The sequence below is a fragment of the Yokenella regensburgei genome (assembly GCF_003634235.1).
GTDB lineage: Bacteria > Pseudomonadota > Gammaproteobacteria > Enterobacterales > Enterobacteriaceae > Yokenella > Yokenella regensburgei.
On record NZ_RBIZ01000003.1, the window covers coordinates 1,849,781 to 1,965,123 of the forward strand.

Sequence of the window (115,343 nt, forward strand, 5' to 3'; positions counted from 1 at the left end):
ATTTTTTGCAAGTAATAATAAGTATTCATAATGTGAATTTAAATAATCACTACGTAGTGATAATATTTCCATAATCACTTTATTAAATGAATCATTTACTGTAACATTAAATCGTCCTAAAAGGGTTCTTTCATTATATATCTCACTTAACTCATCGAGGTCAGAAGTTGTAATCTTGGCGATCTCAGAGATTATTTTTTCATTGACATCCACATTGGAACTCTTATTAATAATGTCATTAATAAGCTTTTTTCGAAACAATACATCAGCATAAAGGCGATGATTTATAGACCACAATTTCTTATCAAATTGAATTGCAATTTGATGTGCTGAGTCAAGAGTATTCATTCTTTTCTTCTGCTTTAACCAATTATTGGTGATACTCCCGGCCCAAAAGGCAGCACATAAAAGCCCTATATTGCATACTGCACTGACCCAATCACTAATTGATCCCCACTCTATTTCTTTTTCACCTGTAACCAGTACCTTCAACAACACCAATCCGGTCAAAGATAAGATGGCTACAGTTAACCCTAACAAACCACGACTCCAATACTTTAATTCCATATCATAACCTCTTTTAGAATAATGAAAATAAAAAATCGACGCTAAAAATGACATTACCTAATTTATAATACATAATGCTTAAGAATATTATTAAACCGTAAGTAGAGGTGAACAAGGAAATAACGAGAAATTTATTTATGAATTTCTTGAGAGAACCACTTATATTATCTTTATGTGTTATACGAACAAAATAAGATGTGACAAACACATCTTGAGTTTTATTTTTAGAGAAAGTAAAAATAACTATATATACTACGGATGCTATCAAAATAACGAACAATGGGATGATGAAGTTTTCATTTTCTTTTAGAACAAAGCCTAAAATAACTAACCAGCATACATATATAGCCATAAAGAAAAGAAGTAACATTCTTGAAATGGATGTTCTGTTTTCGGATGAGACCAGATGTGTAGAATATATCCTTCCTGAAAAAAGTGGTTCCAGCATTGAGATATGAAGTTCCCAATTTCTTTTCCAGTACTCGCCACTAACCATCATTAAATGTGACATTATAGTAAAAACCACACCAAGGAAAGATATGAAAGCTATGAGTAACAGAAGATTGTGATCACGTTCACTTATATTTGGTTTAAAATATGTTGATGCAAGTACACCGCATAGTGTTATTAACGCCGCAATTATAGTGAAGCAATAACTTGCCCTCTTCCAAAAAAGTTCTATTTCAAAGTTTCTTATCGAATGAGCTTTATCATATGCTTCCTTAAGAATGGCAATATCAGATAACGTTACTTTTGATTTTCCACTTAATCGGGAACCTAATAGTTTGTTAAAGTAGATTCTGTTCTGGTCAATATATTCTTGATGGTAGGGGTCAACATCACTGGTCTCTTGATATGTAGAGCTTGCTGTCTGGACAGAATGAGGCTTAATACATTTCCACAAAAACATGCGACTTCCTATCTGATAGTTATGTTCCTAATACTTTACTACTGTGTCCGATAAAACTCACTAAAAACAAGTCTCTAATCAGTAACATCATACTATGGGTATAATTGCATCCAGGATGATGAAACTTGTAATCGTAAAAGTTCAAGCAAAGACATTGCGTTATGGGAATCACAATTTTAAAGAAAATATCCATATTTGATGTGTAGCGATTAAGCATCCTTAATCGCTACACATCAAACCTCCCTTTAAACTTGATAAAACGTAGCGATTTGCCTTGAATTTCCATCGCTACACGCTACACGCTACAATAAATCGCAACATACATATCGAAACAACGCAGAGATTTTGACATGGCACACGTCGCTTATATTCGCGTTTCGAGCTTGCAACAAAACAGCGATCGACAATTAGCAGATACAGGGGTCAGCTTTGACAAAGTATTCACTGAGAAAGTAAGTGCGAAAGATACCAATCGTGAAGCATTCTTAGCGATGATGGAGTACTTACGCGAAGGTGATACATTACATGTGCATGACATCAGCCGCCTTGCTCGTAATACAGCAGACCTTCTATCTACCGTAGATACATTGACTAAACGAGGTGTCGCAATCCAGTTTCATCATAAAGGTATTAAGACGGGAGATAGCTCACCAACAGGTAAACTGGTTTTAACTCTGTTAAGTGGAATCAGCCAAATGGAACGTGAGCAAATGCTACTGCGACAACGTGAAGGTTATGAAGCGGCTAAAGCCGCTGGTCGTATTTCCGGACGTGGAAATGGCAGGAACATCCCTCGTAATGAGATAGTAGCAGCATTAGCTTCTGGTGGCAGTGTCCGCTATGTGGCTTCTGAATTCGGTGTGAGTACCAACACCATTAGCCGAATCAAGAAAGAAGCAGTGCAACGTCTTAAGTTACAATAAGAAAATGATTTCTTTCACCCAAGCAGAAAAGATTTTGCACGACCTAATGCACCCACGCAAGGGTGCAGACGTTTGCCATCATAGTTCTCCTCTGACCGTTGACTATCAGCGCACCGTTTTAGGCAGGCAGCCGTAGTGCTGACGAAACCGTGCGGTGAAGCGGGAACTGGAAAGATACCCACAACGCACCGCAATTTCACCAATGGGTAATCGGGTCGACTGCAGCTGGGACAGCGCCGCCGCCATGCGCACTTCTTCAACGATTTGCCGAAAGCTCTGGGATTCCAGTTGTAATCGTCGCCGCAGGGTCGACGCGCTGACCGCGAGGGTTGCCGCGATATCCTGCGCGGTCCATGCCTTCGCCGGTGACAGCATAACCATCTGCCGTACCTGCTCAGTCAAATTAAGCCGGGGCTCAATCAGTAATGGCCCAGCCACACCGTCATGCAGTAGCGCCAGCAAAAGCCCAAAGGCCTGGTGTTTTTGCAGCGCCTCAGGTAAATCATGGCGAACAGCATGCAGCAAACTTTCCCACATAAATGCCAGGCTCTCGCTGTAAGGAGCACACAGTGAGGAGGCATTTGCCGGGGGATAGGCCTGAACATAATGCGCTTTAAATTCCGCCATCACGTCCGCTGATAATAATAGCAAATCGGAACGAAACGTCCCTCGCGCTGGCTGGTTAATAATCTCAAGCGAGGTATTCGCCGGGATTATAATTATGTCTCCGGGCGTGGCAACCAGGCGATTATCCTGCTGGATAATCACCTTGCTTCCCTGAGTGATATGGCAAATCGCGGCGCTAAAAAGCTTAACACGGTGCAGACGATGCATCTGGCCAGAAGTGACCTCCGCCGCCGTCAGATGTTTATGTTGCAACTGAACGTTCTGCACCCTGTCACCTTCTATCTTCCGTAAGTGGCAATTAACTGCGTTTTCGCAATCACATGGCTGTTAAGCATAAACCCAACCAGCGCGCCGCTGGCCTGGTTATCAATAGGCAGTTTATCCGTATTCAACGCCCAGACGGTAAATTGATACCTGTGCGGTTTATCCCCCTCTGGTGGACAAGCCCCGCCGAACCCCGCATAGCCGAAATCATTTCGTCCCTGGACCGCCCCCGCCGGCAGCTTGCTGTTATTCGCGTTCCCGGCATCTGAATCGAGACGATGCGTCTGCACCGGGATATTCACCAGGGTCCAGTGCCACCATCCGCTGCCGGTCGGCGCATCCGGGTCGTAGACCGTTATAGCAAAGCTTTTACTGCCTGCCGGTGGATTTTTCCAGCTCAGCTGCGGCGATATATTACCGCCTGCACAACCGAAACCGGCAAAAACCTGCTGCTGGGCTAAACGGTGGTTTGCGGGAATATCCGCGCTCGTAAGGCTAAAAGTTTCACTCGCCAGGGCGCTAAAGCTCATGACCGTCAGGATCCCGGCGGTCAGGGTTACACGTTTTTTCATTGTATCTCCTCGCTGGTGTAGAGAAATACAATGTAAGGCACAACCTGTTTTCGTAATGTGCCTGTACGATTTGATTTTGTGCCGAAACGCGCAACATCACACGCTGATGATTGCGAATGGCTTCTGTGCTACTCTACGCGCCATTTTATTTTTAACAATGCAGGCGCTGGCGCAGTTATTCCCCCCGGTGCCAGAGGTTATCCGGAATGACTGAATCTACTTTTACAAACCTTCCCCGTTTAGTGCTGGCCAAAGGACGTGAGAAATCGTTACTCCGCCGTCATCCCTGGGTCTTCTCCGGTGCCGTTACGCGTGTAGAAGGTAAACCCCGTCTCGGTGAGACCATCGATATTGTTGATAGCCAGGGGAAATGGCTGGCTCGCGGTGCTTACTCACCGGCCTCGCAAATTCGCGCTCGCGTCTGGAGCTTTGACGCAAACGAAAGCATCGATACTGAATTCTTTATTCGCCGCCTGCAGCAGGCCCAGCAGTGGCGCAGCTGGCTTGCTGAGAAAGACGGTTTAGACAGCTATCGCCTGATTGCCGGCGAGTCAGACGGTATGCCGGGTGTGACCATCGATCGTTTCGGCAACTTCCTGGTTCTCCAGCTGCTGAGCGCCGGAGCGGAATATCAGCGCGCCGCGCTTATCACCGCGCTGCAAGCGCTGTACCCGGAGTGCGCTATCTACGACCGCAGCGACGTCGCAGTACGTAAAAAAGAAGGGATGGAGCTGACCCAGGGCCCGGTCACCGGTGAACTGCCGCCTGCCCTGCTGCCGATTGAAGAGCACGGCATGAAGCTGCTGGTGGATATCCAGGGCGGACACAAAACCGGCTACTACCTCGATCAGCGCGACAGCCGCCTCGCAACGCGTCGCTATGTTTCCGACAAGCGCGTACTGAACTGCTTCTCCTACACCGGCGGCTTCGCGGTTTCTGCGCTGATGGGCGGCTGCCGTCAGGTCGTGAGCGTGGATACCTCTCAGGAAGCGCTGGATGTCGCAAAGCAGAACGTCGAGCTGAATAAACTCGATCTCAGCAAAGCAGAATTTGTCCGCGATGACGTCTTCAAGCTGCTGCGCAAATATCGCGACCAGGGCGAGAAATTTGACGTTATCGTCATGGATCCGCCGAAGTTCGTCGAAAACAAAAACCAGCTGCAGGGCGCCTGCCGTGGCTACAAAGATATCAACATGCTGGCTATCCAGCTACTGAATCCAGGCGGTGTGTTGCTGACTTTCTCCTGCTCCGGACTGATGACCACCGATTTATTTCAGAAAATCATCGCCGATGCCGCTGTAGATGCTGGTCGTGATGTACAATTTATAGAGCAGTTCCGTCAGGCGGCCGATCATCCGGTGATCGCTACCTACCCGGAAGGGCTGTATCTGAAAGGGTTTGCCTGTCGCGTCATGTAACTTGAAAAGTGAGACATTGCCCTCATATCTGAGGCATGAAATGTTTCCCGGGAGGTGACTATGATTGCCAGCAAATTCGGTATCGGCCAGCAGGTCCGCCACTCCCTGTTGGGCTATCTGGGCGTTATCGTCGATATCGACCCGGAATATTCGCTTGAAGAGCCGTCTGCCGATGAAATTGCGGTAAACCCAGAGCTTCGTGCTGCCCCGTGGTATCACGTCGTGATGGAAGATGATGAAGGTCAGCCGGTCCATACCTATCTGGCCGAAGCTCAGCTGAGCGGTGAACTCACCGATGAGCACCCTGAGCAGCCGTCGATGGATGAACTGGCGCAAACCATTCGCCGCCAGCTTCAGGCGCCACGCCTGCGAAATTAATAAAAACCCCGCCGAGGCGGGGTTTTTTGTTACTTCGCGAGCCCAAGACGGGGGATTTCAATCGCCGGGCAACGGTCCATTACCACGTTCAGACCCGCATCGCGCGCCAGCACGGCGGCCTGATCGTTAATCACCCCTAGCTGCATCCACAATGTCTTCGCCCCAATGGCGATGGCCTCTTGTGCTACACCCCACGCGGCCTCTGAATTGCGGAATACGTCAACCATATCAACCTTCTCTGGGACGTCGGCGAGAGTGCCATAGCCCTGCTGGCCGAGTAGCGTTTTACCGGCAACCTTTGGCGAGACCGGAATGACGTGGTATCCCTGGTCGAGAAGGTATTTCATTACCCGGTAGCTCGGACGATCGGGTTTATCACTTGCCCCCACCAGCGCGATGGTGCGGGTCGATGTCAAAATGCCTGCAATATCGTTCTCTTTCATCATTTTCCTCCGGATGCTTTAGCCAAGTGTACGCCATTGTCGTCACAGCAACCATTGATCCATACAGAAGCATGAGGGCAGGACCGGGCACAGTGGCTATATGTTAATAAAATTGCGATTAGTAAAATTTTGATACATTCTCAATGTAAACCCACTTTTTCAGGAGAAGATCATGAAAGCCGGGAGCCTGCTACTGAGCGCTATTCTCCTGTTACCGGGTATGCTTCACGCGACCACGCTACGCCTGTCCAGTGATATCGACCTGCTGGTGCTCGACGGCAAAAAGGTTTCCAGTACGCTGCTGCGCGGTGCCGACAGCATTGAGCTGGATAATGGTCCGCACCAGATGGTTTTTCGGGTGGATAAAAGCCTCCCCCAGAGCAGCAATTATCAACATTATATTTCGCCGCCGATTATCGTCAGCTTCGATACCCGTTTAATCAGCCAGGTTAATATCAACCTTCCCCCGCTGGACAGCCCTGAGCAAACCCGCAAGTTCGACGTTTTTCCAGAAATCACTCTGGTCGATGGCAACGCGCTGCCTATCCCGCTTCGGCTGGATATTCTGACCACCAACGCCACGCCTTCAGGGATTGATTACGAGCAGGCGGCGGCAGCCTACAATCAGACAAGTAAAACGGCATCGCCCACAAAACCGAGCCTGCCGCTCCCGGATGATAGCGCTCTGCTGTCGAAAAAAAGTGAACTTGATTTTCCTGTTGCACAGGCACAAAACCTGACCGAGCAGCGCCTGAAATACTGGTTTTTACAGGCCGATCCGGAGACCCGCCGTCGTTTTCTGCAGTGGGCGCATCAACAACCCTCCTCCTGAATCATTCATTTGCCATTTATTTGCGCTGGCTGCTTGCAGCGGCGAACGCATTCAGTAATCTGTCAGCATCATAAAAATTCGGAATATCATTATGGAACTGACCACACGCACGCTCCCGGCGCGCAAGCACATTGCGCTGGTGGCACACGATCACTGCAAAGAGATGCTGTTGAAATGGGTGGAGCGTCACCGCGCTCTGCTCGAAAAGCACGAGCTGTCTGCCACCGGTACTACCGGCAACTTGATTCAGCGTGCCACCGGCCTGAACGTAAACGCCATGCTGAGCGGCCCGATGGGTGGAGATCAGCAGGTCGGTGCGAAAATTTCGGAAGGGAAAATTGATGTGCTGATTTTCTTCTGGGATCCGCTGAACGCGGTACCGCACGATCCGGATGTAAAAGCGCTTCTGCGTCTGGCAACCGTCTGGAATATTCCGGTCGCCACCAACCTCTCCACCGCCGATTTCATTATCCAGGCGCCAAACTTCAACGATCCGGTCGATATCCTGATCCCGGACTACCCGCGTTATCTCGCCGAGCGGCTGAAATAGTCATGGCGCTGACGCCCGCGGGCGTCAGCGCTGCGCTAGGGTTTACGTACCACCGGTACTGAAAGATCTTTTAAAATCTCCACGAACGAAGATGGCTCCTCTTTGTTGTAAAGCAGCCAGACTCGCTGACGGGCGCGGGTTAATGCGACATACAGCAGACGACGCTCTTCGGCGTCCGGGAAGTCCTCCGGTTGCGGCAATAACGCCTGCTCCATCACCGATTCACGCGCCGGTGCCGGGAACGCATCCTGCCCCTCTTTCAGCCCAACAATAATCACGTAATCCGCCTGCTGCCCTTTACTGGCGTGAATAGTCATGAAATCTAACTGCAGCTTCGGCCAGCGGGTGGCCGCTTTTTCAAGACTTGCGGGCTTCAGGTGGTGATAGCGTGCCAGCACCAGAATTCGCTCATCCGGGGTGGCATAGCCGCTGAGCTTATCAAGCAGCGCGTCGAGCTGGTCATCCGCCATCAGCGTGACAGCCTTTTTATCCCCGGCGCTCAGGCTGTTCAACGGCTTCGCCAGCTGGTGCGGGTTCTGCTGCACAAAGCGGTTAGCGATTTCGCCAATCCGCCCGTTGAAGCGGTAGGTGGTATCCAGCGCGCAGCTATCGCCTTCACCAAAGTAATGGTTGAAGGCGGTCGTCAGCGAGAGCTGAGCCCCGCTGAAACGGTAAATAGCCTGCCAGTCGTCACCCACGGCAAACAGCGTGGTGCGCGAGTTCTGCTTACGCAGTGCCGCCAGCAGTGCCGCACGCTGTGGTGAAATATCCTGGAACTCATCCACCAGGATGTGCTTCCACGGGCTGACAAAGCGCCCTTTCTCCAGCACGCTTATCGCCTGATGAATTAGGCCGGAGAAATCGACGGCGTTTTCTGTTTTCAGCGCCGTTTTCCATGCTTTCAATAGCGGTGCCATGAGCTTAACGCGTTTACCGAACAGCGTTTTCACCTCTTCAGGTGCGCCCTCAATCATTTCCGCCTGCGAGCCACCGTGCATACGCATCAGGCTCACCCAACGATCGAGCCGCCCCCCCATGCGCCGAGCCAGCTTCTCGTCCTGCCAGTACTGGCCTTCAGGCAGGTTCCAGCCCATCTCTTCCTCAAGCCACAGGCGCCAGCCGTTAGCCTGAGCTTTTTTCTCACCGCACTGTTGCTGCCAGGTTTTGACCAGCAGCGCCTGGCGGGCTTTACTGTCGTTTTCAAGCTTACTGATAGCAGGGACTTTTTTGCTACCCTGCCGAATAATGTGCAGCGCCAGCGAATGGAACGTTCTGGCGCTGATGGCATCGCTATTCAGGCGCTCGCGAATACGATCGTCCATCTCTTGCGCTGCCTGGCGGCCAAACGCCAGCAGGAGGATTTGATCGGCGGCAGCTTCCCCCCGCGCCAGTAACCAACCAGCGCGAGCGACCAGCACCGATGTTTTACCACTACCCGCCCCCGCCAGTACCAGCACCGACTGCTCGCCGTTTACCACCGCCCGCGCCTGCGCCGGATTCAGCGGTGAAGATTCAATGTTGGCAAAAAACGCCGAGTATTGCGTCAGCATTGCATCGGTAAAGGCTTGGTTATGCTTCAGGCGGCTGCGTTCAATATCTTTAAGCCATCCCTGACACTGCTGCCACAGCTCGCGGCAGTTGTCGAAGTCATTCAGCCTGCCAACCGGGATCGGCAGCGCCTGCAGGGCCAGCAAAATTTTTTCGCGGATCCCCTGCAACGCCTGGCGGGTAAGCCATTTACCTTCGGCGCTAAAGCGAGAAATCTCCGCTAATTGCTGCTCCAGTACGCCGGCCGCAATGCCACTCATCTCTTCTCCCCACTGTTCCCAGAGAGAATTGAGATGATGATGGAAGCGTTGGGTTTCTGCCCATTCGGTGCCGTGCAGGCGGACGACTTTATTTTCCGGCAGGACGAACTCCAGCTCGCCCCACACCAGCCCGCGTTTGCACTGAATCGACAGCAATTGATTAAAAGGAATGAGAAATTCGTGGCGATCGCCAGAGACTTTCACCCCAGCATTGAGGATTTCGACCCGATCGTAAGGGTGCTGCGCCATGCGCTTGCCCAGTGTTGTTGCTTTTAGTTCCATGTCTTGCCAAATCCCGGCCATATTGGTTATTACCAGTTTAACCGCCAGATACCAGGTGCTCCAGCGCAAAAAAACGTTACAATTGCCGTGTCTGAATAATTTTAAGGAAGAACAGAGGGTTTATGCGTACCGTTCTGAATATTTTGAATTTTATCCTGGGTGGTTTCGCGACGACGCTCGGCTGGCTGCTGGCGACGGTGGTCAGTATTGTGCTCATCGTCACACTCCCCCTGACCCGTTCCTGCTGGGAAATTACCAAACTGTCGCTTCTGCCGTACGGCAATGAAGCTATCCACGTCGACGAACTGAACCCGGAGAGCAAGAGCAGCCTGATGAACGCAGGTGGAACATTGTTGAACATCTTCTGGTTCGTCATCTTCGGCTGGTGGCTGTGCATCATGCATATTTTTGCCGGTATCGCCCAGTGCCTGACCATCATTGGTATCCCGGTGGGTATCGCCAATTTCAAAATTGCCGCGATTGCCTTGTGGCCGGTGGGCCGCCGCGTCGTGACCGTCGAAACAGCCCGCGCCGCGCGTGAAGCCAACGCGCGTCGTCGTTTCCAATAATCTGGACTGATTACCAATATGCTAAGCCCGTTGCTTCGCCGCTATACATGGAACAGTTCATGGCTGTACAACGTCCGGATTTTCATCGCCCTGTGCGGCACCACCGCACTACCGTGGTGGCTCGGTGAGGTCAAACTGACCATACCACTGACCCTCGGCGTGGTGGCTGCGGCGCTGGCCGATCTTGACGATCGTCTGGCTGGCCGTTTGCGTAACCTGGTCATCACCCTGATCTGCTTTTTTATTGCCTCGGCCTCGGTAGAGCTGCTCTTTCCCTGGCCATGGTTGTTCGCCCTCGGCCTCACCCTTTCAACCAGCGGATTTATTCTGCTTGGTGGTCTTGGCCAGCGCTACGCCACCATCGCCTTTGGTGCGTTACTGATTGCCATTTACACCATGCTCGGCGTATCGCTCTATGAGCACTGGTATCAACAACCTTTATATCTGTTGGCCGGTGCGGTCTGGTATAACGTGCTGACGCTGACCGGGCACCTCATCTTTCCCATTCGTCCGCTGCAGGACAACCTCGCGCGCAGCTATGAACAACTCGCACACTATCTGGAGCTTAAATCCCGTCTGTTCGACCCGGATATTGAAACCGAAAGCGAAGCACCGGTGTACGAACTGGCGCTGGCAAACGGCCAGGTGATGGCCACGCTCCACCAGACCAAGGCGTCGCTGCTCACCCGTCTGCGCGGCGATCGTGGCCAGCGTGGCACCCGGCGAACCCTGCACTATTACTTTGTCGCCCAGGATATTCACGAGCGGGCCAGCTCCGCGCATATTCAGTACCAGACGCTGCGCGATAGCTTCCGCTACAGCGACGTGATGTTCCGATTCCAGCGGCTTCTCTCCATGCAGTCTCAGGCCTGCCAGCAGCTGTCACGCTCAATCCTTTTACGTACCCACTACCAGCATGATTCCCGCTTTGAGCGCGTGTTTGCCCACCTGGATTCCGCGCTCGACAGAGCACGGGCGAACGGGGTATCGGCTGAGCAGGTCAATGCCCTCGGCTATCTGCTCAATAACCTGCGGGCCATAGATGCTCAGCTGGCAACCATCGAATCTGAACAGGCACAGAACCAGCCGCGCAGTGAGACGGAAAACCTGCTCGCCGACGACCGACTGCACGGATTCAGTGATATCCGTTCGCGCCTGGGCCGTAACATGTCCCCGGAATCCGCGCTGTTCCGCCATGCGGTGCGCATGTCGCTGGTGCTGTGCGCGGGTTATGCCATCATCCAGTTTACCGGGATGCATCATGGCTACTGGATCCTGCTGACCAGCCTGTTTGTCTGTCAGCCGAACTACAACGCCACTCGTCACCGCCTGGCGCTGCGTATTATCGGGACGCTGGTCGGGATCGCGATTGGTCTGCCGGTGTTACTGCTGGTGCCGTCCGTTGAGGGACAACTACTGCTGATAGTGGTGACCGGGGTACTATTTTTTGCCTTCCGCAATGTGCAGTACGCCCATGCAACCATGTTCATTACCCTGCTGGTGCTGCTGTGCTTTAACCTGTTGGGGGAAGGTTTCGAAGTGGCGCTGCCGCGGGTGGTTGATACGCTCATCGGCTGTGCTATCGCCTGGGCGGCGGTCAGCTTTATCTGGCCCGACTGGCGATTCCGCAATCTGCCACGCGTACTGGCGAGAGCGGTTGATGCTAACTGTCGCTACCTGGATGCCATTCTTGAACAGTACCATCAGGGGCGGGACAATCGCCTGTCCTATCGCATTGCGCGCCGTGACGCCTGGAATCGAGACGCGGAGTTGGCCTCGGTTATCTCGAATATGTCGACAGAGCCAAAAGTCACTCCAGAAATGAAAGAGACGGCATTTCGTCTGCTGTGTCTGAACCACACTTTTACCAGCTACATCTCTGCCCTCGGAGCGCACCGGGAACAACTGACGAATCCCGAAATCCTGGCGCTGCTGGACGACGCCGTATGCTATGTCGATGATGCTTTTCATCATATGCCAGCTGACGAAGCGCGAGTACAGCAGGCCCTTGCAGGCCTGATGCAGCGTATCCATCACCTGGAGCCACACGCGGACAGTAAAGAGCCGCTGGTACTCCAGCAAGTTGGGCTACTGGTTACTCTTCTGCCTGAAATATGTCGTCTTCAGCAGCAGGTTGCTCCTCTGGAGCCGGGTATTTAATCCCCGGTAATGCATGTACCCAATCCATCAGCTCCTGGCGCCTTTGCGCCGGGAGCGCCGCGGCATGCAGTCCATGAATTGCACCTTCCAGCGCAAACAGCAAACTGATACTGATCCCCTTTCTCCGTTCCCGCAGCTTAAGCCAGCACAGTTGTGCACCAAGCGAACACAGCATTCGCTGATCCTCTATCCCGGCATCCAGCAGCATTAGCTCCGTATGGAACGAGATATTGGGTAAATGCCGCAGCTGCCGCTTGTCCTGACGCTTTTGTTTCTCTCGCTGTGCATCGCGCAGTGAGTGACCCGATAAATGCAGCAGAAGCCCGGTATTACGCCATAGCGCTTCGCCAACGTGGAAATAGTTGAGCAGGATGGGTCTTCCTCGCTTAACCAGTGTGAGTAGCGGTGAAGGATTTTCGACCTGATAGGTCGCACTTTGCTCACATACCCGCAGATATAGTTCCCCCTCCGCGACCATGGCAAAAACGGTATCCTCAATAGCCAGGCTATAGCCGCCAAACAGCGCCCGATATTCAATCACCCCCAGTGGCGACAGGTATTCCTGCGACTGATGGATCTTCTTATATGTCATATCTTTCATGATTATTCCTTTGTTAATCATGCCGTTAACTGATGAATGGTGAATAGCGGATCCGTTAATCAGGAAAATAGGTAACTTCACTGCGGGCAGCAAGATGATTTTCATCCTGAGGAGGACTTCGGTGTAATTTTGCGAGACGCTTTCAGAAAATGAGGTTGATCTTTGTACTCAGTGGTAGTACTGTATATTCATACAGTAACCCACAGGGCGGGATTCACTATGTATACTTCTGGATATGCAAATCATTCATCACGGGCTTCTACTTCTGCCGTTCGATCCACACGTACCACGGCGGAACCGGCTTCCGGGCTGATTAGCGAAATAGTCTACCGGGAAGACCAACCGATGATGACACAGCTACTGTTGCTTCCTTTGCTGCAACAACTCGGTCAGCAATCTCGCTGGCAGCTGTGGCTGACACCGCAGCAAAAGCTGAGCCGTGATTGGGTTCAGGCTGCCGGGTTACCGCTGACTAAAGTTATGCAGATTAGCCAGATGTCACCGTGCCATACGCTGGAGTCGATGATCCGTGCATTACGCACCGGTAACTATAGTGTAGTGATTGGCTGGCTGAGCGATGAATTAACAGAAGAAGAACATTCCCGCCTGGTTTTAGCTGCCGAAGAAGGGAACGCGATGGGCTTTATCATGCGACCGGTGAGTGCAAGTCCTACAGCCACGAGACAGCTAAATGGTCTAAAAATTCACTCAAACTTGTATCATTGAGTGAAATTAAGATTATTCCTGGAAAATTTTTTCGCTTTTTATTGACCAGACACCGCTCCGACCAGATCGGGCGGCGAGGCTTGTGCGGCGCGGTTTCCGGCATTTTATGCTGAACAAAAAAGCAACATAAATGTTAATTTTTGTGTACACAACCTCTTTTTTTTCATATGCCTGACAGAGTTCACACTTGTAAGTTTCCAACTACGTTGTAGACTTTACATCGCCAGGGGTGACCGGCTTACGCCGCTATTAACGGCATAGTTATTAACAAGTCACGCTCCCGGTGTAAGGATTTAACCGTGAATTTCGATGTATCTTCATGGCGATTTTTGGATGATAACGAGGCGCAAAAAATGAAAAAGACAGCTATCGCGATTGCAGTGGCACTGGCTGGCTTCGCTACCGTAGCGCAGGCCGCTCCGAAAGATAACACCTGGTATGCAGGTGGTAAGCTGGGTTGGTCCCAGTTCCATGACACTGGCTGGTACAACAGCAACCTGAACAACGACGGTCCGACCCACTCAAGCCAACTGGGCGCTGGTGCGTTCGGTGGTTACCAGGTTAACCCGTACGTTGGTTTCGAAATGGGTTACGACTGGCTGGGCCGTATGCCTTACAAAGGCGACACCGTTAACGGCGCATTCAAAGCTCAGGGCGTTCAGCTGACCGCTAAACTGGGTTACCCGATCACTGACGATCTGGACATCTACACCCGTCTGGGTGGTATGGTATGGCGCGCTGACTCCAGCAACAACATTGCCGGCGACAACCACGACACCGGCGTTTCTCCGGTATTCGCTGGTGGTGTTGAGTGGGCTGTTACCCGTGACATCGCTACCCGTCTGGAATACCAGTGGGTTAACAACATCGGCGACGCAGGCACCACTGGTGTTCGTCCGGACAACGGCATGCTGAGCGTAGGTGTTTCCTACCGCTTTGGCCAGGGCGAGCCAGCTCCAGTAGTTGCTCCGGCTCCGGCTCCAGCTCCGGAAGTACAGACCAAGCACTTCACTCTGAAGTCTGACGTTCTGTTCAACTTCAACAAAGCGACCCTGAAGCCGGAAGGCCAGCAGGCGCTGGATCAGCTGTACACCCAGCTGAGCAACCTGGATCCGAAAGACGGTTCCGTAGTGGTTCTGGGCTACACTGACCGTATCGGTTCAGAGCAGTACAACCAGAAACTGTCTGAGAAACGCGCTCAGTCTGTTGTCGATTACCTGATCTCTAAAGGTATCCCGGCTAACAAGATCTCCCCGCGTGGCATGGGCGAAGCTAACCCGGTTACTGGCAGCACCTGTAACAACGTGAAAGCTCGCGCTGCACTGATCGACTGCCTGGCTCCGGATCGTCGTGTTGAGATCGAAGTTAAAGGCATCAAAGACGTTGTAACTCAGCCAGCGGCTTAAGTTTTACGTCTATAAAAAAACCCCGCCATGGCGGGGTTTTTTATTATCTGAATATCGGGAAAATCAGCCAGGGCTGAGTAACGCGCAGTTTTACTCTTTACCCAGCAGTGCCTGCAGGTCGTTCTTCAGGCTGGACATCTTGCTGGCGTACTTCTCTTTGTTTTCAGCATCCTCGATGAGTTGCACTATCGTTTCCGACAGCGTTTTCCCGCGGCGCTGTGCAAGCCCCGCCAGCCGCTGCCAGACGATAAACTCAAGATCGATAGACTTCTTCCGTGTGTGCTGATGCTCCGCATTAAAGTGGCGCTTTCGCCTGGCGCGAATCGTCTGCTTCATGCGGTTTGCCAGCGCCGGATTCATATGCCCGGCAATCCACTCGTTCACCCGTACGGGCTCGTTTTCCAGGGTCAGCAACGTATCCACCGCTTCTTGCGCAGCGCTGGCTTCGATGTAGCGGGTAATCAGCTCACCTTCCCGGTGCTTCTTCACCAGGTACTTCCACTTCCACCCGCTTTCAAGGTTTTCTAGTTGTTGATATTTCATCGCGATCTCAGGGTGACCGTGTAACTCATTTCAGGATATCAGTTTTTTCATCTTCTGCTGAGAAGAAATCGCTTTCAGTGACGAGATGTGCGCTTGGTCATGGGATGCAACTGCAATCTCCGTGTGATAGCGGCCAGCATGAGGTATAATCTCGCGCTTTACATCTGACTAAAAAACATCGACTTTGACCATCAATAAACTTTCCGGACATGAGCTGGCCCCCGATACCGGTGCATGGCAGACGCTGTTTGCGCAGCCAGAGCTCAATTTAAAATCCGATGACGTCCTTCGTGACACTCAGGCGCGTCTTCATTACGCGCTGGAGCAGTTTTTATTTCCACAGGCCATCTCTCCCCTGCTGCTGGTGAAAGCCCCTGAGGAGCCGGAATACCTGCAATTACTGACCCGTGTCGCAGAAGGTCTGCGCAGTGAGAAGCCAGCGCTGTGTGGCGTGCAATACGAGGTAAATCAGGGCAAGGTAACGCAACGTCCGGCAACTTCAGCTGAAGATAATTTTGCAAGCGAGGGTGCCATCATACAGGCCGACTGGGTGGAAGCAGAGCAGCTGTTTGGCTGTGTGCGTCAGTTTAATGGTGAAATTACTCTGCAGCCAGGCCTGGTGCATCAGGCTAACGGCGGCGTGCTGGTGCTTTCGCTGCGGGCGCTGCTGACTCAGCCGCTGTTATGGATGCGTCTTAAAAACATCATCACCCTGCAGCGTTTCGACTGGGTAAGTTTCGATGAATCGCGCCCACTGCCGGTCTCTGTGCCGTCTATGCCGCTGTCGCTTAAAGTACTGCTGGTCGGTGAGCGTGACTCCCTGGCTGATTTCCAGGAGATGGAGCCTGAGTTTAGCGCCAGTGCTATCTACTCTGAGTTTGAAGAGAATCTGCAGATTGCCGATGAAGAGACTCTGCAGCAGTGGTGTCAGTGGATCTGGCAGGTCGCGCATCTGAAGGCGCTCCCTGGTCCTGCAGCAGACGCCTGGCCGCTACTCATTCGTGAAGGGGCACGTTATACCGGCGATCAGGAAACCCTGCCGCTGTGCCCACTGTGGATTGGTCGCCAGCTACGCGAAGCGGCCGCCTTCACGGAAGAAGAAACCTTCAACGCCGAACAGTTAACGACGATGCTCGACCAGCGTCAGTGGCGTGAAGGCTTCCTTGCGGAGCGCATGCAGGATGAGATTCTGTTGGATCAAATTCTCATTGAAACCGAAGGGGAGCGGATTGGTCAGATTAACGCCCTGTCGGTTATCGATTTCCCGGGCCATCCACGTGCCTTTGGTGAACCTTCACGCATTAGCTGCGTCGTACACGTGGGCGATGGTGAATTCACCGATATCGAGCGCAAAGCCGAGCTGGGTGGAAATATTCATGCCAAAGGCATGATGATCATGCAGTCGTTCCTGATGGCAGAGCTGGGTCTTGAGCAGCAAATCCCCTTCTCAGCCTCGTTAACCTTCGAGCAGTCGTACAGTGAAGTCGACGGCGATAGCGCCTCTATGGCCGAGCTGTGTGCGCTTATCAGCGCCCTTTCCGGCGCACCAATCAACCAGAACATTGCCATTACCGGTTCCGTTGACCAGTTTGGTCGTGCTCAACCGGTTGGCGGCCTTAACGAGAAAATCGAAGGTTTCTTTGCCATCTGCCAGCAGCGCGGCCTGACCGGCAAACAGGGCGTTATTATTCCCTCTGCGAACGTTCGTCATCTGAGCCTTGCTCGTGACGTGCAGCAGGCGGTAGAGAGTGAGCAGTTCTTCATCTGGGCGGTGGATGACGTGACCGATGCGTTACCCCTACTGACTCAGTTACTCTGGGATGGCGAGGGGCAGACAACGCTGCTACAAACTATTCAGGAACGTATTGCGCAGGCGACACAGCCGGATGCCCGTCACCGTTATCCGTGGCCGCTTCGCTGGTTAGGTTGGTTCGGTAGCAACTGATCGGACTTGTTCAGCGTACACGTGTTAGCTATCCTGCGTCCCGAACTCATATTAAGGCTTACTGAAAACATGGTAGATAAACGCGAATCCTATACGAAAGAAGACCTTCTTGCTTCTGGTCGCGGTGAACTGTTCGGCGCTAAAGGCCCGCAGTTACCGGCCCCTAACATGCTGATGATGGATCGTGTCGTCAAGATGACCGAAACCGGCGGCAACTTTGATAAGGGTTATGTTGAAGCAGAGCTCGATATCAATCCGGACCTGTGGTTCTTTGGTTGCCACTTTATTGGCGATCCGGTCATGCCTGGCTGCCTGGGTCTTGATGCAATGTGGCAGCTGGTTGGCTTCTATCTGGGCTGGCTTGGCGGCGAAGGTAAAGGCCGTGCGCTGGGCGTAGGCGAAGTGAAATTCACCGGTCAGATTCTGCCGACCGCGAAGAAAGTCACCTACCGTATCCACTTCAAACGTATCGTTAACCGTCGCCTGATCATGGGCCTGGCGGATGGCGAAGTGCTGGTCGACGGTCGTCTGATCTACAGCGCAAGCGATCTGAAAGTGGGTCTGTTCCAGGACACTTCTGCGTTCTAATCTACCGTTTAGTTTCCGCTATAAACGGCGAAGCCACCGCATTGCGGTGGCTTCTAGTCTAAAGAGACAGCATCAGGCGATTACTGCCCTGTCCTCCATGGCTTCTCGCCAGCCTCCTAGCCAGTGCGACCGTTGATTAATGGTCTGATAGGGACAGATTTCTTTTGATTTGCCAGCGATGCCAGCCTGGTACCCACGTTGATGTGCCCGTTCCAGGCGATCTCGTTTTTGTCTCTTCATGCCTCGTTTCCCTCATTTCTTGGATCTGGTGGAAAAGAAAACAGTGGTCACGAAATGTGCAACCACACATAACGAATACCGCGAAATCCGCCGATCGTCAATGCGCAAAATTCACGCCAGTGTCATATTTGTGAGCTACGCGAAGAATCATTTGTACAAAAACTGTGAGGCCGTACGGGTAATTTGCTGAAGGGGCAAACAAAAAAGCCGCAGCAGATACAGGATCTGATGCGGCGTTCTTTACGATTAATTTACCTTATGGTAGCTGGTTTACCGCCCTGGCAATCGCACTGGCTTCCTGGCTCCATGCCTGCCCCAGAACCTTCACCATCTCATCGTAGCCGTCTTTATTCTGCTTAAGCTCAATGTAGAACGGGCGCTTAATCAGCTGGCCCTGGTGGTTCAGCAGCCACTCACCGCTAACGATAACCCGACCATCATAGCGACCGTGGAAACCGGTCACCGAGACGTTCAGCGTATCCTGACTGCTGCCAAGCGGCTGCGAAGCGACCACCCAACCCGGCAGCTGGCTGCTCAGGTTCGCCACCAGCGTCGTGCGCAGCTGCTGGTCGAGCGGGCTGGCCCACAGGTTGTTATTAGCGATAGTGTACTGCACGTCGCTGGTCTGATAGGCCACCCCGTTGCCGGCGAGAAAATCAGGGATCGAGACCTGCTCGACCCATAGCAGCCGGTTACCCTGACTGGTGGCGCTCTGCGCGCCACTCTGTGCCAACGGTAGCTGGTAGTAGGTTTTGTTTTCAACACTACTGCTGCAAGCCGTTAAGGCCAGAGCCAGCATGAAAATTAGCCCTTTTTTCATTGTTTCGCCCTCTTCGGCTCTGGATCTTTTTTGTCCTTCGCTTCAAACACCAGCGCGTTGCTCTTCTCGTTCAGCGTTTTCAGAACCGGCTGCAGCTCGCGCAGTACCTGGTCAAGACGTTGCATATCGCCCACCATCTTGTTGTACGCCGCCGATCCAGGCTGGAAGCCCTTCATGCTGCGATTCAGTTCCACCAGAGTCTGCTGCATGTTCTGCGGCAGCTGCTGCATCGACTGGCTGGAAGTTATCTTGTTGAGGCTATCAAGCGTCGTCTGCAGGTTACGCATCGTCCGCTGGCTTTCCGACAAGGTATTCGTCGCCTGCTCGATCATCGGGTTAAGCGGCAGATTGTTGATCTTGTCGAGCGTCTCCATCAGCTTCTGCTGGATCTGCGCCAGACCACCGCTTACCGCCGGTACAATCTTATAGCCACCAAATTCACGCATACCGGTCACCGCTGGCGCATTCGGGTAGAAGTCGAGATCGACATACAACGCGCCGGTGATGATATTCCCGGTTTTCAGCGAACCACGCAGGCCGCGTTTGATAAGTTCGTTGATATGCCCCGGTACATCCGGATTTTCACCCAGTTCGCTTGCCAGTCGCTCCGGCTCGATGCGAATCAGCACCGGAATGCGGTAGTCATCGTTCAACGCCTGACGCAGACCCGGCACGAAGAACGGCACCTGGCTAACGGTTCCCAGACGAATACCGCGAAATTCAACCGGTGCGCCCGGCTGCAGGCCACGAACGGAATCTTTAAAGAACATCAGGTAATCGATGTGATCGGTATAGAGCGAGTCCTGAATACTTTTCTGATCGTCATACAGGGCGAAGGCGGTTTTTTCCACCACCGGCTGCCCCTGCTCCCAGCCTTCCGGCACGTCAAAACTCACACCACCGCCAAACAGCGTGGTCAGAGAGCCCATCTCGACGCGCATCCCGGCAGAGGTCAGATCGACCGCGATCCCGCTGTCTTTCCAGAAGCGAACGTTGCTGGTTACCAGCCTGTCATACGGCGCACTGATAAAGAGCTGATAGCGGATGGAACGCTTATCGGAATCGAAGGTGCTGGTTTCCACAGAGCCCACGCGATAACCACGGAACAGCACCGGGTCACCCGGGCTCAGCTGCCCTGCACGCTTGCTGTCGAGGATAATGCGTACCCCTTTGGCATCCGGTGGCGCCAGCGGGGGGGCATCCAGCAGCTGATAGTTCGCCGCCTTGCCGCCCTGTTTGCCAGGCTGTAGCTCAATGTAGGCACCGGAAAGCAGCGTGCTAAGCCCGCTGACGCCTTCGCGGCCAATCTGTGGCTTCACCACCCAGAATACGGAGTCTTTGTGCAGCAGCTTTTCCATGCCGGAATTGAGCCGCGCTTTGATCTGTACGTGTTTTAAGTCATCCGAGAGCGTTGCCGTTTCTACCACCCCCACGTTGACGCTTCGGCTTTTGATGGTGGTTTTGCCACCTTCAATGCCATCCGCGCTGGTCGTAATCAGCGTGACCTCAGGCCCCTGATGGCTGTAATGGTAGAACAGGATCCATGCGCCAATCAGCACGGTTACGATTGGAAAAATCCAGACGGGAGACCAGTTTTTCACTTTTTGCACTTTTGCCTCCCCGCGGTTAGTTTCCATGCTTGTACGACTCCTCATCGCTAGAATCTGGCTCGCGATCCCAGGTTAACCGGGGATCGAAGGTCATGGCTGAAAACATGGTCATGATAACGACCAGGGCGAACATCAGCGCACCGATATCAGGGTAAATATTCATAAGCCCTCCCATCCGCACGAGGGCAGAGAGCACCGCAATGACAAATACATCGATCATCGACCAGCGGCCGACGAACTCTACGACTTCATAAATCAGATGCATCCGCTCGCAGTCGCGCTTACCGTGGCCTTTGGCATCCCAGCAAAGCCAGGTAATCGCGATCATTTTAAGCGTCGGCACCATGATACTGGCGATGAAAATAACCGCCGCCACCGGGTAAGACCCTTCACTCCAGATAAGCACCACCCCGGCCATGATGGTCGACGGCATTTTGTCGCCCAGCAGGTCGGTAATCATGATTGGCAGCACGTTAGCGGGAATATAGAGAAACACCGACGTTATCAGCAGCGCTATCGTCCACTGCAGGCTATTTTTCCGCCGTGGATGCGCCACGGTCTGGCAGCGCGAGCAGGTTTCCTCATCGGCGGGCATAATCGCGGTGCAGCACGGGCAAGAGCGCAGGCCCTGACGCAGGCCGGTCGTCCCGACCTTCAGCGGCTGCGCCACCGGCGGCATTGGGGCAATGTCGTCCCACAGCCAGCGGCGGTCCACGCACTGAAACGCCCGCAGTTGCAGCACGCAGAACAGACACCAGGGAATAAAGCTGCTGCCGATACCGATTTCGCCATAGGCCATCAGCTTAACGAAGCTCACCAGGACGCCGGCAAGGAAAATCTCCGCCATCCCCCAGGTTTTCAACTGGAACAGAATTTTGGCAAGGTACACCTGCAGTTTTAACGGCATTCTCACCCGATTAACCAGCAGCATGATCGTCACCAGGCAAAACGCTGGCACTAGCTGGACAAAAAGAATGAAGAAGGTGCCAAGGCTGGCGTAGTCTTCCGAGAACAGCACGCGCGGAATTTGCAGCAGCTCAATTTCACTGCTGATCCCGGCAACGTTCATGCTCACAAAGGGAAACAGGTTGGCCAGCAGCAGCATAAACAGCGCCGCCAGCGCATAGGCAGAGGGACGCTGCCGGGGCGCGTCCCATAGGGTAGTCAGCGTGGTGCCGCAGCGCGGACACCCTGCTTTATGTCGATGCTCAAGATGCGGCAACGCCACCAGCAGGTCGCATTGCGGGCACAAAATGTGCCGTGCAGCATGATGTTGTTCGCACATCCGGAGCCTCTCTTACGCGCCGTTTTTCAACGATTCCAGATATTCCCAACGCTCGAAAGCGGCTTCCAGAGCCTGTTCAGCCAACGCCAGGTCTGCAAGAACCTTTTGCGTATGGTCATGAGCCTGGCTGAAAAATGTCGCATCGGCAACCTGAGCCTGGAGTGATCCCAGCTCGGCTTCCAGTTGCTCAAGCTGCTGTGGCAACTGCTCCAGTTCGCGTTGCAGTTTATAGCTTAGTTTGCTGCTGCCGCGTTTTGCAATTTCTGCTTTTGGCACAGCGACATCCGTCACTTTCTTCTCAACCGACGATTTCTGCGCCAGCGACTGTGCCTGCTGCCCACGAGCGTCGTGATAACCGCCAACATACTGGCCAATGCGCCCTTCGCCTTCGAAGATCCAGCAGTCGGTGACGGTGTTATCAACGAACTGACGATCGTGGCTCACCAGCAACACGGTGCCCTGATAGCCATCGATAAGTTCTTCCAGCAGTTCAAGCGTTTCCACATCGAGGTCGTTGGTCGGTTCATCGAGGATCATCAGGTTGCTTGGCTTAAGGAACAAACGCGCCAGCAGCAGTCGGTTACGCTCCCCGCCGGATAATGCGCGCACGGGTGTCATCGCACGTTTCGGGTGGAACAGGAAGTCCTGCAGGTAGCCAAGGATATGACGCGGCTTGCCGTTAACCATCACTTCCTGCTTACCTTCGGCGAGGTTATCCATCACCGTTTTTTCCGGATCCAGCTCGGCGCGATGCTGATCGAAATAGGCTACCTCAAGCTTGGTTCCAACGTGGATGCGCCCGCTGTCCGCCTGCAGTTGACCGAGCATCAGCTTCAGCAGCGTAGTTTTACCGCAGCCGTTCGGGCCAATCAGCGCAATTTTGTCGCCGCGCTGAACCTGAGCGGAGAAATCTCTCACCAGCACTTTGCCATCGATCTGGTAGTTAACGTCTTCCATCTCGAAGACAATCTTGCCAGAGCGGGTGGCTTCTTCCACCTGCATCTTCGCGCTGCCCATCACCTCACGGCGTTCGCTACGTTCGCGGCGCATGGCTTTCAGGGCGCGGACGCGGCCTTCGTTACGGGTACGACGGGCTTTGATCCCCTGACGGATCCACACCTCTTCCTGCGCCAGCTTGCGGTCAAATTCGGCGTTCTGCAGCTCTTCAACGCGCAGTGCTTCTTCTTTCTCGAGCAGGTACTGATCGTAGCTACCCGGATAGGTCACGAGCTTACCGCGATCGAGATCGACAATACGGGTTGCCATATTGCGGATGAAAGAACGGTCGTGCGAGATAAAGATGATGGTGCCTTTGAACTGCTTCAGGAACCCTTCCAGCCAGTCGATCGTTTCAATATCGAGGTGGTTCGTCGGTTCATCGAGCAGCAGCACGCGCGGGCCGCTGACCAGCGCGCGGCCCAGCGCCGCTTTACGCAGCCAGCCACCGGAGAGCGAGGCCAGCGCCACGTTCGGATCCAGATTCAACTGTGCCAGCACTTCATTGATGCGGTTTTCCAGCTGCCACAGCCCGTGGTGATCGAGCTGCTCCTGAATGCGCGCCATCTCATTAAGATTTTTATCGCTCGGATCGGTCATCACCAGGCGCGAGATATCGTGATACTGCTTCAGGTATTCGGCCTGTTCGGCAATCCCCTCGGCGACGAAATCATAAACGCTGCCTTCCACGTTGCGCGGCGGATCCTGCTGCAGACGAGCCACAACCAGATCCTGCTCATAAATGATGCGCCCATCGTCAAGCCCCTGCTCGCGATTGAGGATCTTCATCAGCGTGGATTTACCAGCACCGTTACGCCCGACGAGACAGACGCGTTCGTTGTCTTCGATATGCAGTTCCGCATTATCGAGAAGCGGCGCATCGCTGAACGACAGCCAGGCGCCATGCATACTAATCAGTGACATTTTCTATTTCCTTCAGGCTTCGGTTATCAACCAGCAATTGTGGATCTGGCGGTTGCGGCCAAAGTCCTGAGACTGCGTTTTTTGTGTAATATCCTGCGCTTTCAGCCCCAGTGCCGCCAGGCCTTCGTGGTCCATACGGAAACCGCGCTTGTTGTTAGAGAACATAATCGTGCCACCTTTGCGCAGCAGACGTTTCAGATCTTTCATCAGACGCAGATGATCGCGCTGTACGTCAAAGGTGTCTTCCATCCGCTTCGAGTTAGAGAACGTTGGCGGATCGATAAAGATAAGATCGAACTGCTCGTCAGCGTCGCGCAGCCAGCCCAGCACGTCAGCCTGCAGCAGGCGGTGTGGACGACCGGTGAGGCCGTTCAGGCGCAGGTTGCGCTCGGCCCACTCAAGATAGGTACGTGACATATCAACGGTAGTGGTGCTTCGCGCACCGCCAAGACCCGCATGCACGCTGGCGCTACCGGTGTAAGAGAACAGGTTAAGGAAATCTTTGCCTTTACTCATCTGGCCGAGCATGCGGCGGGCGATACGGTGATCGAGGAACAGGCCGGTGTCCAGATAATCGGTCAGGTTCACCCACAGGCGCGCGTTGTATTCGCTCACCTGCATGAATTCGCCCTTCTCGTTCATCTTCTGATACTGATTCGTCCCTTTCTGACGCTCACGGGTTTTCAGCACCAGCTTGTTCGGCGCAATGCCCAGCACGCCGATGGTGGCGGCGATGATATCAAACAGACGCTGACGCGCTTTATTGGCATCAACGGTCTTCGGCGGGGCATATTCCTGTACCACCACCCAGTCGGCGTAGCGGTCGATTGCCACGTTATATTCCGGAAGATCGGCGTCATAGATGCGGTAGCATTCGATGCCTTCCTGACGCGCCCATTTGTCGAGCTTCTTCAGGTTTTTCTTCAGACGGTTAGCAAAGTCATCGCCCATGCTGCTGACCGGCGCATCACCGGTCGTTTCCGCCAGATGATAGTTCTTCTGTACGCAGTCCAGCGGGCCGTTCTTGGCTTTGAACTGGCGCTCGGCGCGCAGCTGCAGGCAGCTCAGGAGATCCGGCGAGGCGCTGAACATAGAGAGGTTCCAGCCGCCAAACTGGCTCTTCAACAAACGACCCAGCATGCTGTGCAGCGCAATCAGCGCCGGTTCGCTGTCGAGACGTTCACCGTACGGCGGGTTGCTGATAACGGTACCGTACGGCCCTTTTGGCAGTGGATTGATAAGCTTCGCCGCATCCTGTACTTCAAAGGTGATGAGCTCACCGATCCCGGCGCGACGGGCGTTGCTACGCGCACGCTCGATGACGCGACCATCGATATCAGAGCCGTAGAAGCGCGAACCATAGGCCGCCAGCCCCGCGCGAGCACGCGTCTGGGCTTCGGCTTTCACTTCCTGCCACACGGCATCGTCATGCTGCGCCCAACCGCTGAAGCCCCAGTGACCACGATGCAGGCCTGGTGCACGATCGGTCGCCCACATGGCGGCTTCAATCAGCAGCGTCCCGGAACCGCACATCGGGTCCAGCAGCGGCGTGCCCTGCTGCCAGCCGGAGCGCATCACGATGGCCGCCGCGAGGTTTTCTTTAATCGGCGCCACGCCGGTGCGATCGCGGTAGCCGCGCAGGTGCAGACCTTCACCGCTGAGATCGAGGGCAATGCTCGCCACTTCTTTATTCAGACGCACGTTGATGCGCAGATCCGGGCTGTCGCGATCGACGCTCGGACGCGGTAAATTTTTGCGGGTAAAGGCATCGACGATGGCATCTTTCACCTTCATCGCCCCGTACTGGCTATTACGGATCTCATCGTTCAGGCCGTTAAAGCTGACGGCAAACGTAGCATCCGGGGTGAAGATCTGCGTCCAGTCGATGGCCTGCACGCCCAGATAGAGATCAAGGTCGCTGTAAACTTTGCATTCGCCCAAAGGCAGAATGATGCGCGAAGCCAGGCGGCTCCACATAAGGCTCTGATAAACCAGCCGCGTGTCGCCCTGGAAATGGACACCACCCTGAACAATCTGGCAGGCGCTCGCACCCAACCCTTCGAGTTCAGTTTTTAACAGCTCTTCCAGCCCACGGGCCGTACTGGCAAACAGAGATTTCATATCGTCACTTTTCTCAAACAAAATTGTTGCGCATTATAGCCAATCTGCGCCCTATGTCATAAAGTTAAGGGCTTATTTTTTGACTTCAGGGATTGCACCATGGTGACCTTATCGCGGCTTTTTATTCATCCGGTAAAATCGATGCGCGGCATCGGCCTGACGCATGCCTTCGCCGATATCAGCGGAATGGCGTTTGACCGGATTTTTATGGTCACCGAGCCCGATGGCACTTTTATTACGGCGCGACAGTTCCCGCAGATGGTGAAGTTCACCCCCGCCCCATTGCACGACGGCCTGCATCTCACCGCACCGGACGGCAGCAGCGCCATTATTCGCTTTGCCGATTTTGCCCCGCAGGCGCAGCCCACTGAAGTCTGGGGCAACCATTTTACCGCGCTCATTGCGCCAGAAGAAATCAATCACTGGCTAAGCGGCTTTTTTAAACGCGACGTTCAGCTGCGCTGGGTCGGACCAGAGCTTACCCGCCGGGTTAAAAAGCACGACACGGTACCGCTCTCTTTTGCGGATGGTTATCCGTACCTGCTGACCAACGAAGCCTCGCTGCGCGATCTGCAGCAGCGCTGCAGCGCCAGCGTGCGGATGGAGCAGTTCCGTCCCAATCTGGTCGTCACCGGCGCCAAAGCCTGGGATGAAGATACCTGGAAGGTTATTCGTATCGGCGAAGTCACCTTTGACGTTGCTAAACCCTGCAGCCGCTGTATTTTCACCACCGTCAGTCCGGAACGTGGCCAAAAACACCCCTCAGGAGAACCGCTCAGCACGCTTCAGGGTTTTCGCACGGCGCTCGACAACGGCGACGTGGATTTCGGCCAGAACCTGATTGCCCGCAACAGCGGCGTTGTCCGGGTTGGCGACAGCGTGGAAGTGCTGGCAACGAAACCAGCCCGTGTTTACGGTGCAGGAAAAACCGAAGCGTCAGTCAGCGTAGAAACCCAGCCAGAGGCGCTGGTTGATATAGAGTGGCAGGGTGAAACGTTCAGCGGCAATAACCAGCAAATTTTACTGGAGCAGCTTGAACAGCAGGGAATTCGGGTGCCCTACTCGTGCCGGGCGGGGATCTGCGGAAGCTGTCGGATCACGCTTGTTGATGGGGAAGTCAGCGCGCTTAAGAAAAATGCGGTCAGCGAGGATGGAACCATTCTGTGCTGCAGTTGCGTACCCAAAACTGCGCTGCGTTTACGTTTTCACACAGCCTGACCGAAGCTATAGCTTTCGACGACGGGTTGCGGCTGCAGCCTGTCGTTCATCACCTTAATCGCATCGCCAAGCTGCATCGTGCGCCCGGCCAGTACCAGTCCAGGCTGAGCCAGCAGGCACAGTGCCGCATTCTCACCCGGTTCAACCACCAGCAGATTGACGGCTTCACCGCTGTCGCTGAGCCATACACAGGCGGCGTCGCCGGTGGCAGGCTGCCAGCTTTCGCTGTGAGTGGTGAAATGCCAGCTTTTTGGCATCTGCGGTTTAAGATAACGAATCGCTACCAGCGCGTTGAGCGTTAACTCTGCACGGTGTTCTTTCGATAAATCCAGCTGGCGGCATTTCTCTTCAAAAGAGAAATAAAGTGCCGCGTCATCAACGCAAAAGCCGGAAGGGCAAAAGGCATCGGGAGTCAGCATCCTGCGGGCAAAACGCGACCGAAACAACATACCATTGGCTAAATCGAGCATCATTCGATCATGCTCTTCATCAAAATACCAACGCCAGTTATCATCAGGTTTAATTCGCATATTTGTTCCCCTCCTTTCCTGCATCCTTGCTAACCATGCCAACTTTGCCAGCGACATTTAGCTTTACCGCTTCGCTTTACTTTTCGTCTGAATTAATAAAAGACCAAAATGTTTAAATAAGCAACAATGAAGGAATATAAAACAACCAGGGCTGGAAATAAAGCCCTGGAGGAGATTAAGAAGCAAAAAGGTTAGATATGGGTAACAATTTCTTTAATCAGCGGTGGGCCTTTAAAAATAAAGCCAGAATAAATCTGTACCAGCGTCGCCCCGGCAGCCAGTTTTTCGCGCGCGGCAATCACCGAATCAATGCCACCGACGCCAATAATTGGCAACCGACCGTTTAATTCAGCGGACAGCATACGGATAATTTCTGTGCTTTTTAATTGCAGCGGACGACCGCTCAAACCACCCATTTCGTCGCAGTGCTTCATTCCCTGAACCAGGGATCTGTCGAGCGTTGTATTGGTGGCAATTACCCCATCAATATTATGACGCACCAAACTATCGGCCACCTGGATCAATTCTTCAACGGAAAGATCCGGTGCGATCTTCACCGCCAGCGGAACATATTTATGATGCTTCGCCTGGAGTTCAGCTTGCTTATTTTTAATACTGGAAAGCAGATCGTCGAGCGCTTCACCATATTGCAGCGTACGTAACCCTGGGGTATTCGGTGAGGAGATATTAATCGCGATATAACCGGCATAGGCATAAACTTTCTCCATACAAATCAGATAGTCATCTTTGCCCTGCTCTACCGGAGTATCTTTATTTTTACCAATATTAATGCCGAGAATACCGTCAAAATGCGCTTTTTTGACGTTCTCAACCAGGTTATCCACCCCGAGGTTATTGAAGCCCATGCGGTTGATAAGCCCCTCGGCATCAACCAGGCGGAAGATCCTCGGCTTGTCGTTACCAGGCTGCGGACGTGGGGTTACGGTACCAATTTCTACCGAACCAAAACCCATCGCGCCCAGGGCATCGATGCACTCGCCATTTTTGTCGAGACCTGCCGCAAGACCCAGCGGGTTCTTAAAGGTCAGCCCCATACAGGTTACCGGTTTTGCCGGCACTTTCTGGCGCACAAGTGCTTCCAGCGGGGTTCCCGTCACACGACGTAATTGTTGGAATGTAAATTCATGAGCGCGCTCAGGATCGAGCTGGAAAAGGGCTTTTCGAACGAAGGGGTAGTACATGAACTCTCCTGGATTCCCGGTTGCAAACCGGGGGCGTATTATGTTCGATCTTGCTACGAAAGGGAATTGACCTACGGCAAAAAATACGAAGTAAAACGCAATCGGTTTCCTTATTGCCGCTTTCCGGCAATCCACTCCCGGATAAATCATTTAGCAAACCCTCCTCGCTCTGCGATAAATGTTATCAATGTTAGATAAAAGCGAACATTTAGTTATAAGGAGGGATTATGCGAGTCATCACCCTGGCGGGAAGTCCACGCTTTCCATCACGATCCAGCGCGCTGCTGGAATATGCGCGGGAAAAACTCTCCCGCGTTGATGTCGAAGTCTGTCACTGGCACCTGCAAAATTTTGCGCCAGAAGATCTCCTCTACGCCCGCTTCGACAGCCCTGCTTTGCTGGCGCTGAAAGAACAGCTGGCCGATGCGGATGGGCTTATCGTCGCCACCCCGGTGTATAAAGCCTCTTTCTCAGGCGCCCTAAAAACGCTGCTCGACCTCCTTCCTGAACGGGCACTGGAAGGCAAAGTGGTGCTCCCGCTGGCAACCGGCGGGACCGTGGCACATTTACTTGCTGTCGATTACGCCCTGAAACCGGTACTCAATGCCCTGAAGGCACAGGAAATTCTGCACGGGGTGTTCGCTGACGATAGCCAGGTGCTCGACTATCAGCACCAGCCACGGTTTAGCCCCAACCTGCAGCACCGTCTGGACAGCGCACTGGAAACCTTCTGGCAGGCGCTGCACCGCCGGGATATTCCCGCCCCCGTATTCCATCTGCCGCAAGGAGCTGCTCATGTTTAATGGTTATAAATGGCGGCTGCAGTCGCTGGCGCTGAGCGGGCTGCTCACCCTTTCTGCCTGGAGCCATGCCGCAACCCAGGTGCCCGATACTCTGCGCATTGGTTATCAGAAAGGCAGCGTCAGTATGGTGCTGGCAAAAAGTTATCAGCTGCTTGAGAAGCGTTATCCGCAGAGCAAAATCTCGTGGGTGGAGTTCCCGGCCGGGCCGCAAATGCTGGAGGCGCTGAACGTCGGTAGCATCGATCTTGGAAGTACCGGCGATATTCCCCCGATCTTCGCCCAGGCCGCCGGAGCGGATCTGTTGTACGTTGGCGTTGAACCGGCGAAGCCGAAGGCGGAAGTCATTCTGGTACCGGACAGCAGCGCGATCAAAACCGTCGCCGATCTGAAAGGCCATAAGGTGGCGTTCCAGAAAGGCTCCAGCTCGCACAACCTGCTGCTGCGTGCGCTACAGGAGGCGGGTCTCAGCTTTAAAGATATTCAGCCTGTTTACTTAACCCCGGCTGATGCCCGCGCGGCGTTCCAGCAGGGCAAAGTTGATGCCTGGGCCATCTGGGATCCCTACTATTCAGCGGCCTTATTGCAGGGCGGCGTTCGGGTGTTGAAAGATGGCGAAACGCTGAAGCAAACCGGATCGTTCTATCTTGCCGCCCGACCGTATGCAGAAAAATACGGTGAGTTTGTGCAGGAGGTGCTGGCCACTTTCAGCCAGGCCGACGCGCTGACCCAGAGCCAGCGTTCACAAAGCATTACGCTGCTCGCGAAAACCATGGGGCTGCCGGAGCCCGTCATCGCCAGCTATCTCGATCATCGCCCTCCTACCGCTATCTCCGCGGTGAGCGATGCCGTCGCCGCGCTGCAGCAGCAAACTGCCGATCTGTTCTATGACAATCATCTGGTACCGAAAAAAATCGATGTGCGCAGCCGCATCTGGCACCCCGCAACTTCCCAGGGAGCAACGTTATGAGTCTGAATATTTTCTGGTTTTTACCGACCCACGGCGACGGTCACTATCTTGGCAGCGATGAGGGGGCCCGTCCTGTCGACCACGCCTACCTGCAACAAATCGCCCAGACCGCCGACCGGCTGGGCTTCAGCGGGGTGCTTATCCCTACCGGGCGCTCCTGTGAAGACGCCTGGCTGGTGGCGGCTTCGCTGATCCCGGTAACCCAGCGGCTTAAATTTTTAGTTGCCCTGCGCCCGAGCGTAATTTCACCCACCGTCGCCGCCCGGCAGGCCGCTACGCTCGACAGGCTTTCGAACGGTCGCGCGCTGTTTAACCTGGTTACCGGCAGCGATCCGCAGGAGCTGGCTGGCGACGGTGTATTCCTCGATCATACCGCCCGCTATGAAGCCTCGGCGGAGTTTACCCATATCTGGCGGCGCCTGCTGGAAGGGGAAACCGTCGATTTTGAGGGAAAATATCAGCACGTTCGTGGGGCAAAACTGCTGTTCCCCCCAGTTCAGCAGCCACGTCCGCCGCTCTATTTTGGCGGATCTTCCGACGTTGCTCAGGATCTGGCCGCCGAGCAGGTCGATCTGTACCTGACCTGGGGCGAACCACCGGAGCAGGTGAAAGAAAAAATAGCCCAGGTACGGGAGAAAGCGGCCCGCCATGGTCGGCAGGTGCGCTTTGGTATTCGCCTGCATGTGATCGTGCGCGAGAATAATGCCGAGGCCTGGCAGGCGGCGGATCGCCTGATATCACATCTTGACGACGAGACTATCGCCCGCGCCCAGCAGGCATTTGCTCGCACCGATTCCGTGGGTCAGCAGCGGATGGCGGCGTTGCACGCAGGTCGTCGTGACAAGCTGGAAATCAGCCCGAATCTGTGGGCAGGCGTAGGTCTGGTACGCGGTGGCGCTGGTACTGCGCTGGTCGGCGACGGTCCAACCGTCGCGGCACGGATTAATGAGTATGCCGCCCTCGGCATCGACAGCTTTATCCTCTCCGGTTACCCGCATCTGGAAGAGGCATGGAAGGTGGGCGAACTGCTGTTCCCTCACCTTGATGTCACTGTTCCGGCGGTTCCACAGCCACAGACGCTTCAGCAGCAGGGTGAGGCCGTCGCTAACGAATTTATTCCACGTAAAGTGGCGCAAAGTTAAGGAGCCGCCAATGACCACGCCTGCAAATAAATGGCTGCTGCGCGCCGCGCCCTGGGTGCTACCGATCGGGATTGTTGTTGTCTGGCAAATCGCCTCGTCCACCGGCTGGCTTTCCACGCGGATCCTGCCCTCTCCGGAAGGCGTTATTGAAGCTTTCTGGTCGCTCTCGGCAAGCGGTGAACTGTGGCAGCATCTGGCAATCAGCTCCTGGCGGGCGCTTATCGGCTTCTCCATTGGCGGTAGTCTCGGCCTGATACTGGGGCTTATCAGTGGTCTGTCGCGCTGGGGCGAGCGCCTGCTCGACACCTCCATTCAAATGCTGCGCAACGTGCCACACCTGGCGCTGATCCCGCTGGTTATCCTGTGGTTCGGCATCGACGAGAGCGCGAAAATTTTCCTCGTCGCTCTGGGCACGCTGTTCCCGATTTATATCAACACCTGGCATGGTATCCGCAACATTGACAGAGGGCTGGTGGAGATGGCGCGCAGCTACGGGCTCTCTGGCGCGGCGTTATTCTGGCATGTGATCCTGCCCGGCGCGCTGCCTTCAATTATGGTTGGCGTTCGCTTCGCCCTTGGCCTGATGTGGCTGACATTGATTGTTGCCGAAACCATATCAGCCAACGCCGGGATCGGCTATCTGGCGATGAATGCCCGCGAATTCTTACAGACTGACGTGGTGGTGGTCGCCATCATCCTTTATGCCTTGTTGGGCAAACTGGCAGATCTCAGCGCACAGGGGCTGGAACGCCTGTGGCTGCGCTGGAACCCGGCCTACAACTCGCAGGAGAAAACCGCATGAATACCGCACGTCTGAACCCTGGCACACCGCTGCTGCTGAATAACATTCACAAGCGATATGGTAGTAATCAGGTGCTGAACGCGCTGGATCTCCATATTCCCTCCGGGCAGTTTGTGGCGGTGGTGGGCCGCAGCGGCGGTGGCAAAAGTACGCTTTTGCGATTGCTGGCCGGCCTCGAACGTGCGGACGACGGCGAGCTGCTTGCCGGCACCACACCGCTTGCCAGCCTTCAGGATGATACGCGTATGATGTTTCAGGACGCCCGGCTACTGCCCTGGAAAACGGTCATCGATAACGTCGGGCTGGGGCTTAAGGGCCGCTGGCGAGACGCGGCCCTGCAGGCGCTTGCCGCCGTGGGTCTGGAGAACCGCGCCGGGGAGTGGCCCGCCGCGCTGTCGGGCGGACAGAAACAGCGCGTGGCGTTGGCCCGCGCCCTGATTCATCGTCCTGGCCTGTTGCTGCTGGATGAGCCGCTGGGCGCGCTGGATGCCCTCACCCGCCTTGAAATGCAGGCGCTGATTGAGTCCCTTTGGCTGGAGCAGGGCTTCACCGTACTGCTGGTGACCCATGACGTCAGCGAAGCGGTGATGATGGCCGATCGGGTATTGTTAATAGAAGAAGGAAAAATTGGTCTCGATCTGACGGTCGACATTGCCCGGCCACGTCGTCGGGGATCGTCAAGGCTGGCAGAACTGGAAGAAACGGTTTTGAACCGGGTCATGGGCCGCGACACAGAAGTTGTGCGACAAAAAAACCGCCAGGCGTAGTGCTGGCGGTTTTTATCGGATGCGGCTATGCCTTATCCGACCTACTGGTAAGGGTAGGCCCGGTAAGGCAACGCCGCACCGGGCAAATCCGTTACGCTAACGCTTTGGTGATTTTCTCGAACAGATCCCCGGAGAGATTCTCCAGCCCTTTCAACTGTTCAAGCGCCGCACGCATCTTCGCCTGACGGGCAGCATCGTAGCGTTTCAGGCGGATCAGCGGCTCAATCAGACGCGATGCCACCTGCGGGTTACGGCGGTTCAGCTCGCTCAGCATCTCCACCATAAACTGGTAACCGCTGCCGTCTTCAGCGTGGAACGCCGCCGGGTTGGCGCTGGCGAACGCACCAATCAGCGAACGCACACGGTTCGGGTTGCCGAGGGTAAACGAACGATGGTTCAGCAGGCCCCGCACGGTTTCCAGCACGTTATCGGCCGGACTTGTGGACTGCAGAATGAACCACTTGTCCATCACCAGACCATCCTGATGCCACTTGTCGTCGTACTCCTGCATCAGCTCATCGCGGCACGGCAGCTGTGCTGCTACCGCAGAAGCCAGCGCCGCCAGCGCATCGGTCATGTTATCGGCCTGATGGTACTGCGCTTTCACCAGCTTATCCGCCAGCGTAACTTCACCGAACGCCAGGTAACGCAGGCAGGTGTTACGCAGTGAACGCTTGCCAATATCGGCATGCTCAACGCGGTACTCGGCGAGTTTATTGGCGTTGTACACCACCAGGAACTCGTCCGCCAGCTCGTTGGCAAGGGTACGGGTCAGTGCTTCACGCACGGTGGTGATGGCTATCGGGTCGATAATCTCAAACAACTCGGCAATCTCACTCGCCGACGGCAGCGTGAGGATTTCCGCGGCCAGCGCCGGATCAATCTTCTCATCAAGCAAGATGCCGCGGAAGGCATCCGCAACGTGCACCGGAAGCGACAGCGGCTGCCCTTGCTGGTGACGAACGATATTGAGCTTGATGTAGGTGGCGAGCAGACTCTGCGCGGCATCCCAACGAGAGAAATCGTTGCGGGCGTGGCGCATCAGGAAGGTGAGCTGCTGATCGCTCCATTTGTATTCAAGCTTCACCGGCGCTGAGAATTCACAGAGCAGCGACGGAACCGGCTGGAAATAGACGTTATCAAAGACGAACGTCTGTTCTGCCTGGGTCACGTTCAGAACGTGGTGCACCGGGTGACCGCCCTTCTGCAGCGGGATCACCTTGCCTTCGTTATCGTACAGCGCCAGTTCAAACGGAATATGCAGCGGCTGCTTTTCCGGCTGGTCAGGCGTTGCCGGAGTACGCTGTTTGATGGTCAGCGTATACTGCTCGGTTTCCGGGTTGTAATCGTCATGCACGGTCAGGACAGGCGTACCGGACTGGCTGTACCACCGGCGGAAGTGCGACAGATCGACGTTGGAAGCATCTTCCATCGCCTGCACAAAATCGTCGCAGGTGGCGGCGCTGCCGTCGTGACGCTCAACGTACAGCTGCATCCCTTTCTGGAAATTAGCTTCACCCAACAGAGTGTGCAGCATACGGATCACTTCTGCGCCCTTCTCATAGACGGTCAGGGTGTAGAAGTTGTTCATCTCGATAACCATGTCCGGGCGAATCGGGTGCGCCATCGGGCTCGCGTCTTCGGCAAACTGCATGCCACGCATGGTACGGACGTTGTTGATACGGTTCACCGCACGAGAGCCGAGATCGGAGCTGAACTCCTGATCGCGGAACACGGTCAGCCCCTCTTTCAGGCTCAGCTGGAACCAGTCACGGCAGGTGATGCGGTTGCCGGTCCAGTTGTGGAAATACTCATGGCCGATCACGCGTTCGATGTCGAGATAGTCTTTATCCGTCGCGGTGTCGGTGCGGGCCAGCACATATTTGGAGTTAAAGATGTTGAGGCCTTTGTTCTCCATGGCGCCCATATTGAAGAAGTCGACGGCCACAATCATATAGATGTCGAGATCGTATTCGAGGCCGAAACGCTCTTCGTCCCACTTCATGGAGTTTTTCAGTGAGGTCATCGCCCACGGTGCGCGATCAAGGTTGCCGCGGTCAACGTACAGTTCCAGCGCCACTTCACGCCCGGAGCGGGTGGTGAAGGTATCGCGCAGGACGTCGAAATCACCGGCCACCAGCGCAAACAGGTAGCAGGGTTTCGGGAACGGATCCTGCCACTGAACCCAGTGACGGCCATTCTCCAGCTCGCCCTGCGCTACACGGTTACCGTTGGAGAGCAGGAATGGGTATTTGCTCTTATCGGCGATAATTTTAGTGGTAAAGCGGGCCAGCACATCCGGCCTGTCCAGATACCAGGTAATATGACGGAAACCTTCCGCCTCGCACTGCGTACACAGCGCTTCTCCAGACTGGTAGAGCCCTTCCAGCGCAGTATTGGCCGCCGGGCTTATCTCGTTTTTAATGCGTAAAGTGAAGGAAGCCGGCAGACCATCAATAATCAGCTGGTTATTTTCTTCTTTATATTGGGTCCACGGCTGGTCATTCACATGTACAGACACCAGCGTTAAATCTTCACCATCAAGATGTAACGGCACGGCAGATGCCGCATGACGGGTGACTTTACTCTCCGCCGTCACGATGGTTTTTGTGGCATCCAGGTCAAACGTCAAGTCAATATCGCTAATCAGGTAATCCGGCGCACGGTAGTCGTGGCGGTATTTGGCTTGTGGCTGTTGTGTCATAAAAAACCTTTAGCATCCGGGTCAAAGTATCGACCTCAGTCTATTCCTGTTGCGCAATTCACGCTACGCAGAATGTTCATCTTTTCAGGGTCAAACGCCCAAAATGCTACATTCACATAACATTAGGGGCACAAAATGCTCTCGACCAGGTCAACTGCTTGTGGTGTGATCGCTGTTTAATATATTAAACTATGCCCAGAACGTGACCCCATTTCCCACACAGGGGTCATCGCAGGACATAGCCAGGTTATCAAGGTATACTCCTGCGTTTTTCATTCGCTGCTGATTTCGATAGAAACGCTCCTGTGAGAGGATGCTACTGCAAGCCATGACACAATTTGTTTCTCCTGTACTGCACACGTTGCTCGATACAGATGCTTATAAGCTGCATATGCAGCAGGCTGTGTTCCACCACTATTACGATGTTGAAGTGGCGGCGGAATTCCGTTGCCGTGGTGACGATCTGCTGGGCATTTACGCCGAGGCTATCCGTGAGCAGGTAGAGGCCATGCGCTCGCTGCGCCTGCAGGATGACGAGTACCAGTGGCTGACCGGCCTGCCTTTCTTTAAGCAGGACTATCTCGACTGGCTGCGTGATTTCCGCTACGACCCGCGCCAGGTCAGCATTCGCAACGACAACGGTAAGCTGAACATTCGCCTCTCCGGCCCGTGGCGTGAGGTGATCATGTGGGAAGTTCCGCTGCTGGCCGTCATCAGCGAACTGGTACACCGCTACCGTTCACCTGAAGTGGGTGTCGCCCAGGCACTGGAGACGCTTGAGCAGAAACTGGTCTCGTTCAAGGTGATGACCCAGGGTCTCGATATGTCGGCTTTCCGCCTGATGGATTTCGGTACCCGCCGTCGTTTCTCCCGTGAAGTGCAGCAGGCTATTGTTCAGCGTCTGCAGCAGGAACCGTGGTTTGTGGGTACCAGCAACTACGATCTCGCCCGCCGCCTGTCGTTAACCCCGATGGGTACTCAGGCGCATGAATGGTTCCAGGCGCATCAGCAAATCAGCCCCGATCTGGCAACCAGCCAACGCGCCGCGCTGGCGGCATGGCTTGACGAATATCCGGAACATCTGGGCATTGCGCTTACCGACTGCATCACCATGGATGCTTTCCTGCGAGATTTCGGCCCGGAGTTTGCGCATCACTATAAAGGCCTGCGCCACGATTCAGGCGATCCGGTTGAATGGGGTGAGAAAGCTATCGCGCATTACCAGAAACTGGGTATCGACCCGCTCAGTAAAGTGCTGGTGTTCTCCGACAATCTGGATTTAGCGAAAGCGGTAGACCTGTATCGCCACTTCTCAGCACGCGTGAACCTGAGCTTCGGTATCGGTACGCGCCTGACCTGCGATATCCCGCAGGTGAAACCACTAAATATTGTCATTAAACTGGTGGAATGTAACGGCAAGCCGGTGGCGAAACTCTCCGACAGCCCAGGTAAAACTATCTGCCATGACAAAGCGTTTGTCCGCGCACTGCGTGAAGCCTTCGACCTGCCACAGGTGAAAAAGGCCAGTTAAGCAACAAAGGGAGCCGATTGGCTCCCTTCTTCTTTATTTATTTATCATTTCTCTGTTCTGCAGTGCGAAATCTGCTTGTCAGTCGGCGGATGACAGGTAACATAGAAAGTCCCCTTTTACGGGGGAATGACATTTCTATTGGACTACTAACAGAGAGACTATTATGAGCGTTGTGCCTGTAGCCGACGTACTCCAGGGCCGCGTAGCCGTTGACAGCGAAGTCACCGTGCGCGGATGGGTGCGTACCCGCCGAGATTCAAAAGCTGGCATCTCCTTCCTTGCCGTCTATGACGGTTCCTGCTTTGATCCTGTACAGGCCGTCGTCAATAATTCTCTGTCGAATTACAATGAAGAAGTGCTGCGCCTGACGACCGGCTGCTCGGTAGAAGTCACCGGTGTGGTTGTGGCCTCTCCGGGCCAGGGCCAGAGCTTCGAAATTCAGGCAACCGACGTAAAAGTGGTTGGCTGGGTTGAAGATCCGGATACCTATCCGATGGCGGCGAAGCGCCACAGCATTGAATACCTGCGTGAAGTTGCGCATCTGCGTCCGCGCACCAACATGATCGGTGCCGTGGCCCGCGTTCGTCATACGCTGGCGCAGGCGCTGCATCGTTTCTTCCACGAGCAGGGCTTCTTCTGGGTATCTACCCCGCTTATCACCGCTTCCGATACCGAAGGCGCTGGCGAAATGTTCCGCGTTTCTACGCTGGATCTGGAAAACCTGCCGCGTAACGATCAGGGCAAAGTTGATTTCGATAAAGACTTCTTCGGGAAGGAATCTTTCCTGACCGTATCCGGTCAGCTGAACGGTGAAACCTACGCCTGTGCGCTGTCTAAGATCTACACCTTTGGCCCGACCTTCCGTGCGGAAAATTCCAACACCAGCCGTCACCTGGCTGAGTTCTGGATGCTGGAGCCGGAAGTGGCCTTTGCCGATCTGGAAGACAACGCCCGTCTGGCGGAAGCCATGCTGAAGTATGCCTTTAAAGCGGTGCTTGAAGAGCGTATGGACGACATGAAATTCTTCGCTGAGCGCGTGGATAAAGATGCGGTCGCACGTCTGGAACGTTTTGTGGCGGCCGATTTTGCTCAGGTAGACTACACCGACGCCATCACTATCCTGGAAAACTGCGGTCACAAGTTCGAGAACCCGGTATTCTGGGGCGTGGATCTCTCCTCCGAGCACGAGCGCTATCTTGCCGAGCAGCACTTTAAAGCGCCGGTGGTGGTGAAGAACTACCCGAAAGACATCAAGGCGTTCTACATGCGCCTTAACGATGACGGCAAAACCGTTGCCGCAATGGACGTCCTCGCACCAGGCATTGGTGAAATCATCGGTGGTTCTCAGCGTGAAGAGCGTCTGGACGTGCTGGATGCCCGTATGGCTGAAATGGGTCTGAACAAAGAAGACTACTGGTGGTACCGCGATCTGCGTCGCTATGGCACCGTACCGCACGCTGGTTTCGGTCTTGGCTTCGAGCGTCTGATTGCCTATGTCACCGGCGTACAGAACGTTCGTGACGTTATTCCGTTCCCGCGTACCCCACGTAACGCCACATTCTGATTTTCAGAAATAATCGAGGCCAGCAGAAATGCTGGCCTTTTTTATACCCGCCAGAAATTGTTGCTGAACTTAAGCAAAGTTAAAGTGCAATAACCCATCTCATGCAAAATGTTGCGAATTCTATTCTGTAATATTTGCGCACAAAAAATCATCAAAAAAAGCTTGCTATCACAATTCACAGCATGGCTTAGCACACTATTTAACCACCCTCAATGTAACTGGTCTTGAGATTTCTTGACATAAAGATTCGGGTGTTGCGAAGGCTTTTACCGTCACAAAATTGCCATTTCTGTATTTAATATAAGGTTTTCATATAGATAGATAACAACCTGAGTGATTAATGCGCAACCCACCAGGAAGTTTGAGGTGCTTCACAAAGTTCCCAAAAATACACAATTTATTACACATTATTTCTTTTGGTTACTCATTTACGATATTTGTAGCATTTTCAGGCTAGCGAAACGTTGTAATGAATGGAAATATTCGTTGCAGACACAGAAAGACACCAAACTTTCATCAATAGTTCCGTAAATATTTATTCACGGCATTTATTGGCGGCAGTGGCAGGTGTCACAAAAAAACCTAATGAGGGTAATAAATAATGATGAAGCGCAATATTCTGGCAGCGGTGATCCCTGCCCTGCTGGTAGCTGGTGCGGCAAACGCAGCAGAAATCTATAACAAAAGCGGCAACAAGCTGGACTTTTATGGCAAGGCAGTCGGTGAGCACGTTTGGACCACCAACGGCAACACCGATAGCTCCGACACCACTTACGTTCGTATCGGTTTCAAAGGCGAAACTCAGATCAACGATCAGCTGACCGGTTACGGCCAGTGGGAATACAACCTGGACGCGTCTAACGCTGAAGGTTCTCAGGGTACCAAAACCCGTCTGGGCTTCGCGGGCATCAAAGCTGGCGACTACGGCTCATTCGACTACGGTCGTAACTACGGCGCAATCTACGACGTAGAATCCGCAACCGATATGCTGGTTGAGTGGGGCGGCGACGGCTGGAACTACACCGACAACTACATGACCGGCCGTACCAACGGTGTTGCAACTTACCGTAACTCTGACTTCTTCGGTCTGGTTGATGGCCTGCGCTTCGCGCTGCAGTACCAGGGTAAAAACGACTCTACCTCTCGTGATGTTGTTAAACAGAACGGTGACGGCTTCAGCTCCTCTGTAAGCTACGACATCGGCGAAGGCTTCGGCGTGTCTGCGGGCTACGCGAACTCCAACCGTACCGTTGCTCAGAAAGCTGACGGTGCTGGCGATAAAGCAGAAGCCTTTGCAACTTCTGCTAAGTACGATGCGAACAACCTGTACGCAGCGGTAATGTACTCCCAGACCTATAACATGACCCCAGAAAACGATAAGACTTTTGCGAACAAAACGCAGAACTTCGAAGCTGTGGTTCAGTATCAGTTCGACTTCGGTCTGCGTCCGTCCATCGGTTACGTGCAGACTAAAGGTAAAGACCTGGCAGCCCGTACTGCTAACGGTTCTACCTTCAGCGGCGGCGACGCTGACCTGACCAAATACGTCGAAGTCGGTACCTGGTACTACTTCAACAAGAACATGAACGTTTATGCCGCGTACAAGTTCAACCTGCTGAACGACAACGACTACTCTAAAGCAACCGGTCTGGCCACTGACGACCAGGCTGCTGTAGGTATCGTTTACCAGTTCTAATCAGCACGCCACTTTGTTATATGCTTAATAAACAGGGCTTCGGCCCTGTTTTTTCATTTCTGGTAGTAAAAAATGGCGAGTTTTGAGAAGCCTCTCGCTTTTCGTGGCAAACGGTTGGCATTTTGTAAAACTCCCGTTAACCTGATAGCGGATTTCCCTTCTGTAATCACAATGGAACCTCGTCATGTTTGAGAACATTACCGCTGCTCCTGCCGACCCAATCCTGGGCCTGGCCGATCTGTTTCGTGCCGATGAACGTCCAACCAAAATCAACCTTGGGATTGGCGTCTATAAAGATGAAACGGGAAAAACTCCGGTTCTGACCAGCGTAAAAAAAGCAGAACAGTACCTGCTGGAAAATGAAACCACCAAAAACTACCTCGGCATCGACGGTATTCCGGAATTCGGTCGCTGCACTCAGGAGCTGCTGTTCGGTAAAGGCAGCGAGATTGTCAGCAGCAAGCGTGCACGTACCGCCCAGACCCCGGGTGGTACCGGTGCACTGCGCGTTGCCGCAGACTTCCTCGCGAAGAACACCAGCGCGAAACGCGTCTGGGTGAGCAACCCAAGCTGGCCGAACCACAAGAGCGTGTTTAATGCCGCTGGTCTGGAAGTGCGTGAATACGCCTACTATGATGCCGCCAATCACTCTCTCGACTTTGACGGCCTGCTGAACAGCCTGAAAGAAGCTCAGGCGGGCGACGTGGTGCTGTTCCACGGCTGCTGCCATAACCCAACCGGTATCGATCCTACGCTTGAGCAGTGGGAAACCCTGGCGAAGCTTTCCGTTGAGAAAGGCTGGCTGCCGCTGTTTGACTTCGCCTACCAGGGCTTTGCCCGTGGTCTGGAAGAAGATGCCGAAGGCCTGCGCGCGTTTGCTGCGCTGCACAAAGAGCTTATCGTCGCGAGCTCCTTCTCCAAAAACTTCGGCCTGTACAATGAGCGTGTAGGCGCCTGTACCCTGGTGACCAATGATGCCGACAACGCTGACCGCGCATTCAGCCAGATGAAGTCCGTTATTCGTGCCAACTACTCCAACCCGCCGGCACACGGTGCTTCCGTCGTGGCGACCATCCTCAGCAACGATGCGCTGCGCGCTATCTGGGAGCAGGAACTGACCGACATGCGCCAGCGCATTCAGCGCATGCGTCTGCTGTTCGTGAACACGCTGCAGGAGAAAGGCGCTAACCGCGATTTCAGCTTCATCATCAAGCAGAACGGTATGTTCTCGTTCAGCGGGCTGACCAAAGAGCAGGTGATGCGCTTACGTGACGAGTTTGGTGTCTATGCCGTTGCTTCTGGCCGTGTCAACGTTGCCGGGATGACGCCGGACAATATGGCACCGCTGTGTGAAGCGATTGTCGCGGTACTGTAATTACAGTCATAACGTGAAAAGAAAAAAGGCCGCTTACGCGGCCTTTTTTATGACTTACCAGACAGGGAGTTCATCCTGCAGGAAAGGATTATGCAAACGCTCTTCACCCAGCGTCGATAACGGTCCATGTCCTGGAATAAACGTCACGTCATCGCCAAGCGGCAACAGTTTGTGTTTAATCGAATCGATAAGCTGATTGTGATTGCCACGAGGGAAATCACTGCGCCCTACTCCACCTTTGAAAATAACATCGCCGGAAATCAATAACCGGGAAGCGTCATCAAAGAACACGATGTGTCCGGGAGTATGCCCAGGACAGTGCAGCACCTGGAGAGTAATATTACCAACGCTGACCTTATCACCTTCATTTAGCCAGCGATCCGGCGTCAGCGGCGGGCAGTCGCCCAGACCAAACATTTTGCTCTGAGCGGGAAGTCCCTGCAGCCAGAACTCATCTTCTTTTTCCGGACCAATCACCGGCACACCGTAGTGTTCCGCCAGCTCTGCCGCCGCACCCACGTGGTCGAGGTGACCGTGCGTCAGGAGGATTTGCATCAGGGTTACCCCAGCGGCAGCCACTTCCTGTTTGATACGCTCGGCGTCGCCGCCGGGATCGACCAGCGCGGCCAGTTTGGTTTGTTCACACCAGATTAACGAGCAGTTCTGGGCGAACGCGGTAACCGGAATAAGACGATAGTTCATGATTATCCTTGTTTTTTTACCAGGTCCGTACTGGACCGGTATCAATATGCACAAAGTTACTACGTGGGTAATATCCTACACCACCTGAGCGCATAGATAACGCCGCTTTGCGAATATTGTTTAAAGCAATACCTTCAATATGGAAATCCATTGCCTGACCTTTTGTGTGGTAACTCTGTTTTGCTACCCCACGGCTGTGCGCGCGCAGTTCATTATTGGTATCCAAAGAACGATATCCAGAAATAAGCTGAACGGGTTTATTTGTGCCAAGCAATCCCTGGAGGCGATAAAGCTGGTCGAATAAAGAAGGGTCGATGGATTTTATTTTATTCGCGCGGTAATCACGGAAAAAATGGTTAAGTCTTGCTAATTCATCCTGAATATAGCCTCTGCCATCGAAAAACTCCGCTTTTAATGATTCGCCGGTATGAAGATTGTTCAGCGTCAAAATCCGCGGTCGGGGGGTCGAGAGGGTGGCAAATGCTGGCGTCGGTAAGATGGCTGCGGCCCCAAGGGCAACACCACCCAGCGCCAGCAGTTTGCGGCGATTAGCGTCAAATTTGTCCATGATAATCAGGTCTACAAGTAAGGTTTATCGTAATTTATGCTTTTGCGCACAAAGGGCACCTTACCGGGCATTACCGCAGCCGTCAAGGCAACCCAATCCCAGGAATAGCGCCCCTTATAGCCTTCATAGGGGCGTTTTCCTGTTCTATACGACAACCGAATGGACAGAACTACTTCATTTACCTGATTAATTGTTCCGCTTTTGACAGAATTTGTGCGCCAGATCGCGCAGTGAGGTCATAATTGTAAATATCTGTTCGATATTGTGTCCGACCATCAGCGCCCACAAATGCGGTCAAATAATAGAGGTTAACCGGAATATTTTGTCGAATATTGACGTAACGTGTATCACCTTGTTTCAGCGCATCGGAAATGCGTGAATCATTCCAGCCAGCATCCTGCAACAGCATATTCGCCAGGTCAGAAGCTTTATTTACGCGCACGCAACCTGAGCTTAACGCCCTGACATCTTTCTGGAAAAGATTATGGTTTGGCGTATCGTGCAGATAAATCGCTTCTGAGCTCGGCATGTTGAACTTGTAGCGCCCCAGCGAGTTAGTTGCCCCCGGAGCCTGCTGGAAGCGGAACGGCAGGTTGGATGGCGTGATAGTCGACCAGTCAACATGCCAGGGGTTAATCGTCTCTTTGCTGTTCCAGCCGCGCAGCACGGTGTAGTTGTGGCGCTCCAGGTATCCCGGATCGTTCCACACCTTCGGCAGAATATCTTTTTTCGCAAGCGTTGGCGGCACGTTCCACGGCGGGTTGACCACCACGTTGTTCAGCGCGCTGCTCATCATCGGCGTTTTACGATCGGGGCGACCGACAATCACCCGTGAAGCCAGCACCTGATCGCCGTTCTGGTAGTACTCCAGCGAAAATGCCGGAATATTCACCATAATAGCTGTCGAAAGCTTGCCCGGCAGCAGGCGCAGGCGCTGGATATTCAGCGCCAGCACCCCTGCCCGCTGTGCAGGCGTCACGTTCAGCCAGTCACGAGTGGACGGCCCTATCACGCCATCGGCGCCCAGCCCCTGACTTGCCTGAAAGCGTTTTACCGCCTCGACCAACTGGCGGTCATAGACCGGCGATTCCGATTTAGCGGTGCTGTGTTTTTTCGCCGACGGGCTCACCACCGGGCTATCGCCTGGCAGGGCGATATGCGGTGCGGAGTCCATCATGCCGGAACGACGCAGGATCTCCCGCAGCGCCAGCACGTCTTTGCCCGACTGCCCCGGGTTCAACTTACCGCTACCGGTCAGCTGCGGCCAGGGACGGGAGTCCGCCACCAGCGCCAGCAACGACTGGTGCATTGCCGCATACTGCGGATGCTGTGGCGCCAGCCCGGCAATAAATGTCGCCAGCGAGCCGTTATCCAGCGCCAGCTGCCACTGGTTTATCACCGAAAGCGGTGGTGTAGCCAGCGTGTAAGGTTTTTCGCTATAGAGCCAGCGCGTACCCTGCATCGAGATATTGCTGAGGTAATGCAGATACCCCATCATCGCATCCGAGAGCACCACATCGCGGGCAACGCCGCTGACGTTTGGATCGGTCAGCAGTTCTACCCAACGGATAAACTGCGGCTGGAAGCCAGCGATGGCGACCTCTGCAAGCTGCTGCTGAAACGCCTGTACGGCGTCACGATTTTCCCACATGGGTTTCATCGAACGCGCGGCATAAAGCCCGGTAAGCGCGTTCATGTAGACGGGGGTATATCCCGCAGGCAGGAGAGACAGGATCTCACTACGGGCTTTTGCTGCAGCACCTTCGGGCAGCGGCTGGATGCCAGCCATCATGGCGACGGAATTAGACTCACTACTCGCAGGTGCCATTGCCGTGGACGTCTCAGCCAGGGTGGCAGAGCTGTCGGTAGGCACCATTTCAGGCTCATCGGCCTGGACGCTGAACAGTGGAGCAATGGTGAATGTCAGGCAAACACTCAGCGCTGACAGTCGACGTAATCTGGCTTTATTAAGCAACATCCCTTGCCCCCTGTTAACATTGCCGGCCTCTCAGAACGGGCCTTTTTCTCAGTATATGAAGACAAAAAATCTTTTGCCTCTCTAAATGTAAAGAAGTTTAAAGATAATACTACAATCGCCGCTCAATACTGATAACAAAAAGGGCGACACGCCGGTCGCCCTTTATTTTCAGTCAATTTCTTGCCTACGAGGCATCTGCCGTTCCGGGCAGCGTCTCCGGCAACTGTGCCGCAAATCCGCGCAGTCCCACTACGTGAACGTGTTCGTGGTTGTGCACCACTTTACGTACCAGCTTGTAGGTTGTGCCTTTTTCCGGACTGATATTTTCCGGGGCCGCGATGATGAGCTGCATCTCGAGGCGTTCGCAGAGCTCAAACAACGTGGCGATAGAGCGGGCATCCAGACGGGCCGCTTCATCAAGGAACAGCAGACGGCATGGCGAAATGTCTTTCCCACGCAGGCGACGCGCTTCGTCTTCCCAGCTCTGGACCACCATAACCAGAATCGACATCCCGGTACCGATAGCTTCACCGGTCGACAGCGCACCGGATTCCGCACGCAGCCAGCCGTCGGAACCACGGTTAACTTCCACCTCCATTTCGAGGTAGCTACGATAATCCAGCAGCTCCTCACCGATGGTTTGCGGTGTACGCTGCCCCATATCAATCTGCGGGTTCAGGCGCTGATACAGTTTCGCCAGCGCTTCAGAGAAGGTCAGGCGGTTGCTGTTGAACAGATCCTGATGCTGTTCGTGCTGCTCGGAAAGCACTTCCAGCAGCGTGGAGTGCGTTTCACGGACGTTAACGTTCAGACGGACGCTGTTAACCTGACCGAAGGAGACGCTCTGCAGACCCTGGTTGAGCATACGAATACGGTTCTGCTCGCGCTGAATAGTTTTGCGAATGATGTTCGCTACGCTTCGGGAGCTGATAGCCAGCTTCTGCTCGCGGGAGGTCAGCTCTTCCGTCAGACGACCCAGTTCGATTTCCATTTGTTCGATGGCTTCCACCGGATCGTCGGTGCGGATGATATCCTGGCGGATACGCTCGCGCAGGTGCTGATACACCGCCACGAAGAACTGGATTTTACGCTCCGGACGCTTCGGATCTTCCGACATACGCAGCACATCGCGCAGGTGTTCGTTATCCGCCACCGCCAGACGCAGCGCACCGAGCGCCTTATCCGACATCGAACGCAGCTCGTCGCCGGAGAGATAGGCCAGCTCGCGACGATGCAGACGGCGCTCTACGCCATTGTCTTTCACCAGACGCATGACCGCACACCAGCCCGCCTTCGCGCTCACCACCTGTTCGCGCATCTCAAGATAATCACGTTCCAGCTTGCGCAGCTTACGGGTCAGGTTATCCATCTCCGCTTCGCAGAAGGTCAGTGCTTTCTCAAGCTGATTGCGGCGTGAACGGTTGTTGCTGAGCTGAGTATGCAGCTCATCGCGGCGCTGACGCGCGCGCTCTTCCGCCCCGGCGTCGGCACGCACGCCGATGTCCTGCAGCTCGCGCTGCAGATCGCCCAGCAGCTCTTTCTTGGTTTCCCAGGAGCTTTTCAGCGATGCCAGCACCTGGCTGAACTGACTCAGTTGGGCGGCGTGATTACGCATCGTTTCACGCGCGCGGGCACGCTCGGCTTCCGCCTGCTCCAGACGCTGGCGCAGTTTTTCGTTCAGATCGCTGTTGCCGCTCAGCATTTCTGCCGAGTCGGAATAGCTAAAGTGGGCCCGGCGCTGAACCACTTCCGTCAGGGCAAACGCCTGCTGACGTGCGTCACGCTGGACTTGCTGAGAATACGCGTAATCTTCGCGCAGCTGTTCGAACTGCTCAGGATCGCTTTGCAGAACGGAGGCAATCGGCTCAAGCTTCGCCAACTGGTTGCCGTGCTGCTGGATAAAGCGCGCGGCTTCCTGTGCGTCGTCGAGGCGCTCCTGAATTTCATCCACGCGGTCGGCCAGCGTTTCGTCCGCCAGCAGATTCAGACGTGGCAGCAGGCGGTTAAGCTGGGCTACCCCTTCTTTCGCCTGTTCGTACTGCGCGCGGCTCTGCTGATTATCGCTCTCGTGGGTGCTGAGGGCGCGTTCCAGTTCGTTGCGACGGCCGTTCAGTTTGCGGATTTCTGCTTCCGGATCCGCCTCGAAGGCAACGGCCAGGTGGCTACCGATAAAACGGCTGAAGGACTGGTGCAGTCGCTGGGTTTTCTGTACGTCGAACGACAGGGTCGCAAAGCGCTCTGAGAGGGTTTCACGCTCGGCGTGCAGACTCTCAATACGGTTTTCACGCGCCGCGCGGCCAAACAGCGGCAGCGACGGGAAGCGCGAGTAGCGCCACTGGCGGTCTGCTACTTTGACCACCACCGCTTTTTCCAGCTCGTCGACGCTGAACACGCTGTCATCAAAGGACTGCGGATCCCCTTCGATCAGGTAGAGATCTTCCGGGCAATCTTCCAGCCCTTCCAGCTGTTCGGCAACGAGAGACAGATCCGGCACCACGATAGCGTGACGCGACGGGCCATACAGCGCCGAGAAGTACGGTGCATCTTCGAGGCTAACGTCGTCATAAATTTCTGACAGCAGTACGCCGCCAAAACGTTCTGCCAGCGCATTCAGGCGCGGATCTTCAGAACCCCCCGGCTGGCTTAAACGCTCGATTTCATCGTCAACCGCACGTTTACGCGCGCCGACTTCATCACGCTCAACAATCGCCTCACGCTCGCGCTCCAGCAGCTGTTGCAGATATTCGGTAACGTCCTGGCTTGATTCAAACTGCTCGCCGCTCTGCTCGCTCAGCTGGTTCAGGCTGCTTTGCGCCTGCAGCCAGACCGGCGCGCGCTGCAGCAGGGTTTGAATACGCGCCTGCAGCTGTTCCATCTCCTGGCGCAGCTGCATGCGTTTTTCACTGGCGGAAGAGACGCTGTCGCTCAGCGAAGCAATACGCGCTTCCAGCTCGTGGTGCAGCGTTTCCAGTTCGTCGATCTCGTAGTGCTTGCCCTGACGCTTGCAGAATTCCGCCAGCAGACGCTCGGCTTCCTGCTGCTCGCGCAGGCGCTGTTCCAGCTCGTTCAGACGACCGCGCAGCGAAGGCACCTGCTCTGCCAGGTGACGCTGATTCACACCTTCACGCAGAAGGCTCCGCGCCACGTCCCAGGCTTCATCACGCGCCAGCGGACCATTGATGGCAGCCACCAGCTGGAAAGCCTGTTCGAACTGGCTGTGCGCGGTTTGCGCCACGCTCATTTTCTGTTCCAGCGACAGCAGACGCTCGGTAGCTTCCTGCTCTTTCGCCTGGAAAGTTTCCAGCCATTCGTCGGCGCTGTCTGCGGTCAGATCCGGCAGGTGGCACAGCTCTTTCGCGCGGGCTAACGCCTGCAATGCCTGGTTGTACTGAATAGCGCGAGTTTGCTGTACGTCCAGCGCCTGCTGGTAGTCAGCAAGCTGGCTTTTCAGCTCATCCACTTCAAGCTCGGCGGCTTCCGCCCGGGCTTCGTTCTCTTCCTGCTGCTCGGTGGCTTCAGCCACCACTTCGTTCTGCTCTTCGAGACGGATCTGCAGCTCTTCCAGATCGGCATCATAGCGCTCGATCTTCTCCTGCTGGCGCAGCGCGGTTTGCACCAGGTTCAGGTGATCGCTGGCAGCCTGGTAATCGGCCTCCAGATCCCCTTCCGCCCCGTTGTGCTCCTGCAGCTCGCGGGCCATCTCGACGTGTTTATACTGTTCGGCGGCCAGCTGCTGGCGCGAGGTCAGCAGTTCACGACGAAACTCCAGCGCTTTATCCAGGTGGATACGACGCTCGTTGGCGTGACGCATGTAGTCTGCGGCCACATAGTCGGTCGCTTCGGAAATCAGATGTTTAAACAGGTCACGATCTGACTGGGTAACGCGAATCGCTTCCAGGGTCATGCGGTTTTCGCGCAGCGCCGCTTCCATATCCTGGAAGGCTTTACGTACACCGCTGTTTTCCGGCAACAGGTAGTCGCGCAGCGAGCGGGTAATGGCGCTGGAGATCCCGCCGTACAGCGAGGCCTCAATCAGGCGATAGAATTTGCTACGGTCAGAGGCGGAGCGCAGACGACGGGCAATCACCCCCAGATCGAACATCAGAGAGTGGTAGTCAGTGATGGAGTTGAACTGCTTGAACTGCACGCCTTCCATCTCGTCGAGCTTCTCTTTGAGCTCCTGCAGCGTCAGCACGCGCGCCTGGCGCTCGTTGAGCGTTTCGGTCAGCAGCTGCGTGGGCTGAATAGCGGTTGGCAGCCCCTGAATAGCGAACGGCTTGATGTCGACTTTACGGTCGCGACCGGCGACCTGCTGCAGACGCACCCCAACCACCACGCGCTGGTGACGGGAGTTGATGACGTCCAGCACCGAATAGCAGACACCGGCTTTCAGTTTACCGTGCAGGCCTTTATCGCGTGAACCGCTGGTTGCGCCCGCTTCCGTGGTGTTACGGAAGTGCAGCAGCGTCAGGTCGGGGATCAGCGCCGTAACGAACGCTGCCATGGTGGTGGACTTCCCTGCTCCGTTACCACCCGAGAGCGTAGTCACCAGCTCATCAAGGTCAAAGGTACGGGCAAAGAAACCATTCCAGTTAATCAGCGTCAGCGAGCGAAACTTACCACGTTCAATCATTACTCTTCCTCCCCGCTATCCGGCTGATTCTCATCATTCTCATCATTCAGTTGCAGATGGTTTTCAATCGCCATCGCTTCGCCGTCGCGGATCATACGCAGCTGTGCTTCACGGGCGTCATCACCTGAACGCACGTCGGCGCCAAAGCGGAACACCGACTCGGTGATGCGGAATTTGCTGCTGTCGTGGCCCATAAACCACACCATGCCGAGACGACGCAGGCGGTTAAGCGACGAGCGCACTTTTTCCTGCAGTTTCTGCCGGTCGAGGTCAGAGCCGGTCGAGCGGTTATTCACAAGCTTCAGCAGTTTGCTTTCATCGGCAAGGGTCAGCAGCTCGTCGTAGAGCTCCTGCTGAGTGAAGATCCCTTCGTTAGCCAGACGCTCCGGGCTCAGGTAGAGATAACAGAGGATCTTACCCACCATCATGTCGAGCTCGGAGAGCACTGAACGCGGAATCAGCGTAGTGGAACGCGGACGCAGGTAGAAGAACCCTTCCGGCGCGCGGATGAGCTCAACGTTATAGCGGGCGTAAAACTCTTCCAGGTATTCCTGAAAATCCATCAAAAACGCATGATTATCCAGCTCGTCGAGACCGATATGACGGCCCGCACGCAGCGCGCTATCGAGCGCCGGGAAAATCGGGTTGGCCAGCGCCTGCGCCAGTTTAACTGGCATCACTTGTTCAATATTTGTCAATGACATGCGCCTGTACCTTGGCTCCGTAATCATTAATCGGCTGCCACTTCGGCGGCAGTCCGGTGAAATCTGCTTGTGCGATACCCAGGCGTACCGCCTGGTCGACAACAATACGCGCGACGTCAAAGTGGCGCGCACGCGGGTATTGCACGAGGTATTCGCGCACCACCAGACCCAGATCCAGCGGCAGCGACTTGTCCTTGTAGATGACCAGCTGCTGTTCAATCAGCGCGGCAAGCTGCTCGCGGATCTCGTTAAACTCTTCGTACTCTAGATCAACCGGCAGTTCCCCGGTCACTTCTTCGTCACGCAGCGTCATCTCTTCATCGCGCATATCCAGCAGACGATCGGCGCTGGCGTAGGTTAATGCCCACGGCGCATCGAAATAACTCTGTACGGACTGGCGGAGACGCTGGGCAAAGACGCGGTTTTTGTCCATGTCGATGGCGGTACGAATAAACTTGTGTACGTGTCTGTCGTAACCGATCCACAAGTCAATTGCCTGCTGGCCCCAGCTGACGATACGGTCAAGTTTGCTCTGCAGGTCAAATACCAGGCGGTCAACAAAGTGCAGATCGTCATGAGCAAGGGTCGCATCCTGAATGCGCAGCAGGTTAGCCTGTAGCTTATCACCCGCAGCATCCAGCGTGTCCTGCAGCTCGCGCAGCGTACCCGAGGTTTCTGACAGCAGCAGTTCGCAGCTTGAAATCGCCGCGCGCCAGTCTTTATTCAGCAACTGGGCAATATCGTCTTTCACCAGCTGCTGCTGTTCATCCATCACCCGCTGGGTGAGGTCGATACTGTCGAAAATTTCTGCGACCGAATATTTCAGCGGCGCATAGACGTTGCGGTGCCAGTGGAATTCATCCCCACCTTCATCGGCGGCGTCAGCGGCGCGCTTCAGTTCACCCGCCACGATAGACAGCTGCATAGACAGGCGCAGCGTAGAAAACTCACGCTGGCGAATGTAGTAATCGGTGATGCCAATCCCTAATGGCGTCAGACGATAAATTGCATTCCCTTCCGTCAGCTCGCTGGTAAAGCGGTTCAGCAGACGTTGACGAACCATATCGTTGATCGCGTTGTTGGCGCGAACGCCGATCGTTTCACTGGTTTGCTCAAACGCATCACTCACGTGACGAAACGCATCCACCAGCTCACCTTCGGTCATTTCCCCTTCCAGACGCTCGCCGTTTAATGTGGCGACCGCCAGCAGGAACGAGAGTCTGTCGACCGGCAGCGAAATGGAGAAATCGTTTTTTCGAGCCCAGGCAACCAGTTCAGGGACTGTCTGGGAAAATTCACTCATCGTTTTTCCTTGTATCTACCCACGGCTTGCGCGCGGTAACATGAATGTAACGGCCCAGACTAATGTACGGTTCCAGACGGCAGTAGCGCGTTTCCAGTTCGAGCAAAATAGCGAAACTGTCGCGTTGCTTATGTTTTTCGCGCAGGTAGTCATGAAACACCCGCACCCCGGTTTTCCCGGTAATTTGCCAGCCAATCTCTTCCAGCCAGCCGTAGACCTGCTCTGGCTCGCGCGGATAATCTGGTGAAAGCGTACGCTTTTTCTTTTTCGGCATGCCGAGCTGCACGTAATCAAAATTCCCGGCAACCATGTTATGCATCAGCAGACCGTTAGCATTGTAGAACATTAACGACAATGCGCCGCCAGGACGCAGTACTGACCACAGCGTTTGCAAAACCGCCTGCGGTGCTGCAACCCATTCCAGCACGGCATGAAACAATATCAGATCAACCGGGCTTTCCAAATGTTCTGCAACGTCCTGCACCGCGCATTGTACAAAATGCATGCTGCCGCTCACACCTTTCTCTTCTGCCGCCTGACGAGCGCGGGCAATCATCTCACCGGAGAGATCGCACAGCGTCACATGGTGGCCAAGCTCTGCCATTTTGATCGCCGTCTGCCCTTCTCCGCCCCCGGCGTCCAGAACGCGCAGCGGCGCGTTGCCGAATGTCTCGAGCAGTACGGAGAGATCCTGCCACAGGATCGCCTGACGCAGCTGGCCCTTGGTGGTGCCATAGATATTGCGCGCAAACTTTTCTGCGATGTCATCAAAATTGCGATCCTGCATCAACTTCTCCGCGAGCGTGGCAAAAGTCGTATTTTGTCACAGACGCGACAAGGAATGGAGCAGTCTGGTGTAATATCCCTGCATTCTCCCCGCTGTATGGTTAAAAAAGGAACCATCAAGGATGCTTTTTACGCTAAAAAAGGTCATTGGCGGCATGTTGTTACCGCTTCCGCTGCTGCTACTGTTGATGGGCTTAGGATTGTTCCTGGTATGGTGTAGTCGTTTCCAGAAAACCGGGAAAAGCGTCATTAGCGTCGCCTGGATCCTTTTACTGGCCCTGAGCCTGCAACCCGTCGCTGACTGGTTACTCAAACCAATAGAAAATACCTACCCGACCTGGCGCGGCGAAACGCAGGTGCAATATGTTGCCGTGTTAGGCGGCGGCTATACCTGGAACCCCGACTGGGCGCCCAGCTCTAACCTTATCAATAACAGTCTGCCGCGGGTAACGGAAGGGATCCGCCTATGGCTTGCCAATCCAGGAGCGAAGATGATTTTCACCGGTGCACCGGCACCTGGCAACCCGGTCAGCACCGCCGAGGCGGGGGCCCGCGTGGCGGAAAGCCTTGGCGTGCCGCGCAGCGATATCCTGGTGCTGGATAAACCGAAAGATACCGAGGAAGAGGCAAGTGCGATTAAAGCTGCCATCGGCGATGCTCCGCTCCTGGTGGTGACGTCAGCCTCACATCTGCCACGGGCGATGATCTTCTTCCAGCACGCCGGGCTGCACCCGCTGCCGGCACCGGCAAACCAGATGGCCATCGACTCTCCGTTGAATCCCTGGGAACGGGCTATCCCCTCGCCGCTGTGGCTGATGCACAGCGACAGAGTCGGTTACGAGACGCTCGGGCGTATCTGGCAGTGGCTTAAAGGCTCGTCAGGCGAGCCAGGGGAGTAGCGCTTTAGTCGCTAAATCGAAGTTCGCGCGGTTGAAGCGTCCGGTATTGACCAACTGCGAGACTTCATCCCACAGCAAATACAGCCAGCGCCGCCAGAGGAAAGATTCCGACACCGGCGCGCGCTGGAGGTAGTGCCAGAGCAGCCCTTCCGCAAGCCCGCTATCCGCCAGACGAAACAGCTCATACTCACGCGGCGCCCACAGCATAGTGCCTGGGTTTACCATTGCCAGCAGCTGATCGCTGCGCGACTCTTTCAGCATACTGCGCAGGCTAAAGTTACCGTGCACCATCACACAGTTATCGTTAAACCCTTCGAACAGGGCCGGGAGGCATTCACGGGTACGAAACAGGATGCGCTTATCCTGCATAGTGAGCCCGGTATTGTGGTAGAGGTTGAGGGTACTCCACAGCATTTCAACGCGCTGGCGGTACCAGTTAGTCCACAGATTTTCCTGGGTGTTGTCTACCTGACCGACGCAGCCGCGGCTGTCGTGGCGGTGCCAGGCAAGCAGCCCTTCCACAATCTGGTCTTTGAGGTGTTCCCACCGTTCAGGGGTCCTGGCGGGGGCTTCGACCGAGACGCCACGCAGGCGTTCGATGAGCAAAACGTCCGGCCCGGGATGCTCTTCGTGGGTCATGACGCCGTAGACCACCGGCATTCTGATGGTGCCGCTGCGCGCCAGCATGCCTATTTTCCAGGCCAGCTGCTGCGCAAGACCGGGGGTGGAGAAGCTTTTTGCCAGCAACGGCATGGCGTTTCCCTGCGCGTCATACAGCGACCACAACGCGGAGTCGACTTTCTCACTCACGCATTCCACCCGACTCAGCGATTCGCCCAGCAGGTGACTCAGTTCAGCGCGCAGTTGTTCCATCTCAGATTACCCCCACAATGGCTGGAGCTTTCATAATGAGCGTCCTGACGGAAGAAGTCACCCGGATAAGATCAAAGTCGCGGCTGAAAAATGATAAAAAATGAATGTTTTTTGTAAACCTATACTCAATACATTCCAATTAACCTTCTGCCACTATTTATCCGTGCCCGGATATATTATCCCCTGGCGTTCAAAATCCGCTGCATAAGGATAGCAAATTCAGTAATCCTTATTAAACTTAATGTGTACTCTGCATTATTAACAGAAATTAACCTCATTCATTCCTTACCTCAGATAAAATATCAGGAGCCATGATGACTCTCGTTACACTCTCTCCCGCAGATTTTTTTGCGCTAGATGATTTCATGTATTTTCAGCAGGACCGCTTAGATGATACCGTTACCGAGCAAGAAATTAATAGTATTATCGATATCACAGCTATGCCGGGTAAACTGCATATTCTGGACACGCCCTGTGGCTATGGACGCCATAGCAAATCACTGATGCAGCGAGGTCATCAAGTGACCGGGATTGACCTTTCCCCCCGTTTTATCGATCAGGCTCAAACCTATCCCCCTGGTCAGCAAGGAACCTTTATTCTCGGCGAAATGGATACCCAGGTCGGTGAGGCATTATTTGATCTGGTGCTGATTCTTTTTAATTCATTCGGCTATTACCCGCATCCCCGTAACGTTAATTTTCTGGAACGTTGTGCGCTGCAATTAAAACCTTCTGGGAAAATTGTTATTGATACAATTAATGGCGCCACTCTGCAAACTTCAGGTTTTATGCAACCCGTGGTAATAGGCAAAGGAGAAGAAAGTCTGAGAATAGAAAAACAGATCGCAGACATTCAGTATGAGGAAGGCATCAACCTGCATTACACCATTACTTCACAACGAAAAACGCAGACCACCCGGACGGCGCTGGATGTGGTGTTTTACCGCCCTGAAGAGCTGGACGCCATTTTGAAACGTAGCGGCTTCAGGCAGACCACTTTTTACTCCGGCCTGCTGGGTGAGAAAAGTTGGGATCCGCAGAGTAAAAAAATGGTCCTCGTCGCACAGAAGTAATCACCCTGCCTCTTCCTGCTTCTGGCGATGCAGAGCCAGCGCAGGAAGAGTATGAATAAGCAGCATTCTAATAATATGGTTTGCCATTACAAAACCGGCATCAGCCTTCAGCGCCAGCGCCGCAAACGACATTGACTCTACGCTGCCGGGTACCCAGGAGAGAATAAGCAGATAGAAAGGGTAATCAAGCAGACGTGATGCCCCCAACGCCATCACGACGGTCACGCCCAGGCTCAGCGCAATCAGCTGTACCGATGACGCCAGGTGACGCACAAATTCCGTCAGTGAAAACGACGTAAAATGGTGCCCAATCAATATGCCCATCAGCACCATGCTCAGTTGATTAAGAATATCCGGAAAATGTAACGGCTCGGGCGCTAACGAGTGAAGCAGCGCGGAACACAGCAGCGAAGTCATCATATAAGGAGCAGGAAGGTGCCAGCGCTCCAGTAGCCGCCCCGTGATAAATCCGGCAACCCCAATCCCCAACAGCCACAATGCGTTTACTGGCGAACTGAGTTCGGGCCAAGCCAGGTGCGCACCTGGGGCCCCTTCTCCCCCGGCGATCATACCGGCCAACAGTGTGAGCGTAATCAGACGCAGAGAGTGTGAGATGACGATTTTTTGCGGCGGTGCGTTGATGTGAGTGGCCAGCGCCAGTACCGCTGCCATTGCTCCCGGGACCGCGCCGAGCAGCGCCTCATCTTTACTCCAGTGCAAGCGGCGAACGCACCATTGATAATTCACCACAAACTGCAGCAGTAAGCACAAACACAGCATCAAAAGAAGCGTGAACAGGCTCCCGCTCTCACCAAACGTCATGCCGCGAAACATCAGCCCAATAGAGGTGCCAAGCGACAGCTGGATAAGTGTGATACTCCCGGGAACCGCTGGAACTGACACCCGCCAGCGTTTAAGTACCATCACCGCCACCAGTGGGCCAAACATCATGCCAAGCGGGACGTTGCCAAAGGTTAACACCCCTCCGGCCAGCAAGCAGAGCAGAAATCCGGCGGCAGTCTTCATCTCTCCTCTCCCTGAGCACATTCAGCCAATGGCGTATCATGCCAACCACTGATAACCGCCTGACGCGCCTGACTGTGCAGCACATCAATGTTTCCTACTGCATAGTAATCTCCGACCGTTAATTGACCGATGCATTTGATGCCGGAAACGGTACGTCCTGCGACATCCTGCAAACACAAGGAATCAGAGCACACCCTTATCCCACCAAAAGGGTGCTCGCAGGCCATACCGCGCTGCACCAGGCGCTGTGCCAGCGGGTAGCTCGCAGGGGCACTGCTGATCCCACTGGCGTTAATTACTTTACTGGCAACGATCGGCTCACGACCGGGAACAGCAATGGTAAATCCTTGCCTGCGGGGGGTTATCGCGATATCACCATGAAGATGTTCCAGCTTACCGCTACGAAACAGCGCGGCAATCTTTTCCGCATTCGGGGAAGCAATCGGGATCCGCAACTGCTGCCATCGTGGCTGCCAGCGCAGGATAAAGTGCTGGCGCTGGTGCTCGCTCAGTTTACGCCAGGCATAGCTCACCGTATTATTCAGTGCGAGCAGGATACTCATCGCCGTAACCCCTGGGTCCGCATGCTGGATGAACTGGCTCAGGGAACAATGATGCGCGTTGAACTCCCTGCGTAATAACCGAAACAACTGAGCTACCGTGATGCGCCCGTGCGCCACCAGCAGCCTGTCGATTTCGTCTGTGGTAAAGGCCTGAGGCGTAATGTCGCAATAACCTTCTATCTGCCGAGGCAGCGCCCCTTTACGCGAAAGAAAATAGATCTTTCGGCATTTTGAAGCGAGCGCGATAGCCGCATCATGTGCCGATAATCGGCTGCCAATGATCGCGACACAGTCATCACGCGTGATATCCAGACAGCTGACTGGCCAGACCGAATCATAATAACCGGGCTGATGACGCAAGCCGTAAGGATCATGACTGGTTGCCGTTCCCAGACAAAGAAAGCAGCGATGATAGAAACGGTCTGTACCGTCTTCTGTCTGCACGCGCAGGCATGTTTCCAGAGAGAACACATCGATCACCCTCTGAGGCACAATATTAAACTCAATGCCAAGACTGGCGGCCTGCTGCTGGCACTCCCGTAGCTGATGGCAGAGAAACTGGCCAAAGCGTGCTCGTGGTAGAAAAGCGCTATCGGTAACCGGTGCTTTCGGGTCATGCCTGGCAAGCCATGCGCCAAAATCCCCTCTCTCCCGAAAATACATAGAATTCACCGGGCGATTTAACAGGTTGGTACTGACATCCTCGGCAAAGGCGGTACCAACCGCGAGTTTTTCAGGGACATCAAACAGGGTAATACTGGCAACGTCTCCTTTCGCGTGCTCCAGCAGTTGTGCCAGCACTGAGAGTCCGGTGTAGCCTGCGCCGACGATCGCATAACTTTTCATTTCACGTGCACCCTATTCCCAGTGTGTATGATCCATGACCCATTGCGTTAAGGTTTGTAGGTTCGTTTCAACCTCACGGCTATCTTTACCCTCAACAATGGCGCTAACGATTTCGCCGTTGGTTAGCTTCATCGGGTCGTAACGTCGACCAATCACCCCCGTGGCGCGATAACGCAGTACAAAAGGCAAAGGACATTCTGAAGGCTGGCTTATTAACGTTCCGCTGGCTGGCGGCACGTTCAGTTGCCCAACACGTCGCTGCGCCTCACGCTGTATTACCTCCAACGAATAGTCATGATTAAGGCACGCCGCGAGCCATGTCATCCGCGGGTTTAGTCCAAAAGCGGCTCCCAGCTCTTCATTGACGAAACATCCTCCCAGACGACAGGCCAGCTCGCCAAAAATGATGTTTTGCTGTCCATCAACAAACACTTCGAGGTGTAGCAACGTATTGGATTCACAAGGGAAAACCTCTTCCGCCAGTCGACGAGTATAAGCGATGAGCTTTTGATGAAGCGGGTTGTCGTCCTCCATCACCAGCCCAAGCGTACTACCGGACAAGAAATCCAGGCACGAAACCGTAGCGCGGGAGGCCGAGATAAATACAGGCTTACCTTGCAAATAAAGCGCGTTAATTTGATAGGCTTCACCCGCTATAAATTGCTCAATAAGCAAATTATGGAAGTGCAGTGGCGTGAGTTGCAGTAAATATTGGTTAAGTGACTCGTCATCTCTGACCACTACAACGCCTTGCGATCCCCGCCCATCGTTTGGCTTGATGACACAGGGGTAGCCGTGCTCCGCGATGAATACCGCTATCTCTGTCGCGCTGCTCACTCGAGCCATGGCGGGGATAGTCATCTGGTGCTGCTGCACCAATGTCTTCATTAAAAATTTATCGCGAAAAACCAGCGCCGCCTGTTCGCGACCGTGGGTTAATCTTAGACGATCGCTGATACGTGCCGCACGTAGCACGTCAATCTCCGCGAGAAAGTATACGCCGGTAACCCGCTTTGTTTTCGCAAAGTGGTACAGATCCAACTCAACCAGCGGGTTATCATTAAAATTCTCATAGAAACGAAGCGAAATATCGTTACCCAGGTGTTGAGAGACCGCCTCAAGCTGACTGCTACAGGTGGCGATGACCAATGGTGCAATACGTTGCAGCGTGCTCCATTCCTCACGCGAATGCTGAAGGAGTATCTTTGGTGGACATAATAAAATATTCATGCAGGCTCCTGTTCACCATCAAAGGTCATCACAAAAACATCCCGATAACCTTTGCCCGGTAGCAGCGGAACAATCGCTGAAGTGTAATGCTGGTAGTTCACATCATTGAATATCACCGCATCTCCCTCATTAAGTTTAAATGTCGTCCTGGATGCTGTTTCCTCCTCACAGGAGATAAGTGTCGTATCGCCACCTGCGATATTATTTACCCCGACACAGTAGATGCCGATATATGAAAAACCATCCTGATGAATTCCCTCCGGAGCGGGATAGCCCGGACTACGGTCCTCAGTCGTAATTCTAATCTGATGAATACCAATGTTATATGATATATCAGGAAGCAGTGGCAGAAATTTATTCACTACTTGCAAAAGAATAGTGCTGGCAACGTCTGCTCGCAGCTCTGGGTATTTACGCGGGATCCCACCAGAGTAGTGGTTCAGCGTTTCTGATTGATAAAAAACAGGATCCGTTTTCAGATAGTATTCCGCCCGACGGTTCACCACCGCTTTTTGAAAACTACGAAAACGAAATTTTCCGTCTTCTTCCCGGAGCCAGGGATCGGGAAGTAATTCATCAAAACTCTTTTTTATATGCGCAGAAACCTGACCAAAATGAAGATGGTTGAAAGACTGCATTTATCATTCCCCTACAGTAAAAGGCAGTATAAATGTAAATGAGATGTTTCACCTGTGAGATACAAAATCTGGGGATTATGATCGGAGTCACAAAGAATAGCGTTCAGGCAAGAGTAATTTTATATTATGGCAAGAATATTCAACACCCATTAATATTTTCGCAGAATAATTTCAGAGAGATAATATTTCTTTATCAGAATTAAATTGAGACAGATGAAATAAAAAGCCCCTCCATTCGGAAGGGCTCAAAGAATTAACGTAACTCAAGTCGGACGCGTTCAAGATCTTCTGGCGTGTCCACACCGGTACCCGGTGTCACTTTTGCCACCTCAACGTGGATTTTTTCGCCGTACCACAGCACGCGGAGCTGTTCGAGCATTTCAATCTGCTCCAGCGGGCTCGGCGGCCAGCTGATGTAACGGTTAATGAAACCGGCGCGATAGGCATAAATACCGATATGGCGCAGCAGCGAATCGCCAATCGTGTCGCGGCTTTGTGCGAAACGGTCGCGATCCCACGGAATAGTGGCGCGTGAGAAATAAAGCGCGTAGCCCGCGTTATCTATCACCACTTTTACGGCGTTCGGGTTGAAGGCTTCTTCCGCGCTGTGGACCGGTACGGCAAGCGTTGCCATGCCGCACTGGCTGCGGGCCAGGTTTTCCGCGACCTGGCGGATATTGGCCGCCGGGATCGTCGGCTCGTCGCCCTGGACGTTAACGATGATGGTGTCATCGCTGAAACCACACTTCTCCACCACTTCCGCCAGACGCTCTGTTCCCGACTGATGGTCGACGCGGGTCATGCAGACTTCGCCGCCAACCGCTTCCACAGCGCGCGCCACGTCCGGATGATCAGTCGCGACAATCACCCGATCGGCACCTGATTCACGCGCACGCTCCAGCGTATGGACAATCATCGGCTTTCCGTTGATGTCCTGCAAAGGCTTACCGGGGAGGCGAGTAGAAGCGTAGCGGGCAGGAATAATGACGACAAAACTCATGGGTGGCTCTCTTCAGCATCTAAAGTACGAGCTTCGTTTTCCAGCAGTACCGGAATGCCGTCACGCAGCGGGAACGCCAGACGGTCAGCTTTGCAGATAAGCTCCTGCTTTTCCTGACGGAAGTACAGTTTTCCGTTGCATACCGGACAGGCGATAATTTCAAGTAAACGATGGTCCATAGGTCCTCCAGAGACTCTGGCTAATTCATGGCGAAAGCATATCACAGCGCGACCTCAGGCGGGGTCTATTTCCCAGCCTTTCGGCGTCGCGGCGAAGAGCGATTTCGGGACGACGCCAAGCCGCACTTCAGCGGCATTTTGCCAGCGCGCAAAGTCGCTAATCGCCTGAACGAGCCCCTTTTCAAGCGTTGCGCTAACGCGTACGCCCTCTTCAAGATAAAGCGCGATGATTTCCAGCACGCCGGTTTTGCGATGCATTTTGCTGTCCATCCGCCCGACCAGCTTTCCCTGATGCAGAAGCGGTAAAACAAAATAACCATATTGACGCTTCGCCGCCGGGGTGTAGCACTCCAGCCGATAGCTGAAGTTAAACAGTTGTTCCGCCCGCGAGCGATCCCAGACCACCGGATCAAACGGTGAAAGCACGGCACTGTGCGTGGCGGTCAGTTTCCCGCTCATCGCGGCATCGAGGTGCGGTAGAAGATCGGCATGCAGCCACATTTCGCCAAGGTCTTCGACGGTGACGGGGACAATGCGCCCCTCCTCCTGCCACTGCGCCAGCAGTGCCGGAAGCGCAAGTTTGCGCAGCCGATAGTAGTCGGCGAGCCACGGCGGGCGGAAGATGCCAAGACTACGGGCGCTGTTTTGCAGCATTAATGCTTCTGCTTCCGGCTGTGGCAGCAGATCACGGGCGTCGTCCCAGTGTGGCATCACGCGGTGAGTCACGTCGTACACGCGCTGGAACTGGCGACGTTCAATCACCATCACTTTCCCGGCGGTGAAGAGCCCTTCAAGATGGCGTTTGTGTGGTTTCCACTCCCACCAACCTGCCGCCCCTTTGCGCGGGTGCTCAAAGTCGAGCGAACGAACCGGGCCGTTCTCGGTGATATGGGCAATAAGCTGGTCAATTTCTTTGGCGTGGGTATTCATCCACTCATCGCGATATTTCCAGCCCATGTTCTGCGGTGAGAGCATCCGATGGCGCACCAGCTGGAAATCACTACGCGGAAGAAAACAGGCTTCGTGCGCCCAGTACTCCATCAGTTCACCGTTGCGCAGCGCATCATCAAGCCAGGCCTGCGGATAGCGACCAAGGCGGCTGAAAAGTACCAGGTAGGGGCTGCGTGCGACGATGTTAATCGTGTCTATTTGCAGCAGTGACATACGGGTGATGGTGCTGAGGATATCCTGCGGTTGCGCCTGACGACGCGGTTTTTTAAGCAGACCCTGAGCGGCAAGATGCAAGTGACGCGCCGCGCTCAGCGACAGGTGAATCTCCGGCATAACACTCCCCCCGTAGTTCAACTGGCGCGATGCGGCGGTATTAACGTGGCTGCGCCAGAGTCAGTAGTTTTTGCAGCAGTTGCTCTGCGCCATCACTGCCAAGTTCAGCATCAACGGGCAGATACCACCAGTTTGCTTTGGCAAAGCGGCGACATTTAACCGCGTCTTTTTCCGTCATCACAAGCGTCTGCCCTTCTGTCAGCAGTGCGCTGACATCGGATTCTGACAGAGCCTGATGATCGTTCAGCGCGACGGTTTTTACCGGCGTCACGCCGCACTGCTCGAGGGTAGCAAAAAAGCGCGGAGGATGGCCGATTCCCGCCATCGCCACCACCTGAGAGAGTTCACTCATCGGGCGGGTTTCGCCGGTTAGCAGATTCACCGCATTCCCGGGACGTAGCTGCATTGGGATCTCTCCCGGACGCGCAACGCCACCGTTCACAATGATGGCATCCACGCTTTTAAGCCGCGATGCCCGCTCGCGCATTGGCCCGGCAGGCAGCCACCAGCCGTTACCGAAGCGACGCACGCCGTCGATAACAACGATCTCCACATCTCGAGCCAGACGGTAGTGCTGTAAACCGTCGTCCGTAATGATGAGTTGCAGGGGATGTTCAGAAAGGAGTGCCTGCACGGCTTCGCTGCGTATGGGAGAGACCGCAACCGGCGCGCCGGTACGCTGATAGATAAGCACCGGCTCGTCACCCGCTTGCGCAGTCGTAGTGCTCTCGCTCAGCAGCAGCGGATAGCTATCGGCCTTACCGCCGTAGCCGCGAGAGACCACGCCCACCCGGATACCGCGACGTGTGAGCTGCTCCACCAGCCAGATAACCACCGGCGTTTTCCCGTTGCCGCCTGCGGTCAGGTTACCCACCACCACAACCGGTACCGGCGCTCGCCAGCTTTTCTTAAGCCCCAGGCGATAGCTCAGGCGAATGAGCCCGCTCACCAGGCCATACAGCCAGGAGAGCGGTAGCAGCAGCCGCCAGAGCGGCGATTCACCTGACCAGATGCGGGCGATCATTGGCCAAATTGCATTTTGTGCAGTTGAGCATACACGCCGCGATGCGCCAGCAGATCCGCATGACTACCACGTTCTACGATGTGACCGTCTTCCACCACCACAATTTCGTCGGCCTTTTCAATGGTCGACAGACGGTGGGCAATCACCAGCGAAGTACGGTTTTTCTGCAGTTCATCAAGTGCTGCCTGAATCGCACGTTCAGATTCGGTATCCAGCGCCGACGTGGCTTCATCAAGGATAAGGATCGGGCAATCACGCAGCAATGCACGAGCGATAGCGATACGCTGGCGTTGACCGCCAGAGAGCAGTACGCCGTTCTCACCGATAATGGTGTCCAGTCCGTTATCCATTTTGTTGATAAAGTCCATTGCATGCGCCATACGCGCCGCCTGCTCTATCTGCTCGCGGCTGTACACTTCATTACGCGCATAGGCGATGTTGTTCGCAACGGTATCGTTGAACAGATGGACATTCTGCGATACCAGCGCAACCTGGTTACGCAGCGATGACAGGGTGTATTCGCGCAGGTCGTGACCGTCCAGCAGGATCTCGCCCTTATCGATGTCGTAGAAACGGGTGATGAGACTTGCAATGGTCGATTTACCTGAACCGGAGCGCCCCACCAGAGCGACCGTTTTCCCTTCAGGGATATTCAAATCAATATTGCTCAGCGCTGGCGTTTCGCGGCCCGGGTAGGTGAAGGTAACCCCACGGAACTGCAGATCGCCTTTCGCACGCTCGATAACCCGGGTCCCTTCGTCTTTTTCCTGCTCGCTGTCGAGGATAGCAAACAGCGTCTGGCAGGCAGCCATTCCGCGCTGGAACTGCGCGTTGACGTTGGTCAGAGATTTGAGCGGACGCATCAGCGCAATCATCGAGGAGAAGACGACGGTAATTGTACCGGCAGTCAGCGTATCCATCACGCTCGGGAAGCTCGCGGCATAGAGAACAAACGCCAGCGCCAGAGAAGCAATCAGCTGGATGATAGGGTCGGAGATTGACGAAGCAGAGACCATTTTCATCCCCTGCGTACGCATTCTGTTGCTGACCTTATCAAAGCGCGACGTTTCGACTTCCTGACCGCCAAACATCAGAACCTCTTTGTGGCCCTTCAACATTTGCTCCGCGCTGGTCGTCACCTGCCCCATCGTGGTCTGCATGTTCTTACTGATGTTACGGAAGCGTTTGGAAACGATACGAATGGCAATAGAGACAATCGGTGCCAGCACGATGAGGATCACCGACAGCTGCCAGCTGTAGTAAAACATCATAATAAACAGGCCGATAATCGACGCACCTTCACGCACAACGGTTATCAACGCGCTGGAGGAGGAGGATGCCACCTGCTCAGAGTCGTAGGTAATGCGCGATAGCAGCGTACCGGTTGACTGCTTATCAAAAAACGCCACCGGCATGCCCATCATATGGCTGAAGAGCTTGCGGCGCATGGTCATTACAACCTTGCCAGATACCCATGAAATGCAATAGCTGGAAACATAGCTGGTTATACCCCTGAGGACCATCAGCCCGATAACCACCAGCGGCATCCACAGCAGCACTGAGCGGTCTGTTTTACCAAAACCGTCATCCAGTAACGGTTTAAGGAGCGATAACATGAAAGTATCGCTGGCTGCGTTGAGGACTAACGCAACACCCGCCACGATCAGTCCTGCTTTAAATGGCGCAATAGTCGGCCAGAGTCGGCGGAAGGTCTGCCACGTGGAGAGATCTTTGTCGTTCTGCATTCAAAAAACCAGCTTGTGTTGAAATAGCCGCATATTCTACCCGTTATCGCCGGACACGCCAAACCACTGATGGTACCAACGAGGTAAAATTTGATCTCGTAAGCTACGGATTTCCCAGTTTTCGCCCTGAAAGGTGACCGTGATTTGCCCCTGATGCGGCGTATCAAGCCAGCGATAGCCCTGTTGCAGATAGCGCATTTTTACTTTCTCCGAGGGTAATCGCCAGGTGTTAAATCGTGAGGCGGAGGCCAGCGCCACCGCTCCGCCTACCCGCTGAACCAGTGCAATACCTGACGACGTATTGCTACCATGGTGAGGCACCTGGATAATTGTAGACGCAAGATGCTGCCAGTAATGACTCAGCATCGCCGTTTCGGCAACGTTTTCAATATCCCCGGTGAGCAGAAAACGATGTTTCCCATCATCTACGCTGACCACGCAGGAACGGTTATTTCCCTGCATGTTGTTCCCTGCAAGCGGCCAGAGCACCCGGAATTGCAGCCCTTCCCACTGCCAGCCGTCGCCACGAAAGCAGGAGCGATGCCCTTTCCAGCCAAGCGGACTGCGGATCCAGACCGTGGGCCAGACGCGAGTTATCGAGTCCAGGCCACCGCGATGATCGAGATGCTCATGGCTGAGAATAATCCCTTCCGGCCGCAGATTCTGCCAGCGCAGCCAGGGAACGATCAGTTGCTGTCCGCTGTCCCCGCCCGGCCATGCCATCCCTGTATCATACAAAATGGCCTTATCATGGCGTGATATCACCATTGCCAGCCCCTGGCCGACATCCAGCATGGTGACTCGCCACTCATCGTCAGACGAAGCGCGCCACAGCGGAAAGAGCAGTACGATGACCGTTGTGACCAGGATTGCCGCCGCGCTTCTCCAGGCCTGAAAGCGCCAGGCTATCAGAGCCAGTAATGGTATGCACGTTGCTCCCAGCCAGCGGGCATCAATGTTTAACCACCCCTCCGGTAGCGCAGTCAGAAATTTAAACAATATCGCCAGCGCACGATCGGCCACGTACCACACGCCGTGCTCCACAAAAGCCGGACCACTTAAGTGCAGCAGCATGGCAACCAGAATACAGGGGACAACCAGCAGCGTGACCAGCGGTACAGCCAGCAGATTCGCCAACACGGCCGTCAGGCTAACACCATGAAAAAGAGCGACCTGAACGGGTAACAGCAGCAGAGCCAGCCCCAGTTGCAGATGCAGTAACTGAACCAGCTTGCCGGTTCCGCGCGGGTAAACAATGGATGGCAGCGGCACCCACTGGTACCAGAAGATAAGCGCAGCAACGGCGAAGGCCGACATCCACAGGCTTTGTGACAACACGGCCAGCGGGTCGAGGAACACTATCCCGGCAACGCAGCACAACCAGACCGACCACGGCGACCATAACCTGCCCCGCAGGCGCAAACCATACCAGATACCCAGCGCGATGATGGTTCTCATCGCTGGCGGCTGCATGCCGCTAAAAATTGCATACATCAGCGCGCAACAAAAACCGGCTACCCGCGGAAAGCGCCAGCTAATCAGGCGCGCAGGCATAAAGTACTGTAATGCCCGTGCCAGCAGCCAGCCGATCCCGGCAGCAAGCGCAATATGCAGACCAGAGATAGCCATCAAATGCGAGGTGCCGGTTTGCTGCAGCCGCATTCTTGTTTCAGCGGCAAGCGTTGTCCGCTCGCCGGCTCCCAGTGCCAGAATCACCGCCCGCCAGGGGTAGTCAGCAAGCGTCGTGTTTAGCGATTGCAGAAAACGTGCTCTGGTGCTGCACCCGGCATCAATGACCTCTGCCGCAACAAAGCGTCCACTCACTGCGGTATGTTGTGCCAGTGCGTAACGCTGGCTGTCGAACCCGCCTTCATTGAGCTGGCCGTGTACCGGCCGCAGCCTCAGGATCATCTTCCAGCGCTGCCCCGCGCAGGAAGCCTCAGGCAGATAATTACCGTACAGCGCCACCCTGACCGCCGGGAACAGGCGTTTACCGTTCAGGCGGAGTATTTCTCCCTGATGTGTGGTTTGCCCGTCGGTCGCAATGAGTTGCACCTCTGCCTGCTGATTTTTCCCCACCAGCGCATTAACCGGCCACATCGACTGTCGTGCTGCCAGCGTTCCCCAGCAGAAAAACAGCACCACCAGAGCCGGGTAACGTGGAGCCCGAGGGAAGATACTGCAGAGAACGCAAACCACCAGCAGCAATCCCTGCACGACCAGGATACCCGGTAATTGGGGAAGCCAAAGAAGCGGCAAGATCCCAGTGATACAACACCCTGCGATAGCGGGTAAACGCATAAATACCTCCGTGTGCTTCCCGGAGTGTGGAACAGTTTGGGTCCCGAGTCTGGTCAGAAAGAAGGAATATGCGGTGCAGGCTGGCAGGTAGTTGTGTTGTTGCCGTTATCGCACAACAGAGATGCGAGGAAGATTCAGAAAAGTGAGAGGGAACAGAAACGAAAAAAGCACCCGCAGGTGCTTTTCTCCGTCAAGCGAGATTCGCTTAACCATAAATATTGGCGCGGTCGCGTAGTTCTTTACCCGGCTTGAAGTGCGGAACGTATTTACCTTCCAGATCCACTTTATCGCCTGTTTTCGGGTTACGCCCGGTGCGAGGTGCACGATAGTGCAGAGAGAAGCTGCCGAAACCGCGGATTTCAATGCGCTCGCCCTGTGCAAGCGTCGAGGCCATATGTTCCAGCATCTCTTTCACAGCATCTTCAACCGCTTTCGCAGGGATGTGAGAATGCTGGCTTGCAAGTCTCTCAATGAGCTCTGACTTGGTCATGATACCTCCGGTTTCCTTTCAGGAATATTGCCTAACAGCTTTAAGCAAGGGCGGCCGAAGCCGCCCTTTGTCATTGATTACAGAACGAATCCTGTAATCTGTCAAGTCACTCTTGAGACTTCAGGGAGTGTCTCCCCGAAGTTTCAGAATAACTTACTCGCCTTTAGCTGCTTTGAATGCTTCAGCCATTGCATTAGAGAAGTTGCCTTCTTCCTGCTTGTTGTTCACAGAAGCGATAGCATCTTTCTCGTCAGCTTCGTCTTTAGCACGTACAGACAGGCTGATGGCACGGTTCTTACGGTCAACACCGGTGAATTTAGCTTCAACGTCGTCGCCTACGCTCAGAACCAGGGTAGCATCTTCAACGCGGTCACGGGATGCTTCAGAAGCACGCAGGTAACCTTCAACGCCGTCGGCCAGTTCTACGGTTGCGCCTTTAGCGTCAACTGCAGTGACTTTACCGTTAACGATAGCGCCTTTCTTGTTCAGAGCAACCCAGTTGTTGAACGGATCTTCAGCCAGCTGCTTAACGCCCAGGGAGATACGCTCACGCTCTGCGTCAACCTGCAGAACGACTGCTGCGATTTCGTCGCCTTTCTTGTATTCACGAACTGCTTCTTCGCCTGCAACGTTCCAGGAGATGTCAGACAGGTGAACCAGGCCGTCGATGCCGCCGTCCAGGCCGATGAAGATACCGAAGTCAGTGATAGACTTGATTTTACCTTCAACGCGGTCGCCCTTGTTGTGGGTTTCTGCGAACTGCTGCCACGGGTTAGATTTGCACTGCTTCAGACCCAGGGAGATACGACGACGTTCTTCGTCGATGTCCAGAACCATAACTTCCACTACGTCGCCAACGTTAACAACTTTGGACGGGTGGATGTTTTTGTTGGTCCAGTCCATTTCGGAAACGTGAACCAGGCCTTCAACGCCTTCTTCGATTTCAACGAAGCAGCCGTAGTCGGTCAGGTTGGTCACGCGACCAGTCAGTTTGGTACCTTCCGGGTAACGCTTAGCGATAGCTACCCACGGATCTTCGCCCAGCTGTTTCAGGCCGAGGGATACACGGGTACGCTCGCGGTCGAACTTCAGCACTTTAACAGTGATTTCGTCGCCCACGTTTACGATTTCGCTCGGATGCTTAACGCGTTTCCAGGCCATGTCAGTGATGTGCAGCAGGCCGTCAACGCCGCCCAGATCAACGAATGCACCGTAGTCAGTGAGGTTCTTAACGATACCTTTAACTTCCATGCCTTCCTGCAGGTTTTCCAGCAGCTGATCGCGCTCTGCGCTGTTTTCGGATTCGATAACGGCACGACGAGAAACAACAACGTTGTTACGCTTCTGGTCCAGCTTGATTACTTTGAATTCAAGCTCTTTGCCTTCCAGGTGCAGAGTATCACGCACCGGACGCACGTCTACCAGGGAACCCGGCAGGAACGCACGAATACCGTTCAGCTCAACAGTGAAGCCACCCTTAACTTTGCCGTTGATAACACCGGTAACAGTTTCAGCGTCTTCGTAAGCTTTTTCCAGCGTGATCCATGCTTCGTGACGTTTAGCTTTCTCACGGGACAGCAGGGTTTCACCGAAGCCGTCTTCTACTGCATCCAGAGCAACGTCAACTTCGTCACCAACCTGAATTTCCAGTTCGCCAGCTGCGTTCTTGAACTGCTCTGCAGGGATTGCAGATTCAGATTTCAGGCCCGCATCAACCAGGACTACGTCTTTGTCGATAGCAACAACAACGCCACGAACGATGGAACCCGGGCGGGTTTCGATAGTTTTTAAGGATTCTTCAAATAGTTGAGCAAAAGATTCAGTCATGTTTAATCTTCAAAAGTTAGATTAACGTCCATCTGACTTCATGTCGGATGGGGTTGTTTCACATACCCGCTCACACTCCGTTGCAGCGGGGGTACTACAAATTCAGAGGCGCTGCGTGAGTCAATCAGGCAACAGCCAGTTTTTGGCGCGCGTATTGTAGCGCTTTTTCAATCACTTGCTCAATACTTAATCGTGTTGAATCCAACACTAAAGCATCGGCAGCCGGGACTAACGGTGCCACCGCACGGTTGCGATCGCGATCGTCCCGCTCTTTTATCTCGGACAAAAGGCGCTCAAAGTTAACACTAAAGCCCTTTTCCTGCAACTGCAGCATGCGCCGGTGGGCGCGCTCTTCCGACGATGCGTCAAGGAAAATTTTGACCGGCGCGTCAGGGAAAACAACCGTCCCCATATCACGGCCGTCCGCAATCAGGCCAGGTGCTTCACGAAACGCACGCTGGCGACGCAGCAAGGCTTCGCGCACACGCGGGAATGCCGCCACCTGAGAGGCTGCGTTAGCGACTTCCTGGGTGCGAATTTCACCACTGACGTCTTCGCCTTCGAGGATCACTTCCAGGTTGCCGTCGGTCGACACAAATCGCACGTCCAGGTGAGCGGCTAACGGAACCAGAGCCTCTTCTGAAGCCACATCAACGTGATGATGTAACGCCGCCAGCGCCAGCACGCGATAAATAGCGCCTGAGTCTAACAGATGCCACTGCAACGCTTCCGCCATGGCCTTGCACAGCGTGCCTTTACCTGCACCGCTGGGCCCATCAATGGTGATTACCGGGGCAATTGCCGTCATCTTTTTCTCCTTCAGCAAGGCGTAGTTACATAGACGCCGCGCATTATACCCGCCAAAGCGTCAGACCGTTACTGTTGAGTGACAAATGCAGAAAGCCTGAAGTTGATTGTAGAATAAATGTACAGACAGGAGGTCAGGAATCGTCAATCTGCGCCGCCGCTTGTGCAACGGCGCAGACGATAGTTATCAGGCAGGAGTACTAATACGGGCCAGCTGTTCGAAATAGTCCGGGAAGGTTTTCGCCGTACATTTCGGATCAAGAATGGTGACCGGGGTATCAGACAGCGCCACCAGTGAGAAGCACATCGCCATTCGGTGATCGTTATAGGTGCCGATTTCAGCAAAGGTCAGATGCGCGGGTGGCGTCACGCGAATGTAATCTTCGCCCTCTTCCACTTCAGCACCGACTTTGCGCAGCTCGGTCGCCATCGCAAACAGGCGGTCGGTCTCTTTTACCCGCCAGTTGTAGATATTACGCAGCGTGGTGGTGCCTTTGGCAAACAGCGCCGCGGTGGCGATGGTCATGGCCGCATCCGGGATATGGTTCATGTCCATGTCGATGGCGTTCAGTTCACCACGAGTACAGGCAATAAAATCATCACCCCAGGTGATAGTCGCGCCCATTTTCTCCAGCACGTCGGCGAAGCGGATATCGCCCTGCACGCTGTGACGGCCAATACCGGTCACTTTAACAGTGCCGCCTTTAATCGCGCCCGCCGCGAGGAAATAGGAAGCCGAGGATGCATCCCCTTCCACCAGATACGCGCCCGGAGACTGGTATTGCTGACCGCCACGCACCACAAAACGTTGGTAGTCGTGGTTTTCTACCTCCACACCGAAGGTTTTCATCAGGTGCAGCGTGATGTCGATATACGGTTTGGAAACCAGATCGCCTTTAATCGCAATAATGGTGTCCTGCGGGGCCAGCGGTGCCGTCATCAGCAGTGCGGTGAGGAACTGGCTGGAAACGCTGCCATCCACCTCTACCTGACCGCCGCTAAAACCACCGCGCAGACGCAGTGGCGGATAATGTTCCTGCTCGAGATAGTCAATCTGTGCGCCCCCCTGGCGTAAAGCATCCACCAGATGGCCGATCGGACGCTCTTTCATACGCGGTTCACCGGTCAGCACCACGTCGTTCTCACCCAGGCACAGTGCCGCCGCCAGTGGACGCATGGCGGTACCGGCGTTACCGAGAAACAGTTCAGGCGCCCCGGTCGCCTGCAGCGGACCGCCGTTGCCGGTCACTTCACAGCGGGTACGGTCGGCAGAAAGGGTGTAGTGAACCCCCAGCGTGCTCAGCGCATTCAGCATATGGCGTACGTCGTCGCTGTCCAGAAGATTGGTCAACACAGTAGTACCGTTGGCAAGAGCCGCCAGCAGCAGGGCGCGGTTTGACACGCTCTTCGAACCCGGCAGATTGATGGTGCCATCTACACGTGCGATGGGTTGTAACGTCAGGGATTCCATGTAACTCAACTCTCAAAAATACGTCAGTAAAACCCCGCAGCAACACTGCGGGGGTGAAGAAAGGTCAATATCAGCCGCGGCGGCGCTCGAAGTCCTGCATAAATTCTGTCAGCGTCTGCACGCCTTCCAGCGGCATTGCGTTATAGATAGAGGCGCGCATACCGCCCACGACACGGTGGCCTTTCAGCGCGTGCAGACCGGCGGCAAACGACTCTTCGAGGAACAGCTTGTCGAGGTTGCTGTCGGCCAGCTGGAACGGTACGTTCATGCGCGAGCGGTTGCTTGCAGCCACATCGTTGCGGTAGAAATCGCTACGGTCAATAACGCCGTACAGCAGTTCTGCTTTTTTCTGGTTAACCGCATCCATCGCCGCCACACCGCCCTGCTTTTTCAGCCATTTGAACACCAGACCTGCCAGATACCAGGCGAAGGTCGGCGGCGTGTTGAACATCGAGTCGTTTTCACTCAGCACGGTGTAATCGAGAATAGACGGGCAGGCAACGTGGGCTTTACCGAGCAGATCTTCACGCACGATAACCAGCGTCAGCCCTGCCGGGCCGATGTTTTTCTGCGCACCGGCGTAGATTACGCCATAGCGATTAACATCAATCGGGTGCGACAAGATGGTCGAGGAGAAATCGGCAGTGACAATGGCGTTGCCAAAGTCCGGAGTTTCGTTGATGGCAATGCCATCAATGGTTTCATTCGGGCAGTAGTGCAGGTATGCCGCGTTGTCGCTAAGCTGCCATTCGCTCATCGGCTTAACGGCACGCAGACCCTCTACGGTCACTTTGGCGTCGATCACGTTTGGCGTGCAGTATTTTCTGGCTTCTTTTACCGCGCTCGCCGCCCAGTAGCCCGCATCAACGTAGTCCGCCGTGGTTTTGTCGCCCAGCAGGTTCAGCGGGATACCGGCAAACTGACCGCGGCCGCCGCCGTGGCAGAATAAGACTTTGTAGTTTGAGGGGATATTCAGCAGGTCGCGGAAATCTTTTTCCGCTTCTTCCGCTACCTGGATAAATTCTTTGCCACGATGGCTGATTTCCATCACCGAGGTGCCTAAACCCTGCCAGTCACAAAGTTCCTGTTGCGCGAGTTTTAGTACATCCGCCGGAAGCATTGCCGGACCTGAACTGAAATTAAAGACCTGAGCCATTTCCCCTCACCACGCTTATCGCTGTAAAAAATCCTGTGGCTATCGGTTTTATCATTCAGTGACACGCGCCGCAATGGCTAATAGCGACCACCGGAAAATTGCGTCCCCGGTCACACAATACAATCTGCCGGTCCTTCGTCATAAAACAGACATATTTGCTGTTCGCCCCGCCTTCTTGCTGTTCTGACTGGCGCATTTTTTTATTTTCTCTGCCCCTCTGCTGACGATAGCGCCCGTCACGCAAAACCCGTATCATTGCGCGCTTTACGTACGAAAAAAGTGACTGCCATGACCCAAACCTTTATTCCCGGCAAAGATGCCGCGCTGGAAGACTCCATCGCTCGATTCCAGCAAAAACTGCTCGATCTGGGCTTTGATATTGAAGAAGCCTCATGGCTGAACCCGGTACCGAACGTCTGGTCGGTACATATCCGCGACAAAGCCTGCTCCCTGTGCTTTACCAACGGCAAAGGTGCAACGAAAAAAGCCGCGCTGGCATCAGCGCTGGGCGAATACTTTGAGCGTCTCTCCACCAACTATTTCTTCGCCGACTTCTGGCTGGGTGAAACCATCGCAAATGGCCCGTTCGTGCATTATCCCAACGAGAAGTGGTTCCCGCTGACCGACGATGACGAAGTGCCGGAAGGCCTGCTCGATAGCCGCCTGCGCGCATTCTACGATCCTGATAACCAGCTGACTTCCAGCATGCTGGTCGATCTGCAGTCCGGTAACGACGAACGTGGGATCTGCGGCCTGCCGTTCACCCGCCAGTCCGATCAGCAGACTATCTATATCCCGATGAATATCGTTGGCAACCTGTACGTGTCTAACGGCATGTCCGCAGGCAACACCGCCAACGAAGCGCGCGTGCAGGGCCTGTCTGAGGTCTTCGAGCGCCACATCAAAAACCGTATTATCGCTGAAAGCATCAGCCTGCCGGAAATTCCGGCTGACGTGCTGGCTCGCTACCCGGGCGTTGTTGAATCTATCAAAACCCTGGAAGCCGAAGGATTCCCGATCTTTGCCTACGACGGCTCGCTCGGCGGCAAATACCCGGTTATCTGCGTTGTCCTGTTCAACCCGGCGAACGGTACCTGTTTCGCTTCCTTCGGTGCTCACCCGGACTTCGGCGTTGCGCTTGAACGTACCGTAACCGAGCTGCTGCAGGGTCGTGGCCTGAAGGACCTGGACGTATTCACCCCACCAACCTTCGATGATGAAGAAGTGGCTGAACATGCCAACCTCGAAACCCACTTCATCGACTCCAGCGGTTCTATCTCCTGGGATCTGTTCAAGCAGGACGCCGACTATCCGTTCGTTGACTGGAACTTCTCCGGCACGACCCAAGAAGAGTTCGCCACCCTGATGGCCATCTTCAATGCAGAAGATAAAGAAGTGTACATCGCCGACTACGAGCACCTGGGCGTCTACGCTTGCCGCATCCTCGTACCGGGTATGTCTGATATCTATCCGGCAGAAGACCTGTGGCTTGCCAACAACAACATGGGCAGCCATCTGCGCGAAACTCTGCTGGCCCTGCCGGGCAGCGAGTGGAGTAAAGAAGAGTATCTGGCGCTTATCGAGCAACTGGACGAAGAAGGTCACGATGACTTCACCCGTATCCGCGAACTGCTGGGTCTGGCAACCGGGAAAGACAACGGCTGGTATACCCTGCGTGTCGGTGAGTTGAAAGCTATGCTGGCGCTGGCCGGTGGCGATCTGGAGCAGGCACTTATCTGGACCGAGTGGACGATGGAGTTTAACGCCTCCATCTTTAGCGCAGAGCGCGCTAACTACTATCGCTGCCTGCAAACCCTGTTGCTGCTGGCACAGGAAGAAGAGCGCGAGCCGCTGCAGTACCTGAACGCCTTTGTTCGCATGTACGGTGCAGATACGGTAGAGGCAGCCAGTGCAGCCCTGAGCGGTGAAGCGCCGTTCTACGGTCTGCAGCCGGTCGATGGCGATCTGCATGCCTTCCCGGCACACCAGTCGCTGCTTAACGCCTATGAGAAACTGCAGCGTGCGAAAGCCGCTTACTGGAAAAAAGATCGATAAAGACCATACTGCGCGTAGGCGTAACGTTTAGTCTGATATATATTACGGGGCCAATTATTGGCCCCGTTTTTTATTTCAGAGGTAACTTACATTAAATTGTAATAATTAGGTTAAACACAGGTAAATTATATTATTGTTTAATTTCTATTGATGTTAATTTAAATGGTAAATTACTCCATTTTAATTAACTGAATCAGAGGTGGTTACAAAGAAAATTCAACTCAATTTGCAATATTTAAAAATTATTTTTATTTTGATAATCAAAAAGTTACGCCGCTATCGCTGAAAAACCATGCGATCTGCGGGCCTATAAGCCAGGCGAGATATGATCTACGTCAAATTCTCTTCTATAATGCTTTGTTAGTATCTCGTCGCCGACTTAATAAAGAGAGAGTTAGTGTGAAAGCTGACAACCCTTTTGATCTATTACTTCCTGCTGCGATGGCAAAAGTTGCCGAAGAAGCAGGCGTCTATAAAGCGACGAAACAGCCGCTGAAAACGTTTTACCTGGCCATCACTGCGGGTGTTTTCATCTCTATCGCGTTTGTCTTCTATATCACTGCCACTACCGGTACCGCGTCAATGCCCTTTGGGATTGCGAAACTGATAGGTGGTATCTGCTTCTCACTCGGTTTGATCCTTTGCGTCATCTGCGGCGCTGACCTCTTCACCTCGACGGTACTTATCGTGGTGGCTAAAGCCAGCGGTCGAATCACATGGTGCCAACTGGCGCGTAACTGGTTTAACGTCTATGTTGGAAACCTGATTGGCGCGTTACTTTTCGTGTTGCTGATGTGGCTTTCTGGCGAGTATATGACCGCCAACGGTGGATGGGGACTCAACGTCCTGCAGACCGCCGATCACAAAATGCACCATACATTTATTGAAGCCGTTGCGCTGGGCATTCTTGCTAACCTGATGGTTTGCCTTGCAGTCTGGATGAGCTACTCTGGTCGTAGCCTGATGGACAAAGCAATGATCATGGTTCTGCCTGTCGCGATGTTTGTCGCCAGCGGCTTTGAGCACAGTATTGCAAACATGTTCATGATCCCGATGGGTATTGTGATCCGTCATTTTGCAAGCCCGGAGTTTTGGACCGCCATCGGTTCAAGCCCGGAGAGTTTTTCTCACCTGACTGTGATGAACTTCATCACTGATAACCTGATTCCGGTGACAATCGGTAACATTATCGGCGGTGGTTTGTTAGTTGGGTTGACATACTGGGTCATTTATCTGCGTGGTGATGACCATCATTAATGGTTGTTCGACGCAGTAAATTCAGAATCCACTTAAGAAGGTAGGTAATATATGTCCGAGCTTAATGAAAAATTAGCCACAGCGTGGGAAGGTTTTGCGAAGGGTGACTGGCAGAAAGAAGTCAACGTTCGTGACTTTATCCAGAAAAACTACACCCCGTACGAAGGTGACGAATCCTTCCTGGCAGGCGCTACTGACGCAACCACAACGCTGTGGGACAAAGTCATGGAAGGCGTTAAACTGGAAAACCGCACTCACGCGCCAGTTGATTTCGACACTTCCGTTGCCTCTACGATTACCTCTCACGACGCGGGCTACATCAACAAAGCCCTGGAGAAAATCGTCGGTCTGCAGACTGAAGCTCCGCTGAAACGTGCGATCATCCCGTTCGGTGGTATCAAAATGGTTGAAGGTTCCTGCAAAGCGTACAACCGCGAGCTGGACCCGGCACTGAAAAAAATCTTCACCGAGTACCGTAAAACTCACAACCAGGGCGTATTTGATGTTTACACCAAAGACATCCTGAACTGCCGTAAGTCTGGTGTTCTGACCGGTCTGCCGGATGCGTACGGCCGTGGTCGTATCATCGGTGACTACCGTCGCGTTGCACTGTACGGTATCGATTTCCTGCTGAAAGACAAATATGCACAGTTCGTTTCTCTGCAGTCCGATCTGGAAAACGGTGTAAACCTGGAAGCGACTATCCGTCTGCGTGAAGAGATCGCTGAACAGCACCGTGCGCTGGGTCAGATTAAAGAGATGGCAGCTAAATACGGCTACGACATCTCTGCTCCGGCAACCAATGCTCAGGAAGCTATCCAGTGGACTTACTTCGGCTACCTGGCTGCGGTTAAATCTCAGAACGGCGCTGCAATGTCCTTCGGTCGCGTATCCACCTTCCTGGATGCTTACATCGAACGTGATATCAAAGCGGGCAAAATCACAGAGCAAGACGCTCAGGAAATGATTGACCACCTGGTCATGAAACTGCGTATGGTTCGCTTCCTGCGTACCCCTGAGTACGATGAGCTGTTCTCTGGTGACCCGATCTGGGCAACTGAATCTATCGGCGGTATGGGCGTTGACGGCCGTACTCTGGTCACTAAAAACAGCTTCCGCTTCCTGAACACCCTGTACACCATGGGTCCTTCTCCGGAGCCGAACATCACCGTTCTGTGGTCTGAAAAACTGCCGCTGAACTTCAAGAAATTCGCCGCTAAAGTGTCCATCGACACCTCTTCTCTGCAGTACGAGAACGATGACCTGATGCGTCCGGACTTCAACAACGATGACTACGCTATCGCTTGCTGCGTAAGCCCGATGATCGTTGGTAAGCAAATGCAGTTCTTCGGTGCTCGTGCAAACCTGGCGAAAACCATGCTGTATGCAATCAACGGCGGCGTTGATGAAAAACTGAAAATGCAGGTTGGTCCGAAATCTGAGCCGATCAAAGGCGACGTTCTGAACTTCGACGAAGTGATGGACCGCATGGATCACTTCATGGACTGGCTGGCTAAACAGTACGTCACTGCGCTGAACGTGATTCACTACATGCACGATAAGTACAGCTACGAAGCATCTCTGATGGCGCTGCACGACCGTGACGTTATCCGTACCATGGCTTGCGGTATCGCGGGTCTGTCCGTTGCGGCTGACTCCCTGTCTGCTATCAAGTACGCGAAAGTTAAACCGGTTCGTGACGAAGACGGTCTGGCTGTCGACTTCGAAATCGAAGGCGAATACCCGCAGTTCGGTAACAACGACTCCCGTGTTGATGACATGGCGGTTGACCTGGTAGAACGTTTCATGAAGAAAATTCAGAAACTGACCATGTACCGTAACGCTATCCCGACTCAGTCTGTTCTGACCATCACCTCTAACGTGGTTTATGGTAAGAAAACCGGTAACACCCCAGACGGTCGTCGTGCTGGCGCGCCGTTCGGACCAGGTGCTAACCCGATGCACGGTCGTGACCAGAAAGGTGCAGTTGCCTCTCTGACTTCCGTTGCTAAACTGCCGTTCGCTTACGCGAAAGATGGTATCTCTTACACCTTCTCCATCGTCCCTAACGCACTGGGTAAAGATGACGAAGTTCGTAAGACCAACCTGGCAGGTCTGATGGACGGTTACTTCCATCACGAAGCGTCCATCGAAGGTGGTCAGCACCTGAACGTGAACGTAATGAACCGTGAAATGCTGCTGGATGCGATGGAACACCCGGAGAAATATCCGCAGCTGACCATCCGTGTATCTGGTTATGCAGTACGTTTTAACTCCCTGACTAAAGAACAGCAGCAGGACGTTATTACTCGTACCTTCACTCAGACCATGTAATCGGTTTTGACTGAAATCGTACTGTAAAAAGCGTACAATAAAGGCTCCACACCCGTGGGGCCTTTTTACTAAATTGTCTCCTCCGCCCCAGCCTGCTTTGCCAGCTATCTATACTTTGGGTATCTGTCAAAACAGACTTAACACAGCCGCTTGAGCTGTGCACCTACACAGGCCCCGGATGGGCCACATCTGGAGATAACACTGCAATGTCAGCAATTGGTCGCATTCACTCCTTTGAATCCTGTGGTACCGTCGATGGGCCAGGGATCCGTTTTATCACCTTCTTCCAGGGCTGCCTGATGCGCTGCCTGTATTGCCACAACCGTGACACCTGGGACACCCACGGCGGCAAAGAAGTCACCGTTGAAGAGCTGATGAAAGAAGTGGTGACCTATCGCCACTTTATGAACGCTTCCGGCGGCGGCGTTACCGCTTCCGGTGGTGAAGCTATCCTGCAGGCTGAATTCGTGCGCGACTGGTTCCGTGCCTGTAAGAAAGAAGGTATTCACACCTGTCTCGATACCAACGGTTTTGTTCGTCGCTACGATCCGGTGATTGATGAACTGCTGGAAGTCACCGATCTGGTGATGCTCGATCTCAAACAAATGAACGATGAAATTCACCAGAATCTGGTGGGGGTTTCTAACCATCGCACCATGGAGTTCGCCAAATACATTGCCGCGAAGGGGATCAACACCTGGATCCGCTACGTGGTCGTGCCGGGCTGGTCTGACGATGACGACTCCGCGCACCGTCTTGGAGAATTCACCCGCGATATGGGTAACGTCGAGAAGATTGAACTGCTGCCCTACCATGAGCTTGGTAAGCACAAATGGGTGGCAATGGGCGAAGAGTACAAACTCGACGGGGTGAAGCCGCCGAAGAAAGAGACCATGGAACGCGTCAAAGGTATTCTGGAGCAGTACGGCCACAAGGTGATGTACTAAACTCTGCCCCATCCATCGCTGCCACACCGGGTGGCAGCGATGTTCCTGATGTTATTTTCTCCGCGCCAGCAGCGGGAATATCAACCCTAATCCTACCAGCACAAACGGCGTTGCCACGTTCAGCGACAGCTGGAACGTCCACTCAGGCGTGAAAGCCTCCATCTTCGGGAAAATCCCGGTCAGGCAGGCAAATGCAGTGAACAGGAAACACCATAATCCAACGGTAAACGCCACCCGGCGGTTTCGAATAAACACGTACTCCGGTTTGAATTTTTCCGCCATGCGCAGCACCGCCATAAAGGCAACAAACACCCACAGATAACGCAACGGCATCACCACAGAATTCAGGTTAAGCAGCCATTTGTAGAGGTTGTTCATATCACCGATGCCGAGGGTCGGCAGCATAATCAGAATCGCCACCAGTACCAGCGTTAACAAATAACCGTTAACCGGCGTACCTTTTTTATTCAGGCGGGTGAGTTTTTCTGGTACATATTTCTTATCAGCATCCGCAAGCAGCACCTTCAGCGGCGCATCAATAGAGAAAACCAGCGCAGCCACCTGACCCAGGGTATTCGCAATCGCGTAGATAATCATCAGCGAGTTGCCCATGCCATAATATTCACCCAGCTTCAGGAAGGCGTAATACTGGCCATTGGTCATCAGATCGTCCGGAATATGCCGCGAGTCAAACATCATCCCCATTGCCAGCGAGCCGAGAATAGCGCAAACCGCCACCATGACAGCCAGGCACAACATCCCGCGCGGAAACTCTTTACCAGGGTTGCGGGTATTGTTGACGTACGGTGATATTTTCTCGGCACCGCCGACGGCAAATACCAGCATGGAAATTGTCGTGATATAGGTAAAATCAAAATGAGGGATAAAGGTTTCCCAGGTAATATTGGTCGTCGCAATGTGGACTTCGGTAATGGCCGGTGCGGTGACCGCCATTACGACATACAGAATCGACATCACAAACATCGCAATCCCGGCGATGGAGCCAACCACCTTCAGCGACTTCATCCCGCGCGAAGCCACCCACATAAAGAAGACAAACAGCAGCAGCGTCAGGCCCTGCAGCGCCACCACGCCGTACTCTTTAATCAGTGAGCCATCCCCTTTAAACGCCCACCCCAGCGCAATTAAAATCGCCTGTGGTTTTTGCGCCAGATAAGGGATGTGCACGACCCAATAAGTCCACGCCGCCAGATAGGCAAGGCCCGGCCCCATAGTATGTTTAATCCAGGTACTGACGCCGCCCTTACCGTCTTTAAACGTCGAGCCCAGTTGCCCGACAATTAATGCATAAGGGGTAAAATACAGCGCAAAAATAAATACCCAGGAGAAGACAACCACCAACCCCTGGTTGGCGTAGTTATTGACGACGTTGCCAAACCCCCACACCGTAATAAACGACATGAGTGCGATGTTGTACCATCGCAACTGCTTATCTTGCTCAGCGGCCATAAGCGCTCTTTCCTTGAAGTTGTATAGACAGGGCGATTATGCAGATAGCACCGGTAAATGGATAATAAGACAGTGCAAAAGTTTAATGCTTCGCACAGCTTTAATATTTATCACCAGAAATAAGCGAAAAGTTGGCGTATGTCCGCAGAATAGCAGACAAAAATATGAATAGGGATCGATGGCGCGCCGTAGAATACGGCGCGCGAATGTCTATGTCAGGCGTGAGCCACCGGCGTCGGATGATGCCCGGCTTTGCGCAGAAGCATGAGCAGGTAGATAAATGAGACACCGGCAATCATGACGAACAGCAGATTGTCCGAATAGCTCTGCATCAGCATAGCGGTTAAGGATGGGCCAAGCAGGCTACCAATGGTGTAGCTCAGCAGCAGCGCCTGGTTCATCGCCACCAGCTGGTGATGTTCCACCTTCTCACAGGCCCAGGCCATTGCTACCGGATACAGCGTGAATCCCGCCGCCCCCAGCACAAACAGTGCCGGCGCCATTGCCGCGTGGCTCAGCATGGCCAGGCAACCCAGGATCACTACAAATACCTGTACGCGTAGCACCAAAAGACGCCCGTAGCGGTCGGCCAGGCGCCCCACCGGCCACTGCCCGACAATCCCGGCGCTGACCATCACTGCCATCCAGAAACCAATCCCGGAATCACTGACGCCCTGATGGTTCAGAAACAGCGGCATTAAGCCGTACAGTGAGCCGAGTACGATCCCGGAAATGATACAACCGTTAACGCCGAGACGCGCCTGACGCAGCTTCAGCATCGGCCAGACGTGGCTCCCTTCGTGCGTGTCCTGCCCCTCGTGTTTTTGATTCACAATGCGGGTGAACAGCAGCGGCAGAATTGCCGCAAGCGACATTCCCGTGACCCACGGCAGCACGCTCAGCAGGTCGGTCGGCAGTTTGCTGACCATCAGTTGCCCCAGCACGGTACCGACGTAATAAACCATCATATAGGCCGCCAGCAGACGCCCGCGGTTGCGGGAGGTACCGCTGCACATCAGGGCGCTTTCAACCACGACCCAAATCATGGCACAGCCCACGCCGGCCAGGAAACGCCAGGCGACCCAGCTCCAGAAACCCACCATCAGCCCCAGCCCAACGCAGGCAATGGCAAAGATCACAGAGGCAATATAGTAGCTACGATTAAAGCCAAGCCGTTTTATCAGCCCGCCGGTCAGCAGCGTACCCACCAGGTTACCGGTGAAATAAGCAGAGCCCACCACCCCAACCTGCCAGGTTGGCAGATTATCGTGAGCGAGCCACAGCGGGACAAGGGTATTTAACACCGCAATTGCCAGCGTAAGCAGGAGCAGGCCACAGAGCAATAAAAGCACTGGCCGGGTATAAGTGGTCATGAATATAAAACCGTGATGTTGCGCAGAATTCGTGCGCATCATGCCACTGCCAAAAACATTGTCAATCCACTAAAAATCAGGCCTGACGCGGTTTTGCGGGCAACAATAGAAGTTTTTTATTCAACGAAACGACAAAGGAATTATTCTTTCAATTATTCCTTTGTTTTTATTCAATTATTGGGAATTTACGACGGAAATGTCAGTAGAAATATTTCATGGATCAATAGCACTTTTTATCGCGCCAGAGCAGAAACCCTGGCGCGATTTTTGTTAGCTGGCGATAGCCATCCCAACGGTCATGTGCAGACCGTAGAAGACGCCACGGCCGATAAGCTCACCCACCAGCACCAGCACAAAGGCGAGGCTCAGCAGCGGGATCGCGGGCTGGTAGCCCTTGAGCTGCGGAGCCACCCAGCACACCAGCGCGACAACGATAGCGACAACACGCCAGGCCATCAACGTGCCGTAGTCCGGCACCAGCGCCGAGGCCTGCTGAATTGAGCTGTGAATGGTCGCCAGTTCAGCTCCCTGCATCAGAGACATCATCACGCTAATGACCAGCCCCACCAGGGTGAGCACCGGCAGCAAACGCATTGCCCAACCGCTAACGCCTGCGGCGCGCAGCAGCAGGTACCCGAGCAGCGGGCCGCCAATCAGCAGCGTCAGGAAGAAGCCGACCGGCGTCCAGACGCTGTACCAGGTCGGCACGGTATCGATGGTGTTATAGACACGCACCATCATCCACACGAAAGCCACACCCAGCACCATCGTCAGCACCAGCCAGACGTTACGCAGCGCCACAGAGAGCTTACCGCTGAGCGCCAGCAGCCAGCCAATCCCCCCAACGGCGAAGAACAGCGCACCGCTGGCGATTTCGTTACTGAGTGAGGAAGCCCCCACGCGGTTCAGCGAGTTGAACGCCCGCAGCGGTGACCCGAGGTGTAGCGTAGAAGCGATAAACGCCAGCCCCATCAGCACCCACAGCCCGAACATGCTCAGCACCACACGTTTTTGCTGCTGGTTATCAAGACCACCTTTCATCAGCGCCAGGGCCAGAACGATAAAGCCGCCCGCCACACACTGCCCAAAGACCGTGAAGATCATCAGCGGCCATTCATGCCATCCACTTCCCATCTCACACCTCCTTCGGGTTTGCCAGGTAACCGGTCGTGTCTCCACACGGACGGCTGTTGGCATTTGGTTTGATAACAATACTCGGCTTTGTGAAGTGCGCAGACGGCAGCGGCGCAACCGCCGCCAGCTGACCATGTTTCTGGCGCAGCTCTTCAATCGGGCCAAAATCCAGCGCACGCAGTGGGCAGGACTCCACGCAGATAGGCTTTTTGCCATCCGCGACGCGCTCGTGGCAGCCATCGCACTTGGTCATGTGCCCTTTTGCCGCGTTGTACTGCGGCGCACCGTACGGACACGCCATATGGCAGTAACGGCAGCCGATGCACACGTCTTCGTTCACAACGACAAAGCCATCTTCACGCTTGTGCATCGCCCCGCTCGGACAGACCTTGGTACAGGCCGGATCTTCACAGTGGTTACAGGCGATGGACAGGTAGTAGGCAAACACGTTCTGCCGCCATACGCCGTTGTCTTCCTGCCAGTCCCCGCCCGCATATTCATAAATGCGACGGAAGCTGACATCCGGGGTTAAGTCTTTGTAATCTTTACAGGCCAGTTCGCAGGTTTTGCAACCGGTGCAACGACTGGAATCAATAAAAAATCCATACTGGGTTGTCATCGGCTACTCCTTACACCTTCTCAACCTGAACAAGGTTTGTGTGGGACGGGTTCCCTTTCGCCAGCGGCGACGGGCGCTGGGTGGTCAGCACGTTAATGCAACCCGCCTGGTCGATGCCCTTCGCATCCGGGTCGAACCATGCCCCCTCGCCCAGGGCAACGACGCCCGGCATCATACGCGGCGTGACTTTCGCCTCGATGTGGGCCTCACCACGACCGTTGAAAATACGCACACGGTCACCGTTCGCGATACCACGAGCCCGGGCATCCAGCGGGTTGATCCACATTTCCTGACGGCAGGCCGCCTTCAGCACGTCGACGTTGCCGTAGGTGGAGTGGCAGCGCGCCTTGTAGTGGAAACCGGTCAGCTGCAGCGGATAGGTTTTAGTCAGCGGATCGTTGTAGTTCTCAAAGCCCGGGGTATAGATAGGTAACGGATCGATAACGTCCCCTTCCGGCAACTCCCAGGTGTCAGCGATCTTCGCAAGCTCCGCCGAGTAGATCTCGATTTTGCCCGAAGGTGTGGTTAATGGATTCGCCTGCGGATCCTCGCGGAAGGCTTTGTACGCGACGTGATGCCCTTGTGGATCACGTTCTTTGTACATGCCCTGCTCGCGGAACTGCTCAAAGCTCGGCAGACCCGGCATCGCTTTACGAGATTGCTCATACAGGTAGCGCATCCACTCTTCCTGAGTACGACCTTCCGTGAACTTCTGCTCGACGCCCATCCGTTTGGCGAGCTCGCTGGTCATGTCATAGATGTTTTTGCACTCAAAGCGTGGCTTGATCGCCTGATCGGCGAAGATCACGTAAGACATGTTGCCGCAGGAGGCATCCAGCGCGAAATCCATCTGCTCAGAGGCGGTGCAGTCCGGCAGAATAATATCGGCATATTTCGCCGACGAGGTCATGTGGCAGTCGATCACCACAATCAGCTCGCACTTCTTATCATCCTGCAGGATGTCATGGGTACGGTTGATGTCGGAATGCTGGTTAATGATGCAGTTTCCGGCATAGTTCCAGATCATTTTGATCGGCACATCAAGCTTGTCTTTACCGCGCACCCCATCACGCAGCGCGGTCATTTCCGGTCCGCGCTCAATGGCATCGGTCCACAGGAACATTGAAATGCTGGTCTGTACCGGGTTATCAAACGTTGGCATACGCTCGAATGCAACATCGTATGAGCCTTCGCGGGCGCCGGTGTTACCGCCATGAATACCGACGTTGCCGGTAAGAATGGACAGCATTGAAATCGCGCGGGTGGCAATTTCGCCATTTGCATGGCGCTGCGGGCCCCAGCCCTGGCTGATATAGGCCGGTTTAGCGGTAGCGATTTCACGAGCCAGTTGCACAATGCGTTCAACTGGAATACCGGTAATCGTGGATGCCCACTCCGGCGTTTTTGCTACTCCGTCATTGCCCTGGCCCAGGATATACGCCTTATAGTGGCCGTTGGCAGGCGCGCTGGCAGGCAGCGTTTTCTCGTCATAACCGACGCAGTATTTATCAAGGAACGGCTGGTCGACGAGATTCTCGGTAATCATCACCCAAGCCAGCGCCGAGACCAGCGCCGCATCCGTTCCCGGACGAATTGGGATCCACTCATCTTCACGCCCGGCACCGGTATCGGTGTAGCGTGGATCGATGATTATCATCCGCGCATTGGATTTTTGTCGCGCCTGTTCAACGTAATAGGTCACCCCGCCGCCGCTCATTCGCGTTTCGCCCGGGTTATTACCAAACAGGACGACCAGCTGGCTGTTTTCGATATCCGACGGGCTGTTGCCATCGGCCCAGCCGCCGTAGGTATAGTTGAGCCCTGCGGCAATCTGTGCTGACGAGTAGTCGCCGTAGTGGTTCAGGTAACCGCCACAGCAGTTCATCAGGCGTGCAATCAACGTTTTTCCCGGTGGCCATGAGCGGGTCATCGTGCCACCCAGCGTACCGGTACCATAGTTGAGATAAATAGATTCGTTACCGTACTCTTTAATCAAACGCTGCATGTTGTTGGCGATGGTATCAAACGCCTCTTCCCAGCTGATGCGCTCGAACTTCCCTTCCCCGCGATTGCCTACGCGTTTCATCGGGTATTTCAGACGGTCCGGATTATAGACACGGCGACGCATGGAGCGACCACGCAAACAGGCGCGCACCTGGTGCAGGCCTTCATAGTCGTCATCACCGGTATTGTCGGTTTCTACATATTTGATTTCGCCATCAACTACGTGCATACGTAGCGGGCAGCGGCTACCACAGTTGACGGTACAAGCGCTCCATACCAGCTTTGCGGCTGGGGTGGGAGCGATGGCCTCAGCGGCGTTCGCAATACGCGTAAACGGTAACGTCAACGCGCTGCTGGCGACCGCCAGTCCACCTATCGCTGTGGTTTTCACCAGACCACGACGGCTTACCTCGGCAGCCAGTAAAGCATCAGGAATAGTCGTTTTCATAGACACTCACTTCGGTTGCTCACATGACAAAAAACACCGCTATATAGTTATGTATATAACGAATTTATATTTTATTAGTTTTTTATGCTACTAGTGACTCGAAGGGAGTATCCCTGCTTTACTCAAGGGGATTATTGTTCGGTATCAAGATGAGAATAAAAAAAGCGCCCTCAGGCGCTTTTTTGAACCGGATTCGGTTAAATTCAGATTTTTTCAAGACCGTTCATGTACGGGCGCAGAACTTCCGGCACCACGATACTGCCATCAGCCTGCTGATAGTTTTCCATCACCGCCACCAGCGTACGACCAACTGCCAGGCCAGAACCGTTCAGGGTATGAACCAGACGGGTCTTTTTATCCGATTTGCTGCGGCAGCGAGCCTGCATGCGGCGCGCCTGGAAATCACCTACGTTTGAGCAAGAGGAGATTTCACGGTAGGTATTCTGCGCCGGAACCCACACTTCCAGATCGTAGGTTTTGCAGGCGCCGAAGCCCATATCGCCGGTGCACAGCGCAACGCGACGGTACGGCAGACCCAGCAGTTCCAGTACCTTTTCAGCGTGGCCGGTCATCTCTTCCAGCGCATCCATGGAATCTTCCGGACGTACAACCTGAACCATCTCGACTTTATCGAACTGGTGCATACGAATCAGACCACGGGTATCACGACCGTACGAACCGGCTTCTGAACGGAAGCACGGGGTATGCGCGGTCATTTTGATCGGCAAATCGTCTTCGTCGATGATCTCGTCGCGTACCAGGTTAGTCAGCGGCACTTCCGCCGTCGGGATCAGGGCATAGTTACTGCTGTCTGACTCTTCTTCCAGCGGACGCGTATGGAACAGGTCACCGGCAAATTTCGGCAACTGTCCGGTTCCGTACAGGGTGTCGTGGTTGACCAGATACGGCACATAGTTTTCGCTGTAGCCGTGCTGCTCGGTATGCAGATCCAGCATGAACTGCGAAAGCGCACGGTGCATACGGGCAATTTTGCCTTTCATGACCACGAAACGAGAGCCGGTCAATTTCACCGCAGCAGCGAAATCCAGACCGCTGTGCATTTCACCGAGGGTGACATGATCGCGCACGTCGAAATCGAATTCACGCGGGGTTCCCCAGCGCTTGATTTCAACGTTGTCGTTTTCATCTTTACCCACCGGAACACTGTCGTCCGGCATGTTCGGGATAGCCAGCGCGATATCGCGAATTTCTGCCTGCAGAACGTCCAGTTCAGCTTTCGCTTTATCCAGCTCTTCACCGAGCTTATTCACTTCCAGGCGTAATGGCTCGATGTCTTCCCCGCGCGCTTTAGCCTGGCCAATGGATTTCGATCGCGAGTTACGCTCTGCCTGCAGATTTTCAGTTTGTACCTGCAGAACTTTACGACGCTCTTCGAGAGCGCGCAGTTTATCTACATCCAGCTTAAAGCCCCGGCGTGCCAGTTTTTCAGCGACTGCGTCTGGCTCGTTACGCAGCAGATTGGGATCGAGCATGCTTATCCTGTGCTTATCGAATTGAAATAGGAGAAAATGACCGCAGCCTGCGGCCATAAGGAACAGTAACAACATTACCGCAACGACAAGCTTAGCGGTAGCGTTTTATAGGGCTATTTTGATCCTGTCCGGCAAGCCAGGCGAGCTTTTCGCCAATCTTCCCTTCGAGACCTCTGTTTGTCGGCTGGTAGTAGCGTGTTTGTGCCATTTCCTGCGGGAAGTACTCCTCCCCGGCGGCATAGGCATTGGGTTCATCGTGGGCATAACGGTACTCCTGCCCATACCCCATTTCTTTCATCAGTTTGGTCGGCGCATTACGCAAATGCACCGGCACGTCGTAATCCGGACGCTCGCGGGCGTCGGCCATTGCCGCTTTAAAGGCGGTATAAACCGCATTGCTTTTCGGTGCACAGGCCAGATAGACGATAGCCTGAGCGATGGCGCGCTCACCTTCCGCAGGGCCCACGCGGGTAAAGCAGTCCCAGGCGGAGATAGCCACCTGCATGGCGCGCGGGTCAGCGTTTCCTACGTCTTCCGAAGCAATAGCCAGGCAGCGGCGAGCCACGTACAGCGGGTCACCACCGGCAGTGATGATCCGCGCATACCAGTACAGCGCCGCATCCGGTGCGCTGCCGCGCACCGATTTGTGCAACGCGGAAATCAGATCGTAAAAGCGATCGCCTTTGTTATCGAACCGCGCGGTACGCTCACCGGCAATTTCCGTCAGTAACGTCTGCTGCAACACGCGCTTGCCGCTGTCGTCGACCTCGGCCATATCGGCCATCATCTCAAGCGTGTTCAGCGCCCTGCGGGCATCACCGTTCACCAGTTCGGCAATCGCGCGGCGGGTATCGTCGGGAAGGACAATATCCTGCCCGCCGTAGCCACGGGCGCTATCGGCCATCGCCTGGCTCAGTACCTGCTCAATATCGTCAGTGGTCAGTGACTTCAGCAGATAGACCCGCGCGCGGGACAGCAGCGCCGAGTTGAGTTCGAACGAGGGGTTTTCGGTGGTCGCGCCAATGAAGGTAATGGTGCCGTCTTCAATGTGCGGCAGGAAAGCATCCTGCTGGCTTTTGTTAAAACGGTGGACTTCGTCGACAAAGAGAATGGTCTGGCGACCGGCGTTGCGGTTCTGCCGCGCCCGCTCAATCGCCTCGCGGATCTCTTTGACACCAGAGGTCACCGCTGAGAGTCGTTCAACATCGGCGTTCGCGTAGCGGGCAATCACCTCTGCCAGCGTCGTTTTTCCCGTACCCGGAGGCCCCCACAGGATCATCGAATGCAGGTGCCCTGCTTCAATGGCTCGTGGTAATGGTTTGCCCGGAGCCAGCAAGTGTTGCTGACCAATGTACTGCGCTAAATTTTCTGGCCGCATACGGGCGGCCAGAGGTTGAAACGCGTTATCGGAAAAATCGAGCGACAGATTGCTCACGAACGCCTCTACTTACGTTGATCGTCTACCGTTACGCCCTTCGGCGGGGTAAAGGTAAATTTGGACGCATCGACCGCGCCATTCTGCTGGGACTTCAGCTGGTAGCGGCTTTGTTGATCGTCCTGCTCAATTGCGCTGAACTGATGGATGGTGCCATCACGGCCCACGTTGATGGTGAACTGCTTCAGGTTGCCGTTGCTGCCTTTCGGCGTCAGCATGAAGTCATCACCATTTTGTTTGATATTGTACTGCTGCCAGTCGCTGGACTGGTTACGGGCAATCAGCATAAACGGGGTATTACCGGTGGCGTCTTTCAGCCAGGTTGCCGTTGCCTGCTCAACAAACGGGTTGTAGAACCACAGGGTTTTCCCGTCAGAAACCAGAATGCTTTCATCCGGCTGGGTCATGTGCCAGTTAAACAGATTTGGGCGTTTTACCCATAAATCACCCTGACCTTCCTGTACCGCGTTACCGCTGCCGTCGGTTACTTTCTGCGTGAAGCTCGCGTGGAAGCTGCTGACTTTGTCCAGACGGCTTTTCAGGTCGCTTGCGGCATCAGCCCACACGCTGCTGGTCACGAAGCTTGCAAGTAATGCACAGGTGATGGCAACTTTTTTCATCTTGGTTCCTTAAATGCGTCACTCCCGACGCGGGTATCTTTGTCCCTACTTTAGGCGCGTTGCCGAAAGTGGGACACAAGAAAGTGCTGAATTTTTACTTATTTACCCAACTTTGCAATCATTCAAACGGTGGCGGTGCCAGCACTTCGCGGTTGCCGTTATGGCCCTGCTCGCTGACGATCCCCTGCGCTTCCATTTGTTCGATTATGCGGGCTGCACGGTTATAGCCGATGCGGAACTGACGCTGCACGCCGGAAATTGACGCTTTGCGTTTTTCCGTGACAAAGTTGACCGCCTGATCGAACAGCGGATCGAGATCTTCACCGGCATCGAATCCGCCGCTGCCGCCTTCGCTTTCGCTATCGGAAGTGATGCCTTCGACGTACTGCGGACGACCACGAGCCTTCCAGTCCTGTACGACCGCATGCACTTCCTGGTCACGAACGAACGCCCCGTGGACACGTACCGGTGAGGTTGAGTTCGGGCCGGAATAGAGCATATCACCCATACCCAGCAGCGATTCTGCGCCGCCCTGATCGAGGATCGTGCGCGAGTCAATTTTACTCGATACGGTGAACGCGATACGGGTTGGGATGTTAGCTTTAATCAGGCCGGTAATAACATCTACCGACGGACGCTGAGTCGCCAGCACCAGGTGGATCCCCGCGGCACGCGCTTTCTGCGCCAGGCGGGCGATAAGCTCTTCCACCTTCTTACCCACCGTCATCATCAGGTCAGCGAATTCGTCGACCAGCACCACGATGTAAGGCAGTTTTTCCAGTACCGGATGGCTCGCATCCATGCTGTCGCCCGGTTTCCAGTACGGATCCGGAATCGGACGGCCCATGCGCGCCGCCTCAGCGATTTTCTCGTTGTAGCCGGCCAGATTACGCACGCCCAGCGCCGACATCAGCTTATAGCGACGTTCCATTTCGTTGACGCTCCAGCGCAGGGCATTGGCAGCGTCTTTCATGTCGGTCACAACTTCGGTCAACAGATGCGGGATCCCTTCGTACACCGAGAGTTCCAGCATTTTCGGGTCGATCATGATGAAGCGCACGTCTTCCGGTTGCGCTTTATACAGCATGCTGAGGATCATGGCGTTCACCCCCACTGACTTACCGGAACCGGTCGTACCGGCCACCAGCAGGTGAGGCATTTTAGCGAGATCGGCCACCACCGGATCGCCGGCAATGTCTTTCCCCAGCACCACGCTCAGCGGCGACGGATTGTCGCGGAACTTCGCGCAGTCGAGCACTTCACGCAGGTATACGGTCTGACGTTTTTTGTTCGGCAGTTCCAGACCTACGTAAGGTTTACCCGGAATCACTTCCACGACACGTACGGCGACGGTAGATAACGAACGGGCCAGATCGCGCGACAGGTTAGAGATACGCGCAGCTTTAACGCCGGGAGCCAGATTCAGTTCGAAGCGGGTGATGACCGGTCCTGGCGAGTAGTTCACCACGTCCGCTTTAATGCGGAAGTCTGCCAGGCGCGCTTCCACCAGGCGAGCCATCTGCTCGAGAGCGAAAGTATCGACCGGCTCGATTTCCGTCGGCGGTGGCGTCAGCAGATCCAGCGACGGCAGCGGCGTGGTCGGGCGCTGCAGTGGTCGGCTGTCGCCGTTACGCATCAGCAACGGGTGAATTAAACTCTCCTGCGGTGCAGGTGCTACCGGCTGCGGGGCCTGCGGCTGTTGAGCATAAGGCTGATGAGCGGGCGGCTGCTGAGTCTGCGGCTGCTGCCACTGTTGAGCCGGTGCCGGGTTTTGCGGCGGCTCAGGCATCACGCCAGGCGTAAACAGCGGCTCGGCAGGCGTATCGTCAACCAGCGCTTTCATCGGCGAGAATTCGAAATCATCCAGCGAGAACGGATTCGCCCCCGTCGGCTGTTCACCGCCGTAGCGTGCCTGCTGGGTGGCCGCAAACTGACGCGCCAGCTCGGCTTCCGCCTCTGCTTCCTCATCCCAGACTTCCGCTTCCGGCTCTTCAGCGTGATAGCGCTGATGTTGCGATGCTGCAAACTGGCGAGCCAGTTCATCCTGCTGCTGCGCATCGGCCTCATCTTCGTTCATCTCAGCATCAGAGTAGTGCTGATTCTCACGGGCTTTCTCTTCCGCCATTCGCTGGGAAGGCAGTTTAATGCCGAAAGAAGCCAGCTCACGGCGTGTTGGAACGCGAACACGGTTCGGACGCGGTAGCTGCGGACCAATCCCCTCTTTCACCTGCGGACGCGGCGCGTCACCGGCAAGGCTGAATACCGGAGACGCGGCAGCGGCGGTTGCAGCAGCCGCAGCGGCTACGTTTTTCATCCCTGCTGCAGTCGGGGTAATGGCCGGTGTGGGATCAATAACCGGCGCCGGCGGCACGGCGGCGGCAGGTTCAGGAATAGGTTGATACCACGCAGCCAGCTGTTCACGCTCACGCGCACGCTTCTCTTCCACTTCTTCAAAGTAGTAAAGCGGCGGACGCTGGGCTTTAATCTCTTCTTCAGGCTCAACAACCGGCGGTGCAACCTCAGGCTCAGGCTGCGACCAGGCTTGCGGAGCATATTCAGGCTCAGGTTCGGGTTGCCAGGTTTGCTGCACGGGCGTTTCAGGCTGCCAGGTTTCGGGCTGAGCGGGTACGCTCGCCTGCGGTGGCCAGTGATCGGGTGCCGGAGCAATAGTGGGTTCTGGCATCTGCGGCGCGGGAACCTGCTGCCACTCTACGGCCGGAGCTACAGGCTCGACAGACGCAGGGATAGGCTCAGCACCCGGCACATACGGTGTTTGTACGGCAGGCGCTGCCGGAGCCGCCCACGTCTGCGCAGCCGTAGTCGCGGCAGCGGCGGCGGTTAACGGTTCAGTAACTGAGTGACCGTTCAGCAGCGGATCGTATTCGTCATAGTCCATCGGTCGCGCGGCGCTGTTACCAGAGAACAGCACATCGTCGGCCTCTGCGGCAACGCCACGAGCGCTATAGTGAATGTCCTCTTCCGGATCGTCCATGCGTTTTCCGGAGAACAGCGCGGCATCAGTTTTACGCCCCATCGGGTTAGAAAACTTCTCAGCAATGCGCTTACGGCGCGCCAGCGCACCTTTTAAAATTCGGGCACGGCGAGATTCGCGATGCTCCTGGTGCGAAGCCTCGTCGTCATACTCATCTTCTTCGTAGTCGTCTTCCACCCAGGTGTCATCGCGACGGGTACGGTTGCTGGCGAAGGTCAGGATATTGAGGATCCAGCTGCCAATTTTCTCGGCAATGCTCACCCACGACCAGCCGGTAAACAGCGTAAGACCGGCAGCCCAGATGCACAGCAGAGTAATAGTGCCGCCGCTGCTGTGCAGCATCGGCTGCAGCGCGGTGCTGAGCAGGCTGCCCACAACGCCGCCAGAAGCAAAATACCAGATATCATCGGCGTTGATAGCCGCCAGACCACAGGAGGTAAGGATCAGCGCCAGTACGCCAATCAGGCGCAGCGACACCGCAAAGTAGTCGATGTAATCTTCGCTTGCACGGTGTTTCCAGGCAAACCAGCAGCCGCCGACGATGATCACCGGAATGGTGTAAGCCATCACACCAAAGATAAAGAACAGCGTATCCGCAAGCCATGCGCCGGGAATGCCGCCGAGGTTGTGAATAGGCTCATGCCAGGCGGTCTGAGACCAACTGGGATCGGAGGGATTAAAACTGAGTAGTGCCGCCATCAGCCAGATGGCAAAAAGAGCACAAAGGAGGAGCAACGCCTCCAGTAAACGGCGCCCGCTGCTTAACTTTGTCAATCTGACGTCTTTGTCTTCAGTGTATTCCTGGCTCAAGAAAGGCTCTCCAGGTATTAGGCGTATCCTGCCTAAATGCTAAAACGGACAACAGCGCCGGGGATCCCCGGCACTGTTGCTGTATGGATTAACAGGAGTGTAATCAAACTATGTCGATTTTGCACCTGTTCCGTGTTAGCGGGTCTTAATTACCAGACGATTACTCTGTTTGACTTCTTCCATCACTACGTATGTACGCGTGTCGTTGACACCCGGCAGACGCAGCAGGGTTTCGCCCAGCAGTTTACGATACGCCGACATATCCGGTACACGGGTTTTCAACAGGTAGTCGAAATCACCGGAAACCAGATGACACTCTTGAATTTCTTCAAGTTTTTGCACAGCGGCGTTAAATTGCTCAAACACATCCGGTGCACCACGATTCAGAGTAATCTCAACAAATACCAGAAGTGATGCATCAAGATAGTGCGGGTTCAGCAGCGCAGTATAACCCTGTATAAAACCCTGTCTCTCCAGGCGACGTACGCGCTCAAGGCAAGGCGTCGGAGAAAGACCCACTCGTTTAGAAAGCTCGACGTTGGAAATACGTCCATCCTTCTGCAGCTCATTCAGAATGTTACGATCGATGCGGTCGAGATCTTTGCCTGGGCGCTTCTTGCTATCTACCATTATTATTGTCTCTCTGTATTCCTTCCCTACTCCTGTGTTGACTCCTGCCACATCACTGTTCAGAGTCTGCGCCCGTCGTGTATGCCGATCCCATCATCTGAAATACAGCATAACCCAGGGTACGTGTCGGGAAGACCGTTGCCATTCGGCAGCTATCGCTATCACGCATGGCGTCTGTCCACGCCATGCGTGGATGGCGCTAGCCCGGTTAAAAATGGTGTTCTTGTGCATGAAAATTCACCACACAGGAAACACTGATTTTTTCTTCCTAGAATGTTTTCGCAAAAGCACAGGGGATTGTCAAAGCAAAACATCGATTTTTAGTACAACATGCCAGTAATTCATTCTCAGGGTGGGCTGATCCTCATGTTTTCGTCTTATAATCGGCCCAATTTCAGTAGATTTCGTTATGTTAAACGATGAAATATTCACCAATTCATCGGTGAATTCTATTGCACAAATCGTTAACAAAATCGCTGAGGCCTTTTTTTAGCGCCATAAATTCCCTACAATCGCGTGAAATGTCTGCCAACACGAATGAGGATCTCATGGGCACGGCCAAACACAGTAAACTGCTTATTCTTGGTTCTGGACCTGCGGGATACACCGCGGCGGTCTATGCCGCCCGCGCAAACCTGCAACCGGTACTGATTACCGGCATGGAAAAAGGCGGTCAGCTGACCACTACCACGGAAGTGGAAAACTGGCCAGGCGATCCGAATGACCTTACCGGTCCGCTGCTGATGGAGCGTATGCATGAGCATGCGACCAAATTTGATACCGAAATCATCTTTGACCACATCAGCAAGGTCGACCTGCAGAACCGTCCGTTCCGCCTGACCGGCGACAGCGGCGAGTACACTTGCGATGCACTGATCATCGCAACCGGTGCTTCTGCCCGCTATCTGGGTCTGCCTTCTGAAGAAGCGTTCAAAGGTCGTGGCGTGTCTGCCTGCGCCACCTGTGACGGTTTCTTCTATCGCAACCAGAAGGTCGCGGTTATCGGTGGTGGTAACACCGCAGTAGAAGAAGCGCTGTATCTGTCGAACATTGCGTCTGAAGTGCACCTGATTCACCGCCGCGACAGCTTCCGTGCAGAAAAAATTCTGATCAACCGTCTGATGGATAAAGTGGCAAACGGCAACATCGTTCTGCACACCGACCGTACGCTGGAAGAAGTGACCGGCGACCAGATGGGCGTTAGCGGCCTGCGTCTGCGCGATGTGAAGAATACCGACACCGTTGAATCACTGGAAGTCGCTGGCCTGTTTGTGGCAATCGGCCATAGCCCGAACACCGGAATTTTCGACGGTCAGCTCGAGCTGGAAAACGGCTACATCAAAGTGCAGTCCGGGATCCACGGCAACGCCACCCAGACCAGCATCCCGGGCGTCTTTGCCGCGGGCGACGTCATGGACCACATTTACCGTCAGGCGATCACCTCTGCCGGTACCGGCTGTATGGCCGCGCTGGATGCAGAACGTTATCTCGACGGTCTGGCTGAAGCTTGTAAATAATATTTACATATCAGTAACAAAGGTAAATAAGGCGACGAAAAGTCGCCTTTATTTTTGCCCCGTTGTAACATTGCCGTGCCTAAAAATTTGATAACAGCACCTGCTAAGCGCGCAATGAATAAAACCCGTCAACAAGAGCTCACTCGCTGGTTAAAACAGCAAAGCATTCTCTCCCGTCGCTGGCTGACGCTCTCGCGTTTGCTTGGCTTTGTCAGTGGAATATTGATAGTGGCGCAGGCCTGGCTGTTAGCCCGCACGCTCAACCACATGATCATGGAAAACATTCCGCGTGAGGCACTGCTGTTCCCTTTCATCACTCTGGTACTGATTTTTGTGCTTCGTGCCTGGGTGGTCTGGCTACGCGAGCGTGTCGGATTTCACGCCGGGCAGCATATTCGCTTTGAGATTCGCCGACAGGTGCTCGACCGCCTGCAGCAGGCTGGCCCGGCATGGATTCAGGGAAAACCGGCGGGCAGTTGGGCAACGCTGATTCTTGAACAAATTGACGACATGCATGATTACTATGCCCGCTATCTGCCGCAAATGGCGCTGGCCGCCTGCGTTCCGCTACTGATAGTCATCGCTATTTTCCCTTATAACTGGACGGCAGCACTGATTTTACTGTGCACCGCCCCGCTTATTCCGCTGTTTATGGCGCTGGTCGGTATGGGTGCCGCTGACGCAAACCGCCGTAACTTCCTGGCGCTGGCGCGTCTCAGCGGTCACTTCCTTGACCGCCTGCGCGGTATGGAAACCCTGCGCCTGTTTGGCCGTGGCGAAGCAGAAACCGACAACATCCGCGAAGCATCGCAGGATTTTCGGCAGCGAACCATGGAGGTTCTGCGCCTGGCATTCCTCTCCTCTGGCGTACTGGAGTTCTTTACCTCGCTCTCTATCGCGTTAGTGGCGGTCTATTTCGGTTTTTCCTATCTTGGCGAGCTGAACTTTGGTTCCTACGGCCTCGGTGTTACCCTCGCGTCAGGATTCCTGGCGCTGATCCTGGCACCGGAATTCTTCCAGCCGTTGCGCGACCTCGGGACCTTTTACCATGCCAAAGCGCAGGCCGTTGGCGCCGCCGACAGTCTGAAAACGTTCATGGAAAAACCTTTGGCACACCCCGAGGGTGGCGATAAAACGCTGAGCGATAACGAAGCCATCAGCATCACGGCAACCGGTTTACTGCTGAAATCACCGGAAGGTAAAACGCTCGCCGGCCCGCTGGATTTCGATATCCCTGCCGGAACTCGCGTGGTGCTGGTCGGGCAAAGCGGTTCAGGCAAAAGCTCGCTCCTGAACACGCTGGCTGGTTTTCTGCCTTATGAAGGTTCGCTGTTGATTAACGGTGTGGAATTGCGTGACCTCGCGCCCGACGGCTGGCGACGCCTGCTGAGCTGGGTGGGTCAGAACCCGCAGCTCCCGGCAGCCACCCTGCGGGAGAACGTCCTGCTGGCCTGGCCGAATGCGACAGAAGCACAGCTTCAGTCTGCGCTTGAACGTGCCTGGGTGAATGAGTTTGTTGCCGATCTGCCGCAGGGCATTGATACACCGGTGGGCGATCAGGCCGCTGGGTTATCCGTCGGCCAGGCCCAGCGTATTGCCGTCGCGCGTGCGCTGCTCACCCCCTGTCGCCTGCTGCTGCTCGATGAACCTGCCGCCAGCCTTGATGCTCACAGCGAACAACGCGTCATGCAGGCCTTAACCGAGGCTTCGACCCGTCAGACGACGCTAATGGTGACGCACCAGCTGGAAGATCTCACCGACTGGGATGCCATCTGGGTGATGCACGACGGCAGGCTGGTGCAGCAGGGTCGCTATCAGGATCTCGCACAAGTGGAAGGTCCGTTCGCCACATTACTGGCTCATCGTCAGGAGGACATTTAAATGCGCGCACTGCTTCCCTATCTGGCGCTGTATAAACGCCACAAATGGCTGCTGACTCTTGGCGTTGTCCTGGCTATCGTTACCCTGCTGGCGAGTATCGGCCTGCTGACGCTTTCCGGCTGGTTCCTTTCGGCCTCCGCGGTGGTTGGCGTCGCCGGGATCTACAGTTTTAACTATATGCTTCCCGCAGCCGGTGTTCGCGGGGCGGCAATCATTCGTACCGCCGGGCGCTACTTCGAGCGTCTGGTGAGCCATGACGCCACGTTCCGTGTGCTGCAGCACCTGCGGGTCTTTACCTTCAGCAAACTGCTCCCTCTCTCCCCTGCCGGGCTGGCGCGTTTTCGCCAGGGCGAGCTGCTCAACCGCATCGTGGCGGATGTCGATACGCTCGATCACCTCTATCTGCGCGTCATCTCCCCAATGGTGGGCGCGCTGGTGGTTATCGTGGTGGTCACCCTTGGCCTTAGCGTGCTGGATGTCACCATCGCGCTTACCCTGGGCGGTATCATGCTGTTGACTCTGTTTATCCTGCCACCGCTGTTCTACCGCGCCGGAAAGCCAACCGGCGAAAGCCTGACGCAGCTGCGCGGGCAGTATCGCCAGCAGCTCACTTCATGGCTACAGGGCCAGGCGGAGCTGTCGGTATTTAACGCCAGTACCCGTTACCGTCAGCAGATGGAACAGACCGAGATGAACTGGCATGAAGCCCAGCGTCGGCAGTCCGAGCTCACTGCCCTCTCCCAGGCCATGATGCAGCTTATCGGCGGCGCGGCGGTTATTGCCATGCTGTGGATGGCCGCCGGAGGCGTCGGTGGTAACACGCAGCCTGGCGCGCTGATTGCCCTCTTTGTCTTCTGCGCGCTGGCGGCATTTGAAGCCCTGGCACCGGTTACCGGAGCCTTCCAGCACCTGGGCCAGGTTATTGCCTCCGCCATTCGCATTACGGAAATTACCGAACAACGCCCGGAAGTCACCTTCCCGGCGCATGAATCTACCGCCCCTGCGCAGGTGAGTCTCCAGCTCAACGACGTGCGTTTTGCTTATCCGCAGCAGGCGCAGCCAGCGCTGAACGGCGTGACCCTGCAGGTGAATGCCGGTGAGCATGTCGCGATTCTTGGCCGCACCGGCTGCGGTAAATCGACGCTGCTGCAGTTGCTGACCCGTGCCTGGGGCCCTCAGCAGGGCGAAGTGCTGTTGAACGGTCGCCCGGTCAGCGAGCTTTCTGAAGCGGCACTGCGCCAGACCATGAGCGTGGTGCCGCAGCGTGTTCACCTCTTCAGCGCCACCCTTCGCGATAACCTGTTGCTGGCAAAGCCTGGGGCGACGGATGATGAGTTAAATGCAGTATTAGCACGAGTCGGACTGGAGAAGCTGCTGGATGACGGCGGGATCAATAGCTGGCTCGGTGAAGGCGGCCGTCAGCTCTCCGGCGGCGAGCTGCGTCGCCTGGCCATTGCCCGTGCGCTGCTGCACGATGCACCGCTGATGTTACTGGATGAACCTACCGAAGGTCTGGATGCAGCAACGGAAAGCCAGGTGCTTGATTTACTTGCCGATGTAATGCGTGAAAAGACGCTGCTGATGGTCACTCACCGCCTGCGCGGACTGGCCCGTTTTAACCAAATTATAGTGATGGACAACGGACAAATTATTGAGCATGGTAGTCACTCAGAATTGTTGGCGAAACAGGGGCGCTACTACCAGTTTAAGCAGCGTCTGTAAGCTACCATATACCTTAATTGCCTTGCTTGTTATGAGGTCGTCCTGGCATGCGTTTGGTTCAGCTGTCTCGTCACTCTATCGCGTTTCCGTCGCCAGAAGGCGCGCTGCGTGAACCTAATGGGCTGCTGGCCTTAGGCGGCGATCTTAGCCCGGCACGGCTGCTGATGGCCTATCAGCGCGGCATTTTCCCCTGGTATTCGCCGGGGGATCCTATCCTGTGGTGGTCTCCCGATCCGCGTGCCGTGCTGTGGCCTGAAGAGTTTCACGTCAGCCGCAGCATGAAGCGCTTCCATAAAACCTCGCCGTATCGGGTCACCCTTAACCACGCCTTCGAGCGGGTAGTGGCAGGCTGTGCCAGCGATCGTGACGAAGGGACGTGGATCACCCACGATATTGTACAGGCCTATCACCGCTTGCATGAGCTGGGCCACGCCCACTCCGTGGAGGTGTGGCAAGGCGCTGAACTGGTGGGGGGAATGTACGGCGTTTCGCAGGGCGCGCTGTTTTGCGGCGAGTCAATGTTCAGCCTCGCGGAGAATGCCTCTAAAACCGCACTGCTGGTGTTCTGTGAGGACTTTATCCACCAGGGCGGTCAACTCATCGATTGCCAGGTGATAAACAGCCACACCGCGTCTCTGGGCGCAACAGAAGTCCCCCGCCGTGACTACCTCGAGTGGCTTTCCGCATTGCGCATACAGTCGCTCAAGGAGAAATGCTGGGTCCCCAGGACACTCTTTTCCCCGCTAAGGTAAATGTTTTCGGCACATTTTCTTATCACGGTGATATAATTGTCGCGAAGAGTCGCTTCTGCATGTTGCCCCGCCGCCGTTTGGGACTGTCCGAGTCGCTTTAATCCGCTGCTCCCCCCTTTACGTTTGCGCTGTCATACGGCTATTGGTATGGCATCAGGGCAATGCGCAAAAACGACTTTTGCGTTTTTAGCGCACAAATCTTTACTTAATTGCTGAATTTCGGCATTATCTTGCCGGTTCAAAACTACGGTAGTGATACCCCAGAGGACTAGATGGCCAAAGAAGACAATATTGAAATGCAGGGTACCGTTCTTGAAACGTTACCTAACACTATGTTCCGCGTAGAACTGGAAAACGGTCACGTGGTAACTGCGCATATTTCCGGTAAAATGCGTAAGAACTACATCCGCATTCTGACGGGCGACAAAGTGACTGTTGAGCTGACCCCGTACGACCTGAGCAAAGGCCGCATTGTCTTCCGTAGTCGCTAATTGATCCCCAGCCGTAATCCTGCTGCGCACAACTGCCCGGGATTATGTAGCCTGTAACTGCTCTGTGTCACACAGGGCAGTTTTTTTATTTCCGCACCTTGCCAATCTCCCCTTCTGCAACTGTTATTACTGGTACTTTCAATAGCCTGTAAAACGGTGGCAAAATGCCTCGCCTTTCTGATTTTCCAGTGCTGGTGTTTTTTGTTTGCCTGCTGCTGTTCTGGGTGGCGAATCTCATCTCACGCCTGTTGTATCGCCGTTATCGGGATAATGAACCCGAGAAAGAGAACTACAACCTGCTGCTCGGCGCGGTTTTAAGTATCCTGGCATTGCTGATTGGCTTTACCTTTTCCATGGCGGTGAGCCGTTATGACATGCGCAAGAATTATGAGGAAGAGGAAGCTAACGCCATTGGCACAGAATGGTTACGTGCAGATTTACTGGCGGCAAGTGAGTCAGGTGCCGTAAAAACGCTGCTACGACAGTACCTTGACCAGCGCATTCTGTTTTATCACTCCCGTAGTCCGGCAGAATTACAGAAAATAAATAATGATACGGCGGTCATTCAGGATAATTTATGGCGCATTGTCAGCCAGCAGGCCCGTGAATCGCAGACTCCGGTGATGCAGTTAGTGGCCAGCGGCATGAATGATGTATTTAATCGTTCGGGATATACTCAGGCCGCCTGGTGGAACCGAATTCCGCGGTCCGCATGGACACTCTTATTTATCCTGTCGATGTTCTGTATGGGGATGATAGGGTTTCGTAATTCGGCGCAAAAGAAAGCGACCTTCCCCTGGCTGCTGCCCACCGTATTTTCCTTCGCCTTCGCGCTGATTGCCGATATAGACAGCCCACGCGGGGGAATTATTCGTATTCAGGCGCAAAACTTGCTGGCGCTGGAAGCCTCATTGCCGCCGGTCGCTAAAAAATAAAAAAGCCGGGAAAATTCCCGGCTTTCTGGAGTGCGGCAGAATTAATGTGCCGCTTCTGGTTTGTGCTTCTGCGCGGCCTGGAAGTCATAGGTCAGCGCATTTTTCTCTTTATCGAGCGATACCGTCACCTGGCCGCCGTCAACCAGAGAACCAAACAGCAGTTCGTTAGCCAGCGGTTTTTTCAGGTTGTCCTGGATAACTCGCGCCATTGGGCGTGCACCCATGGCACGGTCGTAGCCTTTATCCGCCAGCCAGTCACGCGCTTCCTGGCTCACTTCCAGAGAAACACCTTTCTGATCCAGCTGAACCTGCAGCTCGACGATGAACTTATCAACCACCTGGTGGATCACGTCGGTAGAGAGGTGATCGAACCAGATAATGTTGTCGAGACGGTTACGGAACTCCGGCGTAAAGATCTTCTTGATCTCATCCATCGCGTCCGGACTGTTGTCCTGCTGGATAAGGCCAATCGATTTACGTTCGGTTTCACGCACCCCGGCGTTGGTGGTCATCACCAGCACGACGTTGCGGAAATCCGCCTTACGGCCGTTGTTGTCGGTCAGCGTACCGTTGTCCATCACCTGCAGCAGCAGGTTAAAGACGTCCGGGTGCGCTTTCTCGATTTCGTCCAGCAGCAGTACCGCATGCGGATGCTTGATAACCGCATCGGTCAGCAGACCGCCCTGGTCGAAACCAACGTATCCCGGAGGCGCACCAATCAAACGACTAACCGTGTGGCGTTCCATATACTCGGACATATCAAAACGCAGCAGCTCAATACCGAGCGCTTTCGCCAGCTGCACCGTGACCTCGGTTTTCCCGACCCCGGTTGGCCCGGCGAACAGGAAAGAACCCACAGGTTTGTGCTCATGGCCGAGGCCCGCACGGCTCATCTTGATAGCCTCGGTTAAGGCTTCGATGGCAGTCCCCTGGCCAAAGACCAGCATTTTCAGACGCTCGCCCAGATTCTTCAGCGTATCGCGATCGCTTTGCGAGACGCTCTTCTCCGGGATACGCGCAATACGCGCCACCACGGATTCGATATCCGCCACGTTGACCGTTTTCTTACGCTTGCTGGCCGGCATCAGACGCGCACGGGCGCCCGCTTCATCGATAACGTCAATCGCCTTATCCGGCAGGTGACGATCGTTGATGTATTTCACCGCCAGCTCCACCGCCGCACGCACCGCTTTCGCGGTATAACGCACATCGTGGTGCGCTTCGTACTTCGGCTTCAGGCCGTTGATAATCTGTACGGTTTCTTCCACCGTCGGCTCAGTAATATCGATTTTCTGGAAACGACGCGCCAGCGCCCTGTCCTTCTCAAAGATATTGCTGAATTCCTGGTAGGTGGTTGAGCCAATCACCCGGATTTTGCCGCTGGAGAGCAGCGGTTTAATCAGGTTTGCGGCATCGACCTGGCCGCCAGAAGCTGCCCCGGCACCGATAATGGTGTGGATCTCGTCAATGAACAGAATGCTGTTACTGTCCTGCTCAAGCTGCTTCAGCAGCGCCTTAAAGCGTTTTTCAAAATCGCCGCGATATTTGGTGCCCGCCAGCAGCGAGCCAATATCGAGCGAGTAGATGGTGCAGTCGGCGATAACTTCGGGAACGTCGCCCTGCACGATGCGCCAGGCAAGCCCTTCCGCGATGGCGGTTTTACCCACCCCGGATTCGCCCACCAGCAGCGGGTTGTTTTTACGACGACGGCACAGAACCTGAATAGCGCGTTCCAGCTCTTTTTCGCGGCCAATCAGCGGATCGATTCCGCCAACGCGAGCAAGTTGGTTGAGATTGGTGGTGAAGTTTTCCATACGTTCCTCCCCGCCTGCTTGCTCTTCGTTATTCGGCTGGCTCCCGGAGTCGGAAGACTGGCTCGGCTCATCTTTACGTGTGCCGTGAGAAATGAAGTTCACCACATCAAGGCGGCTGACTTCGTGTTTGCGCAGCAGGTAAGCCGCTTGCGACTCCTGCTCGCTGAAAATGGCCACGAGGACATTCGCACCGGTGACTTCGCTACGGCCAGAAGACTGGACGTGGAAGACCGCGCGCTGCAGGACACGCTGGAAGCTGAGCGTCGGTTGTGTATCGCGCTCTTCTTCACTGACGGGCAGGACGGGTGTGGTTTGTTCGATGAAGGCTTCCAGTTCCTGGCGCAGAGCGACCAGGTCCACAGAGCAGGCTTCCAGCGCCTCACGGGCCGAGGGGTTGCTAAGCAGAGCCAGCAACAGATGCTCGACGGTCATAAACTCATGACGGTGCTCGCGCGCTCTGGCGAAAGCCATGTTTAAACTGAGTTCCAGTTCTTGATTGAGCATAGGCACCTCCCCCAATTTTCATGCCTGTCTTCAGGCTTGTTCCAGCGTACACAGCAACGGGTGCTCGTTCTCCCTCGCGTAGCGGTTCACCATCGCCACTTTGGTTTCTGCAACCTCGGCGGTAAACACACCGCAAATGGCCTTACCTTGATAATGAACCGTGAGCATCAGTTGCGTTGCACGTTCTACATCATAAGAAAAGAATTTTTGTAACACGTCAATAACAAACTCCATCGGAGTGTAGTCATCATTGACTAATATCACTTTATACATAGATGGCGGTTTCAGCGCATCGCGCAGTTTGTCTTCAACAAGCTGGTCAAAATCCAGCCACTCTCTGGTCTTGCTCATCGTCAGTCATCATCTTCAGTTGCCGGTGCTGACAGGCCAATGCCTGTCACTGACAAGAGTGTATGCACATAATTGAATCTACATGAGAACATAGATAACTATCATCTATTGTTGCCATCCGCGACATCTGTCACATTCCCCAGCAATAGCGTTAACTGCTTCAAATTTTGACGCATTTTCCACCGTTTCGCGACCCCATCCTCTTGACGCGATGCCTGATTTATCTAAATTGTACAGGCGAGAGTTGGCGAGGATTTGAACAACCCCTGACTCCACCACCGGTTCATTCCATCTACTTATAAAGATTTACGAAGGATGTCGAAGTATGGAAATGGGTACTGTCAAGTGGTTCAACAATGCCAAGGGGTTCGGTTTCATTTGCCCCGAGGGCGGTGGCGAAGACATTTTCGCCCATTACTCCACCATTCAGATGGATGGTTACAGAACGCTAAAAGCCGGGCAACCTGTTCGGTTTGATGTCCACCAGGGCCCCAAAGGCAATCACGCCTCTGTTATCGTGCCCGTTGAAGCAGAAGCAGTTGCATAGCTCTTCGCTTCATTGTGTACATCCCGCAGACAAAATGCCAGTCCTTATGACTGGCATTTTTTTATCATTTCTTACTCGCGGGCCAGCGCATCGACCGGATCAAGCCTTGCGGCGTTGCGCGCCGGAAGCCAGCCGAAAAGGACGCCGGTCAGCGTCGAGCAGAAAAACGCCGTCAGCAGCGCCAGCGGTGAAAAACCGATTTCCCAGCCCGGCAAGAACAGCTGTAACACGAAAGCAATCAGTAGCGACAGCGACACACCCAGTGCGCCCCCCACCAGACATACCAGCACGGCTTCAATCAGAAACTGCTGCAGCACGTCGCTTGCTCGTGCGCCCACCGCCATGCGGATGCCAATCTCCCGGGTACGTTCCGTGACCGATACCAGCATAATATTCATTACGCCAATACCGCCCACCACCAGCGAGATCACCGCGACCAGCGTCAGGAACAGCTGAAGTGTATGTGTGGTTCTTTCCGCGGTTTTCAAGAGGCTGTCCATGTTCCAGGTGAAGAAATCCTTCTTCCCATGGCGTAGCGTCAGCAGGCGGGTGAGGTTTTCTTCCGCCTGCGCGCTGTCCTGGCCCTCTTTCACCCGAACGGTAATCGAGTTCAGCCACGACTGACCAATAACCCGCCCGGACATGGTGGTATAAGGCAACCAGATACGCAGCACTTTGCTGCTGCCGAACATCGACTGTTTCTCGTCGGCAACACCGATGACCGTCGCGGGCATATTACCGACCAGAATGATTTCGCCCACCACGCTCGCTTTATCAGGAAAGAGCTGTCGGCGGCTGTTGCTGTCGAGCACGGCTACCTGCGCACGCCCGTTAAGCTGGATATCGTTAAAGGTATTACCTTCGCTAAAGGTCATCCCGTAGACGTTAAAATACTGCCCGCTGACGCCTTCGGCGTTCGCCGCCACGTCGATATTTCCTTTACGCAAACGCAGGCTTTTGGAGACCGCAGGCGTTGCAGAGCTCACCCACGGCTGCTTTTGTATCGCCAGCAAATCGTCATATTTCAACGACTGCTGAAAGCGCGGATCGTCATCACCGAAATCCTTACCGGGATAGATGTCGATGGTATTGGTGCCGATAGCGCGGATATCAGCCAGTACCATCTGCTTTGCCGCGTCACCCACCACCACGATAGAGACCACCGAGGCAATCCCAATGATGATACCGAGCATGGTCAGCAGGGTGCGCATCTTGTTCGCCGCCAGCGCACGCCAGGCCATCGACATCGCTTCACGAAAACCACTGGTAAACTGACGCCAGCTGGAGGGTTCATCGATCACCGTGTCTTCAAAAGCCTGCCCAGCGGCAGCCGATGACGGAGGATTAGCGACAATTTCCCCATCCCGAATTTCGATTATCCGCTCCGCCTGACGAGCCACCTGCGGATCGTGGGTGACGATAATCACCGTATGCCCCTGCTCTTTGAGCTGGTGCAGAATACTCATCACCTCTTCACCGGAGTGGCTGTCCAGCGCACCGGTCGGTTCATCGGCGAGGATCACCTGCCCGCCGTTCATCAGCGCGCGGGCGATACTCACCCTCTGCTGCTGGCCACCAGAAAGCTGCGATGGCTGATAATCGACCCGCTCCCCGAGCCCGAGACGCTCAAGCAGCTGGTGTGCCCGCTGCTGGCGAGCCTTTCTCTCGGTACCGGCGTACACCGCCGGGATCTCAACGTTCTGCGCCGCGCTCAGGTGCGACAGCAAATGATAACGCTGGAAGATAAAGCCAAAGTGCTCCCTTCTGAGCCGTGCCAGCGCGTCACCGTCGAGCGTCGCCACGTCGGTACCCGCCACCTGATAGGTGCCGCTGGTCGGTTTATCCAGACAGCCGAGAATATTCATCAGCGTCGATTTTCCCGAACCGGAAGCCCCGACAATCGCCACCATCTCTCCGGCGGCGATGCTGAGGGTGATGCCTTTCAGCACCTCGACGCTGTCCTCCCCGGAGGGATAGCTACGGCGAATATCCTTCAGCTCGAGCAGCGCGGTCATTTCGCCGCTCCGGGCTTGCTTTCACCGGTGATGACTTCATCGCCCTCTTGCAGGCCTTTGGTGATTTCAACGTCGGTATCATTACGCGCGCCAATAGTGACCTCGCGCGTTTTCACCTCGCCGTTACGCAGCAGGCGGACGTTGTAGCGATTATCGCCAACAACATCGCCCAGCGCCGACAGCGGAATGGTCAGCACGTTATCCACCCCGGCAAGCTGAATATGGACCTGAGCGGTCATTTCCAGACGCAGGATCCCCTTCGGGTTCGGCACTTCAAAACGCGCAAAGTAGAAAATCGCGTCATTCACTTTTTCCGGAGTCGGCAGAATATCTTTCAATACCCCTTCAAAGCGGGTCATCGGGTCGCCAAGCACGGTAAACCAGGCTTTTTGCCCCGGGCGCAGGTGAATGACGTCCGCCTCGGAAACCTGTGCCTTCACCAGCATCGTACTGAGGTCAGCAAGCGTCAGAATGTTCGGTGCCTGCTGGGCGGCAATCACGGTCTGCCCCTGCAGCGTGGTAATTTGCGTTACCTCACCCGCCATCGGCGCCACGATACGGGTGTAGTCGAGGTTCGTTTTCGCCGTATCGAGAGTGGCCTGGTTACGTTTAATTTGCGCTTCAATGGTGCCAATCTGCGCCGCTTTAACCGCCACGTCGGTGGCCGCCTGATCCAGCTCCTGGCGCGAAATCAGATTATTTTTCACCAGCTGCTGCTGGCGGGTTAGGGTCACCTGTGCCAGTTTGAATTCAGCACGCGCCTGACGCAGCTGCGCACGCAGCTCCATCAGCGTGGCTTCCACCTCACGGATCTGGTTCTCCGCCTGATCGGGATCGATAACCCCGAGCAGCTGATCTTTTTTCACCTTGTCGCCAATGTTCACCGACAGCGTTTTCAGCTGCCCGCTCACCTGAGCGCCGACATCAACTTTACGCAGGGCGTCGAGTTTGCCTGTCGCCAGCACACTCTGTTCAAGCGCACCCTTGCGGACAATCAGCGTCTGATAGTGGGGCTGCGGGGCGTTCAACGTCCGCCACAGCCAGATCCCGGCGATAACCACCAGCACGGCCAGGATCCAGTAAACCTTTTTGCTTCTTCCCTTCAATTTCATAAACCGTCCAGATTCATGCGCAAGCATAGATAAAGGTTGATTGTATCTAAACATCGCTTCAACGAAAGCCTCTCTATTTAAGCAGGGCTTAATTCGTTTAGAAAACATTAACTCAGCACCTGATGAAATAGCCTCCAGTTAAATGGAAACTTCTCGGGTTTTATCATGTCTTCTGTGATTGAAATATCAGATATTGCGACGGAACAGCCAAAATCAGGTTGGCAGCTTTTTCGTTTTCTTTGCCAGGGCAAAATCACCCCTGGTAATTCATGGCGTAAAGCGTCCTACCGTCGTAAATTCATGCTGCGATCGATGGCCATTCCTTTCAGTACCGCACGCCTGATGAAAGAGCTCTCTCGTGAGCCACGCTTACTGCAGTTGCTGCAGGCGCAACCCGGGTTGCCATGTCGTGTACATCGCCCGTGGCTATCGATGAACATTAACCGCAGACAGGCATCCAAAGCGCTGGCGTGCCACTACCGGACGCTCAGCCGGCTTCTGCCACCCGCGGTGCTGAACGGCTACCTCACGCGTCATGGGGTCAAGCTCGCCAGCCTGACCGGCAAAGACGAGCAGACCTACACCATCCGTCTTGGTGCTGACTCTATGATGGATAAAGAAGGTGAAGCGACGCTGATGTTTTACGATGCCGAAAACACGCTGCTGGCGGAGCTCACGTTCACCCTGTGTCAGCCAGGCGGCGCGAACACGCTGTATATTGGCGGGTTACAGGGGCCGAAAGCGCACGTACCACACGAGCGCATTCAGCTTGCCACTAAAGCCTGTCACGGCCTGTTTCCGAAACGCCTGCTGGTTGAGGCCGCCATGGCGCTGAGTAGCGTGCTGTCGGTAGAAGAGATTCGTGCGGTCAGCAACGAAACGCATATCTATCGCAGCATCCGCTATCGCAAGAAAAAGCAGGACAAGCTGCACGCGGACTACAACGGCTTCTGGGATTCTCTGGGAGCGGCCCCGGACAGCAAAGGTGACTTTATTCTGCCGTTGACCATGCCGCGAAAAGCCATGGAAGACATCGCCAGTAAAAAACGCGCGGAATATCGCCGCCGCTATACCCTGCTCGACAGCCTGATTGAGCAGACGGTTAACACCATCCGCCGTTAATCCGCCCTCCCGCGTGCCAGCCACAGCACGCGGGAAAACATTTTGCGCAGTAGCGTCGGAACAGCCTCCACGCCGCGACGCCCTGCCTCCATCGCCACCTCAATAGCCAGATCCGGCTTCGATGAACGATGAATCGCTTTGGTGATAACCCGGCGCATGTTCATGGGTACATCCGGTGGGATCTGCGCCACGCGATGATAAACGTCGTCAAACCCCTGCCGATACATAAAGTGTTCCATATCCATTGCCGGCAGCATGGTAAGGTGCACACGTTCCAGCTCCCGGTCACCGTCGAGCAGGCTGCGCACCGTAGCGGCGTACTTTTTCCCGGCCTCATCGCCATCAACCAGCACGTGCCACTCAATCCCCATCCGGCGGGCAAACCGAATGAGCGGCTTCAACCCCGACTGCGCAAACTCAATCACCTTAACGCCTTCGGCATCAAAGTGGTGGCCACACTGGCGCGCCAGTTCGTTAATCACCCAGGTTTCAGTCTCGCCTTCCACCAGTAGCCAGCAACGGGAGAACAACGACGAGGCGCGATTAAAGCGAATATGGAAAGCAATGCGGCGACCATCTTCAGCGTTCAGTCCCCCGGCGCCCAGGCGCCAGGCCGCCACGCGGGACGACTCTCGCACCAGACGGCAGACATGCTCAACCGGAGTCATCGACAGCAGCTCACCTGAGTTAGTGGTGGTCACCTGCTGTAACGGCAGAAGATTGAGCAAATGCCAGGCGACGGAGAGCATGATCGGGTGCAGACGAGTTTCCGGATCTTCCACCAACAGCAGCGGTCGGGCGTCTTTATCCAGCCTGACCGTCCCTTTCGCCTGCAATAGCGTGGAGAACAGCCCCAGCAGAATCACCCGGTGGCTGCGCCCACCGGGTTTATCGATCATACGGTTGATGATATCGAGATAGCGCCAGCTGCGCTGCTCGTCGTGAGAGCGGCGGCGCATCAGACGGTGGCGCGACTGCGCGGTACCCTGCTCGGAAAAATAGTGTTCCAGCAGCTGCACCATGGCAGACAGCCCCTGGCGAATCTGTCCGTCCGACAAGTTTTGCGGGCTGCTGACCAGCTCGCGGGAAAGAAAATCAAGCTGGCGGGCGGTAATTTCGACGTCCGGGACGTTGGGGACCGTACCGTTGCGGATGCGCCGCATAAAACGCGCATCGCGCAGGCGCAGCACCGGCATCAGGCGGATCAGGTGATGCGCCAGGTTGTCGATATCATCAAGGTCAAGCGCCCGACCCCGCCCATCAAGGAAGCTGCGCAGCGTCATGACGCTATCGTCTTCCGCAAGCTCCCCTTCCAGACGGTAAAAAATGCGCTGGTAACCATCATCACAAGGTACCCAGCCATCCGCCAGTGGACGATAACGCCGCACCCGATGACGGCCCGGCTCCAGCTCGCGGAAAGTCAGAATAATATGCAGATGATGTTCCCGACCTTGCACATCTCCCGGTGGAAACCAGAAGTCATCGCGCACAAAATGATAGAGCTCTTCTTCCGGTGACAGCAGCAGCGTCAGGGCATCGAGCAGGCTGGACTTGCCCCAGGCGTTTTCACCTATCAGCACGTTATTCTGCTCGAGCGTCAACGACAGGCGGTTGATACCGCGAAAACCAACAATCTCAATCCGTTCCAGAAGCATAACCCCTCCGACTTTCTCCTTTAGCTATCAGCAGTATAGCGATCCACAAAGAAACTGAACACCTGACAAAAGATGTCATTTTATTAATTAATGTCGTGAATAATTAGCCCTTATTAAACCAAGAAAGTTCTCATTTTATTGGGCGGGTTTACTTTCAGTCGAAGCATTCTACACTTACTGGTACCTCATATATTCAAAAGGAATTTTGCGGAGTTGCCAAAAATTAAACTCACGGAGCATTTTTAACTGGTTAAGGGATGGCATTCGATTCTAAAATAGCGAGTCTTTAATTATCTCGTCATCCCTTGTGACGATTAATCAACGACCAGCACGGAGTTGCCGTCGCTGTTACTCTTATTATTTGAGGTGGTTATGTTCAGAAAATTAGCAGCAGAATGCTTTGGTACATTCTGGCTAGTGTTTGGTGGTTGCGGTAGTGCTGTTCTGGCTGCAGCATTCCCGGAACTGGGAATTGGATTTGTGGGTGTTGCGCTGGCATTTGGTTTAACCGTACTGACTATGGCGTTTGCCGTAGGCCATATTTCCGGTGGTCATTTTAACCCGGCAGTCACTTTAGGCCTGTGGGCCGGTGGCCGTTTCCCGGCAAAAGACGTGATTGGTTATATTATTGCCCAGGTTATCGGCGGTATTATTGCTGCAGCCGTGCTGTACGTGGTTGCCAGCGGTAAAGCCGGCTTTGACGCGGCGGCCAGCGGCTTTGCTTCCAACGGTTATGGCGACCACTCGCCGGGCGGCTATTCCATGCTGTCTGCAATTGTGATTGAAATTGTCCTGACCTGTGGTTTCCTGCTGGTTATCCACGGTGCAACGGATAAAAACGCCCCGGCTGGCTTTGCCCCAATCGCTATCGGTCTGGCATTAACTCTGATCCACCTGATCAGTATTCCAGTAACCAACACCTCGGTTAACCCGGCCCGTAGTACCGCGGTCGCGATTTTCCAGGGCGGCTGGGCGCTGCAGCAGCTGTGGCTGTTCTGGGTGATGCCAATCATCGGCGGTATTCTCGGCGGCGTGCTCTACCGCACCCTGCTCGAAAAACGCAACTAAGCCTTATACGCTTCTCACGCCCGGCCATGCTCAGCATCGCCGGGCGTTTTTTATGCGGTGGCTATTTACTGAATCAGGGGAATTCGGTAGTGTCTGGGGCGCTGTTTTTATACTCACGGGACCGGGCCGTTCATGCTTTCAGGATTGTTGATTATTCTTCTGCCGCTTATTGCTGGCTACCTAATACCCCTTCGCCATCAAGGGGCACTCAGGCTCATTAACCGTTTACTGAGCTGGATTGTTTACGTCATTCTATTTTTCATGGGCATCAGCCTGGCGTTTCTCGATAATCTCTCGAGCAACCTGCTTGCCATTCTGCACTATTCCGTCGTCAGTATAGTGGTCATTCTGTTGTGCAATATTGTGGCGCTGTTGTGGCTCGAACGTTCGTTGCCCTGGCGCCACCAGCATCAACAGGAAAAATTACCCTCGCGAATTGCCATGGCACTGGAATCATTAAAACTGTGCGGCGTGGTGGTGATTGGTTTCGCGCTAGGACTGACCGGTTTGCCTATTTTGCAACATGCGACAGAGGCCAGCGAATATACGCTGATTTTCCTGCTGCTGCTGGTTGGTATTCAGTTGCGTAATAATGGCATGACCTTAAAACAGATCGTGCTGAACCGCCGTGGAATGATTGTGGCGGTCATTGTTGCCGTCAGCTCGCTGGCGGGTGGCGTGATTAATGCTTTTATTCTCGACCTGCCAATAAAAACCGGAATGGCAATGGCCTCTGGTTTTGGCTGGTATTCCCTGTCCGGTATTCTGCTAACCGAATCTTTTGGCCCGGTCATCGGCAGCGCCGCCTTCTTTAACGATCTGGCGCGCGAACTGATTGCTATTATGCTAATCCCAGGACTGGTTCGCCGCAGCCGTTCTACCGCGCTCGGCCTGTGTGGCGCCACCTCAATGGACTTTACGTTGCCGGTACTGCAGCGCTCCGGCGGTGTAGAAATCGTGCCCGCCGCGATTGTGCATGGCTTTATCCTCAGCCTGCTGGTTCCGCTTCTGATGGCATTTTTCTCCGCCTGATACTCCTCTGGCGGTAGTCTCACTACCGCCAAAATTGCGCTAAATCAATCTCCCTTTAAGTTGTGTCAGAAATGCCTTTTCAGCGGTTTGTCTGAGGCATAATCTCAAACATGTATATCAAATATAACTTTAAAAGGTGTGACCATGTTTTGTGTGCAATGTGAACAAACCATTCGTACCCCGGCAGGCAATGGCTGCTCTTACGCGCAAGGTATGTGCGGTAAAACCGCTGAAACGTCTGACCTGCAGGATCTGCTGATCGCCGCACTGCAGGGGCTCTCCGCCTGGGCGGTAAAAGCGCGTGAATACGGAATTGTCGACCACGACATCGACAGCTTTGCGCCACGTGCCTTCTTCTCTACGCTGACCAACGTTAACTTCGACTCCCCGCGCATCGTCGGCTATGCCCGTCAGGCCATTGCTATGCGTGAAGCGCTGAAGACCCAGTGCCTGGCGATTGATACCGCCGCCGCCGTTGATAACCCGATGGCGAATCTGCAACTGGTGAGCGACGATCTGGGCGAACTGCAGCGTCAGGCCGCAGAATTTACCCCAAACAAAGATAAAGCGGCGATTGGCGAGAACATTCTCGGCCTGCGTCTGCTGTGCCTGTACGGCCTGAAAGGTGCGGCTGCCTATATGGAGCACGCCCACGTTCTCGGCCAGTACGACAACGACATCTACGCGCAGTATCATAAAATCATGGCGTGGCTGGGCACCTGGCCTGCGGACATGAACGCGCTGCTGGAATGCTCAATGGAAATCGGCCAGATGAACTTCAAAGTGATGAGCATCCTCGACGCCGGTGAAACCAGCACCTACGGCCACCCGACCCCGACTCAGGTCAACGTCAAAGCGGTTGCCGGGAAAGCTATTCTGATTTCTGGTCACGACCTGAAAGATCTCTACAACCTGCTGCAGCAAACCGAAGGTACCGGCGTTAACGTCTACACCCACGGTGAAATGCTGCCAGCACACGGTTATCCGGAACTGCGTAAATTCAAACACCTGGTCGGTAACTACGGCAGCGGCTGGCAGAACCAGCAGGTGGAATTCGCTCGCTTCCCGGGGCCGATTGTCATGACCTCTAACTGCATCATCGACCCAACCGTTGGGGCTTACGATGAGCGCATCTGGACCCGCAGCATCGTCGGCTGGCCGGGTGTAAGTCACCTGGAAGGCGACGATTTTGCCCCGGTGATTGCCCAGGCGCAGCAGATGGCAGGCTTCCCGTATAGCGAAATTGAACACCTGATCACCGTCGGCTTCGGCCGTCAGACGCTGCTTGGCGCCGCCGACTCGCTTATCGATCTCGTCAGCCGTGAAAAATTGCGTCACATCTTCCTCGTCGGTGGCTGTGACGGCGCGCGCGGCGAACGTAACTACTTCACCGATTTCGCGACCAGCGTACCGGATGATTGCCTGATCCTGACCCTTGCCTGCGGTAAATACCGTTTCAACAAGCTGGAGTTCGGCGATATCGAAGGTCTGCCGCGTCTGATTGACGCCGGTCAGTGTAACGATGCGTACTCTGCGATTATCCTCGCGGTTACCCTGGCGGAGAAACTGGGCTGCGGCGTCAACGATCTGCCGCTGTCTCTGGTGCTCTCCTGGTTCGAGCAGAAGGCTATCGTTATCCTGCTGACTCTGCTGTCGCTGGGCGTCACCAACATCGTGACCGGCCCAACC

93 protein-coding genes (2 of these 93 running past the window's edge) are annotated in these 115,343 nt (G+C 54.6%); 38 read left to right on the forward strand and 55 right to left on the reverse strand.

From position 1 onward, the window contains the following. Together C7387_RS09135 and C7387_RS09140 are read right to left on the reverse strand one after the other, a co-directional pair. Positions 1-567, reverse strand: the 5' portion of a protein-coding gene (locus C7387_RS09135; protein WP_120816537.1) for a hypothetical protein. 144 nt of this gene lie to the left of the window's left edge; the window shows 567 of its 711 coding nt (coding positions 1-567); it begins with the start codon at positions 565-567; its stop codon lies off the left edge, out of view. Between the two features lie 13 nt (positions 568-580). Next, a complete protein-coding gene (locus C7387_RS09140; RefSeq protein ID WP_120816538.1) occupies positions 581-1,477 on the reverse strand; it encodes a RipA family octameric membrane protein in 897 nt (298 codons plus the stop codon). Positions 1,478-1,827: 350 nt separating this feature from the next. Here C7387_RS09140 and C7387_RS09145 point away from each other — a divergent pair, with 350 nt between their 5' ends. Next, the gene (locus tag C7387_RS09145; RefSeq protein ID WP_038258486.1) at positions 1,828-2,400 is read left to right on the forward strand and encodes a recombinase family protein; all 573 of its coding nucleotides are present in this window, start codon (positions 1,828-1,830) and stop codon (positions 2,398-2,400) included. Between the two features lie 105 nt (positions 2,401-2,505). Here C7387_RS09145 and C7387_RS09150 read toward each other — a convergent pair whose 3' ends face one another. After that, positions 2,506-3,234 (reverse strand): AraC family transcriptional regulator, encoded by a 729-nt coding sequence (locus tag C7387_RS09150; protein ID WP_050812375.1) that lies wholly within the window; start codon positions 3,232-3,234, stop codon positions 2,506-2,508. Positions 3,235-3,305: 71 nt separating this feature from the next. Then, positions 3,306-3,863 carry a kinase inhibitor gene (locus C7387_RS09155; protein WP_120816539.1) on the reverse strand — a complete coding sequence of 186 codons (558 nt, stop codon included), beginning with the start codon at positions 3,861-3,863 and terminating at the stop codon, positions 3,306-3,308. A 206-nt stretch (positions 3,864-4,069) separates the two neighbouring features. Here C7387_RS09155 and rlmI point away from each other — a divergent pair, with 206 nt between their 5' ends. Continuing rightward, positions 4,070-5,281: a 23S rRNA (cytosine(1962)-C(5))-methyltransferase RlmI gene (gene rlmI / locus C7387_RS09160; RefSeq protein ID WP_120816540.1), complete on the forward strand. Its 1,212-nt coding sequence runs from the start codon at positions 4,070-4,072 to the stop codon at positions 5,279-5,281. A 60-nt stretch (positions 5,282-5,341) separates the two neighbouring features. Next, positions 5,342-5,659, forward strand: coding sequence for a heat shock protein HspQ (hspQ, locus tag C7387_RS09165; protein WP_006819366.1), 318 nt, complete (start codon positions 5,342-5,344; stop codon positions 5,657-5,659). Positions 5,660-5,688: 29 nt separating this feature from the next. Here the strand turns inward: hspQ and C7387_RS09170 are convergent, their stop codons facing one another. After that, positions 5,689-6,102: a CoA-binding protein gene (locus tag C7387_RS09170; RefSeq protein WP_038258499.1), complete on the reverse strand. Its 414-nt coding sequence runs from the start codon at positions 6,100-6,102 to the stop codon at positions 5,689-5,691. Positions 6,103-6,274: 172 nt separating this feature from the next. Here C7387_RS09170 and csgI point away from each other — a divergent pair, with 172 nt between their 5' ends. Next, positions 6,275-6,934: a curli synthesis inhibitor gene (gene csgI / locus C7387_RS09175; protein WP_006819364.1), complete on the forward strand. Its 660-nt coding sequence runs from the start codon at positions 6,275-6,277 to the stop codon at positions 6,932-6,934. A 91-nt stretch (positions 6,935-7,025) separates the two neighbouring features. After that, positions 7,026-7,484 carry a methylglyoxal synthase gene (mgsA, locus tag C7387_RS09180; RefSeq protein ID WP_006819363.1) on the forward strand — a complete coding sequence of 153 codons (459 nt, stop codon included), beginning with the start codon at positions 7,026-7,028 and terminating at the stop codon, positions 7,482-7,484. A 35-nt stretch (positions 7,485-7,519) separates the two neighbouring features. On the opposite strand, the gene helD is transcribed toward mgsA, so the two are convergent. Then, positions 7,520-9,574 carry a DNA helicase IV gene (gene helD, locus C7387_RS09185; RefSeq protein ID WP_120816741.1) on the reverse strand — a complete coding sequence of 685 codons (2,055 nt, stop codon included), beginning with the start codon at positions 9,572-9,574 and terminating at the stop codon, positions 7,520-7,522. A gap of 122 nt (positions 9,575-9,696) precedes the next feature. Between helD and C7387_RS09190 the strand changes: the two genes are divergently transcribed. After that, the gene (locus C7387_RS09190; protein WP_006819361.1) at positions 9,697-10,143 is read left to right on the forward strand and encodes a YccF domain-containing protein; all 447 of its coding nucleotides are present in this window, start codon (positions 9,697-9,699) and stop codon (positions 10,141-10,143) included. An 18-nt stretch (positions 10,144-10,161) separates the two neighbouring features. Continuing rightward, entirely contained in the window at positions 10,162-12,303 is a 2,142-nt protein-coding gene (yccS, locus tag C7387_RS09195) for a YccS family putative transporter (protein WP_120816541.1), read from the forward strand. On the opposite strand, the gene C7387_RS09200 is transcribed toward yccS, so the two are convergent. After that, on the reverse strand, positions 12,239-12,904 hold the full coding sequence (locus C7387_RS09200) for a TfoX/Sxy family DNA transformation protein (RefSeq protein WP_147424899.1): 666 nt from the start codon (positions 12,902-12,904) through the stop codon (positions 12,239-12,241). The genes yccS and C7387_RS09200 overlap by 65 nt on opposite strands. 219 nt (positions 12,905-13,123) lie before the next feature. Between C7387_RS09200 and sulA the strand changes: the two genes are divergently transcribed. Together sulA and ompA are read left to right on the forward strand one after the other, a co-directional pair. Beyond that, the gene (sulA, locus tag C7387_RS09205; protein WP_038258506.1) at positions 13,124-13,630 is read left to right on the forward strand and encodes an SOS-induced cell division inhibitor SulA; all 507 of its coding nucleotides are present in this window, start codon (positions 13,124-13,126) and stop codon (positions 13,628-13,630) included. Between the two features lie 353 nt (positions 13,631-13,983). Beyond that, positions 13,984-15,036: a porin OmpA gene (gene ompA, locus C7387_RS09210; protein ID WP_087943298.1), complete on the forward strand. Its 1,053-nt coding sequence runs from the start codon at positions 13,984-13,986 to the stop codon at positions 15,034-15,036. 90 nt (positions 15,037-15,126) lie between these two features. Here ompA and matP read toward each other — a convergent pair whose 3' ends face one another. Further along, a complete protein-coding gene (matP, locus tag C7387_RS09215; RefSeq protein ID WP_006819355.1) occupies positions 15,127-15,579 on the reverse strand; it encodes a macrodomain Ter protein MatP in 453 nt (150 codons plus the stop codon). Positions 15,580-15,763: 184 nt separating this feature from the next. Here matP and C7387_RS09220 point away from each other — a divergent pair, with 184 nt between their 5' ends. Both C7387_RS09220 and fabA read left to right on the forward strand, forming a co-directional pair. After that, complete coding sequence (locus tag C7387_RS09220; RefSeq protein WP_120816543.1) at positions 15,764-17,524, forward strand: AAA family ATPase; 1,761 nt, start codon at positions 15,764-15,766, stop codon at positions 17,522-17,524. A gap of 69 nt (positions 17,525-17,593) precedes the next feature. Continuing rightward, positions 17,594-18,112, forward strand: a complete 519-nt coding sequence (fabA, locus tag C7387_RS09225) for a bifunctional 3-hydroxydecanoyl-ACP dehydratase/trans-2-decenoyl-ACP isomerase (RefSeq protein ID WP_006819353.1) — start codon at positions 17,594-17,596, stop codon at positions 18,110-18,112. A gap of 72 nt (positions 18,113-18,184) precedes the next feature. Here fabA and rmf read toward each other — a convergent pair whose 3' ends face one another. The 6 genes from rmf to rlmKL all read right to left on the reverse strand — a co-directional run bounded on the left by rmf (position 18,185) and on the right by rlmKL (position 26,108). Next, a complete protein-coding gene (rmf, locus tag C7387_RS09230) occupies positions 18,185-18,352 on the reverse strand; it encodes a ribosome modulation factor (RefSeq protein ID WP_043084742.1) in 168 nt (55 codons plus the stop codon). A 256-nt stretch (positions 18,353-18,608) separates the two neighbouring features. After that, on the reverse strand, positions 18,609-19,172 hold the full coding sequence (pqiC, locus tag C7387_RS09240; protein ID WP_006819351.1) for a membrane integrity-associated transporter subunit PqiC: 564 nt from the start codon (positions 19,170-19,172) through the stop codon (positions 18,609-18,611). Next, complete coding sequence (gene pqiB / locus C7387_RS09245) at positions 19,169-20,809, reverse strand: intermembrane transport protein PqiB (RefSeq protein WP_038258512.1); 1,641 nt, start codon at positions 20,807-20,809, stop codon at positions 19,169-19,171. Before pqiB ends, pqiC begins: the two co-directional genes overlap by 4 nt. Beyond that, a complete protein-coding gene (gene pqiA, locus C7387_RS09250) occupies positions 20,799-22,067 on the reverse strand; it encodes a membrane integrity-associated transporter subunit PqiA (RefSeq protein ID WP_120816544.1) in 1,269 nt (422 codons plus the stop codon). Before pqiA ends, pqiB begins: the two co-directional genes overlap by 11 nt. 12 nt (positions 22,068-22,079) lie before the next feature. Then, a complete protein-coding gene (locus tag C7387_RS09255; protein WP_120816545.1) occupies positions 22,080-23,987 on the reverse strand; it encodes an ABC transporter ATP-binding protein in 1,908 nt (635 codons plus the stop codon). 12 nt (positions 23,988-23,999) lie between these two features. Continuing rightward, positions 24,000-26,108 (reverse strand): bifunctional 23S rRNA (guanine(2069)-N(7))-methyltransferase RlmK/23S rRNA (guanine(2445)-N(2))-methyltransferase RlmL, encoded by a 2,109-nt coding sequence (gene rlmKL / locus C7387_RS09260; protein ID WP_006819347.1) that lies wholly within the window; start codon positions 26,106-26,108, stop codon positions 24,000-24,002. Positions 26,109-26,207: 99 nt separating this feature from the next. On the opposite strand from rlmKL, the gene C7387_RS09265 reads away from it, so the two are divergent. Next, the gene (locus C7387_RS09265; RefSeq protein WP_120816546.1) at positions 26,208-27,326 is read left to right on the forward strand and encodes a YcbX family protein; all 1,119 of its coding nucleotides are present in this window, start codon (positions 26,208-26,210) and stop codon (positions 27,324-27,326) included. Here C7387_RS09265 and zapC read toward each other — a convergent pair. Both zapC and pyrD read right to left on the reverse strand, forming a co-directional pair. After that, entirely contained in the window at positions 27,314-27,856 is a 543-nt protein-coding gene (gene zapC, locus C7387_RS09270) for a cell division protein ZapC (protein WP_038258520.1), read from the reverse strand. The genes C7387_RS09265 and zapC overlap by 13 nt on opposite strands. 191 nt (positions 27,857-28,047) lie before the next feature. Continuing rightward, positions 28,048-29,058, reverse strand: coding sequence for a quinone-dependent dihydroorotate dehydrogenase (gene pyrD / locus C7387_RS09275; protein ID WP_038258523.1), 1,011 nt, complete (start codon positions 29,056-29,058; stop codon positions 28,048-28,050). Between the two features lie 227 nt (positions 29,059-29,285). Here pyrD and ssuE point away from each other — a divergent pair, with 227 nt between their 5' ends. The 5 genes from ssuE to ssuB are packed head-to-tail and all read left to right on the forward strand — an operon-like array spanning position 29,286 to position 33,539. Beyond that, the gene (gene ssuE / locus C7387_RS09280; protein ID WP_038258525.1) at positions 29,286-29,861 is read left to right on the forward strand and encodes an NADPH-dependent FMN reductase; all 576 of its coding nucleotides are present in this window, start codon (positions 29,286-29,288) and stop codon (positions 29,859-29,861) included. Continuing rightward, complete coding sequence (locus C7387_RS09285; protein ID WP_120816547.1) at positions 29,854-30,828, forward strand: sulfonate ABC transporter substrate-binding protein; 975 nt, start codon at positions 29,854-29,856, stop codon at positions 30,826-30,828. Before ssuE ends, C7387_RS09285 begins: the two co-directional genes overlap by 8 nt. Further along, positions 30,825-31,970 carry an FMNH2-dependent alkanesulfonate monooxygenase gene (gene ssuD, locus C7387_RS09290; RefSeq protein ID WP_120816548.1) on the forward strand — a complete coding sequence of 382 codons (1,146 nt, stop codon included), beginning with the start codon at positions 30,825-30,827 and terminating at the stop codon, positions 31,968-31,970. Before C7387_RS09285 ends, ssuD begins: the two co-directional genes overlap by 4 nt. A 10-nt stretch (positions 31,971-31,980) precedes the next feature. Further along, complete coding sequence (gene ssuC / locus C7387_RS09295; RefSeq protein WP_006819340.1) at positions 31,981-32,772, forward strand: aliphatic sulfonate ABC transporter permease SsuC; 792 nt, start codon at positions 31,981-31,983, stop codon at positions 32,770-32,772. Beyond that, complete coding sequence (gene ssuB / locus C7387_RS09300) at positions 32,769-33,539, forward strand: aliphatic sulfonates ABC transporter ATP-binding protein (protein ID WP_120816549.1); 771 nt, start codon at positions 32,769-32,771, stop codon at positions 33,537-33,539. The genes ssuC and ssuB overlap by 4 nt, the downstream gene beginning before the upstream one ends. Before the next feature lie 91 nt (positions 33,540-33,630). Here the strand turns inward: ssuB and pepN are convergent, their stop codons facing one another. After that, on the reverse strand, positions 33,631-36,243 hold the full coding sequence (gene pepN / locus C7387_RS09305) for an aminopeptidase N (RefSeq protein WP_038258540.1): 2,613 nt from the start codon (positions 36,241-36,243) through the stop codon (positions 33,631-33,633). 328 nt (positions 36,244-36,571) lie between these two features. Between pepN and pncB the strand changes: the two genes are divergently transcribed. The 4 genes from pncB to C7387_RS09330 all read left to right on the forward strand — a co-directional run bounded on the left by pncB (position 36,572) and on the right by C7387_RS09330 (position 42,409). Continuing rightward, complete coding sequence (gene pncB / locus C7387_RS09310) at positions 36,572-37,774, forward strand: nicotinate phosphoribosyltransferase (protein ID WP_038258543.1); 1,203 nt, start codon at positions 36,572-36,574, stop codon at positions 37,772-37,774. 163 nt (positions 37,775-37,937) lie between these two features. After that, positions 37,938-39,338 carry an asparagine--tRNA ligase gene (gene asnS / locus C7387_RS09315; RefSeq protein WP_006819335.1) on the forward strand — a complete coding sequence of 467 codons (1,401 nt, stop codon included), beginning with the start codon at positions 37,938-37,940 and terminating at the stop codon, positions 39,336-39,338. 601 nt (positions 39,339-39,939) lie between these two features. Continuing rightward, positions 39,940-41,034, forward strand: a complete 1,095-nt coding sequence (locus C7387_RS09325; RefSeq protein ID WP_006819333.1) for a porin — start codon at positions 39,940-39,942, stop codon at positions 41,032-41,034. A gap of 184 nt (positions 41,035-41,218) precedes the next feature. Next, positions 41,219-42,409 (forward strand): amino acid aminotransferase, encoded by a 1,191-nt coding sequence (locus C7387_RS09330; RefSeq protein WP_006819332.1) that lies wholly within the window; start codon positions 41,219-41,221, stop codon positions 42,407-42,409. Positions 42,410-42,463: 54 nt separating this feature from the next. Here C7387_RS09330 and C7387_RS09335 read toward each other — a convergent pair whose 3' ends face one another. The 7 genes from C7387_RS09335 to cmoM form a co-directional block, all read right to left on the reverse strand. Next, on the reverse strand, positions 42,464-43,111 hold the full coding sequence (locus C7387_RS09335) for an MBL fold metallo-hydrolase (RefSeq protein ID WP_006819331.1): 648 nt from the start codon (positions 43,109-43,111) through the stop codon (positions 42,464-42,466). Between the two features lie 16 nt (positions 43,112-43,127). Continuing rightward, positions 43,128-43,679 (reverse strand): peptidoglycan L,D-endopeptidase MepK, encoded by a 552-nt coding sequence (mepK, locus tag C7387_RS09340; protein ID WP_038258549.1) that lies wholly within the window; start codon positions 43,677-43,679, stop codon positions 43,128-43,130. Positions 43,680-43,857: 178 nt separating this feature from the next. Next, positions 43,858-45,657 (reverse strand): L,D-transpeptidase, encoded by a 1,800-nt coding sequence (ldtD, locus tag C7387_RS09350; protein WP_120816550.1) that lies wholly within the window; start codon positions 45,655-45,657, stop codon positions 43,858-43,860. Positions 45,658-45,841: 184 nt separating this feature from the next. Beyond that, the gene (gene mukB, locus C7387_RS09355; RefSeq protein ID WP_006819328.1) at positions 45,842-50,290 is read right to left on the reverse strand and encodes a chromosome partition protein MukB; all 4,449 of its coding nucleotides are present in this window, start codon (positions 50,288-50,290) and stop codon (positions 45,842-45,844) included. Next, on the reverse strand, positions 50,290-50,994 hold the full coding sequence (mukE, locus tag C7387_RS09360) for a chromosome partition protein MukE (protein ID WP_038258557.1): 705 nt from the start codon (positions 50,992-50,994) through the stop codon (positions 50,290-50,292). Before mukE ends, mukB begins: the two co-directional genes overlap by 1 nt. Next, positions 50,975-52,297: a chromosome partition protein MukF gene (mukF, locus tag C7387_RS09365; RefSeq protein ID WP_006819326.1), complete on the reverse strand. Its 1,323-nt coding sequence runs from the start codon at positions 52,295-52,297 to the stop codon at positions 50,975-50,977. Before mukF ends, mukE begins: the two co-directional genes overlap by 20 nt. Then, positions 52,290-53,084, reverse strand: coding sequence for a tRNA uridine 5-oxyacetic acid(34) methyltransferase CmoM (gene cmoM, locus C7387_RS09370; RefSeq protein ID WP_006819325.1), 795 nt, complete (start codon positions 53,082-53,084; stop codon positions 52,290-52,292). The genes mukF and cmoM overlap by 8 nt, the downstream gene beginning before the upstream one ends. Positions 53,085-53,205: 121 nt before the next feature. On the opposite strand from cmoM, the gene elyC reads away from it, so the two are divergent. Next, the gene (elyC, locus tag C7387_RS09375; protein ID WP_120816551.1) at positions 53,206-53,982 is read left to right on the forward strand and encodes an envelope biogenesis factor ElyC; all 777 of its coding nucleotides are present in this window, start codon (positions 53,206-53,208) and stop codon (positions 53,980-53,982) included. Here elyC and C7387_RS09380 read toward each other — a convergent pair. Beyond that, positions 53,962-54,855, reverse strand: a complete 894-nt coding sequence (locus tag C7387_RS09380; protein ID WP_006819323.1) for a YcbJ family phosphotransferase — start codon at positions 54,853-54,855, stop codon at positions 53,962-53,964. The genes elyC and C7387_RS09380 overlap by 21 nt on opposite strands. Positions 54,856-55,166: 311 nt before the next feature. Here C7387_RS09380 and C7387_RS09385 point away from each other — a divergent pair, with 311 nt between their 5' ends. Then, positions 55,167-55,928 carry a class I SAM-dependent methyltransferase gene (locus tag C7387_RS09385; protein WP_120816552.1) on the forward strand — a complete coding sequence of 254 codons (762 nt, stop codon included), beginning with the start codon at positions 55,167-55,169 and terminating at the stop codon, positions 55,926-55,928. Here the strand turns inward: C7387_RS09385 and C7387_RS09390 are convergent, their stop codons facing one another. From C7387_RS09390 to serC, 15 genes are all read right to left on the reverse strand, one after another. Further along, entirely contained in the window at positions 55,929-56,954 is a 1,026-nt protein-coding gene (locus C7387_RS09390) for an AbrB family transcriptional regulator (RefSeq protein WP_006819320.1), read from the reverse strand. Further along, entirely contained in the window at positions 56,951-58,363 is a 1,413-nt protein-coding gene (locus C7387_RS09395; protein ID WP_120816553.1) for an FAD/NAD(P)-binding protein, read from the reverse strand. Before C7387_RS09395 ends, C7387_RS09390 begins: the two co-directional genes overlap by 4 nt. Positions 58,364-58,375: 12 nt before the next feature. Then, a complete protein-coding gene (locus C7387_RS09400; protein ID WP_120816554.1) occupies positions 58,376-59,593 on the reverse strand; it encodes an ATP-grasp domain-containing protein in 1,218 nt (405 codons plus the stop codon). Then, positions 59,590-60,231, reverse strand: coding sequence for a 2OG-Fe dioxygenase family protein (locus C7387_RS09405; protein ID WP_120816555.1), 642 nt, complete (start codon positions 60,229-60,231; stop codon positions 59,590-59,592). The genes C7387_RS09400 and C7387_RS09405 overlap by 4 nt, the downstream gene beginning before the upstream one ends. A 253-nt stretch (positions 60,232-60,484) precedes the next feature. Continuing rightward, positions 60,485-61,231, reverse strand: a complete 747-nt coding sequence (gene kdsB / locus C7387_RS09410; RefSeq protein WP_120816556.1) for a 3-deoxy-manno-octulosonate cytidylyltransferase — start codon at positions 61,229-61,231, stop codon at positions 60,485-60,487. Beyond that, complete coding sequence (ycaR, locus tag C7387_RS09415; protein WP_006819314.1) at positions 61,228-61,410, reverse strand: protein YcaR; 183 nt, start codon at positions 61,408-61,410, stop codon at positions 61,228-61,230. Before ycaR ends, kdsB begins: the two co-directional genes overlap by 4 nt. A gap of 54 nt (positions 61,411-61,464) precedes the next feature. Next, on the reverse strand, positions 61,465-62,694 hold the full coding sequence (locus tag C7387_RS09420; protein WP_120816557.1) for a winged helix-turn-helix domain-containing protein: 1,230 nt from the start codon (positions 62,692-62,694) through the stop codon (positions 61,465-61,467). 40 nt (positions 62,695-62,734) lie between these two features. Further along, complete coding sequence (gene lpxK / locus C7387_RS09425; RefSeq protein WP_120816558.1) at positions 62,735-63,718, reverse strand: tetraacyldisaccharide 4'-kinase; 984 nt, start codon at positions 63,716-63,718, stop codon at positions 62,735-62,737. Beyond that, positions 63,715-65,463: a lipid A ABC transporter ATP-binding protein/permease MsbA gene (gene msbA, locus C7387_RS09430; protein ID WP_038258586.1), complete on the reverse strand. Its 1,749-nt coding sequence runs from the start codon at positions 65,461-65,463 to the stop codon at positions 63,715-63,717. Before msbA ends, lpxK begins: the two co-directional genes overlap by 4 nt. Before the next feature lie 36 nt (positions 65,464-65,499). Next, positions 65,500-67,764 carry a ComEC family protein gene (locus tag C7387_RS09435; protein ID WP_120816559.1) on the reverse strand — a complete coding sequence of 755 codons (2,265 nt, stop codon included), beginning with the start codon at positions 67,762-67,764 and terminating at the stop codon, positions 65,500-65,502. Between the two features lie 205 nt (positions 67,765-67,969). Continuing rightward, positions 67,970-68,254, reverse strand: a complete 285-nt coding sequence (ihfB, locus tag C7387_RS09440; RefSeq protein WP_006819309.1) for an integration host factor subunit beta — start codon at positions 68,252-68,254, stop codon at positions 67,970-67,972. Positions 68,255-68,407: 153 nt separating this feature from the next. Continuing rightward, entirely contained in the window at positions 68,408-70,081 is a 1,674-nt protein-coding gene (gene rpsA / locus C7387_RS09445; RefSeq protein ID WP_006819308.1) for a 30S ribosomal protein S1, read from the reverse strand. A 124-nt stretch (positions 70,082-70,205) separates the two neighbouring features. Beyond that, complete coding sequence (gene cmk, locus C7387_RS09450) at positions 70,206-70,889, reverse strand: (d)CMP kinase (protein ID WP_040903444.1); 684 nt, start codon at positions 70,887-70,889, stop codon at positions 70,206-70,208. A 186-nt stretch (positions 70,890-71,075) separates the two neighbouring features. Next, the gene (gene aroA, locus C7387_RS09455; RefSeq protein WP_120816560.1) at positions 71,076-72,359 is read right to left on the reverse strand and encodes a 3-phosphoshikimate 1-carboxyvinyltransferase; all 1,284 of its coding nucleotides are present in this window, start codon (positions 72,357-72,359) and stop codon (positions 71,076-71,078) included. 70 nt (positions 72,360-72,429) lie between these two features. Beyond that, the gene (serC, locus tag C7387_RS09460) at positions 72,430-73,515 is read right to left on the reverse strand and encodes a 3-phosphoserine/phosphohydroxythreonine transaminase (RefSeq protein WP_006819305.1); all 1,086 of its coding nucleotides are present in this window, start codon (positions 73,513-73,515) and stop codon (positions 72,430-72,432) included. A gap of 288 nt (positions 73,516-73,803) precedes the next feature. Here serC and ycaO point away from each other — a divergent pair, with 288 nt between their 5' ends. From ycaO to pflA, 4 genes are all read left to right on the forward strand, one after another. Further along, a complete protein-coding gene (gene ycaO, locus C7387_RS09470; RefSeq protein WP_120816562.1) occupies positions 73,804-75,570 on the forward strand; it encodes a 30S ribosomal protein S12 methylthiotransferase accessory factor YcaO in 1,767 nt (588 codons plus the stop codon). Between the two features lie 399 nt (positions 75,571-75,969). Beyond that, a complete protein-coding gene (gene focA, locus C7387_RS09475; protein WP_038258598.1) occupies positions 75,970-76,827 on the forward strand; it encodes a formate transporter FocA in 858 nt (285 codons plus the stop codon). Between the two features lie 51 nt (positions 76,828-76,878). Then, positions 76,879-79,161 (forward strand): formate C-acetyltransferase, encoded by a 2,283-nt coding sequence (pflB, locus tag C7387_RS09480; RefSeq protein WP_006819302.1) that lies wholly within the window; start codon positions 76,879-76,881, stop codon positions 79,159-79,161. Between the two features lie 206 nt (positions 79,162-79,367). Beyond that, positions 79,368-80,108 (forward strand): pyruvate formate lyase 1-activating protein, encoded by a 741-nt coding sequence (gene pflA, locus C7387_RS09485; protein ID WP_006819301.1) that lies wholly within the window; start codon positions 79,368-79,370, stop codon positions 80,106-80,108. Positions 80,109-80,159: 51 nt separating this feature from the next. Here the strand turns inward: pflA and C7387_RS09490 are convergent, their stop codons facing one another. From C7387_RS09490 to lrp, 10 genes are all read right to left on the reverse strand, one after another. Then, on the reverse strand, positions 80,160-81,578 hold the full coding sequence (locus C7387_RS09490; RefSeq protein ID WP_006819300.1) for an APC family permease: 1,419 nt from the start codon (positions 81,576-81,578) through the stop codon (positions 80,160-80,162). Between the two features lie 215 nt (positions 81,579-81,793). Continuing rightward, entirely contained in the window at positions 81,794-82,951 is a 1,158-nt protein-coding gene (locus tag C7387_RS09495) for an MFS transporter (protein WP_038258849.1), read from the reverse strand. Between the two features lie 270 nt (positions 82,952-83,221). Then, positions 83,222-84,085 (reverse strand): dimethyl sulfoxide reductase anchor subunit family protein, encoded by an 864-nt coding sequence (locus C7387_RS09500; RefSeq protein ID WP_038258601.1) that lies wholly within the window; start codon positions 84,083-84,085, stop codon positions 83,222-83,224. A gap of 1 nt (position 84,086) precedes the next feature. Beyond that, on the reverse strand, positions 84,087-84,704 hold the full coding sequence (locus C7387_RS09505; RefSeq protein ID WP_006819297.1) for a DMSO/selenate family reductase complex B subunit: 618 nt from the start codon (positions 84,702-84,704) through the stop codon (positions 84,087-84,089). Between the two features lie 10 nt (positions 84,705-84,714). Then, positions 84,715-87,156: a dimethylsulfoxide reductase subunit A gene (gene dmsA / locus C7387_RS09510; RefSeq protein ID WP_120816563.1), complete on the reverse strand. Its 2,442-nt coding sequence runs from the start codon at positions 87,154-87,156 to the stop codon at positions 84,715-84,717. 203 nt (positions 87,157-87,359) lie between these two features. After that, the gene (serS, locus tag C7387_RS09515; RefSeq protein ID WP_038258607.1) at positions 87,360-88,649 is read right to left on the reverse strand and encodes a serine--tRNA ligase; all 1,290 of its coding nucleotides are present in this window, start codon (positions 88,647-88,649) and stop codon (positions 87,360-87,362) included. A 91-nt stretch (positions 88,650-88,740) separates the two neighbouring features. Further along, the gene (gene rarA / locus C7387_RS09520) at positions 88,741-90,084 is read right to left on the reverse strand and encodes a replication-associated recombination protein RarA (RefSeq protein WP_120816564.1); all 1,344 of its coding nucleotides are present in this window, start codon (positions 90,082-90,084) and stop codon (positions 88,741-88,743) included. Between the two features lie 8 nt (positions 90,085-90,092). Further along, positions 90,093-90,704 carry an outer membrane lipoprotein periplasmic chaperone LolA gene (gene lolA, locus C7387_RS09525; protein WP_006819293.1) on the reverse strand — a complete coding sequence of 204 codons (612 nt, stop codon included), beginning with the start codon at positions 90,702-90,704 and terminating at the stop codon, positions 90,093-90,095. Between the two features lie 118 nt (positions 90,705-90,822). After that, positions 90,823-94,506 carry a DNA translocase FtsK 4TM domain-containing protein gene (locus C7387_RS09530; RefSeq protein WP_120816565.1) on the reverse strand — a complete coding sequence of 1,228 codons (3,684 nt, stop codon included), beginning with the start codon at positions 94,504-94,506 and terminating at the stop codon, positions 90,823-90,825. A gap of 135 nt (positions 94,507-94,641) precedes the next feature. Continuing rightward, the gene (lrp, locus tag C7387_RS09535; protein WP_000228469.1) at positions 94,642-95,136 is read right to left on the reverse strand and encodes a leucine-responsive transcriptional regulator Lrp; all 495 of its coding nucleotides are present in this window, start codon (positions 95,134-95,136) and stop codon (positions 94,642-94,644) included. Positions 95,137-95,684: 548 nt separating this feature from the next. Between lrp and trxB the strand changes: the two genes are divergently transcribed. From trxB to C7387_RS09565, 6 genes are all read left to right on the forward strand, one after another. Continuing rightward, positions 95,685-96,653, forward strand: a complete 969-nt coding sequence (gene trxB / locus C7387_RS09540; RefSeq protein WP_038258620.1) for a thioredoxin-disulfide reductase — start codon at positions 95,685-95,687, stop codon at positions 96,651-96,653. A 114-nt stretch (positions 96,654-96,767) separates the two neighbouring features. Then, positions 96,768-98,534: a heme ABC transporter permease/ATP-binding protein CydD gene (gene cydD, locus C7387_RS09545; RefSeq protein WP_120816566.1), complete on the forward strand. Its 1,767-nt coding sequence runs from the start codon at positions 96,768-96,770 to the stop codon at positions 98,532-98,534. Next, the gene (gene cydC, locus C7387_RS09550) at positions 98,535-100,256 is read left to right on the forward strand and encodes a heme ABC transporter ATP-binding protein/permease CydC (RefSeq protein ID WP_120816567.1); all 1,722 of its coding nucleotides are present in this window, start codon (positions 98,535-98,537) and stop codon (positions 100,254-100,256) included. Between the two features lie 47 nt (positions 100,257-100,303). After that, a complete protein-coding gene (gene aat, locus C7387_RS09555) occupies positions 100,304-101,008 on the forward strand; it encodes a leucyl/phenylalanyl-tRNA--protein transferase (RefSeq protein ID WP_006819288.1) in 705 nt (234 codons plus the stop codon). A 272-nt stretch (positions 101,009-101,280) separates the two neighbouring features. Then, the gene (gene infA, locus C7387_RS09560; protein WP_001040187.1) at positions 101,281-101,499 is read left to right on the forward strand and encodes a translation initiation factor IF-1; all 219 of its coding nucleotides are present in this window, start codon (positions 101,281-101,283) and stop codon (positions 101,497-101,499) included. A gap of 164 nt (positions 101,500-101,663) precedes the next feature. After that, entirely contained in the window at positions 101,664-102,434 is a 771-nt protein-coding gene (locus C7387_RS09565) for a bestrophin-like domain (RefSeq protein WP_038258631.1), read from the forward strand. A 41-nt stretch (positions 102,435-102,475) separates the two neighbouring features. Here the strand turns inward: C7387_RS09565 and clpA are convergent, their stop codons facing one another. Both clpA and clpS read right to left on the reverse strand, forming a co-directional pair. Beyond that, the gene (gene clpA / locus C7387_RS09570) at positions 102,476-104,752 is read right to left on the reverse strand and encodes an ATP-dependent Clp protease ATP-binding subunit ClpA (protein ID WP_120816568.1); all 2,277 of its coding nucleotides are present in this window, start codon (positions 104,750-104,752) and stop codon (positions 102,476-102,478) included. A 30-nt stretch (positions 104,753-104,782) separates the two neighbouring features. Further along, positions 104,783-105,103 carry an ATP-dependent Clp protease adapter ClpS gene (gene clpS / locus C7387_RS09575; RefSeq protein WP_006819285.1) on the reverse strand — a complete coding sequence of 107 codons (321 nt, stop codon included), beginning with the start codon at positions 105,101-105,103 and terminating at the stop codon, positions 104,783-104,785. A 325-nt stretch (positions 105,104-105,428) separates the two neighbouring features. Here clpS and cspD point away from each other — a divergent pair, with 325 nt between their 5' ends. Next, entirely contained in the window at positions 105,429-105,650 is a 222-nt protein-coding gene (gene cspD / locus C7387_RS09580) for a cold shock-like protein CspD (RefSeq protein WP_006819284.1), read from the forward strand. A 71-nt stretch (positions 105,651-105,721) separates the two neighbouring features. Here the strand turns inward: cspD and macB are convergent, their stop codons facing one another. Together macB and macA are read right to left on the reverse strand one after the other, a co-directional pair. After that, the gene (gene macB, locus C7387_RS09585; RefSeq protein ID WP_038258634.1) at positions 105,722-107,665 is read right to left on the reverse strand and encodes a macrolide ABC transporter ATP-binding protein/permease MacB; all 1,944 of its coding nucleotides are present in this window, start codon (positions 107,663-107,665) and stop codon (positions 105,722-105,724) included. Beyond that, positions 107,662-108,777, reverse strand: a complete 1,116-nt coding sequence (macA, locus tag C7387_RS09590) for a macrolide transporter subunit MacA (RefSeq protein WP_120816569.1) — start codon at positions 108,775-108,777, stop codon at positions 107,662-107,664. Before macA ends, macB begins: the two co-directional genes overlap by 4 nt. Positions 108,778-108,942: 165 nt before the next feature. Between macA and C7387_RS09595 the strand changes: the two genes are divergently transcribed. Continuing rightward, on the forward strand, positions 108,943-109,899 hold the full coding sequence (locus tag C7387_RS09595; RefSeq protein WP_038258640.1) for a VirK/YbjX family protein: 957 nt from the start codon (positions 108,943-108,945) through the stop codon (positions 109,897-109,899). Here the strand turns inward: C7387_RS09595 and C7387_RS09600 are convergent. Further along, a complete protein-coding gene (locus tag C7387_RS09600; protein ID WP_038258643.1) occupies positions 109,896-111,554 on the reverse strand; it encodes an ATP-dependent endonuclease in 1,659 nt (552 codons plus the stop codon). The genes C7387_RS09595 and C7387_RS09600 overlap by 4 nt on opposite strands. Before the next feature lie 372 nt (positions 111,555-111,926). Between C7387_RS09600 and aqpZ the strand changes: the two genes are divergently transcribed. The 3 genes from aqpZ to hcp form a co-directional block, all read left to right on the forward strand. After that, positions 111,927-112,622: an aquaporin Z gene (gene aqpZ, locus C7387_RS09605; protein WP_006819278.1), complete on the forward strand. Its 696-nt coding sequence runs from the start codon at positions 111,927-111,929 to the stop codon at positions 112,620-112,622. A gap of 132 nt (positions 112,623-112,754) precedes the next feature. Further along, the gene (locus C7387_RS09610; protein WP_006819277.1) at positions 112,755-113,654 is read left to right on the forward strand and encodes a LysO family transporter; all 900 of its coding nucleotides are present in this window, start codon (positions 112,755-112,757) and stop codon (positions 113,652-113,654) included. Between the two features lie 144 nt (positions 113,655-113,798). After that, positions 113,799-115,343, forward strand: the 5' portion of a protein-coding gene (gene hcp / locus C7387_RS09615) for a hydroxylamine reductase (RefSeq protein ID WP_040903438.1). Its footprint extends 108 nt past the window's final position; 1,545 of the gene's 1,653 nt are visible here — the first part of the coding sequence; the start codon lies at positions 113,799-113,801; its stop codon lies off the right edge, out of view.

Bases quoted from the DNA above. Each gene is read 5' to 3' on its own strand.
- C7387_RS09190 (WP_006819361.1), top strand. From the start codon at position 9,697: ATGCGTACCGTTCTGAATATTTTGAATTTTATCCTGGGTGGTTTCGCG.
- C7387_RS09285 (WP_120816547.1), top strand. From the start codon at position 29,854: ATGTTTAATGGTTATAAATGGCGGCTGCAGTCGCTGGCGCTGAGCGGG.
- C7387_RS09390 (WP_006819320.1), bottom strand. From the start codon at position 56,954: ATGAAGACTGCCGCCGGATTTCTGCTCTGCTTGCTGGCCGGAGGGGTG.
- ycaR (WP_006819314.1), bottom strand. From the start codon at position 61,410: ATGGACCATCGTTTACTTGAAATTATCGCCTGTCCGGTATGCAACGGA.
- C7387_RS09505 (WP_006819297.1), bottom strand. From the start codon at position 84,704: ATGACAACCCAGTATGGATTTTTTATTGATTCCAGTCGTTGCACCGGT.
- rpsA (WP_006819308.1), bottom strand. From the start codon at position 70,081: ATGACTGAATCTTTTGCTCAACTATTTGAAGAATCCTTAAAAACTATC.
- clpS (WP_006819285.1), bottom strand. From the start codon at position 105,103: ATGAGCAAGACCAGAGAGTGGCTGGATTTTGACCAGCTTGTTGAAGAC.
- C7387_RS09600 (WP_038258643.1), bottom strand. From the start codon at position 111,554: ATGCTTCTGGAACGGATTGAGATTGTTGGTTTTCGCGGTATCAACCGC.
- hspQ (WP_006819366.1), top strand. From the start codon at position 5,342: ATGATTGCCAGCAAATTCGGTATCGGCCAGCAGGTCCGCCACTCCCTG.
- lrp (WP_000228469.1), bottom strand. From the start codon at position 95,136: ATGGTAGATAGCAAGAAGCGCCCAGGCAAAGATCTCGACCGCATCGAT.
- C7387_RS09385 (WP_120816552.1), top strand. From the start codon at position 55,167: ATGATGACTCTCGTTACACTCTCTCCCGCAGATTTTTTTGCGCTAGAT.
- rlmI (WP_120816540.1), top strand. From the start codon at position 4,070: ATGACTGAATCTACTTTTACAAACCTTCCCCGTTTAGTGCTGGCCAAA.
- dmsA (WP_120816563.1), bottom strand. From the start codon at position 87,156: ATGAAAACGACTATTCCTGATGCTTTACTGGCTGCCGAGGTAAGCCGT.
- C7387_RS09265 (WP_120816546.1), top strand. From the start codon at position 26,208: ATGGTGACCTTATCGCGGCTTTTTATTCATCCGGTAAAATCGATGCGC.
- C7387_RS09325 (WP_006819333.1), top strand. From the start codon at position 39,940: ATGATGAAGCGCAATATTCTGGCAGCGGTGATCCCTGCCCTGCTGGTA.
- C7387_RS09610 (WP_006819277.1), top strand. From the start codon at position 112,755: ATGCTTTCAGGATTGTTGATTATTCTTCTGCCGCTTATTGCTGGCTAC.
- pqiC (WP_006819351.1), bottom strand. From the start codon at position 19,172: ATGAAAAAAGGGCTAATTTTCATGCTGGCTCTGGCCTTAACGGCTTGC.
- C7387_RS09500 (WP_038258601.1), bottom strand. From the start codon at position 84,085: ATGGGAAGTGGATGGCATGAATGGCCGCTGATGATCTTCACGGTCTTT.
- macB (WP_038258634.1), bottom strand. From the start codon at position 107,665: ATGACCGCGCTGCTCGAGCTGAAGGATATTCGCCGTAGCTATCCCTCC.
- C7387_RS09420 (WP_120816557.1), bottom strand. From the start codon at position 62,694: ATGCCGGAGATTCACCTGTCGCTGAGCGCGGCGCGTCACTTGCATCTT.
- pyrD (WP_038258523.1), bottom strand. From the start codon at position 29,058: ATGTACTACCCCTTCGTTCGAAAAGCCCTTTTCCAGCTCGATCCTGAG.
- elyC (WP_120816551.1), top strand. From the start codon at position 53,206: ATGCTTTTTACGCTAAAAAAGGTCATTGGCGGCATGTTGTTACCGCTT.
- C7387_RS09255 (WP_120816545.1), bottom strand. From the start codon at position 23,987: ATGTCACTGATTAGTATGCATGGCGCCTGGCTGTCGTTCAGCGATGCG.
- ompA (WP_087943298.1), top strand. From the start codon at position 13,984: ATGAAAAAGACAGCTATCGCGATTGCAGTGGCACTGGCTGGCTTCGCT.
- aqpZ (WP_006819278.1), top strand. From the start codon at position 111,927: ATGTTCAGAAAATTAGCAGCAGAATGCTTTGGTACATTCTGGCTAGTG.
- sulA (WP_038258506.1), top strand. From the start codon at position 13,124: ATGTATACTTCTGGATATGCAAATCATTCATCACGGGCTTCTACTTCT.
- csgI (WP_006819364.1), top strand. From the start codon at position 6,275: ATGAAAGCCGGGAGCCTGCTACTGAGCGCTATTCTCCTGTTACCGGGT.
- matP (WP_006819355.1), bottom strand. From the start codon at position 15,579: ATGAAATATCAACAACTAGAAAACCTTGAAAGCGGGTGGAAGTGGAAG.
- rmf (WP_043084742.1), bottom strand. From the start codon at position 18,352: ATGAAGAGACAAAAACGAGATCGCCTGGAACGGGCACATCAACGTGGG.
- clpA (WP_120816568.1), bottom strand. From the start codon at position 104,752: ATGCTCAATCAAGAACTGGAACTCAGTTTAAACATGGCTTTCGCCAGA.
- pncB (WP_038258543.1), top strand. From the start codon at position 36,572: ATGACACAATTTGTTTCTCCTGTACTGCACACGTTGCTCGATACAGAT.
- pepN (WP_038258540.1), bottom strand. From the start codon at position 36,243: ATGACACAACAGCCACAAGCCAAATACCGCCACGACTACCGTGCGCCG.
- rlmKL (WP_006819347.1), bottom strand. From the start codon at position 26,108: ATGAAATCTCTGTTTGCCAGTACGGCCCGTGGGCTGGAAGAGCTGTTA.
- fabA (WP_006819353.1), top strand. From the start codon at position 17,594: ATGGTAGATAAACGCGAATCCTATACGAAAGAAGACCTTCTTGCTTCT.
- zapC (WP_038258520.1), bottom strand. From the start codon at position 27,856: ATGCGAATTAAACCTGATGATAACTGGCGTTGGTATTTTGATGAAGAG.
- serC (WP_006819305.1), bottom strand. From the start codon at position 73,515: ATGGCTCAGGTCTTTAATTTCAGTTCAGGTCCGGCAATGCTTCCGGCG.
- C7387_RS09335 (WP_006819331.1), bottom strand. From the start codon at position 43,111: ATGAACTATCGTCTTATTCCGGTTACCGCGTTCGCCCAGAACTGCTCG.
- C7387_RS09595 (WP_038258640.1), top strand. From the start codon at position 108,943: ATGTCTTCTGTGATTGAAATATCAGATATTGCGACGGAACAGCCAAAA.
- trxB (WP_038258620.1), top strand. From the start codon at position 95,685: ATGGGCACGGCCAAACACAGTAAACTGCTTATTCTTGGTTCTGGACCT.
- C7387_RS09565 (WP_038258631.1), top strand. From the start codon at position 101,664: ATGCCTCGCCTTTCTGATTTTCCAGTGCTGGTGTTTTTTGTTTGCCTG.
- C7387_RS09145 (WP_038258486.1), top strand. From the start codon at position 1,828: ATGGCACACGTCGCTTATATTCGCGTTTCGAGCTTGCAACAAAACAGC.
- C7387_RS09435 (WP_120816559.1), bottom strand. From the start codon at position 67,764: ATGCGTTTACCCGCTATCGCAGGGTGTTGTATCACTGGGATCTTGCCG.
- msbA (WP_038258586.1), bottom strand. From the start codon at position 65,463: ATGCAGAACGACAAAGATCTCTCCACGTGGCAGACCTTCCGCCGACTC.
- helD (WP_120816741.1), bottom strand. From the start codon at position 9,574: ATGGAACTAAAAGCAACAACACTGGGCAAGCGCATGGCGCAGCACCCT.
- cydC (WP_120816567.1), top strand. From the start codon at position 98,535: ATGCGCGCACTGCTTCCCTATCTGGCGCTGTATAAACGCCACAAATGG.
- C7387_RS09405 (WP_120816555.1), bottom strand. From the start codon at position 60,231: ATGCAGTCTTTCAACCATCTTCATTTTGGTCAGGTTTCTGCGCATATA.
- C7387_RS09495 (WP_038258849.1), bottom strand. From the start codon at position 82,951: ATGACCACTTATACCCGGCCAGTGCTTTTATTGCTCTGTGGCCTGCTC.
- pqiB (WP_038258512.1), bottom strand. From the start codon at position 20,809: ATGGAAACTAACCGCGGGGAGGCAAAAGTGCAAAAAGTGAAAAACTGG.
- cspD (WP_006819284.1), top strand. From the start codon at position 105,429: ATGGAAATGGGTACTGTCAAGTGGTTCAACAATGCCAAGGGGTTCGGT.
- aroA (WP_120816560.1), bottom strand. From the start codon at position 72,359: ATGGAATCCCTGACGTTACAACCCATCGCACGTGTAGATGGCACCATC.
- pqiA (WP_120816544.1), bottom strand. From the start codon at position 22,067: ATGTGCGAACAACATCATGCTGCACGGCACATTTTGTGCCCGCAATGC.
- mukF (WP_006819326.1), bottom strand. From the start codon at position 52,297: ATGAGTGAATTTTCCCAGACAGTCCCTGAACTGGTTGCCTGGGCTCGA.
- C7387_RS09155 (WP_120816539.1), bottom strand. From the start codon at position 3,863: ATGAAAAAACGTGTAACCCTGACCGCCGGGATCCTGACGGTCATGAGC.
- pflA (WP_006819301.1), top strand. From the start codon at position 79,368: ATGTCAGCAATTGGTCGCATTCACTCCTTTGAATCCTGTGGTACCGTC.
- C7387_RS09170 (WP_038258499.1), bottom strand. From the start codon at position 6,102: ATGAAAGAGAACGATATTGCAGGCATTTTGACATCGACCCGCACCATC.
- kdsB (WP_120816556.1), bottom strand. From the start codon at position 61,231: ATGAGTTTTGTCGTCATTATTCCTGCCCGCTACGCTTCTACTCGCCTC.
- ssuB (WP_120816549.1), top strand. From the start codon at position 32,769: ATGAATACCGCACGTCTGAACCCTGGCACACCGCTGCTGCTGAATAAC.
- ihfB (WP_006819309.1), bottom strand. From the start codon at position 68,254: ATGACCAAGTCAGAGCTCATTGAGAGACTTGCAAGCCAGCATTCTCAC.
- ssuD (WP_120816548.1), top strand. From the start codon at position 30,825: ATGAGTCTGAATATTTTCTGGTTTTTACCGACCCACGGCGACGGTCAC.
- C7387_RS09330 (WP_006819332.1), top strand. From the start codon at position 41,219: ATGTTTGAGAACATTACCGCTGCTCCTGCCGACCCAATCCTGGGCCTG.
- mepK (WP_038258549.1), bottom strand. From the start codon at position 43,679: ATGGACAAATTTGACGCTAATCGCCGCAAACTGCTGGCGCTGGGTGGT.
- lolA (WP_006819293.1), bottom strand. From the start codon at position 90,704: ATGAAAAAAGTTGCCATCACCTGTGCATTACTTGCAAGCTTCGTGACC.
- ssuC (WP_006819340.1), top strand. From the start codon at position 31,981: ATGACCACGCCTGCAAATAAATGGCTGCTGCGCGCCGCGCCCTGGGTG.
- C7387_RS09140 (WP_120816538.1), bottom strand. From the start codon at position 1,477: ATGTTTTTGTGGAAATGTATTAAGCCTCATTCTGTCCAGACAGCAAGC.
- ldtD (WP_120816550.1), bottom strand. From the start codon at position 45,657: ATGTTGCTTAATAAAGCCAGATTACGTCGACTGTCAGCGCTGAGTGTT.
- asnS (WP_006819335.1), top strand. From the start codon at position 37,938: ATGAGCGTTGTGCCTGTAGCCGACGTACTCCAGGGCCGCGTAGCCGTT.
- aat (WP_006819288.1), top strand. From the start codon at position 100,304: ATGCGTTTGGTTCAGCTGTCTCGTCACTCTATCGCGTTTCCGTCGCCA.
- mukE (WP_038258557.1), bottom strand. From the start codon at position 50,994: ATGTCATTGACAAATATTGAACAAGTGATGCCAGTTAAACTGGCGCAG.
- C7387_RS09380 (WP_006819323.1), bottom strand. From the start codon at position 54,855: ATGGAACAACTGCGCGCTGAACTGAGTCACCTGCTGGGCGAATCGCTG.
- mgsA (WP_006819363.1), top strand. From the start codon at position 7,026: ATGGAACTGACCACACGCACGCTCCCGGCGCGCAAGCACATTGCGCTG.
- C7387_RS09400 (WP_120816554.1), bottom strand. From the start codon at position 59,593: ATGAATATTTTATTATGTCCACCAAAGATACTCCTTCAGCATTCGCGT.
- C7387_RS09150 (WP_050812375.1), bottom strand. From the start codon at position 3,234: ATGCATCGTCTGCACCGTGTTAAGCTTTTTAGCGCCGCGATTTGCCAT.
- ssuE (WP_038258525.1), top strand. From the start codon at position 29,286: ATGCGAGTCATCACCCTGGCGGGAAGTCCACGCTTTCCATCACGATCC.
- lpxK (WP_120816558.1), bottom strand. From the start codon at position 63,718: ATGATCGCCCGCATCTGGTCAGGTGAATCGCCGCTCTGGCGGCTGCTG.
- infA (WP_001040187.1), top strand. From the start codon at position 101,281: ATGGCCAAAGAAGACAATATTGAAATGCAGGGTACCGTTCTTGAAACG.
- cmk (WP_040903444.1), bottom strand. From the start codon at position 70,889: ATGACGGCAATTGCCCCGGTAATCACCATTGATGGGCCCAGCGGTGCA.
- pflB (WP_006819302.1), top strand. From the start codon at position 76,879: ATGTCCGAGCTTAATGAAAAATTAGCCACAGCGTGGGAAGGTTTTGCG.
- yccS (WP_120816541.1), top strand. From the start codon at position 10,162: ATGCTAAGCCCGTTGCTTCGCCGCTATACATGGAACAGTTCATGGCTG.
- C7387_RS09395 (WP_120816553.1), bottom strand. From the start codon at position 58,363: ATGAAAAGTTATGCGATCGTCGGCGCAGGCTACACCGGACTCTCAGTG.
- serS (WP_038258607.1), bottom strand. From the start codon at position 88,649: ATGCTCGATCCCAATCTGCTGCGTAACGAGCCAGACGCAGTCGCTGAA.
- mukB (WP_006819328.1), bottom strand. From the start codon at position 50,290: ATGATTGAACGTGGTAAGTTTCGCTCGCTGACGCTGATTAACTGGAAT.
- macA (WP_120816569.1), bottom strand. From the start codon at position 108,777: ATGAAATTGAAGGGAAGAAGCAAAAAGGTTTACTGGATCCTGGCCGTG.
- C7387_RS09200 (WP_147424899.1), bottom strand. From the start codon at position 12,904: ATGAAAGATATGACATATAAGAAGATCCATCAGTCGCAGGAATACCTG.
- cmoM (WP_006819325.1), bottom strand. From the start codon at position 53,084: ATGCAGGATCGCAATTTTGATGACATCGCAGAAAAGTTTGCGCGCAAT.
- cydD (WP_120816566.1), top strand. From the start codon at position 96,768: ATGAATAAAACCCGTCAACAAGAGCTCACTCGCTGGTTAAAACAGCAA.
- ycaO (WP_120816562.1), top strand. From the start codon at position 73,804: ATGACCCAAACCTTTATTCCCGGCAAAGATGCCGCGCTGGAAGACTCC.
- C7387_RS09490 (WP_006819300.1), bottom strand. From the start codon at position 81,578: ATGGCCGCTGAGCAAGATAAGCAGTTGCGATGGTACAACATCGCACTC.